This is a genomic window from Allosaccharopolyspora coralli (genome assembly GCF_009664835.1).
In the GTDB taxonomy this organism is placed as follows: domain Bacteria; phylum Actinomycetota; class Actinomycetes; order Mycobacteriales; family Pseudonocardiaceae; genus Allosaccharopolyspora; species Allosaccharopolyspora coralli.
Genome location: NZ_CP045929.1, coordinates 4,475,340 through 4,587,648 on the forward strand (window position 1 = coordinate 4,475,340; position 112,309 = coordinate 4,587,648).

117 protein-coding genes, 3 tRNA genes and 2 pseudogenes are annotated in these 112,309 nt (G+C 69.2%); 40 read left to right on the forward strand and 82 right to left on the reverse strand.

All coding sequences use genetic code 11. The features are described 5' to 3' along the window. Positions 1 to 262: 262 nt before the first annotated feature. Positions 263 to 1,393 carry a glycosyltransferase family 4 protein gene (locus GIY23_RS20810; protein WP_222850192.1) on the reverse strand — a complete coding sequence of 377 codons (1,131 nt, stop codon included), beginning with the start codon at positions 1,391 to 1,393 and terminating at the stop codon, positions 263 to 265. 177 nt (positions 1,394 to 1,570) lie between these two features. Between GIY23_RS20810 and GIY23_RS20815 the strand changes: the two genes are divergently transcribed. Further along, positions 1,571 to 2,452 carry an inositol monophosphatase family protein gene (locus GIY23_RS20815; protein WP_154078208.1) on the forward strand — a complete coding sequence of 294 codons (882 nt, stop codon included), beginning with the start codon at positions 1,571 to 1,573 and terminating at the stop codon, positions 2,450 to 2,452. Between the two features lie 149 nt (positions 2,453 to 2,601). Here GIY23_RS20815 and GIY23_RS20820 read toward each other — a convergent pair whose 3' ends face one another. Continuing rightward, complete coding sequence (locus GIY23_RS20820) at positions 2,602 to 3,180, reverse strand: hypothetical protein (protein WP_154078209.1); 579 nt, start codon at positions 3,178 to 3,180, stop codon at positions 2,602 to 2,604. A 116-nt stretch (positions 3,181 to 3,296) separates the two neighbouring features. Next, positions 3,297 to 3,809: a DUF3592 domain-containing protein gene (locus tag GIY23_RS20825; protein WP_222850193.1), complete on the reverse strand. Its 513-nt coding sequence runs from the start codon at positions 3,807 to 3,809 to the stop codon at positions 3,297 to 3,299. Between the two features lie 86 nt (positions 3,810 to 3,895). On the opposite strand from GIY23_RS20825, the gene GIY23_RS20830 reads away from it, so the two are divergent. Further along, positions 3,896 to 5,155, forward strand: coding sequence for an isochorismate synthase (locus tag GIY23_RS20830; protein ID WP_228717418.1), 1,260 nt, complete (start codon positions 3,896 to 3,898; stop codon positions 5,153 to 5,155). Between the two features lie 66 nt (positions 5,156 to 5,221). Here GIY23_RS20830 and menD read toward each other — a convergent pair whose 3' ends face one another. Continuing rightward, positions 5,222 to 6,877, reverse strand: coding sequence for a 2-succinyl-5-enolpyruvyl-6-hydroxy-3-cyclohexene-1-carboxylic-acid synthase (gene menD / locus GIY23_RS20835; protein WP_154078210.1), 1,656 nt, complete (start codon positions 6,875 to 6,877; stop codon positions 5,222 to 5,224). Positions 6,878 to 6,945: 68 nt separating this feature from the next. Here menD and GIY23_RS20840 point away from each other — a divergent pair, with 68 nt between their 5' ends. The 3 genes from GIY23_RS20840 (at position 6,946) to GIY23_RS20850 (ending at position 10,129) form a co-directional block, all read left to right on the forward strand. Next, positions 6,946 to 7,869: a 1,4-dihydroxy-2-naphthoyl-CoA synthase gene (locus tag GIY23_RS20840; protein ID WP_154078211.1), complete on the forward strand. Its 924-nt coding sequence runs from the start codon at positions 6,946 to 6,948 to the stop codon at positions 7,867 to 7,869. Positions 7,870 to 8,016: 147 nt separating this feature from the next. Continuing rightward, on the forward strand, positions 8,017 to 9,204 hold the full coding sequence (menE, locus tag GIY23_RS20845) for an o-succinylbenzoate--CoA ligase (RefSeq protein WP_228717419.1): 1,188 nt from the start codon (positions 8,017 to 8,019) through the stop codon (positions 9,202 to 9,204). Positions 9,205 to 9,250: 46 nt separating this feature from the next. Continuing rightward, positions 9,251 to 10,129 (forward strand): 1,4-dihydroxy-2-naphthoate polyprenyltransferase, encoded by an 879-nt coding sequence (locus GIY23_RS20850; RefSeq protein WP_154078213.1) that lies wholly within the window; start codon positions 9,251 to 9,253, stop codon positions 10,127 to 10,129. A gap of 70 nt (positions 10,130 to 10,199) precedes the next feature. Here GIY23_RS20850 and GIY23_RS20855 read toward each other — a convergent pair whose 3' ends face one another. From GIY23_RS20855 to GIY23_RS20865, 3 genes are read right to left on the reverse strand one after another with little or no spacing between them, the layout of a single operon-like run. After that, a complete protein-coding gene (locus GIY23_RS20855) occupies positions 10,200 to 10,763 on the reverse strand; it encodes a DUF3558 family protein (RefSeq protein WP_154078214.1) in 564 nt (187 codons plus the stop codon). After that, complete coding sequence (gene cds1 / locus GIY23_RS20860; RefSeq protein ID WP_323845628.1) at positions 10,756 to 11,880, reverse strand: L-cysteine desulfhydrase Cds1; 1,125 nt, start codon at positions 11,878 to 11,880, stop codon at positions 10,756 to 10,758. Before cds1 ends, GIY23_RS20855 begins: the two co-directional genes overlap by 8 nt. Next, on the reverse strand, positions 11,877 to 12,248 hold the full coding sequence (locus tag GIY23_RS20865; RefSeq protein ID WP_228717420.1) for a DUF4229 domain-containing protein: 372 nt from the start codon (positions 12,246 to 12,248) through the stop codon (positions 11,877 to 11,879). The genes cds1 and GIY23_RS20865 overlap by 4 nt, the downstream gene beginning before the upstream one ends. A 253-nt stretch (positions 12,249 to 12,501) precedes the next feature. Between GIY23_RS20865 and GIY23_RS20870 the strand changes: the two genes are divergently transcribed. Then, a complete protein-coding gene (locus GIY23_RS20870) occupies positions 12,502 to 12,723 on the forward strand; it encodes a BldC family transcriptional regulator (protein WP_154078215.1) in 222 nt (73 codons plus the stop codon). Positions 12,724 to 12,786: 63 nt separating this feature from the next. Beyond that, on the forward strand, positions 12,787 to 12,984 hold the full coding sequence (locus GIY23_RS20875; protein WP_154078216.1) for a hypothetical protein: 198 nt from the start codon (positions 12,787 to 12,789) through the stop codon (positions 12,982 to 12,984). Positions 12,985 to 13,072: 88 nt separating this feature from the next. Here GIY23_RS20875 and GIY23_RS20880 read toward each other — a convergent pair whose 3' ends face one another. The 21 genes from GIY23_RS20880 to GIY23_RS20980 all read right to left on the reverse strand — a co-directional run bounded on the left by GIY23_RS20880 (position 13,073) and on the right by GIY23_RS20980 (position 32,663). Beyond that, a complete protein-coding gene (locus tag GIY23_RS20880; RefSeq protein ID WP_154078217.1) occupies positions 13,073 to 14,647 on the reverse strand; it encodes a MinD/ParA family protein in 1,575 nt (524 codons plus the stop codon). A 205-nt stretch (positions 14,648 to 14,852) separates the two neighbouring features. Next, entirely contained in the window at positions 14,853 to 15,857 is a 1,005-nt protein-coding gene (gene ccsB, locus GIY23_RS20885) for a c-type cytochrome biogenesis protein CcsB (protein WP_154078218.1), read from the reverse strand. Next, positions 15,857 to 17,479: a cytochrome c biogenesis protein ResB gene (resB, locus tag GIY23_RS20890; RefSeq protein ID WP_154078219.1), complete on the reverse strand. Its 1,623-nt coding sequence runs from the start codon at positions 17,477 to 17,479 to the stop codon at positions 15,857 to 15,859. The genes ccsB and resB overlap by 1 nt, the downstream gene beginning before the upstream one ends. After that, positions 17,479 to 18,261 (reverse strand): cytochrome c biogenesis CcdA family protein, encoded by a 783-nt coding sequence (locus GIY23_RS20895; RefSeq protein ID WP_154078220.1) that lies wholly within the window; start codon positions 18,259 to 18,261, stop codon positions 17,479 to 17,481. The genes resB and GIY23_RS20895 overlap by 1 nt, the downstream gene beginning before the upstream one ends. 100 nt (positions 18,262 to 18,361) lie before the next feature. After that, positions 18,362 to 18,550 carry a helix-turn-helix domain-containing protein gene (locus tag GIY23_RS20900; protein ID WP_154078221.1) on the reverse strand — a complete coding sequence of 63 codons (189 nt, stop codon included), beginning with the start codon at positions 18,548 to 18,550 and terminating at the stop codon, positions 18,362 to 18,364. Positions 18,551 to 18,588: 38 nt separating this feature from the next. Next, positions 18,589 to 19,179: a TlpA disulfide reductase family protein gene (locus tag GIY23_RS20905; protein WP_154078222.1), complete on the reverse strand. Its 591-nt coding sequence runs from the start codon at positions 19,177 to 19,179 to the stop codon at positions 18,589 to 18,591. Beyond that, positions 19,176 to 19,802, reverse strand: a complete 627-nt coding sequence (locus GIY23_RS20910; protein WP_154079020.1) for a histidine phosphatase family protein — start codon at positions 19,800 to 19,802, stop codon at positions 19,176 to 19,178. The genes GIY23_RS20905 and GIY23_RS20910 overlap by 4 nt, the downstream gene beginning before the upstream one ends. Positions 19,803 to 19,804: 2 nt before the next feature. Continuing rightward, positions 19,805 to 21,148: a glutamate-1-semialdehyde 2,1-aminomutase gene (hemL, locus tag GIY23_RS20915; protein WP_154078223.1), complete on the reverse strand. Its 1,344-nt coding sequence runs from the start codon at positions 21,146 to 21,148 to the stop codon at positions 19,805 to 19,807. An 89-nt stretch (positions 21,149 to 21,237) separates the two neighbouring features. Further along, entirely contained in the window at positions 21,238 to 21,624 is a 387-nt protein-coding gene (locus GIY23_RS20920; RefSeq protein WP_222850194.1) for a hypothetical protein, read from the reverse strand. A gap of 13 nt (positions 21,625 to 21,637) precedes the next feature. Further along, positions 21,638 to 22,105, reverse strand: coding sequence for a hypothetical protein (locus tag GIY23_RS20925; protein ID WP_323845636.1), 468 nt, complete (start codon positions 22,103 to 22,105; stop codon positions 21,638 to 21,640). Next, a complete protein-coding gene (locus GIY23_RS20930) occupies positions 22,095 to 22,508 on the reverse strand; it encodes a hypothetical protein (protein WP_154078224.1) in 414 nt (137 codons plus the stop codon). Before GIY23_RS20930 ends, GIY23_RS20925 begins: the two co-directional genes overlap by 11 nt. Then, positions 22,505 to 23,236, reverse strand: a complete 732-nt coding sequence (locus GIY23_RS20935; protein WP_154078225.1) for a hypothetical protein — start codon at positions 23,234 to 23,236, stop codon at positions 22,505 to 22,507. Before GIY23_RS20935 ends, GIY23_RS20930 begins: the two co-directional genes overlap by 4 nt. A gap of 90 nt (positions 23,237 to 23,326) precedes the next feature. Beyond that, a complete protein-coding gene (locus GIY23_RS20940; protein ID WP_154078226.1) occupies positions 23,327 to 23,968 on the reverse strand; it encodes a proline-rich domain-containing protein in 642 nt (213 codons plus the stop codon). A 118-nt stretch (positions 23,969 to 24,086) separates the two neighbouring features. Continuing rightward, positions 24,087 to 24,617, reverse strand: coding sequence for a hypothetical protein (locus GIY23_RS20945; protein ID WP_154078227.1), 531 nt, complete (start codon positions 24,615 to 24,617; stop codon positions 24,087 to 24,089). Then, positions 24,614 to 25,597 (reverse strand): porphobilinogen synthase, encoded by a 984-nt coding sequence (hemB, locus tag GIY23_RS20950; RefSeq protein ID WP_154078228.1) that lies wholly within the window; start codon positions 25,595 to 25,597, stop codon positions 24,614 to 24,616. The genes GIY23_RS20945 and hemB overlap by 4 nt, the downstream gene beginning before the upstream one ends. Before the next feature lie 192 nt (positions 25,598 to 25,789). After that, complete coding sequence (locus tag GIY23_RS20955) at positions 25,790 to 27,322, reverse strand: bifunctional uroporphyrinogen-III C-methyltransferase/uroporphyrinogen-III synthase (RefSeq protein WP_154078229.1); 1,533 nt, start codon at positions 27,320 to 27,322, stop codon at positions 25,790 to 25,792. A gap of 19 nt (positions 27,323 to 27,341) precedes the next feature. Next, complete coding sequence (gene hemC / locus GIY23_RS20960) at positions 27,342 to 28,277, reverse strand: hydroxymethylbilane synthase (RefSeq protein WP_154078230.1); 936 nt, start codon at positions 28,275 to 28,277, stop codon at positions 27,342 to 27,344. Next, positions 28,274 to 29,659 (reverse strand): glutamyl-tRNA reductase, encoded by a 1,386-nt coding sequence (locus GIY23_RS20965; protein WP_154078231.1) that lies wholly within the window; start codon positions 29,657 to 29,659, stop codon positions 28,274 to 28,276. The genes hemC and GIY23_RS20965 overlap by 4 nt, the downstream gene beginning before the upstream one ends. Continuing rightward, positions 29,656 to 30,495, reverse strand: coding sequence for a redox-sensing transcriptional repressor Rex (locus GIY23_RS20970; protein ID WP_154078232.1), 840 nt, complete (start codon positions 30,493 to 30,495; stop codon positions 29,656 to 29,658). The genes GIY23_RS20965 and GIY23_RS20970 overlap by 4 nt, the downstream gene beginning before the upstream one ends. A 364-nt stretch (positions 30,496 to 30,859) precedes the next feature. Beyond that, entirely contained in the window at positions 30,860 to 31,099 is a 240-nt protein-coding gene (locus GIY23_RS20975) for a glutaredoxin family protein (RefSeq protein ID WP_154078233.1), read from the reverse strand. Positions 31,100 to 31,127: 28 nt separating this feature from the next. Next, positions 31,128 to 32,663, reverse strand: coding sequence for an AMP-binding protein (locus GIY23_RS20980; protein ID WP_154078234.1), 1,536 nt, complete (start codon positions 32,661 to 32,663; stop codon positions 31,128 to 31,130). A 333-nt stretch (positions 32,664 to 32,996) separates the two neighbouring features. On the opposite strand from GIY23_RS20980, the gene GIY23_RS20985 reads away from it, so the two are divergent. Together GIY23_RS20985 and GIY23_RS20990 are read left to right on the forward strand one after the other, a co-directional pair. After that, positions 32,997 to 33,617, forward strand: a complete 621-nt coding sequence (locus GIY23_RS20985) for a sigma-70 family RNA polymerase sigma factor (RefSeq protein ID WP_154078235.1) — start codon at positions 32,997 to 32,999, stop codon at positions 33,615 to 33,617. A gap of 184 nt (positions 33,618 to 33,801) precedes the next feature. After that, positions 33,802 to 34,668, forward strand: a complete 867-nt coding sequence (locus GIY23_RS20990) for an HAD family hydrolase (RefSeq protein ID WP_154079023.1) — start codon at positions 33,802 to 33,804, stop codon at positions 34,666 to 34,668. A gap of 157 nt (positions 34,669 to 34,825) precedes the next feature. Here the strand turns inward: GIY23_RS20990 and GIY23_RS20995 are convergent, their stop codons facing one another. The 5 genes from GIY23_RS20995 to proC form a co-directional block, all read right to left on the reverse strand. Continuing rightward, positions 34,826 to 35,803 (reverse strand): lysophospholipid acyltransferase family protein, encoded by a 978-nt coding sequence (locus GIY23_RS20995; RefSeq protein ID WP_154078236.1) that lies wholly within the window; start codon positions 35,801 to 35,803, stop codon positions 34,826 to 34,828. Between the two features lie 10 nt (positions 35,804 to 35,813). Next, the gene (locus tag GIY23_RS21000; protein ID WP_154078237.1) at positions 35,814 to 36,848 is read right to left on the reverse strand and encodes an NAD-dependent epimerase/dehydratase family protein; all 1,035 of its coding nucleotides are present in this window, start codon (positions 36,846 to 36,848) and stop codon (positions 35,814 to 35,816) included. Between the two features lie 243 nt (positions 36,849 to 37,091). Further along, positions 37,092 to 37,193 carry a 30S ribosomal protein bS22 gene (locus tag GIY23_RS21005; protein WP_003402602.1) on the reverse strand — a complete coding sequence of 34 codons (102 nt, stop codon included), beginning with the start codon at positions 37,191 to 37,193 and terminating at the stop codon, positions 37,092 to 37,094. A gap of 600 nt (positions 37,194 to 37,793) precedes the next feature. Beyond that, positions 37,794 to 38,018 carry a helix-turn-helix domain-containing protein gene (locus GIY23_RS21010; protein WP_154078238.1) on the reverse strand — a complete coding sequence of 75 codons (225 nt, stop codon included), beginning with the start codon at positions 38,016 to 38,018 and terminating at the stop codon, positions 37,794 to 37,796. A 150-nt stretch (positions 38,019 to 38,168) separates the two neighbouring features. Next, positions 38,169 to 38,987, reverse strand: a complete 819-nt coding sequence (proC, locus tag GIY23_RS21015) for a pyrroline-5-carboxylate reductase (protein WP_154078239.1) — start codon at positions 38,985 to 38,987, stop codon at positions 38,169 to 38,171. Positions 38,988 to 39,116: 129 nt separating this feature from the next. On the opposite strand from proC, the gene GIY23_RS21020 reads away from it, so the two are divergent. Then, positions 39,117 to 40,769, forward strand: a complete 1,653-nt coding sequence (locus GIY23_RS21020; RefSeq protein WP_154078240.1) for a long-chain fatty acid--CoA ligase — start codon at positions 39,117 to 39,119, stop codon at positions 40,767 to 40,769. A gap of 136 nt (positions 40,770 to 40,905) precedes the next feature. On the opposite strand, the gene GIY23_RS21025 is transcribed toward GIY23_RS21020, so the two are convergent. The 9 genes from GIY23_RS21025 to mshA form a co-directional block, all read right to left on the reverse strand. Then, positions 40,906 to 41,709 (reverse strand): thioesterase family protein, encoded by an 804-nt coding sequence (locus tag GIY23_RS21025; protein ID WP_154078241.1) that lies wholly within the window; start codon positions 41,707 to 41,709, stop codon positions 40,906 to 40,908. A 264-nt stretch (positions 41,710 to 41,973) separates the two neighbouring features. Further along, on the reverse strand, positions 41,974 to 42,867 hold the full coding sequence (locus tag GIY23_RS21030; protein ID WP_154078242.1) for a sugar phosphate isomerase/epimerase family protein: 894 nt from the start codon (positions 42,865 to 42,867) through the stop codon (positions 41,974 to 41,976). Between the two features lie 69 nt (positions 42,868 to 42,936). Beyond that, complete coding sequence (locus tag GIY23_RS21035) at positions 42,937 to 44,376, reverse strand: hypothetical protein (protein WP_154078243.1); 1,440 nt, start codon at positions 44,374 to 44,376, stop codon at positions 42,937 to 42,939. Then, positions 44,373 to 45,410, reverse strand: coding sequence for a Ppx/GppA phosphatase family protein (locus GIY23_RS21040; RefSeq protein ID WP_154078244.1), 1,038 nt, complete (start codon positions 45,408 to 45,410; stop codon positions 44,373 to 44,375). Before GIY23_RS21040 ends, GIY23_RS21035 begins: the two co-directional genes overlap by 4 nt. Before the next feature lie 274 nt (positions 45,411 to 45,684). After that, positions 45,685 to 46,365: a response regulator transcription factor gene (locus GIY23_RS21045; protein WP_154078245.1), complete on the reverse strand. Its 681-nt coding sequence runs from the start codon at positions 46,363 to 46,365 to the stop codon at positions 45,685 to 45,687. Next, positions 46,362 to 47,582 (reverse strand): sensor histidine kinase, encoded by a 1,221-nt coding sequence (locus GIY23_RS21050; RefSeq protein ID WP_407646792.1) that lies wholly within the window; start codon positions 47,580 to 47,582, stop codon positions 46,362 to 46,364. The genes GIY23_RS21045 and GIY23_RS21050 overlap by 4 nt, the downstream gene beginning before the upstream one ends. 489 nt (positions 47,583 to 48,071) lie before the next feature. After that, the gene (locus GIY23_RS21055; protein WP_154078246.1) at positions 48,072 to 48,818 is read right to left on the reverse strand and encodes a phosphoglyceromutase; all 747 of its coding nucleotides are present in this window, start codon (positions 48,816 to 48,818) and stop codon (positions 48,072 to 48,074) included. 557 nt (positions 48,819 to 49,375) lie between these two features. Beyond that, complete coding sequence (locus GIY23_RS21060; protein ID WP_154078247.1) at positions 49,376 to 49,888, reverse strand: type III secretion system chaperone family protein; 513 nt, start codon at positions 49,886 to 49,888, stop codon at positions 49,376 to 49,378. Then, positions 49,885 to 51,186: a D-inositol-3-phosphate glycosyltransferase gene (gene mshA, locus GIY23_RS21065; protein ID WP_407646882.1), complete on the reverse strand. Its 1,302-nt coding sequence runs from the start codon at positions 51,184 to 51,186 to the stop codon at positions 49,885 to 49,887. Before mshA ends, GIY23_RS21060 begins: the two co-directional genes overlap by 4 nt. A 340-nt stretch (positions 51,187 to 51,526) precedes the next feature. On the opposite strand from mshA, the gene GIY23_RS21070 reads away from it, so the two are divergent. After that, positions 51,527 to 52,285: an SDR family NAD(P)-dependent oxidoreductase gene (locus GIY23_RS21070; protein WP_154078249.1), complete on the forward strand. Its 759-nt coding sequence runs from the start codon at positions 51,527 to 51,529 to the stop codon at positions 52,283 to 52,285. A 76-nt stretch (positions 52,286 to 52,361) separates the two neighbouring features. Here GIY23_RS21070 and GIY23_RS21075 read toward each other — a convergent pair whose 3' ends face one another. Both GIY23_RS21075 and GIY23_RS21080 read right to left on the reverse strand, forming a co-directional pair. Next, positions 52,362 to 53,342: a chymotrypsin family serine protease gene (locus GIY23_RS21075; RefSeq protein WP_154078250.1), complete on the reverse strand. Its 981-nt coding sequence runs from the start codon at positions 53,340 to 53,342 to the stop codon at positions 52,362 to 52,364. Between the two features lie 300 nt (positions 53,343 to 53,642). Further along, positions 53,643 to 54,761: a UDP-N-acetylmuramate dehydrogenase gene (locus GIY23_RS21080; RefSeq protein ID WP_228717421.1), complete on the reverse strand. Its 1,119-nt coding sequence runs from the start codon at positions 54,759 to 54,761 to the stop codon at positions 53,643 to 53,645. A gap of 16 nt (positions 54,762 to 54,777) precedes the next feature. On the opposite strand from GIY23_RS21080, the gene GIY23_RS21085 reads away from it, so the two are divergent. The 4 genes and pseudogenes from GIY23_RS21085 to GIY23_RS21100 all read left to right on the forward strand — a co-directional run. Beyond that, the gene (locus GIY23_RS21085; RefSeq protein ID WP_154078252.1) at positions 54,778 to 55,290 is read left to right on the forward strand and encodes a DUF2505 domain-containing protein; all 513 of its coding nucleotides are present in this window, start codon (positions 54,778 to 54,780) and stop codon (positions 55,288 to 55,290) included. Further along, positions 55,269 to 56,150 (forward strand): methyltransferase domain-containing protein, encoded by an 882-nt coding sequence (locus tag GIY23_RS21090; RefSeq protein WP_154078253.1) that lies wholly within the window; start codon positions 55,269 to 55,271, stop codon positions 56,148 to 56,150. Before GIY23_RS21085 ends, GIY23_RS21090 begins: the two co-directional genes overlap by 22 nt. Positions 56,151 to 56,197: 47 nt before the next feature. Next, entirely contained in the window at positions 56,198 to 56,959 is a 762-nt protein-coding gene (locus GIY23_RS21095; RefSeq protein ID WP_154078254.1) for a maleylpyruvate isomerase N-terminal domain-containing protein, read from the forward strand. A 17-nt stretch (positions 56,960 to 56,976) separates the two neighbouring features. Further along, positions 56,977 to 57,243 (forward strand): annotated as a pseudogene (locus GIY23_RS21100) (formyltransferase family protein); the annotation flags it as partial. Positions 57,244 to 57,305: 62 nt separating this feature from the next. Here the strand turns inward: GIY23_RS21100 and GIY23_RS21105 are convergent. The 7 genes from GIY23_RS21105 to GIY23_RS21135 all read right to left on the reverse strand — a co-directional run bounded on the left by GIY23_RS21105 (position 57,306) and on the right by GIY23_RS21135 (position 61,215). Next, positions 57,306 to 57,863 carry a YbaK/EbsC family protein gene (locus GIY23_RS21105; protein ID WP_154078255.1) on the reverse strand — a complete coding sequence of 186 codons (558 nt, stop codon included), beginning with the start codon at positions 57,861 to 57,863 and terminating at the stop codon, positions 57,306 to 57,308. Positions 57,864 to 58,070: 207 nt separating this feature from the next. Next, a complete protein-coding gene (locus GIY23_RS21110; protein ID WP_228717422.1) occupies positions 58,071 to 58,832 on the reverse strand; it encodes an alpha/beta fold hydrolase in 762 nt (253 codons plus the stop codon). Further along, positions 58,832 to 59,119: a DUF2516 family protein gene (locus GIY23_RS21115; RefSeq protein WP_187351954.1), complete on the reverse strand. Its 288-nt coding sequence runs from the start codon at positions 59,117 to 59,119 to the stop codon at positions 58,832 to 58,834. The genes GIY23_RS21110 and GIY23_RS21115 overlap by 1 nt, the downstream gene beginning before the upstream one ends. Before the next feature lie 94 nt (positions 59,120 to 59,213). Next, entirely contained in the window at positions 59,214 to 59,897 is a 684-nt protein-coding gene (locus GIY23_RS21120) for a hypothetical protein (RefSeq protein ID WP_154078256.1), read from the reverse strand. A 5-nt stretch (positions 59,898 to 59,902) separates the two neighbouring features. Further along, complete coding sequence (locus GIY23_RS21125) at positions 59,903 to 60,355, reverse strand: helix-turn-helix domain-containing protein (RefSeq protein WP_154078257.1); 453 nt, start codon at positions 60,353 to 60,355, stop codon at positions 59,903 to 59,905. 190 nt (positions 60,356 to 60,545) lie between these two features. Beyond that, positions 60,546 to 60,926, reverse strand: a complete 381-nt coding sequence (locus GIY23_RS21130) for a VOC family protein (protein ID WP_154078258.1) — start codon at positions 60,924 to 60,926, stop codon at positions 60,546 to 60,548. A 64-nt stretch (positions 60,927 to 60,990) separates the two neighbouring features. Further along, positions 60,991 to 61,215, reverse strand: a complete 225-nt coding sequence (locus GIY23_RS21135) for a hypothetical protein (RefSeq protein ID WP_154078259.1) — start codon at positions 61,213 to 61,215, stop codon at positions 60,991 to 60,993. A 107-nt stretch (positions 61,216 to 61,322) separates the two neighbouring features. On the opposite strand from GIY23_RS21135, the gene GIY23_RS21140 reads away from it, so the two are divergent. After that, positions 61,323 to 61,862: a CGNR zinc finger domain-containing protein gene (locus GIY23_RS21140; protein ID WP_228717423.1), complete on the forward strand. Its 540-nt coding sequence runs from the start codon at positions 61,323 to 61,325 to the stop codon at positions 61,860 to 61,862. A gap of 324 nt (positions 61,863 to 62,186) precedes the next feature. Here the strand turns inward: GIY23_RS21140 and GIY23_RS21145 are convergent, their stop codons facing one another. After that, a complete protein-coding gene (locus tag GIY23_RS21145; RefSeq protein ID WP_154078261.1) occupies positions 62,187 to 62,963 on the reverse strand; it encodes an IS5 family transposase in 777 nt (258 codons plus the stop codon). Positions 62,964 to 63,086: 123 nt separating this feature from the next. Between GIY23_RS21145 and GIY23_RS21150 the strand changes: the two genes are divergently transcribed. Continuing rightward, entirely contained in the window at positions 63,087 to 64,376 is a 1,290-nt protein-coding gene (locus GIY23_RS21150) for an IS256 family transposase (RefSeq protein WP_154075433.1), read from the forward strand. Positions 64,377 to 64,584: 208 nt separating this feature from the next. On the opposite strand, the gene GIY23_RS21155 is transcribed toward GIY23_RS21150, so the two are convergent. After that, entirely contained in the window at positions 64,585 to 65,793 is a 1,209-nt protein-coding gene (locus tag GIY23_RS21155; protein WP_154079027.1) for a DUF445 domain-containing protein, read from the reverse strand. Positions 65,794 to 65,977: 184 nt separating this feature from the next. Here GIY23_RS21155 and GIY23_RS21160 point away from each other — a divergent pair, with 184 nt between their 5' ends. Next, on the forward strand, positions 65,978 to 67,147 hold the full coding sequence (locus GIY23_RS21160) for a pyridoxal phosphate-dependent aminotransferase (protein WP_154078262.1): 1,170 nt from the start codon (positions 65,978 to 65,980) through the stop codon (positions 67,145 to 67,147). 104 nt (positions 67,148 to 67,251) lie between these two features. Here the strand turns inward: GIY23_RS21160 and GIY23_RS21165 are convergent, their stop codons facing one another. From GIY23_RS21165 to GIY23_RS21180, 4 genes are all read right to left on the reverse strand, one after another. Beyond that, positions 67,252 to 69,870 carry a CHAT domain-containing protein gene (locus GIY23_RS21165; RefSeq protein ID WP_154078263.1) on the reverse strand — a complete coding sequence of 873 codons (2,619 nt, stop codon included), beginning with the start codon at positions 69,868 to 69,870 and terminating at the stop codon, positions 67,252 to 67,254. Continuing rightward, positions 69,867 to 70,346 carry a hypothetical protein gene (locus tag GIY23_RS21170; RefSeq protein WP_154078264.1) on the reverse strand — a complete coding sequence of 160 codons (480 nt, stop codon included), beginning with the start codon at positions 70,344 to 70,346 and terminating at the stop codon, positions 69,867 to 69,869. The genes GIY23_RS21165 and GIY23_RS21170 overlap by 4 nt, the downstream gene beginning before the upstream one ends. Next, entirely contained in the window at positions 70,343 to 70,927 is a 585-nt protein-coding gene (locus GIY23_RS21175) for an RNA polymerase sigma factor (RefSeq protein ID WP_154078265.1), read from the reverse strand. The genes GIY23_RS21170 and GIY23_RS21175 overlap by 4 nt, the downstream gene beginning before the upstream one ends. Before the next feature lie 97 nt (positions 70,928 to 71,024). Continuing rightward, complete coding sequence (locus tag GIY23_RS21180) at positions 71,025 to 72,104, reverse strand: S8 family peptidase (RefSeq protein ID WP_228717424.1); 1,080 nt, start codon at positions 72,102 to 72,104, stop codon at positions 71,025 to 71,027. A gap of 373 nt (positions 72,105 to 72,477) precedes the next feature. On the opposite strand from GIY23_RS21180, the gene GIY23_RS21185 reads away from it, so the two are divergent. Next, a complete protein-coding gene (locus GIY23_RS21185; RefSeq protein WP_154078267.1) occupies positions 72,478 to 72,915 on the forward strand; it encodes a hypothetical protein in 438 nt (145 codons plus the stop codon). Between the two features lie 273 nt (positions 72,916 to 73,188). Here GIY23_RS21185 and yczR read toward each other — a convergent pair whose 3' ends face one another. After that, entirely contained in the window at positions 73,189 to 74,631 is a 1,443-nt protein-coding gene (gene yczR, locus GIY23_RS21190) for a MocR-like transcription factor YczR (RefSeq protein ID WP_154078268.1), read from the reverse strand. Between the two features lie 86 nt (positions 74,632 to 74,717). Here yczR and yczE point away from each other — a divergent pair, with 86 nt between their 5' ends. Next, on the forward strand, positions 74,718 to 75,335 hold the full coding sequence (gene yczE, locus GIY23_RS21195; RefSeq protein WP_154078269.1) for a membrane protein YczE: 618 nt from the start codon (positions 74,718 to 74,720) through the stop codon (positions 75,333 to 75,335). 418 nt (positions 75,336 to 75,753) lie between these two features. On the opposite strand, the gene GIY23_RS21200 is transcribed toward yczE, so the two are convergent. Then, on the reverse strand, positions 75,754 to 76,815 hold the full coding sequence (locus GIY23_RS21200) for an alpha/beta fold hydrolase (RefSeq protein WP_154078270.1): 1,062 nt from the start codon (positions 76,813 to 76,815) through the stop codon (positions 75,754 to 75,756). A 278-nt stretch (positions 76,816 to 77,093) separates the two neighbouring features. Here GIY23_RS21200 and rox point away from each other — a divergent pair, with 278 nt between their 5' ends. The 5 genes from rox (at position 77,094) to GIY23_RS21225 (ending at position 82,145) form a co-directional block, all read left to right on the forward strand. Continuing rightward, positions 77,094 to 78,530, forward strand: a complete 1,437-nt coding sequence (rox, locus tag GIY23_RS21205; RefSeq protein WP_154078271.1) for a rifampin monooxygenase — start codon at positions 77,094 to 77,096, stop codon at positions 78,528 to 78,530. A gap of 94 nt (positions 78,531 to 78,624) precedes the next feature. Further along, complete coding sequence (locus GIY23_RS21210) at positions 78,625 to 79,011, forward strand: VOC family protein (RefSeq protein ID WP_187351955.1); 387 nt, start codon at positions 78,625 to 78,627, stop codon at positions 79,009 to 79,011. 183 nt (positions 79,012 to 79,194) lie between these two features. Next, the gene (locus GIY23_RS21215) at positions 79,195 to 80,196 is read left to right on the forward strand and encodes an IS30 family transposase (protein ID WP_222850196.1); all 1,002 of its coding nucleotides are present in this window, start codon (positions 79,195 to 79,197) and stop codon (positions 80,194 to 80,196) included. A 125-nt stretch (positions 80,197 to 80,321) separates the two neighbouring features. Next, positions 80,322 to 81,457, forward strand: a protein-coding gene (locus tag GIY23_RS21220) for an IS3 family transposase (protein ID WP_154075325.1) whose coding sequence is annotated in 2 segments (ribosomal slippage) — positions 80,322 to 80,520 and positions 80,520 to 81,457 — 1,137 coding nt in all. Because the reading frame shifts where the segments join, the coding sequence is not laid out codon by codon here. 55 nt (positions 81,458 to 81,512) lie between these two features. Next, positions 81,513 to 82,145 carry a GyrI-like domain-containing protein gene (locus tag GIY23_RS21225; protein ID WP_154078272.1) on the forward strand — a complete coding sequence of 211 codons (633 nt, stop codon included), beginning with the start codon at positions 81,513 to 81,515 and terminating at the stop codon, positions 82,143 to 82,145. Positions 82,146 to 82,238: 93 nt separating this feature from the next. On the opposite strand, the gene GIY23_RS21230 is transcribed toward GIY23_RS21225, so the two are convergent. Further along, the gene (locus GIY23_RS21230) at positions 82,239 to 82,442 is read right to left on the reverse strand and encodes a zinc-ribbon domain-containing protein (RefSeq protein WP_222850197.1); all 204 of its coding nucleotides are present in this window, start codon (positions 82,440 to 82,442) and stop codon (positions 82,239 to 82,241) included. A gap of 185 nt (positions 82,443 to 82,627) precedes the next feature. Between GIY23_RS21230 and GIY23_RS21235 the strand changes: the two genes are divergently transcribed. Continuing rightward, a complete protein-coding gene (locus tag GIY23_RS21235; protein ID WP_154078273.1) occupies positions 82,628 to 83,380 on the forward strand; it encodes a 2-keto-4-pentenoate hydratase in 753 nt (250 codons plus the stop codon). Positions 83,381 to 83,644: 264 nt separating this feature from the next. Here GIY23_RS21235 and GIY23_RS21240 read toward each other — a convergent pair. The 4 genes from GIY23_RS21240 to GIY23_RS21255 all read right to left on the reverse strand — a co-directional run bounded on the left by GIY23_RS21240 (position 83,645) and on the right by GIY23_RS21255 (position 84,454). Then, a tRNA-Phe gene (locus tag GIY23_RS21240) sits at positions 83,645 to 83,718 on the reverse strand. A 30-nt stretch (positions 83,719 to 83,748) separates the two neighbouring features. Further along, a tRNA-Asp gene (locus GIY23_RS21245) sits at positions 83,749 to 83,825 on the reverse strand. A 16-nt stretch (positions 83,826 to 83,841) separates the two neighbouring features. Further along, positions 83,842 to 83,914: transfer RNA gene (locus GIY23_RS21250), tRNA-Glu, on the reverse strand. A 300-nt stretch (positions 83,915 to 84,214) separates the two neighbouring features. Continuing rightward, positions 84,215 to 84,454 (reverse strand): hypothetical protein, encoded by a 240-nt coding sequence (locus GIY23_RS21255; protein ID WP_154078274.1) that lies wholly within the window; start codon positions 84,452 to 84,454, stop codon positions 84,215 to 84,217. Positions 84,455 to 84,971: 517 nt separating this feature from the next. Here GIY23_RS21255 and GIY23_RS21260 point away from each other — a divergent pair. Continuing rightward, positions 84,972 to 85,562 (forward strand): hypothetical protein, encoded by a 591-nt coding sequence (locus GIY23_RS21260; protein ID WP_154078275.1) that lies wholly within the window; start codon positions 84,972 to 84,974, stop codon positions 85,560 to 85,562. Between the two features lie 172 nt (positions 85,563 to 85,734). Here GIY23_RS21260 and GIY23_RS21265 read toward each other — a convergent pair whose 3' ends face one another. From GIY23_RS21265 to GIY23_RS21275, 3 genes are all read right to left on the reverse strand, one after another. After that, positions 85,735 to 86,895, reverse strand: coding sequence for an acyl-CoA dehydrogenase family protein (locus tag GIY23_RS21265; RefSeq protein ID WP_154078276.1), 1,161 nt, complete (start codon positions 86,893 to 86,895; stop codon positions 85,735 to 85,737). A 1-nt stretch (position 86,896) separates the two neighbouring features. Then, positions 86,897 to 88,864 (reverse strand): acetyl/propionyl/methylcrotonyl-CoA carboxylase subunit alpha, encoded by a 1,968-nt coding sequence (locus GIY23_RS21270; RefSeq protein WP_407646883.1) that lies wholly within the window; start codon positions 88,862 to 88,864, stop codon positions 86,897 to 86,899. 106 nt (positions 88,865 to 88,970) lie between these two features. After that, entirely contained in the window at positions 88,971 to 90,584 is a 1,614-nt protein-coding gene (locus tag GIY23_RS21275) for a carboxyl transferase domain-containing protein (RefSeq protein ID WP_154078277.1), read from the reverse strand. Between the two features lie 109 nt (positions 90,585 to 90,693). Here GIY23_RS21275 and GIY23_RS21280 point away from each other — a divergent pair, with 109 nt between their 5' ends. Further along, positions 90,694 to 91,281 (forward strand): SACE_7040 family transcriptional regulator, encoded by a 588-nt coding sequence (locus GIY23_RS21280; protein WP_154078278.1) that lies wholly within the window; start codon positions 90,694 to 90,696, stop codon positions 91,279 to 91,281. 43 nt (positions 91,282 to 91,324) lie between these two features. On the opposite strand, the gene GIY23_RS21285 is transcribed toward GIY23_RS21280, so the two are convergent. Continuing rightward, positions 91,325 to 92,950 (reverse strand): alpha/beta hydrolase, encoded by a 1,626-nt coding sequence (locus tag GIY23_RS21285; RefSeq protein ID WP_228717425.1) that lies wholly within the window; start codon positions 92,948 to 92,950, stop codon positions 91,325 to 91,327. A gap of 204 nt (positions 92,951 to 93,154) precedes the next feature. Beyond that, positions 93,155 to 93,937 (reverse strand): DUF427 domain-containing protein, encoded by a 783-nt coding sequence (locus GIY23_RS21290; RefSeq protein WP_154078279.1) that lies wholly within the window; start codon positions 93,935 to 93,937, stop codon positions 93,155 to 93,157. Between the two features lie 118 nt (positions 93,938 to 94,055). Here GIY23_RS21290 and ctaD point away from each other — a divergent pair, with 118 nt between their 5' ends. Next, the gene (gene ctaD / locus GIY23_RS21295) at positions 94,056 to 95,762 is read left to right on the forward strand and encodes an aa3-type cytochrome oxidase subunit I (protein WP_154078280.1); all 1,707 of its coding nucleotides are present in this window, start codon (positions 94,056 to 94,058) and stop codon (positions 95,760 to 95,762) included. 1 nt (position 95,763) lies between these two features. Here ctaD and GIY23_RS21300 read toward each other — a convergent pair whose 3' ends face one another. After that, positions 95,764 to 96,318, reverse strand: a complete 555-nt coding sequence (locus GIY23_RS21300) for a hypothetical protein (RefSeq protein WP_154078281.1) — start codon at positions 96,316 to 96,318, stop codon at positions 95,764 to 95,766. Between the two features lie 263 nt (positions 96,319 to 96,581). Between GIY23_RS21300 and GIY23_RS21305 the strand changes: the two genes are divergently transcribed. The 3 genes from GIY23_RS21305 to GIY23_RS21315 all read left to right on the forward strand — a co-directional run bounded on the left by GIY23_RS21305 (position 96,582) and on the right by GIY23_RS21315 (position 99,170). Next, positions 96,582 to 97,814, forward strand: a complete 1,233-nt coding sequence (locus GIY23_RS21305) for an MFS transporter (protein WP_154078282.1) — start codon at positions 96,582 to 96,584, stop codon at positions 97,812 to 97,814. 129 nt (positions 97,815 to 97,943) lie between these two features. After that, complete coding sequence (locus GIY23_RS21310; RefSeq protein ID WP_154078283.1) at positions 97,944 to 98,774, forward strand: aldo/keto reductase; 831 nt, start codon at positions 97,944 to 97,946, stop codon at positions 98,772 to 98,774. A gap of 96 nt (positions 98,775 to 98,870) precedes the next feature. Beyond that, entirely contained in the window at positions 98,871 to 99,170 is a 300-nt protein-coding gene (locus GIY23_RS21315) for a hypothetical protein (RefSeq protein ID WP_222850198.1), read from the forward strand. Between the two features lie 64 nt (positions 99,171 to 99,234). Here GIY23_RS21315 and GIY23_RS21320 read toward each other — a convergent pair whose 3' ends face one another. The 5 genes from GIY23_RS21320 to GIY23_RS21340 form a co-directional block, all read right to left on the reverse strand. Further along, positions 99,235 to 99,768, reverse strand: coding sequence for a DUF3558 domain-containing protein (locus tag GIY23_RS21320; RefSeq protein ID WP_154078284.1), 534 nt, complete (start codon positions 99,766 to 99,768; stop codon positions 99,235 to 99,237). Then, positions 99,765 to 100,253, reverse strand: coding sequence for a hypothetical protein (locus GIY23_RS21325; protein ID WP_154078285.1), 489 nt, complete (start codon positions 100,251 to 100,253; stop codon positions 99,765 to 99,767). Before GIY23_RS21325 ends, GIY23_RS21320 begins: the two co-directional genes overlap by 4 nt. A 14-nt stretch (positions 100,254 to 100,267) precedes the next feature. Beyond that, positions 100,268 to 101,185, reverse strand: a complete 918-nt coding sequence (locus GIY23_RS21330; protein ID WP_154078286.1) for a hypothetical protein — start codon at positions 101,183 to 101,185, stop codon at positions 100,268 to 100,270. A gap of 4 nt (positions 101,186 to 101,189) precedes the next feature. Beyond that, positions 101,190 to 101,555 carry a hypothetical protein gene (locus tag GIY23_RS21335; RefSeq protein WP_154078287.1) on the reverse strand — a complete coding sequence of 122 codons (366 nt, stop codon included), beginning with the start codon at positions 101,553 to 101,555 and terminating at the stop codon, positions 101,190 to 101,192. A 139-nt stretch (positions 101,556 to 101,694) separates the two neighbouring features. Next, a complete protein-coding gene (locus GIY23_RS21340; RefSeq protein ID WP_222850199.1) occupies positions 101,695 to 101,826 on the reverse strand; it encodes a nitric oxide synthase oxygenase in 132 nt (43 codons plus the stop codon). Between the two features lie 394 nt (positions 101,827 to 102,220). On the opposite strand from GIY23_RS21340, the pseudogene GIY23_RS21345 reads away from it, so the two are divergent. Beyond that, a pseudogene (locus GIY23_RS21345) lies at positions 102,221 to 102,409 on the forward strand (aldo/keto reductase); the annotation flags it as partial. 68 nt (positions 102,410 to 102,477) lie between these two features. On the opposite strand, the gene GIY23_RS21350 reads toward GIY23_RS21345, so the two are convergent. After that, positions 102,478 to 103,641 (reverse strand): FAD-dependent monooxygenase, encoded by a 1,164-nt coding sequence (locus tag GIY23_RS21350; RefSeq protein ID WP_222850200.1) that lies wholly within the window; start codon positions 103,639 to 103,641, stop codon positions 102,478 to 102,480. Between the two features lie 277 nt (positions 103,642 to 103,918). Continuing rightward, positions 103,919 to 104,119 carry a hypothetical protein gene (locus GIY23_RS21355; RefSeq protein ID WP_154078289.1) on the reverse strand — a complete coding sequence of 67 codons (201 nt, stop codon included), beginning with the start codon at positions 104,117 to 104,119 and terminating at the stop codon, positions 103,919 to 103,921. 188 nt (positions 104,120 to 104,307) lie between these two features. Here GIY23_RS21355 and GIY23_RS21360 point away from each other — a divergent pair, with 188 nt between their 5' ends. Further along, positions 104,308 to 104,928 (forward strand): YigZ family protein, encoded by a 621-nt coding sequence (locus GIY23_RS21360; protein ID WP_154078290.1) that lies wholly within the window; start codon positions 104,308 to 104,310, stop codon positions 104,926 to 104,928. A gap of 74 nt (positions 104,929 to 105,002) precedes the next feature. Here GIY23_RS21360 and GIY23_RS21365 read toward each other — a convergent pair whose 3' ends face one another. The 3 genes from GIY23_RS21365 to GIY23_RS21375 form a co-directional block, all read right to left on the reverse strand. Further along, positions 105,003 to 105,266, reverse strand: a complete 264-nt coding sequence (locus tag GIY23_RS21365) for a hypothetical protein (protein WP_154078291.1) — start codon at positions 105,264 to 105,266, stop codon at positions 105,003 to 105,005. Positions 105,267 to 105,713: 447 nt separating this feature from the next. After that, positions 105,714 to 107,264, reverse strand: coding sequence for a glycosyltransferase family 39 protein (locus tag GIY23_RS21370; protein ID WP_154078292.1), 1,551 nt, complete (start codon positions 107,262 to 107,264; stop codon positions 105,714 to 105,716). 2 nt (positions 107,265 to 107,266) lie between these two features. Beyond that, on the reverse strand, positions 107,267 to 107,890 hold the full coding sequence (locus GIY23_RS21375) for a TetR/AcrR family transcriptional regulator (RefSeq protein WP_154078293.1): 624 nt from the start codon (positions 107,888 to 107,890) through the stop codon (positions 107,267 to 107,269). 168 nt (positions 107,891 to 108,058) lie between these two features. Between GIY23_RS21375 and GIY23_RS21380 the strand changes: the two genes are divergently transcribed. After that, positions 108,059 to 108,379, forward strand: coding sequence for a GNAT family N-acetyltransferase (locus GIY23_RS21380; protein WP_154078294.1), 321 nt, complete (start codon positions 108,059 to 108,061; stop codon positions 108,377 to 108,379). Between the two features lies 1 nt (position 108,380). On the opposite strand, the gene GIY23_RS21385 is transcribed toward GIY23_RS21380, so the two are convergent. Next, complete coding sequence (locus GIY23_RS21385) at positions 108,381 to 108,911, reverse strand: GNAT family N-acetyltransferase (protein WP_154078295.1); 531 nt, start codon at positions 108,909 to 108,911, stop codon at positions 108,381 to 108,383. A 133-nt stretch (positions 108,912 to 109,044) separates the two neighbouring features. Between GIY23_RS21385 and GIY23_RS21390 the strand changes: the two genes are divergently transcribed. The 4 genes from GIY23_RS21390 to GIY23_RS21405 all read left to right on the forward strand — a co-directional run bounded on the left by GIY23_RS21390 (position 109,045) and on the right by GIY23_RS21405 (position 110,859). Continuing rightward, a complete protein-coding gene (locus tag GIY23_RS21390; protein ID WP_154078296.1) occupies positions 109,045 to 109,272 on the forward strand; it encodes a hypothetical protein in 228 nt (75 codons plus the stop codon). A gap of 118 nt (positions 109,273 to 109,390) precedes the next feature. Continuing rightward, positions 109,391 to 109,738: a hypothetical protein gene (locus GIY23_RS21395; RefSeq protein ID WP_154078297.1), complete on the forward strand. Its 348-nt coding sequence runs from the start codon at positions 109,391 to 109,393 to the stop codon at positions 109,736 to 109,738. A gap of 84 nt (positions 109,739 to 109,822) precedes the next feature. Further along, a complete protein-coding gene (locus tag GIY23_RS21400; RefSeq protein WP_187351956.1) occupies positions 109,823 to 110,377 on the forward strand; it encodes a TetR/AcrR family transcriptional regulator in 555 nt (184 codons plus the stop codon). Further along, the gene (locus tag GIY23_RS21405) at positions 110,374 to 110,859 is read left to right on the forward strand and encodes a small multi-drug export protein (RefSeq protein ID WP_154078299.1); all 486 of its coding nucleotides are present in this window, start codon (positions 110,374 to 110,376) and stop codon (positions 110,857 to 110,859) included. Before GIY23_RS21400 ends, GIY23_RS21405 begins: the two co-directional genes overlap by 4 nt. Positions 110,860 to 110,951: 92 nt before the next feature. Here the strand turns inward: GIY23_RS21405 and GIY23_RS23150 are convergent, their stop codons facing one another. After that, the gene (locus tag GIY23_RS23150) at positions 110,952 to 111,251 is read right to left on the reverse strand and encodes a DUF488 family protein, N3 subclade (protein WP_228717426.1); all 300 of its coding nucleotides are present in this window, start codon (positions 111,249 to 111,251) and stop codon (positions 110,952 to 110,954) included. Positions 111,252 to 111,639: 388 nt separating this feature from the next. Between GIY23_RS23150 and GIY23_RS21415 the strand changes: the two genes are divergently transcribed. Next, on the forward strand, positions 111,640 to 111,870 hold the full coding sequence (locus GIY23_RS21415) for a hypothetical protein (RefSeq protein WP_154078300.1): 231 nt from the start codon (positions 111,640 to 111,642) through the stop codon (positions 111,868 to 111,870). The last annotated feature ends 439 nt before the right edge of the window (positions 111,871 to 112,309 follow it).

Here is a 112,309-nt window from a genome sequence, read left to right on the forward strand (position 1 = left end):
CCCCCATCACACGAGGCCAACGGCACTTTCGCCCCGTCACACGAGGCGAACGGCACTTTCGCACCACCCAGCTCCCCCGGACCGCGCACCCCCATCACACGAAGCGAACGGCACCTTCGCACCACCCAGCTCCCCCGGACCGCGCACCCCCATCACACGAAGCGAACGGCACGTTCGCACCGTCACGTGAAGCGAACGGCACTTTCGCACCGTCACGTGGGGCGAACGGGCCGTTCGCCTCAATGGATGCTCCGGGGTGAGTTCAGGCGGCGCGGGGGCGAGCTGGAGAGCCGCCGGGGAGGACGGCGGTGTAGTGGGCGCGGAGTTCCTCGCACAGGCTCGGCCAGGTCCGACCTTCGACGGCCATGCGGGCGTCGCCGCCGAACCGGGCACGCAGGTTCCGGTCCCGGAGTCCGTCGACGGCGGCGCGCAGAGCCGGACCGAACCTCGCCTCCTCCGGAGGCAGCAGATACCCGGTTCGCCCGTGCCGGACGAGGTCCCGCGGTCCGCCTGCGTCAGGCGCGACAGCCGGCACCCCGGAGGCCATCGCCTCCTGCACCGCTTGGCAGAACGTCTCGTACGGGCCGGTGTGGACGAACACGTCGAGGCTCGCGTACAGCGCGGCGAGGTCCGTGCCGGTGTGCAGCCCGAGGAACACCGCGTTCGGCAGTTGCCGCTCCAGCGCCGCACGCTGCGGCCCGTCGCCGACGACCACGATCCGGACTCCCCGCATCCCGTCCAGGGCAGCGAGCCGCTCGATGTGCTTCTCCGGCGCCAGCCGACCCACGTAGCCCACGAGCAGCTCGCCGTGAGGCGCCAATCCGGCGCGCAGCGACTCGTCGCGCCTGCCCGGGCTGAACCGCGCCGTGTCCACGCCCCGGCCCCAGCGGTGCACCCGGGGCACGCCGTGCTCGCGCAACGCTTCCACCGCCCATGACGAGGGCGCGAGCGTCCGGTCCGCGGCGCAGTGCAGGCGCCTCGTCCATCGCCACGCGGCCCGCGCGGTCAGCCCCAGCCCGTACGACGCGGCGAACCCGGCCACGTCGGTCTGGTACACCGCCACCGTCGGTACGCCGAGTTTCCGCGCGGCGGCGAGCCCGCCTGCCCCGACCACGAACGGCGAGGCGAGATGCACGACATCCGGGGTGAAGGTCCGCAGGCTGGTGAGCACGCGCCGCGTGGGGAGCCCGATCGGCAGTGCCGAGACGGCGGGAACGTCCACGGCGTTCACCCGCACGACGGGGAACCCCGCGTACTCGTCGTCACCGGCGCCGGGCGCGACGACCAGCGCCTCGTCGCCGCGCCTGCGCACGTGCTCCAGCACCCGCAGCACCGAGTTCGCGACGCCGTTGACCTGGGGAAGAAAGCTTTCCGTGACCACAGCGATCCGCACGTGCGACACCGTTGCGGGCGCGTACGGCGATCAGGCGACCCGGGATTGGACGCCGCGAGAACGACAACCGAAAGGCACGCCAACACCGCTCCGGGTGCGCAATCGTGACCTCGTCATGGCACACCGTCCACCTGCGTGTCGATCCGGCGACACCGGGCCGGACCACCGTGTGTCGCCATGACGGTCTCGCCTTCTCCACCGGCGCAGCGCGTCGAGCCGGGCCTGCTCGCCCGTGCCCTCGAGGTCGCGGGACGCCTCGCCAACGACGCCGCCGACGTCATCACCGCGACGGCGGGGCGAGGGGCGCTTCCTGCCGCGACCGAGTCGCCGTTCGACTGGGTGACCGACACCGGACGGATCCTCGAGCGGCACACCCGGCGGGTCCTCTCCGACGAGTTCCCTGGCGTGCCGGTCTTCGGCGAGGAGTACGACCGGCTCGAACGCGGTGCCGCGCCCGCTCACCCCATGGCGCACGACTCCACCGGCTACCGGTGGGTGGTGGATCCGGTCGACGGCACCGCCAACTACGTCGCGGGAATCCCGCTGTGCGCTTACAGCCTCGCGATGCTCGACGCGCACGGGCCGGTGGTCGGAGTGGTCGCCGACCCGTACCGGGGGCAGATCTACGCGGCGGCGCGCGGCCGGGGCATGCGGGCGAACGGAGACCCCGTCGCGCTCGGTGACCAGTACGAGACCCGCGCGGGCATCGCCTGCACCGAACTCACCAAGCGCGGTCCCTGGAGCGGCATGGACCGGTTCATCGCCAACGCCGCCGACGCGCAGGTAGGGGTGCGGTTGCTGGGCTCTCCTGCGTTGGCGATCACTCAGGTCGCTCTGGGCCACGCGATGGCGGCGGTGCTCGACTCCTACGAGGAATGGGACGTCGCGGGCGCGCTCGCGCTGGCCGTGGAGTCCGGCGCCGCCGTGCTCGACCGGGACGGGGACGCTTCGTCGCTGCCCCAAGACGGACTGCTCGTCGCGGCTCCCGGCGTGGCGCACGACGTGCTCGCGTGGTGGCGGGACTCGGCAACGCCCCGCCCCCGCGACAGCCCGGAATGAGCCTGTCCTTGCTGGGTGAGCTGTCGTCGTTGCGTGTCGGCGGCGGATTTCGTGGCGTAGGTGGTTACTCGAGAAACCGATCCCGCAGCGAGGAGGGCGCTGAGGTTCCGCCACCCGAGCCACAGAGCAAGAACCTTCTGCAAGGAGTCTCAGCGAGGCAGCAGTGGGCGGGACGGCCGTGCCAGCACGTCCGACAGCGGCGGAGACAGCGGGAACCGCTCGCGGAGCTCACCGACCTGCCGACCGGCGCGTTCCCCGTCTCCGTCGTCGACGAGTTCGACCACGATCCGCAACATCCGATCGGTGACCGCGCCGAACCGCTCCCCGGCCTCGGTCAGCTGACGATGCACGCGGTTCACCGCCTCCCGGTCACGCGACGGGTCGGTGTCGAGGCTCCGTCCCAGCTCGGCGAGCGCGCGCACGCTGGGCAGCTCGGCGTCCATGCGGCGTACGACCGAGTGCAGCCGCTGCCGTGCCCGGTTCGACGAGACGGTGTCGGCGGCCAGCCCGGCACGCCGCGCGGCTTGCTCGCAGCGGTGCAACGGCGCCGACCATCGTCCGGCGGGCACCGAACAGAGGACGGGTCGTGTTGTCGGCAGGGTGCTCGCGACGGCAGCGGCGACCTCCACGTGGTGATCTCGTCGCCACGACGCGGCGACCAGTGCCAGCGCGGCGCCGCAGACGCCCGCAGCCACTACCACCAGCACGAACACCCACGTTTCGACCATCTCGAGTGGTACCTCCGGTCCCCACCGCCGCGACGTCGCGGCACCGGATCTTCCCCGACGCCGCGCATCGATCCAGTCTGCGCGCCGCACGAGGGGCGGCGCGTCGGGGAAAGTACTCAGTTACCGTGTGTAGCTTCCTGAGTCGTATGGGTGTTCTGTGCGGAGCGTCGCAGCAGCCACCAGGCCGGAAGCACCACCGCCCACACCACGGCGACTCCCGTCCCCACCGGCAGCAGCGCGATCCTGAAGTCACGCCCGGCGACGCGGACGATCTCGGGGTTGCGGCTGTCGTACTCGACCCGGACGGACTGGCCCTCCTGCAACTGCGTGGGGTAGAGCACACCGTTGCGCGGGATGTACACGCGGCCCTCGTCGTCGGTGAATCGCACCACGGTCCGAGTGAGTGAGGTGTCCACCACGTCCGCGACCGCGTAGCCCGGCGAGTCGGTGATCGTGCGGTCGTTCATGAAGCAGGCGATGATGATCGCCACGCCGAGTCCGGTCAGCAGCACCCCCACGCCGAGCAGGACTTTCGCCACGATTCCCCGGACGCGAGCGGGGTCGCGGAGCCGGCCCCCGACGACCGTGGGCTCACCGTCGTCGTGCCGTCGCACCGCGTCGCTGCTCACGGTGGGCGATTGTAGGTACCGGCCGGGCCCACCCGAGCATCGCGTCCGCGAGCGATCGGATTCCGGGCGACGCATATCCTCGGGGGGTGGTGACATCCCCGGTTCCGCTCTCGGTGCGCACGCGCCGGATCGCCCCCGGCGATCCCGGCCACGACCGCGCACTGCTCGACCTGCTGCCGGAGAAGGCCACCACCTGCTGGCTCAAGCACGGCGACGGCCTCGTCGGGTGGGGTGAGGCGGCGCGGCACGACACGAAGGGCGGCGACCGGTTCGCCGATCTCGAAGCATGGTGGCGGGACTTCACCGCCGGGCTCGTCGTGGACGACGAGGTGCGCGTTCCCGGCACCGGCCCGGTCGCGTTCAGCTCGCTCGCGTTCGCCGACGAACCGGGCAACTCCAGTGCCGTCGTCCCGCGCGTGATCGTCGGCTCCCGCAACGGCGTCCGGTGGATCACCACCATCGGCGACACCGGCGAGGAGCCGGTGACACCGGTGCGCGAACCAGGCACGGTCCGCTACAGCGACGGCCTGCTCTCCGCGGCCGGATATCGGACGGCGGTCGAGGAAGCGGTCCGCCGGATGCGCGCGGGCAGCGACGTCCGCAAGGTCGTGCTGGCACACGACCTGCTCGCGACCACCTCCGAACCGCTGGACCCGCGGTTCGTGCTCGGCAATCTCGCCGCCCGCTACCCGAGTTGCTGGACGTTCGCCGTCGACGGCGTGCTCGGAGCCACCCCGGAACTGCTGTTGCGGCGCACCGGGAACGAGGTGCGCTCCCGGGTGCTGGCGGGGACGAGCTGGCCACACGACGAGGTCTCCGCCGACGACCTCGCCGGCGAACTGCTGTCCTCGGGGAAGAACCGGGCCGAGCACGGCTACGCGGTCGACTCGCTGGCCGAGTCGCTGTCCGGGTTCTGCGACGAGATGTCGGTGCCGGACGAACCGACCGTGCTGCGGCTGCGCAACGTGCTGCATCTGGCGTCCGACGTGCACGGACGACTCGCCGGGTCGGAACCGGCGTCGCTGCTGGAGATGCTCGACGCGGTGCATCCGACTGCGGCGGTCGGCGGCACGCCCACGCCCGAGGCTGTGCGGATGATCAGCGAGCTCGAAGGCATGGACCGCGGCCGGTACGCGGGCCCGGTCGGCTGGCTCGACGGCGAGGGCAACGGGGAGTTCGGCCTGGCGCTGCGGTGCGCGCAGGTCCGCGACAGCGAGGACGGGCCGAGTCAGGTCCGCTTGTTCGCGGGCTGCGGCATCGTCTCCGACTCCGATCCGGAGCAGGAGGTCGCCGAGGCTGAGGCGAAGCTCCTGCCGGTCCGGGAGGCGCTCGAAGGCGTCCAATGACACGCGGGCGTGGCACATGGCGCGCGAAGCGTGAGTCTTTTTGGTTGCTATAGCCACCAAAAAGACTCACGTGCCGAAGGTGGCGGTCACGGTGGCGCGGAGTCGCTCGTGGACGGACCGGAGGTCCGCGCGGTCCGCGATGACCTCGACGACACGCAGCCCGCCGGAGCTCCGCAACGCTGTGGGCAGCGCCGCACGGTCCGTCACGCGCACGTGCTCGATGCCGTGGGCCGCGCAGAGATGGCTGAGGTCGACGCCGTGCGCGGTGCCGAAGACCCGCTCGAACGAGGCCGCGTGCTGCGGTTCGCCTTGTTCCAGCAGGGAGAAGATGCCGCCGCCGTCGTCGTTGAACACCACGAGCGTCAGGTCGGGACGCTGCTCCTGCGGGCCGAGCAGGAGTCCGTTGGAATCGTGCAGAAACGTGAGGTCGCCGACCAGCGCCACCGTTCGTCCTTCGTGGACCAACGCCGCGCCCGCCGCTGTCGAGACCATGCCGTCGATCCCGGCCGCCCCTCGGTTGCGGTGCACGGTGACGTCGCTGCGGCGGACAGGGGCGAGCGCGACATCGCGGGCCGGGTTCGACGAGCCGAGGACGAGCTGCGCGCCCGGAGGCAACGCCGCGGCGACGTCCCGGGCGAGGAGGACTCCGGTCGGCCACGGCAACATTTCCAGCTCCGCCCGCACGACGTCGGTGACTTTGCGGTCGGCCTGCTGCCAGGCGGCGAGCCACTCCGAGTCCGTCGCGCCACTCGGCGGTCCGGGGTGGGCAGCGACCTCGACGACGTCGTGCCGCGGCGCGGGCCAGTGCTCACCGTCGTGCACCAGCAGCACCTCGGTGTCGGGGTGCCCGAACAGGTTCTGCACCGCGCGGAACACCGTGGGGCGGCCGAAACACACGACCTGATCGGGACGGTGGTCGGCGAGGAAGTCGTCCACGCCGAGCAGCCACATGCCGGAGGTGATCGCCGCGCCGCCCGCCTGGCCGACACCACCGGTCTCGGACAACACCGGCCACCCGAGCCGTTCGCCCCACGCTCCCGCTTCCTCCGCGCGCCGATCGTCGGCGACGAGCACCAGGCCGCGCGGGGATCGAACCCGGGTCAGCGCCGATCCGGCACGGGCAGCGGCGACCGTCCACGGGCCGCCGTCGGCCCTGCCGACCAGCGGTTCGCACCAGTCCGGCTCGCCGTCGGGCACCAGCGGTTCCCGGAACGGGACGTCGAGATGGACCGGCCCCCGACTCGCGGCCGCGCACGCACGGGAGACCTCGGTCCGCCAGTAGGCGTTGAGCCCGGGGCGACGCTCGGCCACCGCGAACTCGTGGAACGCGCACACCGCGGTGCCGAACAGGCCGTGCTGGTCGATCGTCTGGTTGGCGTTCGCTGCCCGCATCTCCGGCGGTCGGTCCGCGGTGAGCACCACCATCGGCACTCCGGCCTGCCATGCCTCCGCGACCGCCGGGTGCAGGTTCGCCACGGCGGTGCCGGAGGTGCACATCACCGCGACCGGTCTGCGACTGCAGGCGGCCATGCCCAGGGCGAGAAATCCGGCACTGCGTTCGTCGATCCGGACGTGCAGCCGCAGTCGCCCCTCCTCGGCAGCGGCGTGCACCGCGAACGACAGCGGCGCGTTACGGGAGCCGGGCGCCAGGACGACGTCGCAGACCCCGTTGCGCACCAGTTCGTCGACCATCACCTCGGCCTGCGCCGTCGACGGATTCACGCCACCACCCCGTACCGGTTCGCACGGGCAGGGACAGTCCCGTTCGCGCCGTGCCTATCCTCCCCAGTGTGCAGAACACACGTGTTTCCGAACTCTTCGACCCCGCGGTCTGGCAACCCGTCGACGGCTTCGACTTCACCGACATCACGTATCACCGGTGTGTCGAGGACGGACCAGGGCGCGGCACCGTGCGCATCGCCTTCGACCGGCCGGAGGTGCGCAACGCCTTCCGGCCGCACACCGTCGACGAGCTCTACCGCGCGTTCGACCACGCACGGACGACTTCCGACGTGGGCTGCGTGCTGCTCACCGGGAACGGGCCCTCGCCGAAGGACGGCGGCTGGGCGTTCTGCTCGGGCGGCGACCAGCGCATCCGCGGCCGGTCCGGCTACCAGTACGCCGACGGTGAGACGCAGGAGACGGTGGATCCGGCGCGCGCGGGTCGGCTGCACATCCTCGAGGTGCAGCGGTTGATCCGGTTCATGCCGAAGATCGTCGTCGCGGTGGTTCCGGGGTGGGCCGCGGGTGGCGGACACAGCCTGCACGTCGTGAGCGACCTCACTCTCGCCAGCGCCGAGCACGCGCGGTTCAAGCAGACCGACGCGGACGTCGGCAGCTTCGACGGCGGATTCGGCTCGGCGTACCTCGCACGCCAGGTCGGACAGAAGTTCGCCCGCGAGATCTTCTTCCTCGGCCGCCCGTACACCGCCCAGCAGGGACACGAGATGGGCATGGTCAACGAGGCCGTGCCGCACGAAGAGCTCGAAGCGACCGCATTGCAGTGGTCGCGGGAGATCAACGGCAAGTCGCCGACGGCGCAGCGGATGCTCAAGTACTCGTTCAACGCCATCGACGACGGCCTCGTCGGCCAGCAGCTGTTCGCGGGCGAGACCACCCGCCTCGCCTACATGACCGACGAAGCCGTCGAGGGCCGCGACGCGTTCCTGCAGCGGCGGGAGCCCGACTGGTCGGAGTTCCCCTGGCACTACTAGGAGAGTGCGCGGATTGGTCTGCGTAGGTGGTTGCAGTAGCGGAACCTCACCTCGCCGCCGCGTACGCAGACCCACCCCGAGCACCTCTTCTCCCTGACGGGCGACCGGTTCGGCGTCGGGTCACGCCGGTCGTCGACAATGGTGGGCGTGAGTCCTGGTCGTGTCGTGGAAGCCCTGCCCATCCGCCCCGGTAACGAAGCGCTCGAGGCGCTCCCGGCGCTGAGCCGGGCGCTCGAGGGCGACGGCCCGGCGTTGCTGCCGGTCGCCCCCGACGGGGAGAACGCGCGAGAACTGCGCACCGCACTCGGCGTCGGCGAACCGCTGCTGGCGCACGAGGACGACACGATGGACCCGACGTCCGTCGTCATCGGCACCTCGGGGTCCACGGGCGTACCGAAGGGCGTTCTGCTGCCGAACTCGGCGCTGCGCGCCTCGGCGGAGGCGACCGAGGAACGGCTCGACGGGCCGGGAACGTGGCTGCTCGCGCTGCCGCCGCACCACGTCGCGGGGTTGCAGGTGCTGATGCGTGCCCTGATCTCGGGCACCGAGCCGTGTGCCGTGGACGTCCGCGACGGCTTCCGCCCCGACGCGTTCGTCGAGGCCGCCACCGAGGTCTTCGCCACGTGGGGCCCGTACTACACCTCGCTGGTTCCCACCCAGCTCGCCCGCCTCATCGACGACCCGGACAGCCTTCGTGCGCTGCGCCAATTCGACGCGATCCTGCTCGGAGGCGCCGCCGCGCCGCAACGGCTACTGCAGCGCGCGCAGGACGAGGGCGTGCCGATCGTGCGCACCTACGGCATGAGCGAGACCGCGGGCGGCTGCGTCTACGACGGCATGCCGCTCGACGGCGTGCGGGTCGCGGTCGAACCGCCCGAACCGGGCCGGATTCACCTCTACGGCCCGATGGTGGCGCGCGGATACCGCTACGCCGACAGCGAGGCTTTCAGCGACTTCGGCTTCCGCACCGACGACGTCGGCCAGGTCAGGGACCGCAGGCTCGAGGTCCTCGGCCGCGTGGACGACATGATCGTCACCGGCGGGGTCAACGTCGCACCCGTTCAGGCCGAACGACCCCTGACCGACCACCCCGGAGTCCGGGAGGCGTGTGTCGTCGGCCTCGACGATCCGGAGTGGGGCCAGATCGTGGCCGCCGCCGTCGTCGTCAGCGACCCTTCCGCACCGCCGGACACCGCCGAACTCCGGGAAGCGGTTCGGTCCCGTGCCGGTGCCGAAGCCGCTCCGAAACGCATCGTCGCCGTGGAGGAACTGCCGCTGCGCGGGCCCGGAAAGGTCGACCGGGCCGCCGTGCGCGACCTGCTCGGCAGGCAGTGACCGACCACGAGTCGATCACCCGCACCCGATGGGCGAAGATGGCGCCATGGCGACAGTCGCACAGTGGATCGAAGGCGCACGCGTGCGCACCCTGCCGAACGCGTTCGCACCCGTGATCGTGGGGACCGGGGCGGCAGCGGGCGTGGACCGGTTCGACCCGGTGATCGCGCTGCTCGCGCTGCTGGTGGCGGTCACGCTGATCGTCGGCGTCAACTACGCCAACGACTACTCCGACGGCGTTCGCGGCACCGACGAGCAGCGCGTCGGCCCGCTGCGGCTCGTCGGCTCCGGCCTCGCCGAACCCGGCGCGGTCCGCACCGCCGCGTTCGTGTGCTTCGGGCTCGCGGCCGTGTGCGGGCTCGGCGTCGTAGCGCTGAGCGGACAGTGGTGGCTGCTGCTCGTCGGAGCCGCCTGCATCGCGGCGGCATGGTTCTACACCGGCGGCTCTCGCCCGTACGGCTACTCCGGGTTCGGCGAGATCGCGGTGTTCGTGTTCTTCGGACTCGTCGGCGTGCTGGGCACCCTGTTCGTGCAGTCCGGATCGTTCAACGGTGTCGGCGTCGGCGGAGCGGTCGCGATCGGCTCGTTCTCGGCGGCGGTGCTCGTGGCGAACAACCTGCGTGACATTCCCACCGACCGCGAGACCGGCAAGCGCACACTCGCCGTCCTGCTCGGCGACCGTGACACCCGCACGCTCTACGTCGTGCTCGCGTTGGTGCCGTTCGTCATCACGCTGCTCACCGGCCTGCGCAGCCCGTGGGTGCTCACCGCGTTCCTCGCGCTGCCGTTGATGTTCCCCTCGCTGCGAGCGGTGCTGAGCGGACGCACCGGCAGTGCCCTGGTGCCCGCGCTGCGCGACACCGGCCTGGCGATGCTCGTGTGGGCGGTCGCGACGGCTCTCGCCCTCGCCCTCGGCCAGGGCTGATCTCGTGAGGCGAACGGCACTTTCGCCTCACGAGACGAGGCGAAAGTGCCGTTCGCTTCACGAATCGGGGTCATCGGACGAGAGCGGCCAAGGTGTACTGGGCGATGCCCTGCGCGGCCTCGCACTGGTCCGACCCCGCTTCCGGGGCCGTCACGACGACCTGCAGAGTCGCGTCCTCAACGTCGGCGAACACAGTGCAATCGTTGACGTGCAAGGTCTGCGTGCCGCGCGTCCCACCGAGGTCGACCTCGGTGTCGCCGAGGCTGCCGTAGCCGGCCGGCTGCGCCCCCAGCAACACCGCACGCGCGCCGCCCTGCGCCTCGAACGAGCAGCCACGCAACGTCGGATCGAAACCCACCTCGCGGGGTTGCCCGCGCTGCACGGGGAACGCGAGCTGACCGAGTTCGTCCGGTGTCACCAGCTCACACAGGCGCTCGCTCGGCAGTCGCGCGAGCCGCTGCCGCTGCTCCTGCGGGATCTCACGGGTGATCGAGGGCTCGACCGACTCCAGCGTCGGCTGCTCACTCGTCTCCGTCGAGGGGGTGGGGGGCTGCTCCGGGGCGGGCTCCTGTCCCGAACACCCGGCCAGGACTCCCAGCGCGAGCGCACCGGCGGCTACGGCAGGCTTACGCACTCGTCTCGACCCCGGCGCGCTCGTCGGCAGGCCACTGCCCGGTGGCGTGGAACCGCTCCAGCACGCGCCACGGTCGATCCAGATCCATGCCTTGCTCGGACACCCAGCCGTCGTCGTAGTAGGTGTGCGCGTACCGCTCACCGCCGTCGCAGAGCAGTGTCACGATGCTGCCGCGTTCCCCACGCGCGACCATCTCGGCGACGAGGGTGAACACCCCCCACAGGTTGGTCCCTGTGGAGCCGCCGACTCGGCGGCCGAGCACTTCCTCGGTCCACCGGATCGTCGCGATCGAGGCCGCGTCCGGAACCTTGACCATGCGGTCGATGGCCTGACCGACGAACGAGGGTTCGACCCGGGGACGTCCGATGCCCTCGATCAGCGAGCCGCGGTCGCCGACGCGACCGGGGTCGTTCTCGCACCACGCGTCGAAGAACACCGAGTGCTCCGGGTCCACCACGGCCAGGCGGGTTCCGTGCCTGCGGTAGCGGACGTAGCGGCCCAACGTCGCGCTCGTGCCGCCGGTGCCCGCGCCGGTGACGATCCACGCCGGCTCCGGATGGCGCTCCCGCCGCATCTGTTCGAAGATCGACTCGGCGATGTTGTTGTTGCCGCGCCAGTCCGTCGCCCCCTCGGCGTGGGTGAACTGGTCCATGAAGTGCCCGCCGAGTTCGGCGGCGAGCCTGCGGGACTCGTCGTAGATCGCGTTCGGCTCGTCGACGAAGTGACATTTGCCACCCTGTCGCTCGATGAGTGCGACCTTCTCGGCGCTCGTCGACCGCGGCATCACCGCGATGAACGGCAGCCCGAGCAGGTGGGCGAAGTACGCCTCGGAGACGGCTGTGGACCCCGACGACGCCTCGATGACCGGCGTTCCCTCGGCGATCCAGCCGTTGCAGATCGCGTGCAGGAACAGCGAGCGCGCCAGCCGGTGCTTCAGCGAGCCGGTCGGATGCGTCGACTCGTCCTTCAAGTAAAGGTCAATACCCCAGGCGTGCGGGAGCGGATACGTGAGCAGGTGCGTGTCGGCGCTGCGGTTCGCGTCGGCCTCGATGACCCGTACCGCCTCCGACGTCCAGTCCCGGGTGCGTTCGCACCAGCGATCCACGATCTCGGTCACGAACGCTCCTCCGACGTCGCATGCTGCTCGGCCGCACGATTCGCGGGTTCCTCGTCCCGTTCGCCCCTGAGCTGCGCACGGAGTTCGTCGCGGCGTGCCCGGCGGTGCCGGGTGCGCTCCTCGACACCGACCGCGACGCGGTGACGCAAGCCCTTGAACAACACGAGGGACAACGGCATGACGACGACCACGGCAACCGCGAGCGCGACGAGCAACGGAACCCGGAAGAGCAGGAGCACAGCGGCCAAGGCGACGACCATGCCGAACCGGGCGAGCGTGTAGAGCGTGAGGTCGACGGCCAGTGAGTGCGGTCGACCAGCGGCGCGAGTGCTCCCGACCGAGTCGCTTGCGTTCTGCTGTTCCTGCACGTCAACCAGGGTAGAGCACGGGAGGTCACCGACGGCCGACGGTCCGGGACGTGCGGAAACGGCACCCCGGCCGGAGGTCCGATCAACGCCTCGGCGCGCGCTGCGTCCGAATACGCCCGTTCGTCCCTTACCTTCCCTTTACCTGGACCTGAGTGTTCGAGTACCCGCATGTCCGGCTGCCAGGATGCGAGACAGCGGAGCCGATACCACCGACTCCCCGAACACCTGTTGCGAAGACCCGTGGAGGCAAGCCGTGACCGTGACGCCGCAGACCCGCCCGAACAGCCAGGAGCAACTCCTGACACCCGGCGAGGTCGCCACGCTGTTCCGCGTCGACCCGAAGACCGTCACCCGCTGGGCCACCGCCGGGCGCATCGGTTCGATCCGTACCCCGGGCGGGCACCGCCGGTTCCGGGAGTCCGAGGTGAAGACCCTGCTGGCGGAGCTGACCAACGACGTGAGCCACACAGCCTGACTCGGCGACCCCACCACCACGCCACACCAGCTAGTCTCGAAAGGGACGAAACGGAGGTGGGCGATGCTCTACGCGCTGGCAGCGATCGGTGCGATCACCGTCATCGTATTGCTGTGGAAGGCCTTCGGTCCGGAGAACGGCGTCGGCGAGCTCTTCGGCCGGCCCGGCACCCAGGTCCCGCCGGACGACGACCCCGATTTCCTGCGCAAACTCGACGAAGAGCGCAAGAACCGCAACAACGGCGACCCCGGCGAGAGCTGAGCGTCCGCCCGCTCCCAGACGGCATCCGGGAACGTGAGTAGGTGGTCCTGCATCCCCGCGCCTCGCGGTGTCGTTCCCAGAGGGCTGATCAGACCATGCGCTGACGGCCTGCTGCCTGCGGGAAGTCGTCCGCGACGAGTGCGGCGAGCTCCAGCAACGCGAGCCGCGTCGGTGCGGCGAGCTGGTCCAGCTCGACCTCGGCGCCTTCTTCCAGATGCGGGTCGAAGGGGATCTTCGCCACCGCACGGCACCGGGAACCGAAGTGGGCGGCGAGCTTGTCGATGTCGACCTTGCCCGACCCCGGACGCACCGAGTTGATCACGGTCACGGACCGCTTCACCAACTCCCCGTATCCGTGCGCGTCGAGCCAGTCCAGGGTTCCCGACGCGCTGCGCGCGCCGTCGATCGAGCTCGACGAGACCAGCACCAGCGAGTCCGCGACGTCGAGGACGCCCTTCATCGCCGAGTGCATCAGGCCGGTGCCACAGTCGGTGAGCACCACGTTGTAGAAGTGCTCCAGCAAGGTCACCGTGCGCCGGTAGTCGTCCTCGCTGAACGCCTCCGAGACCGCCGGGTCCTGCTCGCTGGCCAGCACCTCCAACCGGCTGGGTCCCTGCGAGGTGTACGAACGGACGTCGCTGTACTTGCTGATGCGCTGGGCGTCCCGCAGCAGGTGACGGACGGTGGCAGTGGTCTCCAGCGGGATCTTCTGGCTCAACGTCCCGCGGTCGGGGTTCGCGTCGACGGCCACGACGCGGTCGCCGCGCAGCGACGAGAACGTCGAGCCGAGTGTTGCCGTGGCGGTCGTCTTGCCCACACCGCCCTTCAGGCTGAGCATCGCGATCTTGTAGCAGCCCGCGAGCGGCTGATTGATCCGAGAGATCAGCTCGCGGCGGTACATGTCGGACTGGCTCTCGCCAAGGTTGATCGACTTGCCGCTGAGCAGGTACAACGCCTTGCGCCACCCGGACTGCGGCGGACGCTTCGTCTGTCGCAGCAGCTGCGCCGAGGACAGGTCCTGGCCGAACGGCTGCTCCGGCGGCTGTTGCGCGGGCTGCCCCACACCCGGATACGGCGCGGGCACACCGGGAATCTCGTGCGGCCCCGACTGGCCAGGCTGTGCGGCCTGCGGCTGTTGAGGGGCGGACGGAGCCGCGCCGACCGCATACGGGCCGGACTGACCTGGCGCGGGCTGGCCCGGTGCGGAGTGACCTGATGCAGGCTGACCTGGTGCGGGCTGGGCGCCCGACTGGCCGACCTGGTGCGGCCCGGACTGCGCGCCGGGCTGGTACGGGCCGGGCTGGAACTGGGTGCTCGGATCGGCGTAGGCCGATGCGGTCGAGAAGCCCTGTTGCGGCCCGGACGGACTCGGTTCCACGTACGGAACCTGGCCCTGCTGCTGGACACCACCCGGGTAGTGCGGTTGCGGCGTCTCCGCCGCCGGCCCCGACGGGTCCACGTAGGACGGCATCGGGTGCTCGTCGGAGACCACGTGTCGCCTGCCCGGCGTGGTCTTCGGGTCGATGTAACCCGGGTCCGCCGGGTTCGGCAGGTCACCGGAGTGCCCGTTGCCGTGTGCCGTGGATTCGGCCCCGTCGAAGGACCGCGGGTCGGCCGGGCCCAGGTTACGGCGGGTCTCGGGCTCCTCGTAGCGTCCGGTCACCGTTGGCTGTCCTTCCGAGAAACGAATCAGAGCGGGTACGCCCTCGAAGCGGGACGGTAGTCGCCGAACACCCGCGGAATCCAGCCGGGGTGAGGTGTTCGGCACCGTGCCACGGCCCGGTACCGGTCGAAGATCCGCAGGTCAGAGAAGCCGATCAAGCGCGTCGACCTCGTCGGGCAAGCCTCTCGGCGACGCGGTGACCCGATCAGAGTCCAGCGTACGAGTGAAGCCCCGCGACCACGATGTTGATGAAGAACAGGTTGAAGATCATCACGGCGAGACCGGCGACGTTGATCCACGCCGAGCGCACGCCGCGCCACCCGGCGGTGGCCCGCGCGTGCAGGTACGCGGCATAGCAGATCCAGGCGATAAGGGAGGTCGTCTCCTTCGGGTCCCAACCCCAGAACCGGCCCCAGGAGGCCTCGGCCCAGATCGCGCCCGCGACGATCGCGAACGTCCACACCGGCATGATGATCACGGTGGCGCGGTAGGCCAGCCGGTCCAGCGCTTGGCTCGTCGGCAACCGCGAGCCGAACCGCACCATCTTCGTGGGGTTGTTCTCGTGCCGCGTACGCGCGATGAACAGCAGGCTGGCCACACCGGCGAACAACAGCACACCGGTCGAGACGATCGCGGCCGAGACGTGGATCACGATCCAATAGGACTGCAGCGCAGGCTGCAGGGGCGCGGCTTCCGCGTACAACACCGTGCCCGACAGGAACAGCAGCACCGTGGTCGGCAGCATCACGAACCCGCCGAGACCACGCAACGTCGCGGTGCTGGTCTCCTGCCGCAGCGCGCGGGACTGCCGGAACAGCACGACCAGCCACGCCAGCACCGCCGCGAGCGTGATCGCGGAACCGAACTCGTACATGTTGCCCCACGGAGCCCGGCCGGTCGCGACACCGCGCAGCACCAACGACGCCCCGTGCACCAGGGCACCGAGGGCGGTCAACGCCACCGCCATCCCGCCGACCCGCTCGGCCCACGGCCGACGGGCGGGCTCGGGCACGTGTCCCACGACGGGTCCGTCGCCCGCGGCCTTGTCGACCGGCGCACCCGAGCCGACGAGCTCGCGCTCCGGGACGGCCTTGCGCGCGCTGCCGGAGGAGAACTCCGCGAAGTACAACAGCATCGCGAAGATGTAGATCGCGACCGAGGTCGCGAACGCCATGTCGCTGTACTCCGACAGCACCAGGTTGACCGGCATCAGCTGTTCCTTCCGCGCCCGGACATCGCGGCTGGCGTGTCCGTCGAGTCGTCGGGGCCGGGTTCGAGCAGGTCACGGGCGACGCGGGTGAATTCCTCGCCGTAACCGGCCTGGTCGGTGCGAGCCAGTCCGCCGACCTCGACCACGGTACGGGCGAGATCCCCGTCACCGGCGCCCGGGGTGACCGGGACCGCGCGCACCCACACGCGCCGCCGCTTGATCGTCAACGACGCCCCGATGCCGAAGATGACCGCCACCGCGAAACCGAGCACCCACGGCTGGAACGGGTCGTGCGAGACCTGCAGGTTCACCCACCGTTCCAGGCCGTCGAAGCGCACCGTCGTGCCGTCGTCGAGGCGGATCTCCTCGCCGATGCGCAGGTTCTCGCGCGCCACCCGGTTCAGCCGGTCCTGCTCGATCATGCGCTGATCCACGCTGAAGATCGACTGTCCCCGGCCGGAGTCGAGGCCGAGGTCGCCGCGCAGCACGTCGACGGCCACCCGCGGATCGTTCGGTGCGGGGAACCGCGACGACAGCAGCGACCCGTCCATGTTCGCCGTCGGCGCGAACAGGCCGGTGACCGCGAGCTGGTTCTGCCTGCGCTGCTCGGCGTCGGTGACTCCCGGCGGGTCGAACTTCGTGGCGCCCTGGGACAGCATCGTCATCTGATCCATCGGCTGCCACTGCACGAGACCGGAGCGCTGCTGCCCGTCCGGCCAGGTCACGGAGAACCGCGGCGCGTAGCCGTTGCCGAGCAGGTAGACACGGTCGCCCGCGGTCCGCAGCGGGCTGTTGACCTCCAGCTCGTACGGGCGCCACACGTCGTTCTCCAGGTCCTCACCGGACTGGTACTGCACGGACGCGCGATAGTTCTCGGCCTGGCCGGTGGGCAGATAGTCGGCCTCGAAGTCGTCGACCTTCACGCAGAACGGGCTCAGATCGGTGCCGTCGACGCTCAGGCCCGCACGGAACGAGTCGAAGTTGTAGGTGCCCGAGTTGCAGAAGCTCGACCCGTCGGCCATCACGATGACGTTGCCCTCGTAACCGAGGATCTTGCCGCCGGCAACGCTGATCAGCAGACCGACCAGTGCGAAGTGGAACACCAGGTTCCCGGCCTCGCGGAGGTAGCCGCGCTCGGCGCTCAGCGACCGCCCCCCGTCGGCTTCCTCCTGCTCGTGAATCCGCCACCCGCGCAACCGGCGGCGCGCGGAGGTCATCACCTCGTCGACCGACGAGTGGAGCTCGGCGGTCTCGTGATGCGGCATCCTGGCGAGGTTGCGCGGCGTGCGCACCGGCTTCGCCCGCAGCTGCTTGAAGTACTCCGCGCACCGCGGCACCAGGCAGCCGATGAGCGAAATGAACAGCAGGACGTAGATCGAGGCGAACCACACCGAGCTGAACACCTCGAACATGCCGGCCTTGTCGAGGATCGGCGCCAGGCTCGGGTACTCCTCGAAGTAGCGATCGACCTCGCGCTGGTTCAGCGACCGCTGCGGGATCAGCGCTCCGGGCAATGCGGCCAGCGCCAGCAGGAACAGCAGCACCAGCGCGGTGCGCATCGACGTCAGTCCGCGCCACGTGTTGCGCAGTTGGGCGAGAACGGTCTTCACGACAGCAGGCATCAGAGTGGCAACTCGAATCCGGCGATCGGCCCGCGCATCCACGCGACCCACTCGCCCCACAGCCCGGTCACCAGCAGCAACCCGACGACGACCAGCAACGCGCCACCGGTCAGCTGGATCGTCCGCGCCCGGGTGCGCAACCACGCCGCGCTGCGCACCGCCCAGCGGGCACCGAGCGCGAGGACGATGAACGGGATCCCCAGCCCGACACAGTAGGCGAGCACCAGCAGCACGCCGCGCATCGCGATCCCGGTGTCGACCTGAGTTCCGGCGGCAACGGAGATCACGCCGATCAGGGTCGGCCCGAGGCACGGGGTCCACCCGAGACCGAACACGGCCCCGAGCAGCGGCGCACCCCACATCCCCGTACGCGGAACGCGGTGCACGCGCACGTCACGCTGCAACGCCGGAATGAGACCGAGGAAAGCCAGACCCATCGCGACGGTCACGACACCGCCCACACGCTGGAGGACGAGTTCGTTGGCGAGCAGGGCATCGGACAAGCCGAGCAGCAGCAGGGCTCCGGCGGCGAAAACGACACTGAATCCGGCGACGAACAACCCGGCGGCCCCGGCGACACGCCAGCGGCCGCGACGGACCTCCCGCGCCTCGGCCTCGTCCACCGCGGGTGCGTCGGCGCCGACCACGCCCGCAAGGTAGGCGAGATAGCCGGGAACCAGCGGCACGACGCACGGTGACGCGAAGCTGATCGCCCCCGCCAGCACGGCGACGCAGGCTGCGAAAACCAGCGGTCCCGATGCGGCGAGTTCGGTCGGATTCACGACATCGAGGGTAAGGACGGAGAGCGGCCGCGGACGCAGCACCCCCGGTGACTGTTCCCACATCGGCTCCGGCGAAGCCACCGTCCGACCGGCCCGACGCTCAGGCTGCCGGGGAACGCGGCGCGAGACGTACGACGAGATCGGCATCGAGCGCTCGGGCCAACCGCTCGAGCACAGGGATGGTGGGAACGGTTCCGCCGGCCTCGAAACGAGCGATGCCGGGCTGCGTCATGCCCGCAGTCCTCGCGAGCTGCCATGCGTCGCCTCGGGTGGGCCCGCCGGTTGGCATGCGTGAGTCTTTTTGGTTGCTATAGCCACCAAAAAGGCTCACGCCTGTCGGGACTCCTGGGCGACCTTGCGGACCTCGGGGATGAGTTCGGAGTCGAGGACCTCGGTGAGGAAGATCGCAGCGACGCGGTGGTCGCGGTCGAGGATCACCGTCGACGGGACCGTGCTCCGTGGGTACCCCTTCAGCGGCAGCAGCGACCGGCCGGACGGGTCGAAGATCGACGGATACGTCAGCCCCCGGTTGTTCACGAAGTCCGCCGCCGCCGTGCGCTGGTCACGCACGTTGATGCCGAGCACCTGTACACCTTGCGGGCCCAGCTCGTTCTGCACTCGTTGCAGGTCGTCGGCCTCCGAACGGCACGGCCCGCACCACGAGCCCCAGAGGTTCATCACCACGACCTGGTCCTGGAAGTCGGACAGCCGGATCTTCTGCCCCTCCTGCATGAGACTGTCCCCGGTGACGCCCGAGACGACGCCGCGCTCCTGCGGCGGGTAGAACAGTCGCGTCTGCCCGCCGGGCGAGACGAACGTGAACTCACCGTCCGAACCGACCGCGTCGTCCCCGGCCGTGGCGCAGCCCGTCAGCGCCAGCACGGCCGTCACCGCCACCAGACATTTCTTCGCGATCATGCGCCTGCCACCGTCGGATCGGATTCGCCTGCGGGTTCGGTGTAAGCGACCCGCACGAGTTCTTCGTCACGGAACACGAGCGTGGTCAGCGACGCCAGGGAGCACTGCCTGCGCCGCGGGTCGTGCCACAACGGTCTGCCTTCGACGAAGCGGCGCAGCGTCCAGATCGGCAGCTGGTGTGACACACAGATCGCTTCGCCGCCGGACGCCTCCACCCGCGCTCGCTGGGCAGCGGCGAACATCCGGTGCGCGATCTGCAGGTACGGCTCGCCCCACGACGGGAGGAACGGGTTCCGCAGTTTCGGCCAGTGCTGCGGCGAGCGCAGCGCACCGTCCCCGACCGAGACCTTGAGTCCCTCGAACTGGTTCTCCGACTCGATGAGGCGTTCGTCGGTGGCGACGTCGAGACCGAACGCGGCGCCGACCGGGGTGGCCGTCTGCTGGGCGCGTCGCAACGGGGACGCCAGCACGAACCGGATGTCGCGTGCCGCCACGAAATCCGCGACGGTCTGCGCCTGCTTCTCCCCACGCTCGGACAGGTGGTATCCCGGCAACCGACCGTAGAGGACGCCTTCGGGGTTGTGGACCTCGCCGTGCCGCAGGAAGTGCACGACGGTCTTCACACTCACGACGTGCCTTCCGGCGCAGTGGCCGCCGCGGCGGCCTTCGCGGCGTACGGCACGGCATCGGCGATGACGTCGAACGCCGCGTCGTCCATGGCCGAGTTGACGAACCACGACTCGAACGCACTCGGCGGCGGGTACACGCCGCGCCGCAACAGCTCGTGGAAGAACGGCGGGAACCGCCACGTCTGCTGCGCCTGCGCCGAGGGGAAGTCGTGCACCGGGTCCTCGGTGAAGAACACGCTGACCAGGTTGCCCGCACGCGCCACCTGGTGTGCGACGCCCTCCGCCGACAACGCCGACCCGAGCAGCTCACCGAGCCGCGTGGCATTGCGGTCCAGGGCGGCGTAGGTCTCGGCGTCGGCGGCGCGCAGGTTCGCCAGGCCGGCCGCGATCGCCACGGGGTTCCCGGCGAGCGTGCCCGCCTGGTACACGGGCCCGGACGGTGCGAGCAGCGCCATCACGTCCGCGCGTCCGCCGAACGCGGCCGCGGGCAGACCCCCGGACATGACCTTGCCGAAGGTGTAGAGATCGCCTGCGACGCCGTCCAGACCGAACCAGCCCGCGGAGGACACCCGGAAGCCGGTCATGACCTCGTCCATCACCAGCAGCGACCCGGACGAGCGTGTGACCTCGCGGAGTGTCTCGTTGAACCCGGCCACCGGCGCGACCGCGCCCATGTTGCCCGCAGCGGCCTCGGTGATGACGCAGGCGATGTCGTCTCCGACCTCGTCGAAGGTCTTCCGGATCGCCTGCGCGTCGTTGTAGGGCAACACGATCGTGTCTTCGGCCTGCGCGCCGGTGACCCCGGGCGAACTGGGCAGGCCCAGCGTGGCCACGCCGGAGCCGGCGGCGGCGAGCAGCGCGTCGACGTGCCCGTGGTAGCAGCCCGCGAACTTCACGACCTTGCGCCTGCCGGTGAACGCGCGGGCCAGTCGCACCGCGGTCATCGTCGCCTCGGTGCCGGAGTTCACCAGCCGCACCTGCTCGACCGGCTCGACGCGGTCGATGATCTCCCGCGCGAGGTCGATCTCCCCGGCCGCCGGGGTGCCGAACGACAAGCCCTCGCTCGCCGCGGCACGCACGGCCTCCACCACGCTCGGATGAGCATGGCCGTTGATCATCGGACCCCACGAGGAGACCAGGTCGACGTAGCGCGACCCGTCGGCGTCCCACAGGTAGGGCCCCTCCCCGCGCACCATGAACCGCGGGGTGCCGCCGACCGAATGGAACGCGCGGACCGGCGAGTTGACGCCGCCCGGCGTCACTGACACGGCCCGGTCGAACAGCTCCCTTGAACGGGGGGCGGGGTCGACGGACGGGGTCGCAGACGTCTCGGCACTCACACCCCCAGTCTGACAGGCGTTCGAGTGTGTCCGGTGCCACCCTGACGGTGCTCGGTGGCGGCTGCCCAGCTCAACGGCGACCGCGGGGTTCAGTGGCGGCGGCCGACCTGCACGGCGAGCACGAGCTGCCGGATCGCGTCGAGCACCAACAGCCCCGCCGCCACGCAGGCCGCGACGGACAGGGCCAGCCAACTCCCGAGCAGGCGGGTGACGACCTCGGTCCCCTCCGGGCCCGGTAGGACGATCGGCACCTTGCCCGCCGACCAGGACCAGACTGCGAACAGCACGAGCGCCACCGCGAGAACGCACTCGACAGCGGCGAGGCCCGCACGCCACGGCTGATTCAGCCGTCCGCCGTGCACCACCCGGCCTTCCTCGCCGGACCCCACCTCGCCGAGAACGGCCTCCTGCGACACGGCCTCGCCGTGTTCGGGGCTCGGATCGGTTCCGGTCCGTCCGGCGTCCGGGGTGCTCACGGACAGCAGGGTCTCACGAGCGCGTCGATCCCGAGCCGTCGACAGGGGTGATCAACGCGGTGAGTTCCTCGACGAGGGCTTCCGGGTCCCTCGCCCACGCCAGCACCACCTCGTCGTCCTCGAGCCGCAGCGGCACTTCATGGGTGCCCTTCGGCACCGTCCAGCCGCCGCCGAGCACCCGCGCCCCGACCGGCGCCCCGACGTCCGTGGCGTGCTCGACCCGCGACACCGCCAGGTACTCCTGGCCGAGCACGAGCCACTCCGGGGTCAGTTGCACGGTGCACACCTTGCGGCGCCCCCGTACCCACGCGAACGCACCCAGCGCCAGCGCGACACCGACGACCGTCCACATCCAGACGTGCTGGGGCCCGGGCGTGAGCTGTTCGACGAGCGCCCCCACTGCGGCGAAGGCCGGCCCCCACAGCACCGGCCACCAGGTCGAGCCGTGCTCCCGGTAGATCAACGGGCCGTCAATGCTCACCGTGCAACCACTCCGAGCTGTCGCGTTTCCAGGTACACGCCACCGCCGCGACCAGCAGAACCAGCGTGATCAGGTTCTGCACCGAGGTGGCGAGCGTGGCGAGCACCATGATGACGTGCCCGAACGCCACGATCGTGAGCACGATCCGCACCCACGCGCGACGACTGCCGAGCATGAATCCGAGTCCCGCGTACACCGCGGCGAGAACGATCGCGAGCACCAGGTTCGTCGTCAGCAGTGCACGCGCCCGATCCGCCGCGTCGCCGGCGGCGACACCGCTGTCGGCCAGCTCCTGCTCCAGGCCGCTGACCCCGGTGAACGAGAAGAGCGCCTGCACGAGCAGGAAAGCGGCGGCCGCGCACCACAGGCCGATGCCGACGCGCAGCGGGGCGGGGGCGGTCACCGGGATCGCGCCGCCTGGAAGTAACGGTTGGATGGAGCGAGGAACACCAGCACCACGAACGCGGTCATGGCGAGAAGCCCGAACGCGGCGGTGCCGTAGCTGAGCACCGGGACAGTGGCCGGCAGCGGAACCTGCTCGACGGAGTCACCGACGAAGGCCGCCCCGCCGCCGACGAGTGAGAACAAGGCGTTGACGATCCAGAGGGCGGCGAACACGGTGAGTACGACACGGGCCCAGTTCGCGCCGCTGCGCATCTTGAAGCCGAACAGGATCCACAGACCGGAGAGCGCGAGGTAGAAGATCCCGGTCCCGACCGCCATGAACAGCAACAACCCGTTGGCGAGACCGCGGACGAACTGCTCCTCCTCCGGCGACACCGCGCCGTCGCTGGCCACACCCTGATTGACCGCATCCTGCATGTAGCCCTGCAGGGCCAGGTACGTCACCACCGTGAGCACCGTCGCGATCAGCGGCACCACCACCGCGATCCAGAACGCTGCTTGCACCGTCCCGGGAGCCCGCAACGGCTCGTCCTGTACCGGTGGGGCATAGCCGAACGATTGTCCCGGATAACCCTGGCCGGGATACCCCTGCTGGCCTGCGTAGGGCTGCTGGCCCGGGTAGGGCTGCTGACCGGGGTCGGGGTGCGGGGAGAACCCACCCGCCGGATTGCCGTACGGGTTCTGCTGGTATCCGCCCTGCTGCCAGGGATCCTGCGGCGACGTCACATCCGAACCGTAGAAACCGGACGGAATCCCGTCCACCCGGCCACCACGATTGTTACCGCAGCCACGCCGCCGAGACCACGACGCGCGGCGTCACACCGCCCGCTGAGTCGCCGGGGCGTTGAAGAACCGGTTCGACGACGCGCGCAGCACCAGCACAGCGAACGTGATCAGCCCGGCGAGCGTGACCACGCTGGTCACCAGTGACACGACGCCCATCCCGACGGACACGCCCGTCTCGGCGGAGACGCCTACCACCAGCAGGATCACGCCTCCGACGAGGCTCGACAACGTGCTCACCGACCAGATCGCACCCAAGACCAACAGGACGACGCGGGCCCAGTTCGCGCCGCGCCACATCAGGAATCCGAGCACGATCCAGATCGTGGCGCCGATCAAGCCGAGCACGGCCATGGCGATGCCTCCGTAGAGCATCACGTTCGGGCCGTCGACGCGCGGCATGAACAGGTACCCCACCGTCTGCATGATCGTCCAGAACAGCGGGATCCCGACCGCGAGGTAGAAGGCGATCTCGACCGCCTGCGGCTTCGGCACCGGAGTCGGCATCGGCGCGGGCGCGCCGTAGGGATGGCCGGGCGCCGGGTAACCCCGCTGGGCGTACGCCGCGAACCCGGGGTGCCCGGGCTGAGCTTGCTGGGGGAAGCCACCGGAGGGCGTTCCGTACGGGTTCTGCTGATATCCGCCCTGTTGCCAGGGACTCTGCGGCGACGTCACGGCACGAACCGTAGAAAGCGGGTGAAAGCCTGTCCACCGACTTCGCCGACTGTTACGTTCTCGCGATCTCGAACGGAGATGGCAGGCACGGTCATACGTGAGAAGCCAGGCGCGCAGCTCAGGTCTTGCGGTACCAGCGGTTCGCCTCGGGGCGCAGCAGGAGCACGAGCACCGCCGTGTCGAGTGCCGCGACGACGAAGCTGATCAGCAGGTCGAGGCCGTCGAACTCGACGCCCGCGGCCTCCGAGACCGGCCCCAGCCCCATCGAACCGACACCGAGCAGGACGATCAAGGCGCCCGCGAGGCTGAACGCGCAGAACACCGCCATGACGACGCGGGCCCAGTTCCGCCCGCGCAGCATCTTGTTCGCCAGCAGCAGGTAGATCGCGAAGACCGCCGCCGCCATGAGTAGCGACATGAGCACCCCGGCGTTGGCGGCCTGGTCGAGCTCGTCCTGGTTCATCTCCGGCGCGCTCTCACGCAGAGAGCTGATCAGGCTCTCGCGGTCGGTGAGCTGAATGATCGCGCGCACCACCCCGACGGCAGCACTGGCGATCCACAGCCACCAGGCGAGCCGCAGTACCTGCGGGGCGTCCGGCTCCGGGGCGTCGTTCTGCCGCTGCCCCGACGTGTCGAGCTGATCGTTCACCGCTGCTCCGCTCCCAACCAGCGCGCCGCGTCCGCGGCCCAGTACGTCAGGATCAGGTCCGCGCCCGCCCGTCGGATCGAGGTCAACGACTCCAGCACGGTGCGCTCCCGTTCCAGCCAGCCGCGTTCGACGGCGGCCTCGATCATCGCGTACTCGCCGGAGACCTGGTAGGCGGCGACCGGAACGTCGGACTGCTCCGCGACTCCGCGCAATACATCCAAATAGGACAGTGCGGGTTTCACCATGACCATGTCGGCACCCTCGGCGAGGTCCAGGTCCGCCTCCCGGACGGCTTCCCGCCCGTTGGCCGGGTCCTGCTGATAGGTCTTGCGGTCACCCTGCAACTGCGAGTCCACGGCCTCACGGAACGGGCCGTAGAACGCCGAGGAGTACTTCGCGGAGTAGGCCAGGATCGCGGTGTCGGCGAAACCGGTCGCGTCGAGCGACTCGCGGATCACGCCGACCTGGCCGTCCATCATGCCGCTGGGCGAGATCACGTGAGCACCGGCCGTGGCCTGTGCGACCGCCATCTCCCCGTACACCTGCACCGTCCGGTCGTTGTCGATCGCACCGTCGGCGTCGAGCAGTCCACAGTGGCCGTGGTCGGTGAACTCGTCCAGACAGGTGTCGGCCATGAGCACCGTCGAGTCGCCCACCTCCGCGGCGAGGTCGGAGAGTGCGAGGTTGAGCACACCCTCCGGGTCCACCGCGCCCGAACCGGTCGCGTCGTGTTCGGCAGGCACGCCGAAGAGCATCAGCCCGCCGACCCCGGCCGAGACGGCCTCGACGGCGGCTTTCCGCAGCGAGTCCCGGCTGTGCTGCACGACCCCGGGCATCGACGAGATCGGCGTCGGCTCGGAGGCGCCCTCACGCACGAACAGGGGCAGCACGAGATGGCGCGGCTCGACGGAAGTCTCCGCCACGAGCCTGCGCAGCGCGGGAGTACGCCGCAACCGACGCGGCCGGTCCGAAGGAAACATGAGGACTCCTAGAACACTTTGTCGTCGCACGGGTCCGCCGCACCCCTGGCAGCCGGCGCCACGGTTCCCGAAGATGCGTGCCGCACCGGCCGGTCACCACAAGGGCACCGGCCGGGAGCGGCCGTAGCACCGACGACCGCTCCCGCCGAAGCGGTGCCCGCTTCCGCTCAGCGCGACCGAAGTGGCCGAACGTCAGCTGCGACGGGCGCGTTTGGCCTTCTTGGGCGGCGGCAACGAACCTTCCGCACGCAGCCGCGCTGCGTGCTCGGCGAGCGCGTCGACGAGCGCCGGGACCTGCGCGAGCTCCGGCTGCACGTCCACGCGCAAACCGAATTCCTTCGCCGTCTCCGCCGTGTTCGGGCCGATACAGGCGACCAGCGTGCGCGCGTGCGGCTTGCCCGCGATCCCGACCAGGTTCCGCACCGTCGAGGACGAGGTGAAGCACACCGCGTCGAAACCACCGGTCTTGATCATCTCGCGGGTCTCGGCGGGCGGCGGCGCGGCACGCACCGTGCGGTACGCGGTGACGTCGTCGACCTCCCAGCCCTGCTCGCGCAGACCCGCCGAGAGCGTCTCGGTGGCGATGTCCGCTCGCGGCAACAGAACCCGGTCCACCGGGTCGAGCACCTCGTCCTGCGGCGGGAAGTCCTGCAGCAGCCCTTCGCTGGTCTGATCACCGGAGGGCAGCAGCTCCGGAGTCACCCCGAACGAGCGGACCATGTCCGCGGTGGCCTCGCCGACGCAGGCGAGCTTGACGCCGGAGAACGCGCGCGCGTCCAGGCCGAACTCGCGGAACTTCTCCCACACGGCCTTCACCGCGTTCACCGAGGTGAACACGACCCACTGGTAGCGACCGTCGACGAGCCCCTTCACGGCGCGTTCCATCTGGGCGGGACTGCGCGGCGGCTCCACCGAGATCGTCGGCACCTCGTGCGAGACCGCACCGTGCGACCAGAGGCGTTCGCTCATCGCGCCCGCCTGCTCCTTGGTGCGCGGCACCAGGACCTTCCAGCCGTACAGGGCGCGGGTTTCCCACCAGGAGAGGTTGCCGCGCTCTCCGGCAGGGTCGCCGATGGTGACGATCAGGTTGCCCTGCAACTCACCCGCGTCCGCGGCCAGCGACGCCAGGGTCGTGTCGATCGTGCGCTGCTGCACCGTCGTACCGGACGCGGTCACCGCCACCGGGGTCGTCGGGGCGAGACCGTGCTCGGTCAACGCCGACGCCGCCTCAGCAAGGTGCGTTCCGGTCGCGTGCAACACCACCGTGCCGCCGACCGCGGCCAGCGCCGCCCAGTCGACGTCGCCACGGACGTCGGCCTCGGTGCGCGTCGCGCCCAGCGCGATACCGGCGTACGTCGGCACCGCCGTACCGGAGGACACGCCCGGCACGACGTCGAAGGCGACCTCGCTCTTGGACACGGCCTGTGCCTCCCGCACCACCGCGTCCGCGGTCAGCGGATCACCGGCCACCAGCCGGACCACCGCGCGGCCTGCCTTCGCCTCGGCGACGAGGTCCTTGGCCACGTCCGCCGGCTCTCCGACGGCAGGCCGGACCTCGGCCTCGTCGGAGACGGAGCCGACCACGTCGGCGGGAACGTCCGGATCGGTCACCACGAGCGAGGCGTGGCGGAGCAAATGCTGGGCCCGGACGGTGAGCAGCCCACTGTCACCGGGACCGGAACCCACAAAAGCGATACGTCCGGGGGTATTACGTGCTCGGGTCATTCAGGGCACTCCCCATCAACTACTGCCCGGGACCGCTGAGCAAAGCGGCCCTGGCGTCGAGCAACTCGGCGGCGAGATCGCGGCCAAGCTGTTCAGCGGCGGTCGTCTCACCGGTGACGGAGGCACGCAACAACTGAGCGTCGTCGGTTGCCACGACCCCGCGCACGAACAGCCGCTGCGCCACGCGACCGTCCTCGTCGAGGTCTTCCACCACCTCGGCCAGCGCGCCGACGGGTGCACTGCAGCCGGCCTCGAGCGCTGCCAGGAACGCGCGCTCGGCGGCCACCGCGACACGGCAAGCCTGGTTGTCCAGTGTGGACTGGAGCAGATGCTCGGTATCCACGTCGTCGACGCGGCACTCCACTGCGAGCGCCCCCTGAGCGGGAGCGGGCAGCATCTGCAGTGGATCGAGCGTTTCCGTGATCACCTCGAGCAGGCCCACCCGGGCCAGCCCGGCACGGGCGAGCACGACGGCGTCCAGCTCGCCGTCGGTCACCTTGCGCATGCGGGTGTTCACGTTGCCGCGGATCCCGCGCACCTGAAAGCCGAGGCCGAGAGCCTCCAGCTGGGTGGTGCGCCGCGGCGAACCGGTGCCCACGACGGAGCCCGGGGGTAGTTCACCGAGTGTCAGACCGTCCCGTGCCACCAGCGCGTCCCTCGGGTCCTCCCGGCCCGGGACCGCCGCCAGCGACAACCGGGGGTCCGGCGTCGTCGGAAGATCTTTGTACGAGTGCACCGCCACGTCGACCTCACCGGCCGCCAGTGCCTCGCGCAGCGCGGAGGTGAACACGCCGACGCCGATCTCGGAGATCGGCGCCATCGACTGGTCGCCCGGCGTGGACACGGTCACCAGCTCGGTGGCGTACCCGGCGTTCTCCAACGCCTGTGCCACGGTGGTGCTCTGTGCCATCGCCAGCGCACTGGACCTCGTCCCGACGCGCAGCGTCCTGTTCACCGATCCTCACCGTCCTGCTCGGGTCGATCCGGCAGCAGCGCGGAGCCGGAGAAGCGGCCGGACGAACGCTCGTCCTCCGCCTGCGCGGCGCCGATCACGGCCGCGGTCTGCGGATCGAGTTCGAAGAGTTCACGAAGGGCGTCGGCGTAGCTGGTGCCGCCCGGCGTCGAGGCGAGCTGCTTGACGCGCACCGTCGGCGAGTGCAGCAGCTTGTCGACCACGCGACGCACCGTGCGGGCGAACTCGTCCCGCACCTCGCCGTCCAGCTCGGGCAACCGCGACTCCAGACGCAGCAGCTCCCCGTCGACGACCTCGGCGGCGCGCTTGCGCAGCGCCGTCACGGTGGGCGTCACCTCGGCCGAACGCTGGGAGGCGAGGTAGTCGCGCACCTCGTCGGCCACGAGCACCGTGGCGCGCTCCGCCTCGCTGCCGCCACCGGCCTCGGTGAGCCTGCGCTGCAGCGTCTCCAGGTCGACCACCGAGACGTCGGGCAGCTCGGCCACGTCGGGCGCGGTGTCCCGCGGGAGCCCGAGGTCGCAGAACAGCAGCGGTCCGCGGTCGCGGCCCCGCATCGCCGGCTCGACCGTGTCGGCGGTGATCACGGCACCGACCGCACCTGTACAGGTCACGACCAAGTCCGCGCTGGTCAGGGCGGACCCGAGCTCGTCGAGGCCGGTGGCCCGCGCGGCCACACCCTCGTCCCGCAGCGACGCGGCGAGACGCGCACCGTTGTCGGCGCTGCGATTGGCGATCACGACCTCGCCGATCCCGCCACGGCGCAGCTGGGCCGCGGCCAGACCGCCCATCGAGCCCGCGCCGACCAGCAGCGCGCTCCGGCCCGCGAGGTCACCGAGCAGCGACTCGGCGTCGGCCAGCGCTTCGGACACCACCGAGGCGCCCGCGGCGTCGATCTCGGTCTCCGAGTGCACCCGCTTGCCGACCCGCAGCGCCTGCTGGACGAGTTCGTGCAGCGCGCGACCGACGGAACCCGCCTCGTCGGCGGCGGTGTAGGCCTGCCGAAGCTGCCCGAGGATCTGCGCCTCGCCGACGACCATCGAGTCCAACCCGGCCGCCACCGAGAACACGTGCTCCACCGCGGCGGCGGCGTAATGCACGTACAGGTTCTCGGCAAGCTCGGACACTTCCGAGCCGGCGTGCCGTGCGAGCACCGACGTCACGTCGTCGACACCACCGTGGAAGGTCTCCGCCACCGCGTAGACCTCGATCCGGTTGCACGTCGAGACCAGCACCGCTTCCGCCACGTTCTCGCAGCGCAGCAGTTCGTGGAGAATCTTGCCGACCTCGTCGGCGGGCACCGCGACCCGCTCCAACACCGGCACCGGGGCGGTGTTGTGCGACAGGCCGATCGCGAGCAGGTTCACGGCCGGACCACCATCCCCTCGCCGTCGAGCCGGGCGCCGTTCAGCGGCACCGCGTCCACCTGATCGGGGTCCACACGGCCGGACGCACCGACCGCTTCCGCGTCGTGGGTGCGGCGGGCGACGTGGAACGACAGGATCTGCATCTCCACGGCCAGGTCGACCTTGCGGACCTCGACCTCCTCCGGAACCTGCAGGACCACCGGCGCGAAGTTCAGGATGCAGGCGACCCCGCCTTCGACGAGGCGGTCGCACACCTCCTGGGCGCCGTCGGCGGGCGTGGCGATCGCACCGATCGTGACCTCGCGCTCGGTGCACACCCGCACGATGTCGTCGAGGTGGCTGACCGGGATGCCGCCGACGGGAATGTCGATGAGGTCCGGGTCCTTGTCGAACAGCGCCGAGACCGGGAATCCGCGACTCGGGAAGCCTCCGTAGTTCGCGAGCGCGTGGCCGAGGTTGCCGATGCCGACGACGGCGACGCTGTGCCTGCGGGTGAGGCCGAGGCTCTGCTCGATCTGCCCGACGAGAACGTCGACGTCGTAACCGACGCCGCGCGTGCCGTACGAGCCGAGGTAGGAGAGGTCCTTGCGCAGCTTGGCCGAGTTCACCCCGGCGGCGGTCGCCAACTCCTCACTGGAGACCGTGTTCACGCCCTGCTCGCCGAGGCCGGACAACGTCCGGAGGTAGACCGCCAGCCGCGCCACGGCGGCCTCGGGAATCGCCCGGAGGCGCTGCCTGGCAGCGGGCACGCCGATCTCCTGGGGCGAGGCTTGCGAGCCGGGTGGCACTCCGGCCGCGCCGTCGTCGTCCCGTACGCCCTCTCCGTGGGCCGTCACGCTGGCTCTCCCTCGCCCTGCTGCTGCTCACCTGTCGCGGGTTCGAGACCCGACCTGCGCGCTTGCGCACCACCGGCCGCGGCCGCACCGCCAACTGCCGGGAACGCCACGGGTCACCACCCGAACGGGGTGGTGGACCGAGCACGACTCCACCCACCGTAGCTACTTGTGAACACATGCACAAAGTCGGTGGGCCGCGTCACGGGTCCGGTTCGACCGGACTCGCGGCCCGTGTCCGCCATCTTCCCTGATGGAGCCCCGACGTTCCAAAACGCGTGGTCGTCGCCACTCCGACCCCTCGAGGGACGCGCGGCTCGGGCACGAAGGCGTGAGTCTTTTCGGTGGCTATAACCACCAAAAAGACTCACGCCGCGAGGGCGGCTCGGAAGCGCGTTTCCTCGACTTTCCAGTATCCGTGCTCGGCACCGTCGACGAGGATGACCGGCACCCGGTCGCCGTACTCGGCACGCAACTCCGGGTCCGAGTCGACGTCCACGCTCGCCCACCGCACCCCGAGCTCACCGCAGATCCGCTCCACGTCGTCCGCCGCCGCGTGACACGGGTGGCAGTCCTGCCGGACCATCAGCGTCACTTCATGTGCCATGCGCCCATCCTCCCGTGCTCCCGGACCGTCAGCCGCGCAGCACCCGCCTCGCGAGCTTGCCGGTCGGCGAGTGCGGCAACTGCTCGGCGAATTCCACGCTGACGGGGACCTTGAACCGGGCGAGGTTGCGCGCACAGTGCGCGATCACGTCGTCGGCTTCCAGCGAAGCACCGTCCTCGAGCACCACGACCGCCTTGACGGCTTCGCCGGTCACGTCGTCGCGCACCCCGACGATGGCGACCTCGTGCACCTCCTCGAGTTGCAGGACGACGTGTTCGAGCTCGTGCGGGTAGACGTTGAACCCGTTCACGATGATCAGGTCGCTGGCCCGGTCGACCAGATGCAGGTCGCCGTCGGCGTCGAAGTAGCCGACGTCGCCGGTGCGGAACCACCCGTCGGCGTCGGGGCCGTGCGCTCCGTCCGGCCAGTACCCGCTGAACAGGTTCGGGCCGCGCGCGCTGACCCGGCCGGTGTCGCCGTCGTCGTCCTCGTCGAGCGGGGTGCCGTCGGCGTCGACGAGCCGGATCTCCACACCCGGCAGCGGCGCCCCGACGGAGCCGGGCTTGCCGTGTCCCCCTGCGAGCGTCGTGGTGAGTACCGGACCGGTCTCGGTGAGGCCGTAACCCTCGAAGATCTCCAGCCCCGTCGCGGCAGACACGGCGTGGGCGGTGGCAGGCTCCAGCGGGGCGGCGCCGGAGGTGAGCAGTCGCACGGTGGCCATGCCCTCGCGCAGACGCTGGACGGGGAGCCTGCGCCACGCCTCGTACATCGGAGGCACCCCGGCGACGGTGGTGACCCGCTGGTCCCGGATGACGTCCAAGGCCCCGGTCGCGTCGAATCGGGGCAGCACGATCGCCGTCGCACCGGCTCCTGCCACCTGCAGCAGACCGGGACCGAGGCCGTACGCGTGGTGCAGCGGCAGGGCCACGAGCACGCGGTCGGCAGCGTTGACGGGACGCGGCCGGAGCCGGGCGCACTGATCGAGGTTGGCCAACAGCGCGCGGTGCGAGAGCATCGCGCCCCGCGCCGGCCCCGAAGTTCCGGAGGTGTAGGCGAGGATCGCGAGCGCCTCACCACCTTCCGGGGCGGGGACGTCCGCGGAGCTCGCCGGGTGCGTCTGCGGAGGCGGCAGGGTCACCACCGCCTCACCGGCGTCGGCGTCCGGCCCGCCGACTCGCCCGTCGGAGACGAGGATCCGGGCGCCGCTGTCCTCGATGACCGGCCGCCATTCCGGTTCGGGCGTTCCGGACTGCAGCGGTACGACCGCGGCTCCGGCTCGCAACGCCCCGAAGAGGGCGACGCAGTACTCCGCACCGGCGGGCAGCCGCAGGGCGACCCGATCGCCGGGTGCGACGCCCGCCGCGAGGAGGCGCTGGGCCTCCACCGTGACGGCGATGTCGAGTTCACCCCAGGTCAGCAGCTTCGGTTCCCCTTCGGCGAGTACCTCGACGAGGGCGGGATGCCGGGGGTCGCGCCGCGCCGCGTCGGCGACCAGGCCGGCGAGGTCGGTCGGCGCCGCGTGCTCGCCGGGTACGTCGGGGCAGTCCTCGCGGGCTGTCGTCATGGGTGCCTCCTGCGCACAGGTCCCTGCGGACACTCTTCGCCGCCCGCGGCCACGGGCCGGGCGGAGATCTCGCAGTTTGGCACGCGTGGCCCACATCACCGAACCGCCCGGTGCGAAATATGCCCCAGCCGGAAAGAACTCGAGAAATTTCGCCCCCGAACGCACTACCTACCGGGCAGTAACAGGCCGTATGCTGCTGAACCTACGACTCAGTAGGTACTGCGGTCGACACGGACCGGAACCCGGTACGTGACCGGCCCCGAACAGCACCGAAACGCGACGGCTGCCTCCCCGCAGCCGTTCGCCACCCCCGGCAGGAGGTCGGTCGACGCGATGAGCAGCACACTGGCGCCACCACCCCCCACGACAGACAACGCTTCCGCCGCGACCACGACGGTCCCACCCGACAACTGGACCCAGGTCCGCGCGGCCCAGCGCGGCGACACGGAAGCATTCGGCCAGCTCTACTCCGAGTACTTCCGCATCGTGTACCGGTACGTGCTGTTCCGCGTCACCGACCACTGCCTCGCCGAGGACATCACCAGCGAGACCTTCGTGCGCGGGCTGCGGCGCATCGGCTCGGTGAGCTACCAGGGCCGCGACCTCGGGGCCTGGTTCGTCACCATCGCCAAGAACCTCGTGCTCGACCACATCAAGTCCAGCCGCCACCGGCTGGAAGTGCCCACCGCGGAGATGGTCGAAGGCCCCACCGCGACGTCCGGCCACACCGGACCGGAACATCAGGTCGTCACCTCGGCGGTGCATTCCGAGCTGCTCCGGTGCATCCGGCAGCTCAACGACGACCAGCAGGAATGCATCCGGTTGCGCTTCCTGCACGGCCTGTCGGTCACCGAGACCGCAGCACTCATGCAGCGCAACGAAGGAGCCGTCAAGGCCCTCCAGCACCGGGCCGTGCGCAGGCTCGGCCAGCTCGTGCCGCACGACCTGCGCTGAGGAACCGGACGAGGGCGCCACACCACCCGAAGCACCCTCTAAGCTGTGAACAGAGCTGCTCGGGGTGCCCGCGCACCGATCACCCAGCAGACGCACCGACCACACAGGGACGACGGGGAGGCCCGCGGTGCCGACACGGCAAGGTTCGACCGGTGCGGACCAGGGGCGCGAACCCCACCCGGACATGCCCGTCGACAGTGCGAAACTCGCCGGTCGCGCCTCGGCAGAGGCCGCCGTCGCCGCACCGGAACCGGAGACCACGCTCACCGCCCCCGTGGACCTCACCGCGGGCGCCTTCTTCGACGTCGACAACACGATGATGATGGGCGCGTCGCTGTTCCACTTCGCACGGGGACTCGCGGCGCGCAAGTTCTTCACCGCCACCGACCTCGCAGGCTTCGCCTGGCAGCAGATGAAGTTCCGCGTCGGCGGCATGGAGAACGCCTCCGACGTGCAGGCCAGCCGCGAACAAGCGTTGTCGTTCGTCGCCGGGCGGGAGGTGAGCGAGCTCGTCGAGCTCAGCGAGCAGATCTACGACGAGCTGATGGCAGACCGGATCTGGGAGGGCACCCGCACTCTCGCGCAGCGGCACCTCGACGCCGGCCAGCGAGTGTGGCTGGTGACGGCGACCCCCGTCGAACTCGCCCAGATCATCGCGCGCAGGCTCGGACTCACCGGCGCACTCGGCACCGTCGCCGAGAATTCCGACGGGGTGTACACGGGGCGGATCGCCGGAGAGATGCTCCACGGGCGGGCGAAGGCGCACGCGGTGCGGGCGCTCGCCGCGAGCGAAGGGCTCGATCTGCGGCGGTGCACCGCCTACTCGGACTCGGCGAACGACGTGCCGATGCTCTCGGCGGTGGGAACCGCGGTCGCGGTGAACCCGGATCAGCGGCTTCGCGACGTGGCCCGCTCACGCGGGTGGGACGTACGAGACTTCCGCACCGGACGCAAGGCGGCTCGCATCGGCATCAACTTCTCGCTCGGCGCGGGAGCCGTCGCCGGAGCCGTCGCCGCCGGGCTCGCCTACCGCCGCCGCGACCCCTCCTGACGCACGCTGGTGAGGCGAACGGCACTCTCGCCCCACCACACGAGGCGAAAGTGCCGCTCGCACCACCAACACCGCCATCGCGGCGTGAGGCGAACGGCACTCTCGCCCCACCACACGAGGCGAAAGTGCCGTTCGCACCACCAGACGGGGCGCTGAGTTAGCCGAGGAAGACGCTTCGGCGTTGGGAGAGCAGGCTGTAGAGGGTCTGCTGAATCGTCTCGCGCACCTGGTCGCTGACGTTGAACACCAGCATCGGATCGTCGGCGGCGCCGTCCTCGTACTGGGCGGTGTCGATGGGCTCGCCGAACTCGATGTACCACTTCGACGGCAGCGGCACGGTGCCGAGCAGGCCGAGCTGCGGGAAGGTCGGCGTCACGGGGAAGTACGGCAGCCCGAACAGCCGCGCGAGGGGTTTCAGGTCCCCGATCTTCGGGTAGATCTCCTCGGCTCCGACGATGGAGCAGGGCACGATCGGCATCCCGGTCCGCAGCGCGGCCGAGACGAAGCCGCCGCGGCCGAACCGTTGCAGCTTGTAGCGGTCGCGGAAAGGTTTGCCGATGCCTTTGAATCCTTCCGGCCAGACACCGACGAGTTCACCGGAACGCAGCAGCCGTTCGGCGTCGGGGCTGCATGCCAGCGTGTGTCCCGCCTTGCGGGCGACGGCCCCGAACATCGGCAACCGGAAGACGAGGTCGGCGCCGAGCATCCGGAGGTGGCGGCCATCCGGGTGGTGGTCGCGCAGCGCGACGGTGGTCATCAACGCGTCCCACGGCAGCGTGCCGGAGTGGTTGGCGACCACGAGGGCCCCGCCGGAGGGCACGTTGTGCAGGCCGATCGTTTCGACCCGGAACCACTTCTCGTAGACGGGTCGCAGCGGCGGCACGAACATGTGGTCGGTGAGTTCCGCGTCGAAGCCGAACTCGTCGACGCGGTAGTCGCCGGTGACACGTCGGCGCGCGAAGGCGAGCGCGTCGGCGATGGTGTGCTCCCAGCCGCCCAGCGGTTCACCGTCCCCGTCGACGCCCTCGGTGGAGGTCTGTTCGTCGGGAACGGCGGCCACGTTGCGCGCCCGGCCCTGCCGGTCCCGGCGCGGGCGGTCGTCTCCGTGCAGCGGGATCACCCGCGCATCCGCCATGTCGCCTCCTTCAGCGCAGCTTGGCCACCGCGTCGGTGAGTCCGCGTTCGGCCGCTTTGATCTGGTCCGGGTCGATCCACGGTCGCAGGTCGCGGCCGTGCACGAAGTCGTCGAAAGCCTGTTGTGTCGTCCACCGGGGATGGAAACCGAACCTCTCCCGCAGACGCGTGGTGTCCACGACGCGTCCGAAGTTGAGGAACTTCAGCTGTTCGGTCGAGAAGTCGACGAGCCGGGCACTGCGGAAGAACTGGGAGACGGGGCCGAGCGCCATGTTCGGCACCGACATCGACAGCCGACCGGCCCGCCGGATCGCCTGCGAGAGCATGAGCACGCCGGAGCCGCCCACGTTGAACACGCCGGGAACGTCCTCGAGGGTGGCCTGCTCGAGGACGGCGAGCGCGTCCTCCGAGTGCAGCAGTTGCAGCCGAGCATCGTATCCGAGCACGGTCGGCACGATCGGCAGCGTGAAGTACCGGGTGAGGACCTCGTCGATGCGCGGGCCGATGAGGTTGGTGAACCGCAGGGTGGTGACGTCGACGTCGGGGCGGCGCCTGCCGAATCCGCGTACGTAGCCCTCGATGTCGACGGCGTCCTTGGCGTAACCGGAGGACGGGAGGTCCTTGGGTCCCATGTTCTCGGTGAACACGGCCGGGTCGCGCGGGCTGGAGCCGTAGACGACGCTGCTGGACTTCACGACCATCTTGGTCAGTGTCGGCGCCTTCTGGCACGCGGCGAGCAGCTGCATGGTGCCGATGACGTTCATTTCTTTGGACGTCGCCCGTCCACCGGGCCCGGCCTGGTTGTTCAGCGCGGTGTGCACGACCGTGTCGACCTTGGCGCCGGCGATGACCTTCGCGATCAGCGGGTTGCGGATGTCGGCGCGGACGAACTCGGTGCGCCCCATGCGACGGCGCAGATCACGTCCTGGCGGCACGGTGTCGACACCGAGGACGCGGTCGATGTCGGGTTTCGCGGCGAGCCGCGCGGCGAGGTGACCGCCGAGGAACTGGCTGACCCCGGTCACCAGCACGACGTTCGGCCCCATGCGTCTCTCCCTGCCTAACGCGCCCTCGGATCCTGTTTCCCGGCGCCCGGAGTCACGGTGTTCGTGACCGTTGCGGCGATCGGCCGAAGATGATGCTACCGGTGGCGACTCCACCGTGACGTGACCGTCGCGTAACGGGCTCACGACGGACTGTCGCGAGCAGGAAACCGGCGCGAGGAGGCTCCGGGAACGGGTGGCCCCCGAACGACGAATGCCGCCGGCCGAGTGGCCGACGGCATTCGATCACTTGCCCAACTTGCGACGCTGGACGCGGGTCCTGCGGAGAAGCTTGCGGTGCTTCTTCTTGGACATGCGCTTACGGCGCTTCTTGATGACCGAGCCCATGCGGTTTCCTTCGCTGTCGTCGGTGATTCGAACGTCGACACGTGCCACCGGGCGCCTCGGGACGGCGGGCGGCGGCACGACTGGCGCGGTAGTTTACCCGCCCACCTGCGACGCCGTGACGACACGGTCCCCGGACAGCGGTCGCGACGGTCACGAAGCGTCCGGTCCCGACCGGCTCACCTCGCCGGGAGCCGGATGCCGTTCGTCGCCGGGCCTGCTTCGAGACCGCGCGGATCGGGGCTGTCAGGCACGGTACGCAGACGTGCCGTTCTCGCCTCGTGGCTGACGAGGACGCGTCGACGTGGGGGAGAGGCGCTACCTGATGTCGGCGATCCCGCAGCCGGCCGTGAGGTGAGGTTCCGCTAACGGCAACCGCCAACGCAGATCAATCCGCGCACCCTCGTGCCAGTGCCTTTGTGCGCCCGTAGGGCACGGTCATACGTGACCAGCCTCGACAGGGTGAGGAGCTCCGGCGTTCGTGCCTCGCAAGGCAGGGGTTCTCGCCGCGTACGCGTGGTACTCAAGAGGACCCCAACGCCGCGAAGCACGAACTGGGGCGGTGATACCGGACCGCCCACCCAATCCACAATGCCCTCGTACCTAGCCGGCGTCGTAGTAAGCGCTCTCCAAGTAGGTGTGCACGTCGCTCTCGGCGACACGGAAGGATCGCCCGACCCTGGCGGCAGGAAGCTCTCCCGCGTGCACGAGCCGGTAGACGGTCATCTTCGACACCCGCATCAGGGATGCGACCTCGGCAACGGTCAGGAACGTGACCTGCCCGATGGCCGGGGGCGCTTGCTGACTCGCTTCGTGATTCGCAGACATGCGTCCTCCAGCGCACGCCACGCGCCGCCGGCTTCCCCTCCGGCGGACTTCCGCACGCACGTGCCCGTCGAGAGTAACGGGACGCGAGGGGTGTCTGCGACGTTCGGGGCAAGCGGCCACGCGAGAGGCAGCCCGAATCGGCCCCGAAAGTCATTCCTTCGGGTCGTGTCCTCGCCCGAGTTCGACCGAACGGTCCCGTGCGGCCTCGATCGCGTCGATGAGCGCGGCCCGGACTCCGTGCCGCTCGAGTTCGCGAATGCCGGAGATCGTCGTCCCGGCCGGAGACGTCACCGCCTCCCGCAGCGTCACCGGGTGCCCCTCTTCCCCGTCCCGCAGCATCGCCGCGGCACCCACGGCGGACTGCACGATGAGTTCGGCGGCGACCGCGCGCGGGATGCCGAGCAGGATCCCCGCGTCGATCATGGACTCGACGAGGTAGAAGAAGTACGCCGGACCGGAGCCGGACAGCGCGGTCACCGCATCCTGCTGGGTTTCGGGAACGGTGACGACCTTGCCGACGCTGCCGAGCAGCTCTTCGACCTGCGCGAGGTGCTCCGCGGTCGCGTGCGCACCGCCGGAGATCGCGCTCATGGCCTCCCCGACGAGCATCGGGGTGTTCGGCATGACACGAACGACCGGCACCCCTTCCGGCAGCCGGTGCTCGTAGGTGGTGGTCGGCAGACCTGCGCACAGCGACACCACCAGCGTCGCCGGCGTGAGCACGGTCGCCATCCGGTCCAGCACCGGGTCGATGTCCTGAGGCTTGACGGCGACCACCACGACGTCGGCGCTCTCGAGCGCGGTCGCGACGTCGACGCTCTCCACGCCGTAGCGTTCGGTGAGTTCGGCGGCCCGCTCCGGGTAACGCTCGGTGAACAGCAGGTCCTTCGCGGAGCGGCCCGAGTGCAGCAGGCCGGAGAGCAGCGACTCCCCGATCTTGCCTGCCCCGAGTACGGCGATCGTGGTCATGCGACTCAGGGTGCCAGAGCGTTCCCGGACCGATCGGCCCACGTCCGACCTTCCCGACCAGCGAGATTCACAGATAGCGTGACGGAAACCACAGTGATTCCACCTTGAGCCGAGGGAGTGCCGGTCACCATGTTGAGCACGATGCAGGACAGCCCACTGCTGATCTCCCGGATCCTGCACCACGGCACCACCGTGCACGGCGACGGCGAGGTCATCACCTGGACCGGGGACGAGCCACGGCACACTCCGTACGCCGCTCTCGCCGGTCGGGTCGCGCAACTCGCTGCGGGTCTGCGGGAACTGGGAATCACCGGAGATCAGCGCGTCGGCACCTTCCAGTGGAACAACGTCGAGCACATGGAGGCCTATCTCGCCGTTCCGTCGATGGGGGCCGTGCTGCACACCATCAACATTCGATTGTTCCCCGAACAAGTCACCTACGTCGTCAACCACGCGGAGGACCACGTCGTCCTCGTCGACGCGACGCTGCTCCCGCTGTTCGCGCACGTGCTGCCGTCGTGCGAGACCGTCCGCCACGTCGTCGTGGTCGGGGCCGACCCGCACGCCGAACTCGACTTCGAGCCGCCGTCCGGCGTGCGGGTACACCACTACGAACAGCTGCTGGAGGGACGCCCGACCAGCTTCGACTGGCCCGAGCTCGACGAACGCTGCGCCGCCGCGATGTGCTACACCTCCGGCACCACGGGCAACCCGAAGGGTGTCGTCTACTCGCACCGTTCGATCACGCTGCACTCCATGCAGGTCGGAATGACCGACGCCATGGGGCTCGAGCCCGGCGACCTGTCGCTGGCGATCGTGCCGATGTTCCACGCCATGTCGTGGGGCCTGCCGTACGCGGCACTGACGATGGGCGCGTCGCTGATCATGCCGGACCGGTTCCTGCAGCCGGAACCGCTGGTGGAGATGATCTCGCGGCTGCGGCCCACGAAGGCGGCCGCGGTACCGACGATCTGGCAAGGCGTCCTGCAACACCTCGACGCCGCACCGGCGGACGTCTCCTCGCTGCGGGAAGTGCTCGTCGGTGGAGCGGCATGCCCGCCGTCGCTCATGCGGACCTTCGAGGAGCGGTTCGGCATCAGCATCATCCACGGCTGGGGCATGACCGAGACCTCGCCACTGGGCAGCATCGCGCGGCCTCCGGCGACCGTGTCGGGCGAGCAACGGTGGGCCTACCGGGAGAGCCAGGGTCGTACCACGGCGGGTGTGCAGGCCAGGATCATCGGTGACGACGACGAGGAACTGCCCAGGGACGGCAAGAGCGTCGGCGAGATCCAGGTGCGCGGGCCGTGGGTCACCGGCGACTACTACGACCCGCACGGCCTCGAGCGCGCCGAGAACGCGGCAAAGTTCCACGACGGGTGGCTGCGCACCGGCGACGTCGGCACGATCAGTCCCGACGGCTACCTGCGGCTCACCGACCGCGCCAAGGACGTGATCAAGTCCGGTGGCGAGTGGATCTCGTCGGTCGAGTTGGAGAACCTGGTGATGGCCAACGCCGCCGTCTCCGAGGCGATGGTCGTGGGTGTCCCGGACGAGAAGTGGAGCGAACGTCCCCTCGTGGCCGTGGTGCTCCGCGAAGGCGCGCAGGCCTCACCGGAAGAGCTGCGGGAGTCACTCCGCGGCAGCATCCCCGACTGGCAGCTTCCGGAACACTGGACGTTCATCGAGGAAGCGCCGAAGACCAGCGTCGGCAAGTTCGACAAGAAGCGGCTCCGCCAGAGCCACACCGAGGGAACTCTCACAGTCCACCACCTACGGTGAACCGCCTTGTGAGAGGGAGCGGGTTGATCTGCGTTGGTGGTTCCGTGGCGGAACCTCACCTCGCGGCTGGCTGCGGGATCGTCGACATCAGGTAGCGCCCTACATCACGTCGACGCAGACCAACCCCGCACGACCGTCAAGCCTGGGCCGGGGTGAGGGCGAGCTGGCGGGACTGGCAGACGAGCCGACCGGCCGAGTCGAGGACCATCGTGTCCTCGTCGAACCAACCGCCGTGCACCGCCTTGCAGTCGACCACGAGCCGCAGCCAGCCGTTCGCGGGCCGCGCACGCAGCAGCGAGGTCATCTGGACCGTCGGCGTCCACCCGGTACGACCGAGGTTGAACGTGACCGGGACGGTGAGATCGCCGGCGATGAGCGCGAACAACAGGTCAGCACGACGGTCGCGAGGCCGCGCCCACAGCCGCAGACGCGGCGGCTGCGTGGTGTCTCCGATCAGGAATCCGGCACCGTCGACGTCGATCCGGACGTCGCACGCGCGGTAGACGCCCATCGGTTGGTCGAGCTGAGCGAGGTCGACGCTGTCCGGCGTCGGGTGCGCGGGCATGTCGTCGGGAACGTCCGCCCAGGTGGGGGCACTGTCAGGCAGGACTCCGAAGGTGACCGTCGCTTCGACACAGCTGCGGCCACTCTGTTCGAGCACGGCGCGGACGACGGTCACGGTGCGTCCGGTCTTGAGGGTCTCGGAACGCAGCAGCACCGGCCCGATCTTGGGCGCGCTGAGGTACTGGGCGCTGACCGCGAGTGGAGCGAGATCGTGACCGGGCAGCCCGGCCTCGGCCGCGCGCGTCAGTACCGCTTGCAGGTAGCCGCCGTGCGGGCGGTCGGCGACCGCCCAGTCCGGGTGGAGGTCGGCGATGAAGCTGCCGTCGCCGAGCGGACGCAGCGGTGTGTCGAGGACGTCGTCCGGCACGTCGCTCACAGGACGACCGAATCACGGAACGGATTCATGGCGCGAATTCTACGGGCCGACGACGAAATGATGATCTTGGGATGGCGGTTGGCGACACATGCCACAGTCACGCAACCCACCGGACAACACACCGCCACGAGCCTTACCCGGAGGGTGCGCGGATTGATGTGGGGCGAGGTTCGTCCGCGCTACGCAGACCAGCCACCCGCGGCGAGGAGGGTGCTGAGGTTCCGCCACCCGACCACACACGCACACCCTCCCCCCTGACGAGCACTATCCCGGCACGGGTTGCAGGTGGAGCTGGGCGAACACCAACGCCTCGGCCAGCTGTGCCTTGCGCTCCTGCTGCGTCCGAGCCTTGCGGGTGTTCACCTCGAGTACCACAGCCCCGGTGAACCCGCCGTCCGCGAGTGCCTCACACACCTCAGCGCACGGCATCGAGCCCCGTCCCGGGACGAGATGTTCGTCGCGAGGCGCTCCCGTGCCGTCCGCGAGATGCACGTGCGAGACACCGTCGCCCATCCGGTCCATCAGCTGGCGGACATCGGTGTGCGCGGCCGCGGCGTGGGAGACGTCCAGCGTGTAGTTCCGGTATCCGACGTCGGTCGGGTCGGGTGAGGGCGTGAACGCCGACAATCCGGCCGAGCGGCCGTTGCGCAGACGGCTCCACGAGTTCGGCGGACGAACCGGGAACATGTTCTCCACCGCGACGTCGACCCCGCTGGTCTCCTCGAGCTCGGCGACCAGCTCGTCGAACGACTCCGCGTACCGCCGCTGCCACCGGAACGGTGGGTGCACGACCACCGTGGACGCGCCGAGGTCACTGGCAGCCACGATCGCCCGGCACAGCCGGTCCTGCGGATCGGGCGACCACACCCGTTGCGTGATCAGCAGGCAGGGCGCGTGGATCGCCAGGATCGGCATCCGGTAGCGATCGGAGAGTCTGCCGAGCGCGGCGATGTCCTGGCTCACGGGGTCCGCCCACACCATGACCTCGACGCCGTCGTAACCGAGTTCGGCGGCGATTTCGAACGCCGCCGACGCGGGCTGCGGCCACACCGAGGCAGTCGACAACCCGATCGGAATCGGCGCGCCGCCCGACGCATCGAACGGCCCTGGCCGGGTGAGCCGGACGGCGGCGTCGGTCGCATCGCTGTCAGCGGTCATGTCCTGCCCTGCGCGGGGATGTCGTCGGTCGTGGCGGACCCTCGTCGAGCGACGCGGGAGTTCCTGGCGTCATTGCCCGATGAGCAGCAGCGCAGCCGGTGAGACCGTGCACACCAGCCCGACCAACACGGCGAGCAGCACGGTCTGCACGTCGTCGCCACGGAGGAACTTCCGCGCGACGAGCACGAGCGCACCGGTGACGACCAACGCCGCCACGAGCGCCGCGACCGGAATGGTGATCCACAGCCACCGGAAGCAGACCCACAGGATCCCGCCGCCGACCAGGCCAACGCCCATCTGGGCGGCGAACGTCGCCCACTCACGGCCCGGCGACGCCGACTCCTCCGAGTCGTCGTAGTCGTCGTCGCCCATGCCCGCAGGCCTGTCGTCGGGGTACTCGTCGAACTCGTCGTAGTCGGCGGCGAACTCATCGCCGTCGGCGTACGCGTCGGCATACCCGTCGAACTCGGAGTTCCCGTCCGCGTACGAGTCGTCGTAGCCGGTTGCGGTCCCGAACGGCTGCTCGTGCGCCTGGCCGCCGTACGGATCGTAGGGATCTTGCTCGGCCGCACGAGGCAGGTCACCACCCGAGGCGTACGGGTCGTTCTGCGGCACCGGGACGACGGCCGTGCCCTGCTCGTCGGCCGCGTCGACGGGCGGAAACTGTTCGGTGTGCCCACCGTCCTGAGCCGGATTCTGTGGATACAGGGCGGGCTGGCGGGTGGTTTGTTCCTGGTCGGGGGCCGCGGGAGCGGACGCCTGCGCGGAGGCTGCGGACGTCGGCCCCCCGGCAGCGGCCGCGAACCGTTGAGCCCACACGTTGGCCGAGGGGCCACCGGGCGCTTCGTCCTCGGAAGGCTCCTGCTGCGCCGGATCCGCCGGTTGCCTACCGGGTGCCGCGGCGGGCGGGGCAGACGGCGGCGGTCCGGACGGCGCAGGCGGTTGCGAAGCCGGTACCGGCGGTCCTTGGACGCGCTGCGACTGGGAGGGCTGCTGCGGCTCGGGGGGCTGTGCACTGCCGGGCGGCTGAGCACCCTGTTGGGCGCCCCCCGGCTGCTGGGCGGGTGGGGGCGATGCGAGCGGCGGCTGTTGTTGAGTCGCGGGATGCTGCGGTTGCTGTCCCGCAGGCGCTTGCGGTGGTGCCGACGGCTGCGGCGGTGCAGTTGGCTGCTGCCCTGCGGGTGGTTGCTGTCCGCCAGGCGCCTGCTGCGCTGCTGGTGGCTGCTGGGCCCCGGGCGGCGGTGCCGGCGCGGACTGCTGCGCGGCCGGGCCGGAGGAGGACTGCGCGTTCGGCGACACCGGGTGGCCGTCCGCGTCGACCGGCCGCATCTTTCCGCTGTCGGACAGGACCCGGTCGATGATCGCGTGCGGCGCGGTTTCCGTGGGATCCTCGGCGCGACGGCGGCGACGTCGGGTGCCGGTCTTGCCCGAGCTGTCCTTGCCGTACTCGGCGAGCAGCTCGGCGACCGTGCGTTGCCCGGGCTGCTCGGACCCGCTGTCGCGATTCATCGATTCCACCGTGCCCCGTACTGCGCCTTCCGTCCAGTGCCCTGATCAGGTTGTGGGGGTTCACCCACCACTGTGTGCTCCCCGCCACCGTTCGGAGCCTTCTGGTCCTCGCCGTTGGCGTGGTCCAGCCTCCGAAGGATGATTCCCTCGCGCAACGCCCAGGGGCAGATGTCGAGTTCCCGGAGTGACAGTGCCCGCATGGTGGCATCCGCCACCAGCGCACCCGCCACGAGCTGGTGGGACCGGGCGGAACTCACCCCGTCGACGGTGGCGAGGTCCTCGGCGGACATGCGGGTGATGAAGGCGAGCAGCTGACGCAGCCCGGTGTCGGTCAACGAACGGCTCACGCGCTGACCGGCGGAGTTCGGGGCCGCGCCGGTGAGGCGGGCGAGGGTGCGCAACGTCTTCGACGTCGCGACCACCTTGTCGGGTTTGCCCTGCTTGCGGAAGCGTTTGGCGACGTCGGAGAGCCCGTCGTCGAGACGTTTGCGGAGGTCCTTGAGCTCGTCCGGACTCGGCGGGTCCTCCCGAACCGTCCGGGACAGGCGCCCCGCGCCCAACGGCAACGACACCGCCATGTCGGGGTCCTCGTCCACACCGATCGCCATCTCCAGCGAGCCGCCGCCGATGTCGACCAGCAACAGGCGGCCCGCCGACCAGCCGTACCACCGGCGTGCGGCGAGGAACGTCAATCGCGCCTCGTCCCTGCCGGAGAGCACCCGCAGCTCGACGCCCGTCTCCGCGTGCACCCGATCGAGCACCTCGTGGGAGTTGTCGGCGTCCCGGATCGCCGAGGTGGCGAAGGCCATCAGTTCCTGGCACCCGGCATCGAGCGCGTGCCTGCGTGCCGAGTCGACGGAGCGAACGAGTTCGTCGGCCCCGTCCGCGTCGAGCGTGCCGGTCTGGCCGATGCGCTCCGAGAGCCGCAGCGCGTTCTTCTCCGACGACATCGGCGTCGGGTGGGCACCACGGTGTGCGTCCACCACGAGCAGGTGGACGGTGTTGGATCCGACGTCGAGCACCCCTAGGCGCATGGCGGACAACCTACCGCCAGCGGCGCCACCGTACGCACACCACCAGCACAGCGTGGCTCACGTCACGTCGCGAGCGTGGCCGGCCCGGCGCGACAGATTTCCTCGCCGCTACGCAGATCAGCCACCCGCGGGTTCTCAGCACCCTCCTCGCGAGGACAGCGATTCTCGCCGCGTAGGGCGCTACTCAAGAAATCGATCCCGCAGCGAGCAGGGCGGGAGAGGTTCCGCCCCCGACCCACCACGCAGACCGACCCGCGCACCCGCTGAGCTCAGCTCAGACCTCGAACTTGTAGCCGAGCCCGCGGACGGTGACGAGGTACTTCGGCTCCGCCGGGTCCGGCTCGAGCTTCGCCCGCAGGCGTTTGACGTGGACGTCGAGGGTCTTCGTGTCGCCGACGTAGTCGGCACCCCACACCCGGTCGATGAGCTGCCCTCTGGTGAGCACCCTGCCGACGTTGCGCAGCAGGTACTCCAGCAGGTCGAACTCCTTGAGCGGCAGGCTGATCTCCTCGCCGGAGACGGTGACCACGTGGCGCTCCACGTCCATCCGTACCGGGCCCGCTTCCAACGCGTCCTGCTCCGGTTCCTCGGCCTCACCGCCGCGGCGGAGCACGGCCCGGACGCGGGCGATGAGCTCCCGCGCCGAGTACGGCTTGGTGATGTAGTCGTCGGCGCCGAGTTCGAGTCCCACGACCTTGTCGATCTCGCTGTCCCGCGCGGTGACCATGATCACTGGCACGCCGGAGCGCTGCCGGAGCTGCTTGCACACGTCGGTGCCGCTCATCCCGGGCAACATCAGGTCGAGCAGCACGATGTCGGCACCGTTGCGGTCGAACTCGTCGAGCGCGTCCTGGCCGTTCGTCGCGACGGCGGGCGTGAACCCCTCCTTGCGCAACATGAAGGTCATTGGATCGGCGAAGGACTCCTCGTCCTCCACGATGAGCACCCTGGTCACCGGACTCCTCCCGTTTCGACGGCCTGCTGACCGTGCGCAGTGTCGGCGGCGCGCCGCACTGGTGTCGTGTCGTGGTCCGCCTCGTGGACGTCGGCGTGCACCACGGCGTGCTTCGGCACTCGGAGCGTGAAGGTCGAGCCGGTTCCGGAGCGGCTCCACAGTCTGACCTCGCCACCGTGGTTGGCGGCGACGTGTTTGACGATCGCCAGCCCGAGCCCGGTGCCTCCGGTCGCCCGGGACCGCGCGGGGTCGACGCGGAAGAACCGCTCGAAGACCCGCTGCTGATCCTGCTCCGGGATGCCGATGCCCCGGTCGGTGACCGCGATCTCGATGTGGTCGTCGGCGAGCTTGCGGCTGACCGACACGGACGAGCCTGTCGGCGAGTACGAGATCGCGTTCGTGACGAGGTTGCTCAACGCGGTGGACAGCAGCGTGCGATCGCCGTCGACCTGCAGCCCGCTGGGCTCGTCGAGGTTGACCGTGATGTCGTTCTGCTCGGCGGCGACCTTGCAGCGGCCGAGCGCTTCCTCCACGACGTCGTCGACCTCGACGGTGGTCATCTCCGGGAGCCGTTCGGCGCCCTCGAGCCGCGACAGCGCGATGAGTTCGGAGACCAGGGTTCCGAGCCGGGTGGACTCGTGCAGGATCTTGTCGGAGAAGCGGCGGACCTCGTCGGGGTCGCCCGCGGCGTCGATGACGGCTTCGGCGAGCAGCGCGAGCGCGCCGACGGGCGTCTTGAGTTCGTGGCTGACGTTGGCGACGAAGTCGCGCCGGGTCGCTTCGAGTCGCACCGCGTCGGACTCGTCCCCCGCGTCGACGACCGCGTAGCCGTCGCCGAGTGGTCGGACCTCACCCAGCACGGCGGCCGGTCCGCGGCCCCGGAGGGTGCGGTTCAGCGGCGAGAGGTCGACGGCGACGCGATCTCCCGACTCGACCGCCTGTTCGGCCGCCTTGCTTGCTCGCGGGTCCGCGTGGCTGTCCTTGATGAACCCGAGTTCGACGGCCTTCGGGTTGTGCAGGACGACGTCGCCGAACTTGTTGAGCACGACGATGCCGTTGCCGTTGGAGTGCACGAGCCGTTGCAGTAGCTCTGCGACGGTGGGCCCGTGCTGTTGGTTTCGCTCCCGCCGAGCGAGCAGGCGGGTGAGCAGATGGCCGCCCGCGATGCCGAGCGCGAGAACGACGATCAGCAGGGCGGCGTAGCCCAATGTGGTCACGTCTGCATCGTAAGCAGGTCCGCCCGGTCCGGGGCCAGAGTGCACGCCGGTTCCGTGACACCGGTGACACGACGAGGGCGGGTTCTTCATCTGCACGTCACTCGGGGTGCAGGGACCGTTCACCCTCGCTCGGAAGACGTCCACGAATCAGGGACGCTTGCGACGCTGTGCAGCGACTCACCCTGAGTATCACCGTGTCGAATGACACCCATTCACGTGATACGCGAGCTCGCGGGAGTTGATCTGCCGTGGCGGTTCCGTTGCTGGCTGCGGGGAAACTGTCGGCACCTGCGCCGAGAATCTTCCCGCTGCGTACGCACACCGACCACCGGCGGATTCTCAGCGCCCTCTTCGCGGGAACAGCGATTTCGCCGCGTAGGCCACTACTCACGAAATCGATCGCCGCATCCTTCGGAGGGCACTGAGGTTCCACTACCCGACCCACCGAGCAAGACCCTCGGTCAGAAATTCTCAGTGGGCCGGGCGGACTCAGCGGCCTTGGCCGGCGACGGCGGCGGCCGCGTCCGCGGCCGCGTCGGGGTCGAGGTAGGTGCCGCCCGGATTCTTCGGGCTCAGACTCTCGTCGAGGTCGTAGCGCAGCGGGATGCCGGTCGGGATGTTCAGCCCTGCGATGTCCGCGTCGGAGATCCCGTCGAGGTGCTTGACGAGCGCGCGCAGCGAATTACCGTGCGCGGCCACAAGGACGGTCCTGCCCGACCGCAGGTCCGGGACGATCGCCGACTCCCAGTACGGCAGCAGCCGCCCCACCACGTCCTTCAGACACTCGGTGCGCGGCACCCCGTCGCCGAGGTCGGCGTAGCGGGGATCGGCGTCCTGACTGAACTCACTGCCCGGTTCGATCTCCGGCGGCGGCGTGTCGTACGAGCGGCGCCACAGCATGAACTGCTCCTCGCCGTACTCGTCGAGCGTCTGCTTCTTGTTCTTGCCCTGCAGTGCACCGTAGTGGCGCTCGTTGAGGCGCCAGTCGCGCCGGACCGGGATCCAGTGCCGGTCGGCGGCGTCGAGGGAGAGGTTCGCGGTGGCGATCGCGCGGCGCAGCAAAGAGGTGTGCAGCACGTCCGGCAGCACCCCTGTCTCCCGAAGCAGCTCGCCGCCACGCTGGGCTTCCGTCTCGCCCTTCTCCGAGAGGGGAACATCCACCCAGCCGGTGAAGAGGTTCTTCGCGTTCCATGTGCTTTCGCCGTGCCGTAGCAGCACCAGGGTCCCGACTGTCATGCGTTCAGGCTAACGTCGGCGCCGCGCCTCGCGAGCGCGACCGAGTCGCCCGGCACGGGAAGCACGACCGCGCCTCGGCCGCGGCAGTGCGTTTTGGTTGTGCTCGTCATCGGAAAGTGACCGAATCTCTGAGGCTCGTTCACCCAATCAGTGACACTGATCACGATTCCTGGACGACGCGGGACAGAGTGAGGTCACGGCGTTACGTTTCTTGCCTAACGTCACTCGAACGGAGCAACGTGTCGGGCTTGTGGCCCGGTGCGTGACTCTGCGAAGTTGACAACGCTCTCCTTGATCGGCTCCCACGCACTCCCCGATCTTGAGAGGGCGTGAGTGCGACCCGTCATCCCCCGTCGGGTCGCACCCCGCCAGGCCCTTGGGTGCCCCCCGCCCAATCGGGCCTGCACGGCGGGAAGTCCCATCGTGGGGCGGCTCGAGCTCGTGACTCCCCCTCTCTCCCGAGCCGCCCCGCGTGGGACCCCGAGCATCCGCAGAGCGCGCGGGCTAGTCTGCATGGGTTGTTCCGTGGCGTACCGGAAATCGACCCGCACACCCTCTTATCGCTCGTCGAGCGGCAGGACGGGTCCATCGCGCTCCACCAGACCGCGGAACGCCTGCAGGTTCGCGAGCGACTCACCGCGAGACTCGCGCCAGCCCCACTCACGGCGGATCGCCGTCGCGAAGCCCAGCTCCAGCAGTACGTTGAAGTCCCCGTCAGCGGCCTCCAGGACCTGCCCGAGGATGCGGTCCAGCTCCGCGTCCGTCACCGACTCCGGAGCGAACCGCCCCACCAGGTAGATGTCCCCCGCGTCGTCGATCGTGTAGTGCACCCCGTAGAGCCGCGCGTTGCGGCGCAGTAGATACCGGTAGACGTCCTCGTGCGCCTCGTCCGGTTGCCTGCACACGAACGCCTCCACCACGACCGCGTGCTCGGCGACGACGATCCAGCAGTTCGTCTGGAGCTTCTTCGTCCCCGGCAACGTGACGAAGAACCGCCCGTCACCCTTCAGCTCGTAGCTCAACTCCTGCGAGTCGAGCGTGCTCCGAATGATCTCCGCCGGTGCGCTCACGCCGTGGCCTCCTCGGTCGCGAAGCGGGCATGGAAAGCGGCAGTGGCCTGCGCGTACGTGTCCAGCAGCGCTTCCGTGGTCCGTTGCCAGGAGAACGGCTCCGCGTGCGTCGTCGTACCGCGCGCCAACCGGGACCGCAGATCGGGATCGAGCACGATGCGCTGCAGCGCGTCCGCCCACCGGCCCGGGTCGTGGCCGTCGACGAGCAGGCCGGACGTGTCGTGGTCGACCGCCACCGCCAGGCCGCCGACCCGGGCTGCAACGACCGGGGTGCCGCACGCCTGCGCCTCCAAGGCGACCAGGCCGAAGGATTCGTTGTGGCTCGGCACCACGACCGCGTCGGCGGCCCGGTACACGGCGGTGAGGTCGGCGCCGGAACGCGGCGGCAGGAACCGGACCACGTCGTCGATGCCGAGCGACCGGGCCAGCTCGTGCAACGACTCGGGGTGTTCCAGTCCGGTGCCGGACGGTCCGCCGACCACCGGCACGACCAACCGGTCACGCAGCTCGGGCCGCCGGCGCAGCAGCTCGCCGGTCGCTCGCAGCAGGACGTCCGGTGCCTTGAGCGGCTGGATCCGGCCGACGAACGCGAGGACGTGCGCATCCTGGGGAAGTCCCAGCTTCGCCCGAGCTTCCCGCGCGTCGCCGGGGGTGAACACGTCGAGGTCGACACCGGGCGGCACTGTCGCGATCGTGTCCGGGTCCGCCCCGTACAGCTCGACGAGGTGGCGGGCTTCGAGGTCGGTGTTGGCCACGATCCGGTCGGCGTCGTCGACGACCTGCTCCTCGCCGACGACTCGCACACGCGGCTCCGGGGTGTCTCCAGAGGCGAGAGCGGCGTTCTTCACCTTCGCGAGCGTGTGCACGGTGTGGACCAGCGGAACGCCCCAACGTTCCCGTGCCAGCCAGCCGACCTGCCCGGACAGCCAGTAGTGCGAGTGCACGACGTCGAAGTGGCCGGGCGCGTTGCGGGCCTCGGCCCGGAGCACGCCGGCGGCGAAGGTGCACAACTGGGCGGGGAGGTCGTTCTTGTCGAGCCCCTCGAACGGTCCCGCGACGACGTGCCGCACGGTTACTCCCGGCACCAGCTGCGCCGTCGGAGGCACGTCCGAGGACGTGGCGCGGGTGAAGATCTCGACCTCGGTGCCCAGTTCCGCCATCCGGCGTGCGGTCTGGGCCACGTAGACGTTCATGCCGCCCGCGTCTCCCGTGCCCGGCTGTTCCAGCGGCGAGGTGTGCAGGGACAACACGGCGGCGCGGCGCGGCCGGAGGCGTCGCGGTCTGGTGGTCATCGGCAAACCCATCGGTCGGAACGAGGCACGGTGCTGCTCACTTCCGACGCTGTACGGAGGCTGATCATTCCCGGTGACGGCACGGGTGAGCAGGTCCACTCGCGGGGCGTTGGCCGATCGATCGGCGCGGTGCCACACCCTCGACGTCACCGAGACGCTACTCCCCCGTCACCACCGCCCTCCCTCGCGGACCCGCACCGGCCCCTCCCACCCCTGTGGACAACTCCCTCCCCCTGTGGACAGCGAGGTGGCAAATTCGCGCGAATTTGCCACCTATGTGGGCGGGAGGGGTGTGGCACATCACACACGGCCGGTGGCGTGGCGTGGTCTGCGGGAGGATCACGTCGTGAGCACTTCAACGGAGACGACAGGAAACGGAACCCGTTCGGCCGTGATCACGGGAGCGAGTTCGGGAATCGGCGCCGCGACGGCGCGGCAGCTCGCCGCCGCCGGATACCGCGTGGTGCTGGGCGCGCGCCGGGTGGACCGGTTGACCGCGCTCGCGGAGGAGACCGGCGGGGTCGCCGTTCCGCTGGACGTGACCGACCCCGAGTCCGTCGAGTCGTTCGTGCGAGAGGTTCCCGAGTGCAACGTGTTGATCAACAACGCGGGTGGCGCGAAGGGGCTGGCGACCGTCGCCAACGCCGACGAGGACGACTGGCGCTGGATGTGGGAGACGAACGTGCTCGGCACGTTGCGGCTCACCAAGGCACTGCTGCCGAAGCTCGTGGAGTCCGGTGACGGCCACGTCGTGACGATCACCTCGGTCGCCGCGCTGGAGGCCTACGACAACGGCTCGGGCTACACCTCGGCGAAGCACGCGCAGGCCGCTCTGCACCGCACCCTGCGCGGCGAGCATCTCGGCGAGCCGGTGCGGTTCACCGAACTCGCGCCCGGCATGGTGGAAACGGAGTTCTCCGAGGTCCGGTTCAAGGGCGACACCGAGAAGGCGTCGAAGGTTTACCAGGGCCTGACGCCGTTGAGCGCCGACGACGTCGCCGACGTCATCACGTTCGCGGTGACCCGGCCGTCGCACGTGAACCTCGACCAGATCGTGCTCAAACCGCGCGATCAGCACTCGGCGACCCGCGCACACCGCAGCTGAGAAGCAAGCGGGGGTCAGGGCGCATTGGGGAACTTTAGGCAATCCGGTACCGCCGCCCCAGTTCGCCAATGCCCTCTCAGTTCTGTGGGGGAGCGACGCAGAGCTCCACGTCGAGCTCGTCGAGAACTTCCCCGATCGGGCAGGCGAATCCGACCGTGCCGTCCCGGTTTCCCGCACAGTGCAGGCCGACGACGCGACCGGCGGCGTCCACCAGCGCCGCCCCCGCGTCGCCGGGCGCCGCGAAGACCGGGTCCCCGTCGACCCGGACCTGTTCACGCAGTACACGACGTCCGATGGCCGGCCCGTGATCGAGCCGTAGTGTCGTGTCGGTGGACACGACGGTGCCGGAGGTCGTTCCGGTCGCGTATCCGGTCTTGCGCACCATGGCACCGTTCTCGGCTGGGGATTTCCCCGCCACGGGACCGATTCCACGGATGACGCAGGTCCGCGCGACGCCGTCCTTCAGGTCCACGGCAGCGGCGTCGACCCGGCCGGACAGGGCCGCGCGGGCGAGTTCCGCGTAAACCTCGCCCGACTCGGGGTCGAGCATGTGATCACCGACGCTCCAGGCGTCGTCCATGCACGCGACGTCGAAGGTCGTGAGTCCCATGGCGTGGCTCGCGCGCTCGTGGTCGTGGACCATCACGCCGACCGTGCCGACCCTGCGGTACCGGCCCGGTGGCGCTTCCGGGGGCACGAGCCGCACCGATCGGCATGGTGCGATCCCGCGGCCGAGCATGCCGCGTATGCACGTCCGCGCCTCGTCGGTCCGCACAGGTGTGCGGGGGGCGCAACGCCCGTGGTGCGGCACGGGCGCCTCCTCGATCACGTCGGTCGGGATGCCGAGCACGTCGTCGGGGACTGCTTTTCCGCCGACCGGTGCGCCTTTCCGGCCGACGGAGACGACGATCGCCTGATGCCCGGTACGGCGTCCGGCCACCCGTTTCTCGCCGATGTCGACGGCGAGCACGCCGGGCAGGTCGAGGAGGTCATCCTCGACCGCTCGCTTCACTGGGCGGATGATCGCCTTGTCCCGGAGTTCGCTCGTGGTGGTCATACCGGACCTCCCACCACCATTAATACATGCTGTGACGGATCAGTCACGAACAGTCACACCGATGGCCGCCACGCCGAGCCGGAGACGGCACGTGTCAGCTCTCGACTGAGCCTCCGGGGTGACCGTGCTGCGGTGCCTGCTCGATACGGCGAATCCCTCGCAGGAACCGCTTCCCGTCCGGATCCTGGGGGCTACACCTGATTTCGTCCTGGCAGCCGCCTTCTGGGAACTGGTGCACGTGCTGACTCGCCTCGCAAGGCAGGGGCCTCGCCGCGTACACGGTGGTGTACCGGACGGACGTCAGTCGAGGGCACAGTCGACGAGCACGGGCTCCGGCCGCAACGTGAGGCCGAAGGTGCTGTGCACGCCGTCGCGGACCTCGCGCGCGAGCGACAACAGGTCCGCCGTGGTGCCCGAGCCGCGATTGGTCAGCGCGAGCGTGTGCTTGGTGGACAACGCCACCCGACCACCGGGCCCCGCGTGGCCCTTCCCGTATCCGGCGCGTTCGATCAACCATGCGGCCGAGAACTTCGTCGCGTCGTCGGCGGCGGGATACTGCGGTACCCGGGCGTCCTCCCCGACGACGGCCCGCAGGCGTTCCAGCGCGGCAGGCGCCTCCCAGGCAGGCACGATCGGGTTGGTGAAGAACGACCCGGCGCTCCAGGTGTCGTGGTCGACGGGATCGAGCACCATGCCCTTGCCGCGCCGAAGTGCCAGCACGGCGTCCCGTGCCTTTCCGGCGTCGACCTGTTCACCGGGGTCCACACCGAGCGTCCGGGCCAGCTCCGCGTAGCGAATCGGCGCAGAGAGACCGCCGTCGCGCAGCTGGAACCGCACCCGCAGCACCACGGCGCGATCGTTGTGCTTGAGCACACTGCTGCGGTACGTCAGTCCCAGCTCCGAGGCAGGAACCGTGCGCACCGTCCCCGACGTGCGATCGAGCAGGTCCACGGAGACGAGTGTTTCCGAGATCTCGACGCCGTAGGCTCCGACGTTCTGGACCGGCGTCGCACCCGTGAGCCCCGGGATGCCGGACAGGCACTCCAGCCCCCCGAGTCCCTGTTCGACGGTGCGGGCCACCACGTCGTCCCAGTTCTCCCCTGCTTCGGCCGTGAGCTGCACGAGGCCGTCGCCGAGGCTGTCGAACCGGCAGCCTCGGGTGGCGATACGCACGACGTGACCGTCGAAACCCTCGTCGGCGACCACGAGGTTGGAGCCGCCGCCGAGTACCAACAGCCGACGCCCGGCCGCGTCTGCCTCACGAATCGCCGCAGCGAGCGTTTCGGCGTCGTGGGCGACCACGTGGCCGGTGGCGGGACCACCCAGCCGCAGGGTGGTGTGCGATGCGAGGGGCTGGTCGTCGCGGGTCGGGCCGCGCGACTCACCGGCACCGGACGTGGAGGTGTTCACGAGGGCCAACGGTAACCTTCGCGGCATGGCACGCCGCATCGAGCACCGCAGCACCCTCACCTGGCCCGCGCAGCAGGTCCACGGAGCGTTGATCGACAAGGACTATCTCCGGGACCGGCTGGAAGCACTCGGCGGGCAGGAGGCGGAGCTCGTCGAGTACACCGACACCGAGGACGGCGTGCACGTCCGGATGCGCCAGGCGGTGCACGCGGAGGACCTGCCCTCGGTCGCCCGCACCGTGGTCGGCGAGGACGTCAAGATCGACCGCAGTGAGACCTGGCGCCGCGAGGACGACGGGCACTTCACCGGCGAGGTCGCGGCCGCCATCCCCGGCGTACCGTGCACGATCACCGGTTCGATGTGGCTGCACGACGTCGACGGCCAGGACGGCTCGTGCGAGTTCGTCGTCGAGGGCAGTGTGAAGGTCTCGGTTCCGTTCGTGGGCGGCAAGCTGGAGGACTTCGTCGCCGAGCAGGTGCAGAAGCTGCTGGGTGCCGAGGAGGGCTACACCGCCGAATGGCTCGCGCAGCGGTCGTGACCCACGAGGCTCCGCGGAAAAAGAAGCCGCGTTTGGCCGCGGGACGCGCCCGCGCGCTCGGGATGCCGACCCGCGGGACCACGAACCCGAACCGGTTGCGCCGTGTCGACCGCTGGCTGACCGGAACACCGCAGGTCACGCGTGCCCTCAGCGGCCGAAGTGAGCCGCTGGTCGTCGACCTCGGCTACGGCTCCTCGCCGGTGACCACCGTGGAGCTGGCGAGGAGGCTGCGCACGGTCCGGTCGGACGTGCGGGTCGTCGGGCTGGAGATCGACGACGAGCGGGTCGCCGCCGGTAAGGCGGTCGCCGACCCGCCGCACCTGGACTTTCGCGTCGGCGGCTTCGAGTTCGCCGGTCTCGCCGCCGGCGTCGCCGGTTCGACCGGCCCGAGGCTGGTGCGGGCACTCAACGTGCTGCGGCAGTACACCGAACCGGAAGCGTGGGACGCGTGGCGCGGGATGTGCGCACGGCTGGCTCCGGACGGACTGCTCGTCGAAGGAACCTGCGACGAGATCGGACGGCGGTGTTGCTGGGTCACGCTCGACCGGAACGGACCGCGCACGTTGACGCTCGCGTGCCGTCCGGACTCTCTCGACCGGCCTTCGGACCTCGCAGAACGGTTGCCGAAGACGCTGATACACCGCAACGTGCCCGGCGAGCCGGTGCACGCGCTGCTGACCGAGCTCGACACCTGCTGGGATCTCGCGGCACCGAAGACGCCGTTCGGCCCGCGCGCCCGGTGGGCCGACGCGATCTTACGGCTCGCCGAGCGGGGTAGCGGGCGGGTCCTCGACCGGTGGCGGCGCTGGCGCCTCGGCGAGGTCACCGTCGCCTGGTCCGCCGTCGCCCCCGCGAGCTGACCGCGTGGCGCGACGAGCGGCCTCCCGAACTCCTAGACTTGCGCGCCATGGCGAGCGATTTCACTCTGCAACACCTGCGAGACCAGGCTGCCGCGTTCCGTGAGGCCGTCGCCCGGACCGATGGACGTGCGGCAGTCCCGACCTGTCCCGGCTGGGACAGCCTCACATTGCTCCGCCACCTCGCCAGGGTGTATTCGATGGCCAGCATCGCCCTGCGCACGTCTCCCGACGAGCAGCCATCCCAGTTCCCGGTCGCTCCGCGCGAGTTGACCGACGCGCTGTCCTGGTTCGACGACCGGCTCACCGAGCTCCACGAAGCTCTGTCCACCGAGGACAACGACGGTCGGGTGTGGTCGTGGGTGGGCCCGGTCGATCCCGGCTGGTGGGCCCGCCGCGCCGCGCACGAGACCGCGATCCACCGGCTCGACATGGAGCACGCGCTCGCCGACCTCGGCGCCGACCGGTCGGACGAGCTGTTGTTCGACCCGACGTTCGCCGCCGACGGTATCGACGAGATGCTCACCGTGCTGTTCGAGGGAACCCGCGACTGGGAACGGGAACACTACGCCGGAAAGGTGCTGTATCACGCCGCCGACGCGGGACGGACCTGGTTGGTGACCTACCACGACACGCGACCTCCCGAGGTCGGCGTCCCACACGATCCCGCGCTGGCCCGCGACGAGGTCGACAGCACGGTCGCCGGTACCGCCGACGCGCTCTTCCGCAAGGTCTGGGGGCGTCCGAGCCACGCGCTGGTCCAGGGCGACGAGGAACTCGCCACGCTCGTCAACGGCGTCGGTCCCCGGTGACGAACGCCGAGCGCCCCAGCTTTCTGCCGTCGTTCGCCGGTGCCCGTCCGTATCACCAGGCGCACGAGGGCGGCGTGAAACTCGTCGGCGCGACGTGCCACTACGGCACTCCGAACCTCGACGCCGGCCCGATCATCGAGCAGGGCCTCACGCGCGTCGATCACACCGATGCGGTCGACGACATGGTCCGAAAAGGACGGACCATCGAAAAGGTCGTTCTGACACGAGGTTTACGCGCCCACCTCGAGGACCGGGTGCTCGTGCACGGCGGCCGCACGGTCGTGTCCGGACAGGGCGTTGGGGAACTGACAGTTGTGCCCGTAGGGCGCACGGTCGGCTTCTCAGTTCAGGACACGGGCTTGCCGAGCCCGTCCACGACCTCGGCACCGGTCAACCTCGTGAGCAGCTCGCCGGGGACGATGAGCTTGCTGCGACGCACGCCGCTTCCCACGACGACCGCGGGTGCCTCGGCCACCGCAGGATCCAGCCACACCGGCCACGCTGGAAGCCCGAACGGTGTGATGCCGCCGTAGGCCATGCCGGTCAGCTCCACCGCTTCGTCCGTTCCCGCGAACGAAGCCTTGCGCACGTCGAGCCGGCGACGCACCACGTTGTTCACGTCCGCGCGGGTCGTGGCGAGCACGAGGCACGCGGCGTAGCGGACCTCACCGGCGCGTTTTCCCGCGACGACGACACAGTTCGCCGACAGCTCCAATGGGGACCCGTACGTCGCGCAGAATTCGGCCGTGTCGGCGAGGTCCGGATCGATCTCCACGACTCCGACCGACCTCGCGTCATCGAGGCCGCGCAGCGACTCCCGCACGGGATCCGCCAGCAAGTCCGGTCGTTGCAGCGCCTCCAGGACCTCGAGCGTTCCCGCTGCCGTGTGCCACTGCTCAGTCATGGGGCGCACCTTAGCGCGCGGCACCACTCACAGGGCATTGTGGAACTGTCGCGGCCACCACGTACGCCGCCCGACCATCCACGGGTTCTCTGCGTCCGCCTCACGACGTAGGCCGACTACTCACAAAATCGATCCCGCAGCGAGCAGGGCGCTGAAGTTCGGCCACGGAACCACCAACGCAGAACAATCCGCGCACCCTGTCAGTCCTCAGCCGAGAAATCCGGTGAGCAGGGTGCGTATCTCTCTGCGATGCGTGAGCAGCGGAGCCGACGACGGCAGCACTTCCAGGCGTGCGCGACCGAATGCGGCGGTCGTCGCCTTCGCGATCTCGGTGGGGTGCAACGGATCGTCGGTTCCTGCGACGACGAGGACGTCGGTTGCGACGGACGCCAGCGGCGTGGTGTTGGCGACGACCGACTGCTCGGGAAGCTCACGCAGGGCCTCGCCGAGCCGCAACAGGGCTTCGGCGCGGCGCTGCACGTAATCCCCGACTTCCGCGCCGTCCGGCACCTCCGCCGCGATGAGGTGCCGCAGCCGCTCGCCCCCGTCCGAGCCCGCAGCGTCGACGGCGTCGGCGAGCCGCTGCAGCGTCCCGGCGGCGTCCGCGTCGCGAGGCCGGTCGACGGTGGCGGGCAGCAACAACGCCAGCCGTTCGAACCGAGTCGGATGCTCCGCAGCCACGCGGGTGAGCGCCCCGGAACCGAGCGAGACCCCGACACCTCGGGTCGCACCGACCTCGTCGGCGACGGCGAGCACGTCGGCGGCGATACAGCCGTAGTTCCAGTACCCGGTCGGCGCGTCCGGAGCGTCACCGTGACCGGGCAACGTGACGACGACACGCGTTCCGCGCAGACCGGAGGCGGGGATACGGGCCTCGCCCGGAGTCGCACCGAGCCCGTGCACGACGAGCGTGACGGGATCACCCGAGCCGCGCGCGATCCAGCGGGCCCCGGACGGCAGGGACTCCACTACCAGGAGCTGCCCTTCTGCACCTCGGTCACCTTGGGACGCACGTCGACGATGTAGATCAGCGTGGCGACCAGTCCGGCGATCCAAAAGATCGTGCCAGGGCCCTGGAACAGGGCGAGCACGAGCGCCCCGCCGCCGGTGATGCCGAGCCAGGCGGGTTTGCTGAGCTTGTCGGCCGCGGTGAACGCGTCGGCGCGCTGGACGAGCGCATGCACGAACGCGTAGATCCCGACGGGGATCCCGGCCAACCAGATGATCGTCAGGATCCAGACTGCAAGCGGTGGCACGCCTTCAGCGTACGTGCTCGGCGATCCGCCACGGCACCCCACCACAGGTCGGGCCCGTGGCATGCGCGACGCCACGGGCCCGGGTGCAGCGAATTCAGCTGCTGGTCGACTTGCGCGCCGCCGACTTCGGCTCCGGCTTGCTCTTGGCCGACGAGGTCTTGGTCGTCGTGCTCTTGGCCGCCTCCGTCTTGTTCGCGGTCTTGCGAGCCTTGCTGCGGGTGGTCGCCGCGGCGTCGGCTCCCGCGTCCTTCACGGTCTGCGCGGTGTCCTCTGCGGTCTGCTCGACCGTCTCCGCCACGTCGTCGACGGCCTTCTCGGTAGCCTCAGCGGCCTTCTCCCCGCCCGAGCGGGTCGCGCGGGTGACCCGCCCGAGCACGTCGTCGGCCACCTCGCGGGCGTCTCCGACGGCGTTTTCGACACGGTCCTGCGCCTGCTCGACCTGACTCCAGGCCTGCTGGACGCCCGGCTGGGTCCGCAGCCTGCCGAGGGCGTCCTCGCCGCGCTCGGCGAGGTAGCCGTAGACCTGCTTGGCCGACGCGGCGTACCCGTCGACGCGGTTGCGGAGCTGGTCGGTGTCGACCTTGCCGAGGTCGTTGAGGTCGGAACGCGCCGCTTCCGCGCGCTCGTTCAGCTGCGTGCGCACCTTCGTGACGGTGTCGACGACCGCGTGCGCGGCGATGTCACCGGCGCCGAGCACGGCGAGCAGCGGGGTGCGCGCCTCCTCGATCACCTGGTTGGCCTGCTTGGTCACGTCGTCGCGCTGGGGCAGCGTCGGCATGGCGATCACTCCTGAACTTCGGTTGCTGCGTGAGTGGGTAGGTCGTTCGCCCACGTTCCGGGGCCGGGGTCGTCCGGACGCGACGACGCGTCCGTGCCGTTGCCCCGGAACGAGGCGTAGATGTCGAGAAGGACTTGCTTCTGCCGTTCGTCGAGGTCGTCGTCGGCGAGGATGGCGTCCACCACCGCGCCACCCTCGCGCTGCTCCAGGATTCCGGCCTGCACGTACAGCGCCTCGGCCGAGATCCGGAGGGCGGTGGCGATCTGCTGGAGGATCTCCGCGCTGGGCTTGCGCAGACCGCGTTCGACCTGGCTGAGATACGGGTTGGAGACACCGGCGCGCTTGGCCAGCTGGCGCAACGAGATCTGCGCGGTGGAGCGTTGCGCGCGGATGTACCCGCCGAGGTCGCTGACCGCCTGGTTCACGGCCTTGTTGACCTGCTTGTCGACCCGTTCCACCGGTGATTCACCCCTTCCCGATTTCCACGGTAACCACAAGTGCTAGCTATTGCAAGCAGTCTGCTTGCACTGTTCGAGTGTCACGCGTGTCACCGTTGAACTGCGTCGACCTGCCTGGAATACACGTCCGCGCCGGCTGCGCAGAGCAACCGGCGCGGACGCACTGGGAACACCAGCAAGCACCCGGGACTCAGCAGGCACACAGGCAGAACGGATGCCCTGCCGGATCGGAGTAGACGCGGAAGTTCGCGTCGAGACGGTCGGAGGGCTGAGGCAATTCCGTCGCCCCCGCCGCGAGCGCCCGCTCATGCCCGCCGGAAAGGCTCTCGACCCGGACGTCCAGGTGCGCCATCTGGGGCCGCTCCCTTCCCGGCCAGGTAGGCGGCTCGAAGTCGGGGTCGGCCTGGAAAGCGATCGGGACGCCGCCTTCCGGACTCGCCAACTCGACCCACGACTCGTCGGACTGGTCCTCGTCGATGCCCCAACCCAGCAGGCGGCCGTAGAACTCGGCCAGGCCGCGCGGGTCAGGACAGTCGATCGCGTACGCGGCCAGGCGCAGTGGCGCTGTCATGTGCACACCTCGTTTCGTGTTGTCCCGCGGCGAAGTCCGCCGAGGGCTCGAGAACGGACGGTCGTCAGTGGCAGCCGCGCGGCGCGGTCGGCGGCCGGGAGTCGTTGATGTCGCCGATCCGCAACGGAGCCGTCGCCTCCGCCCACCACTCCGCGAAGCGGTTTAGCCACTTCGGGCGAAGCCCTCCTCCGTCACGCAGCGCCTGGTCGATCCGGGCAGCCTGTACGGCTCGCTCGTCCAGCCGTGCGCGGCGAGTCCGCATCTCCTCTTCGATCTCGAACGAGCTCACGATCCCCACCTCAACCTCTGTAGGAGAAACAGTGGTTAGTAACTAGTGAATAAAGTATGAGGGTTATCGACGACGTCGGCAACCCCCGAATCGCCTACAGTGGTGTTGTGAGCAAAGCCGTCACACCGACCGCGGAAGCACCCGGAGGTGGACCGACACCGCGACGAGACGCCGAGGCCGACCTCGCGCTGGTGCTCTCCTTCCTCAACACCACGGATGCCGAAGAACACACCGACGTCCTCGACCACACCGAGCAGTGGCGACGGTGGTGCGAAGAACGAGGACTCGCCCAGGCACGGGATCTCGACGCCGTGCGCGACGTCCGCGACTCGCTCCGCGCGTCGGTCACGCACTCAGCCGAAGACGAGCCGCGGCTGCCGGCCAGCACACTCTGGCCGCTGCACGTCACACTCGAGACCGGTGTCCCGACGCTGAGCGCGACGGACGCACTCGGCGCCGTTCTCGCCGCCGCCGTACACCTGGTCGCCACCGATCACTGGGACCGGCTCAAGATCTGCCCCGCCGACGACTGCCTGTGGGCGTTCTACGACCGATCCCGCAACCGTTCCCGCACGTGGTGCTCGATGCAGGTGTGCGGCAACCGCAAGAAAGCACGTTCCTGGCGCGAACGCCACACCACGTCCTGACCCCGCACCGGACGAGGCCGCTCGGACGCACCGGCCGTGAGTCGTTCACGGCAGCGCACGGTCTCGACCGAGACTCGACGGAGCGGTCAGAGCCTGTCTGTGACCTTGTTCTGATGCCCGTCAGGGCATGGTCTCGCGTGCTCATCCCGAGCACGGTGAGAAGCTCCGGCGTTCCAGTTCGTGCCTCGCAAGGCAGGGGTTCTCGCCGCGTACGTTGTGGTACTCAAGAGGACCCCAACGCCGCGAGGCGCGAACTGGGGCGGCGGTACCGGACCACCCAGCCAAGATCCAAAATGCCCTCTCAGAGCCTGTCTTTGATCTTGGTTAGGGGGTGGGGGCCCGCGTTTGTGGGCGGGTCAGTCGTCGGCTCATCATAGTGATCATGGCCCAGTTGATGAAGGCCTCGGAGTGTTCGGGGAGGCGTTCGTAGTCGCGGGTGTTGCGGCGGGCTTGGCTGATCCAGGCGAAGGTTCGTTCGACGACCCATCGGCGGTGCAGGGGCACGAACCCGGTTTGTTCGGCGAGTTTTTTCACGATCTCGACGGTGATGCCCAGGGTTGTTTTCGCCCAGGTCAGCAGGGTTCCGGTGTAGCCGCCGTCGGCCCAGATGTGGCGCACCCTGTGGTGGGCGCGGTGCAGCAGCGACAGCAGAGGGCGCCCGGCGGGCCGGTCCTGCAAGTTGGCGGCGGTGACCATGACGACCAGCAGCAGTCCCATGGTGTCCACGGCGATGTGGCGTTTGCGGCCGTTGACCTTCTTGCCGGCGTCGTAGCCGCGGGTGGAGTCACCGACTGTTTCGGCGGCGCGCACCGATTGCGCGTCGATGGCGGCTGCGGTGGGCCGCGGGCGCCGGCCGGCCTGCTGGCGGACCTGTTCACGCAGCGCATCACGCATTATTTCCACCGTGCCGTTCTCGCGCCAGCGAGCGAAAAAGCCGTACACGGTCTTGCAGGGCGGAAAGTCCACGGGAAGCGCGCGCCATTTCACTCCGTTGTCGGTGACGTAGCGGATCGCGTCGACGATGTCGCGGCGGTGGTGCTTCTCCGGACGCCCCCCGGCCGGGCTGGCACACGCCGCCGTGGGCAGCAGTGGTTCGATCACTGCCCACTCGGAGCAATGCTTGGGACCTGTGGATCGGCTGGGAGGGGGCGTACCTTCCCAGTGATCGAGTGAAGGTTCTCAAGCATGACCGGCGTTGCAGCGCTGGTCGGGAAGGTACGACCCATGCTTAGCGTAGTCCCTGATCCCACTTCTGGTAATGATGGCTCGACACAGGGCTCGTCGCCCTCGTCGTTGCTGGATGAGATTGCTCGTGAGGGTGCTCGGCGGATGTTGGCTGAGGCTCTGCAGGCCGAGGTGGATGCCTATATCTCCCAGCACTCCGGAGAGCGTGACGAGCACGGTCACCGGCTGGTGGTGCGCAACGGCTCGCACCAACCGCGTGAGGTGCTGACCAGCTCCGGTGCTGTCGAGGTCACCGCCCCGCGGGTCAATGACAAGCGCATCGACCCCGACACTGGCGAGCGCAAGCGGTTCTCCTCGGCGATCCTGCCGCCGTGGGCCCGCAAGTCACCCAAGATCACCGAGGTGTTGCCGCTGCTGTACCTGCACGGCCTCTCGTCCGGGGATTTCGTGCCCGCGCTGGGACAGTTCCTCGGCTCGACCAAGGGCCTGTCGTCGACGGTGATCACGAAGCTCACCGAGCAGTGGAAGGCCGAACAACGAGCCTTCGCCGCACGCGATCTGTCCGCAGTGGACTACGTGTATGTGTGGGCCGACGGCATTCACGTCAACATCCGCCTCGACGAGCACAAACTCTGCCTGCTGGTGCTCATCGGTGTCCGCGCCGACGGCCGCAAGGAACTCATCACGCTGGCCGATGGCTACCGCGAGTCCACCGAGTCCTGGGCCGATGTGCTGCGCGATTGCGCCCGCCGCGGCATGCGCGCCCCGACCCTGGCCATCGGCGACGGGGCCCTCGGGTTCTGGGGCGCACTGCGCGAGGTCTTCCCGACCACGGCCGAGCAGCGGTGCTGGTTCCACAAGACCGGCAACGTGCTGGCCGCCCTGCCGAAATCCGCCCAACCCGGCGCGAAAAAGGCCCTGGCCGAGATCTGGAACGCCGAGGACAAACACCACGCGCGTGAGGCCGTGACCGCCTTCGAGACCACCTACGGCGCGAAGTTTCCCAAGGCCGTCGCCAAGCTCACCGACGACCTCGACGAGCTACTCGCGTTCTTCGACTACCCGGCCGAACACTGGCAACACCTGCGCACCACCAACCCGATCGAGTCGACCTTCGCGACCGTGCGGCATCGAACGAAGGTCACCAAGGGACCCGGCTCGCGGGCTGCCGGGCTGGCCATGGCATTCAAGCTCATCGAATCCGCCCAAACCCGCTGGCGCGCGATCAACGCACCCCACCTCGTGGCCCTCGTCCGCGCCGGCGCCCGCTTCACAGCCGGCCAACTCATCGAACGCCCCGACGACCACGCCCCACCCTCAGCAGCCTAAACAAACTTCATCCACAGGTATTGACAATTGCTCCCCACTCGGCGTCCGTCATGTCCGACGGGTAGCGGCGAATGCGGGCCGATGCGCTGGACGAAGGCGTCGTGGGGTACAAACTGAGTCGGGCCTCTGCTGTTAGTGATCATGACTGGCATCACGATCACTAGCAGAGGCCCTTCACATGCCCACCACCGGGATCCAAGACAGCCTCTCAGAGGAACAGGTGGGAGACGGTGTGAATGGTCAGGCCCGCCAGTGCCCCGATGACGGTGCCGTTGATGCGGATGAACTGCAGATCCCGGCCCACCTGGATCTCGATCTTGCGTGAGGTCTCCTCGGCGTCCCAGCGCCGCACGGTGTCGGTGATGAGCGTGGTGATCTCCGGCCGGTAGTTCGACACCACGTAGGCGGCCGCGTTCTCCAGCCAAGTGTCCACCTTGGATCGCAGCGCTTCCTCCTCGGCGAGCCGCCTACCCAGCGTGCGCAGGCCGTCACGCACCCGTAGCCGCAGCGCGCTGGACGGGTCCTCGGCGGCGTCGAGCAACATTTTCTTCGCGGTGCCCCACGCGGAGGACACGAGGTTCTGCACCTCCGGGTGCTGCACGATCTGCCACTTGATCTGCTCCGCCTTGGCGATGGTCCGTTCGTCGTTCTGCAAGTCGTCGGCGAACTCGACGAGGAACCGGTCCACGGCCTTGCGCATCGGGTGGTCCTGGTCCGTCTTGACCGCCCACGCGAACGCGAGCACCTCGGCGTAGATCTTGTCGGCGACCAGCGAGTCGAAGAACCTCGGCGACCAGGACGGCGCGCGCTGGCTGACCACGCGCATCACGGTCTCGTGGTTGTCCCGCACCCAGTCGTAGGCGCGGTCGCACACCAGGTCCACGAGCTTGTGGTGCGACCCGTCCGCGAAGACCTGGCCGAGTATCCGCCCGAGCGGCGGACCCCACTGCTGCTCGAGCACCTTGCGCACGACGAGCTGCTCCACCACCTCCTGAACGTCCTCGTCCCGCAACACCTGTACGGCGCCTCGAGCCGCTGTCGCGAGCTCGGAGGTGACTCGCTCGGCGTGGTCCTCGTCTTCCAGCCACACACCGACCCTGCGCGGGATCTCGGCGTTGCGGAGTTTGTCCCGGACGACGTCCTCGGCGAGGAAGTTGGTGCCGACGAAGTCCCCGAGACTCTCGCCGAGCGAATCCTTCCGGGTCTTGATGATCGCGGTGTGCGGGATCGGCAGGCCCATCGGCCGCTTGAACAGGGCCGTCACAGCGAACCAGTCCGCCAGCGCGCCGACCATCCCGGCTTCGGCCATCGCCCGGACGAAGCCCACCCAGACCGGTCCACCCTGGTTCTCCGCCCAGCGGGTGATCACGTAGATGATCGCCGCCGCGATGAGGAGGCCCAGCGCGACGGCCTTCATCCGGCGAAGGCCCCGTCGTTTCTGCTCGTCCGCGAGCGTCAGTTCCTGCACCCTTCGATTGTGGCAGCGTTCGCGGGGGACCTCTGCCGATACCGGCAGCCGGTCGAGGTGCGCCGAACGTGCCCACGGCGGTCCGCCGCTCGGCGCACCACCCCCACGCGGTGAGTCGACTAGGGTTCGGGCTGTGCGTACACCCGCTCTGACCTCCAGGCTGCGCCCGTTCACCTCGACGATCTTCGCCGAGATCACCGAGCTCGCCCGCCGCACCGGCGCGGTGAACCTCGGCCAGGGCTTCCCCGACTCCGACGGGCCGGCGGCGATGCTCGACGTCGCACGCCGGGCCATCAGCGACGGGGTCAACCAGTACCCGCCCGGCGCGGGCGAGCCCGCGTTGCGGGAGGCCATCGCCGAACACCGCAGGGACCGTTACGGCCTCGACCACGACCCGGCCGACGAAGTCCTCGTCACCGTCGGCGCGACCGAGGCGCTGTCGGCCTCGATGCTCGCGCTGCTGGAGCCGGGGGACGAGGTGGTACTCGTCGAGCCGTACTACGACTCCTACGCGGTCGCCGTCGCCCTCGCGGGCGGCGTCCGGCGCACGGTCGGCCTCACCCAAGGCGAGAACCACCGATTCGTTCTCGACATCGAGGGATTGCGTGCCGCCGTGGGGCCGAAGACCCGGGCGATCGTGGTGAACTCGCCGCACAACCCGAGCGGGACGGTGTTCACCGCAGCGGAACTCGACGCGATCGCGGACGTGTGCCGGACCCACGACCTCGTCGCGATCACCGACGAGGTCTACGAGCATCTCCTCTTCGACGGCCGTGCGCACACCCCACTGGCGACCCTGCCCGGCATGGCCGAACGCACGGTCTCGATTTCCAGCTCCGGCAAGACGTTCAGTGCGACCGGCTGGAAGATCGGATGGGCCTGCGGCCCGGCGGAGCTCATCGGGGCCGTGCGTGCGGCGAAACAGTTCCTCACCTTCGTCGGCGGTGCCCCGTTCCAGCCCGCCGTGGCCCACGCGCTGCGCCACGAGCGCGGGTGGGCCGACGGGCTGCGTGACCAGCTCCAAGGCAAGCGCGACCGCTTGTCGGCGGGTTTGGCCGACGCCGGGTTCGACGTGCTCGCCAGCGAAGGCACCTATTTCGTCTGCGCCGACGTGCGCCCCCTCGGCTTCGACGACGGCGCCGAGTTCTGCCGGGCGCTTCCGGAGCGCGCCGGGGTCGCCGCGATCCCGGTGCAGGTGTTCTGCGACAACCCGGAGGCCGTCCGGCATCTCGTGCGATTCGCGTTCTGCAAACAGGACGAGGTACTCGACGAGGCGGTTCGACGGCTGCACAAGCTGCGCTGACGTCCTCGGACGGCGTCTTGGAACGTGGGTGGGTCGTCCAGTACCGCAGCCCCGGTTCGCGCCTCGCCGCATTGGCCGACGAACGCCCGTTGCCCAATGCATTCTCAGCGCCCCCCGTGTCCGAGGCAGAGGAACCCGGACTCGTCGTGTTCGGTCTGCGCCCGCGCCAGCGCCGTCGCGGGCGTCGCGCCCGCGCGGAGCTCACGGTGCAGTGACACCATCACCGCGGCGGTCCGCTCGTCGGGAACGGGGACGACGCTGGCGATGACCGTCACGGTGCCCCGGGACAGCAGGATCGCCGCGAGTCCGCTCAGCTCGTCGCCGCGGCTGACCGTGGAACATCCGGCCTCACACGCCGACAGCACCACGGTGGTGGGCGAGCGGTGCAGGCGGTTCAGGTCGTGGCCGTAGAGCGGACCGTCGGCGACACCGATCGAGGACAACAACGGCTGGTCGTCGCGAAAGGTGCCGTGTGCTGCGATGTGCGCGACGGACGCGCCGTCCATCGCCGCACGTACTCGTTCCGCGGTGGCGTCCGCGCCGATCATCAACCTGCCGCCGTGGGCGGACTGCAGCGCCGTGACCTCTCGCGTCGCGTGATCGAGCCCCGGTCCGGCCACCCATACCGCCGACCCGCGGGACGCCTGCCTGGCGTCCTCGGCCGCGCGTCGCCAGCACCGCAGCGACGGTGCCACGACGACGCTGCGCCCTCGACAGGCGGGCAGTCGGTTCCACGCGAGCAGGTGCAGCGGCCCGGTCGGTACCACCACGAGGGCTCGGTCCCGGAGTTCGTCGAGCACCGGACCGAGCACTTGCTGCTGGATCGTCTCCGCGCAACGCCGGGCGCCGTCCGCGAACTCGGCGACGACCCGAGGAGAGATCGACCTGGCCTGCCGACTCAGCAGCTGCCGCAGCCGCGGCACTTCTGCTGCGACCTCGTCCACCGAACCCACACCATGGCAACGGATTCGACCGTCCACTACGGATACGAGCATCAGCTGTCCATCGTGGATCGTGTAGCTGACCAGTACCGAGCCCCCCAGTTCCGCGACGATCTCACGGAAGTCGAGGTCGACACGGGCCGGCCCGGCCGTTCCCTCCACCACGAGCGCCCGGTCTCGAACTCGACGTTCCAACGACGCCACTCTCGAGTGGGCGGCACGCACCTGCTCCGCGTCGCCGAATCCCGAGGCAGCCACCGCGGCACGCAACTCGACGAGCGCGCTCCGCAGCGCCGGACCCGACGGTGGCGACAACGGGCGGGGGCTCAGCGCACAGGCACGGTGCTGTTCAGCCCACCGCAAGACGAGCTCGGCGTCCCCGCTGCGCACGGCGGCGCGAATCGCGCAATCGGCCAGCTCCGCCAGCAGTCCGAAGGTCCGCACCCGGAGTTCGAACGACGCGATCGCCGTCGCGTACCCGTCGACGATGTCGAACGCGCGCAGGCACGCCCCGAACACCGGTCCGAGATCACCCCGGTCACCGGCGTCGATCTCCGCCACCAAAGCCTGCGCCCACCACGCGACCATGCGGTGCGCGACCGGCGCTGCCCTGTCCTCTCGCGCCGACGCCGCCGACGTCAACAACGCACGAGCCGTGCCGTGCCTGCCGGCCCGCCATGCTGCCCGTCCCGCCGCCAACGACAGTTCGGCCGCCTCGGCAGTCCACCCGTGCGCCTCGGCTGCCAGCGCCGCGCGCCGCGCCGCGACCAGCGTCCAGCGAGAGTGGACACCGGTCGCGATCTTGGCCTGCCACCACCGGACGCTCGCCAACGCGGCCCATCCCGGCCGCCGATGTGCCCGGAACGAGCGCCGTGCCCGCCCTGCGGCAGCGAGTGTCGTCTCACGATCCCCGTCGCGCAGTGCACAGGCGGCGAGCGCCAGCTCGGTCTCGGCGAGACGGAGCGTGCGCCCGTTCCGGGACAGTATCCGAGCAGCTCGCTGCATCTCCTTCGTCGCTCGGCAGGTCAGCCCCGCCGCGGCGAGCGCCTCCGCACGGTCGACGAGCACCTCCGGACGTGCCGAGGTGTCCAGTCCCGACGTGATCGCCTCGTCGAACAAGCGCAGAGCACCGACGAGATCACCCGCGCGCAGCGCGACACACCCACGGTTGTGCCTGCACGCCGCCGCACGTTTGTGCCGCCCGGCGTCGCGCAGCAGCTGTTCGGCAGCCGCCAGATCCGCTTCCGCTTCCGCGGGCCGGTTCCGGTACAGCCACGACAAGCCGCGCCCGACGAGCGCGTTCGCCTCCCAGCGTCGATCGCCGTGCCGTCGCAGGTCGGGCAGCACCCGCCCGAGTGCGGTCACGGCTTCCTCGAACTCGTCGGCCTGCACATGCGCGAGTCCCCGTAGGCACGTCAGACGCACCCGGTCGTGGCCGTCGAGTTCGGGGGCGGCGGCGTCGAGCTGAGCCTGGCACGCCGCGACGTCCCCGCCTTCGAGTTCGATCCACGCCAACGTCACCCGCTGCTGCGCGCCTCGTCTCGGCATCCCGAGCCGGGTAGCCGTCGCGATCCCCGCCACCACGTGCCTGCGGGCCTCGGCGAGCTCGCCGCGCTCGACCAGTGCCAGGGCCGCGACGTGTCGCGCGAGTACGTGCCGTTCCCCGGACACGGCGCGGGCGTCGAGCCACGGCCGGACACCGGTGAGCGCGGCGTCCGGTTGGCGCACCGCACGGTCCAACCAGTCGACCTCCGCAGCCGCTTCCACGAAGCCGGTGCTCAACAGACCAACCATTCCGCGACGGCGGGCTCGGCGCCAGCAGGACGCAAGACCACGCTGATCGGCCCCCTCGGCACGTCCTCCACCGCGAACGCGCCGTACGGGTCGAGCACCGCAGCCCGCTCCCCTCCCGGATGACGCAACGCGACGTCGCCCGAGGTCACCCCCTGTCCTGCCCGGCTGACCACCACGCCACTCGCCCGGTAGGAGCCCGGCAGCGTGGGCACGAGATCCAGTTCGACCAGCCGACCCGGCATCAGGAACGTCAGCACCCGCGACTCGGCGGCACGCGCCGCGGTACGGGTGGGCACCCGTTCCTCCGCCGAGTCTCCGACCAGTTCCAGCGCACCGGCACCGGCGGGCCGAGCCGCGACGTCGAGAGCCGCGTAGGCCGCCTGAGCGCGATGGGGCGGAGCCGGATCGGTCTGCTCGAACCACGCCCGCAATGCACGGAGTTCCGCGAACTTGGCGTCGCTCATCCCGCAGCCTCCCCGGTCACACCGTGCGCGAGCAGGTGAGTCCGCAGTTGGGCCAGGCACCGGGCCCGTTTCGGCCCGACCGTGCCGCGCGCCATCCCCAGCGCCTCGCCGACCTGCGCGTAGCTCATCTCCGGTGCGCAGGCGACGATGCGCAGGAGCTGCTGGCAGCGGCCGGACAGTTCGGCGAACGCGTGCCCCACCCTGGACGCCGTCCACGACCGGAGTACCTGCTGTTCGGGGCCGTTGACGGCGTCGGGCACGTCCGTGGCGGCGCCGTCGATTCCCGTCGGGGACTCGCGACGTCGTGCCTTGCCCAGTCGGATCGCCTCCCGGCGCGCGGTCGTCACCAACCACCCTGTGAGCGCTGCCGGTTCTCGGAGGCGACGGACGTTCTCCGCCAGCAGCAACCAGGTGACCTGCTCCACGTCCTCGGCGTCGGACCTGCTCAACCCGTAGGCGCGCGCCACTGACCACACCAAGGGTCGATGCACGTCGACGACCTCCCGCCACGCGCGGGCGTCACCCCGCGCGGCGCGCTGCAGCAGCTCGCCGGCGGATCCGGCGTTTGCAACCTCGTGCACGGCTCCTGCCTCCTCTCCCGATCCCGAAAGCTCGCCGTGCTCGGCGAATCCGGAAGTAAGAGGGACGGGAAGCGGGAAAGGATTCACCGCGTCCGCATTACCGCCCGAACGGGTAACGTCGCCGCGCGACCGCCAGTGCGTGTGCGGGCGTACCGCCTTCGTGCAGACCTCTGGCGACCTCGGCGGCGACAGCGGGAGCGGCGAACGACGTCCCGCTCCACCGAGCGAAGCCGTAGTCGCGCTCCGCCGAACCGGCGATCATCCGAACGTGACTGCTGGCCACTGCCTCACCCGGCGCCGCGGCGTCGACCCACGGCCCGGTGTTCGAGAACCCGGCCGTGGCACCGTCGCGACCGGTGGCGGCGACCGCCAGGACCTCGGGCAGTGCGGCGGGCCAGAACGGTCGCTCGCTGCTCAGGTTGCCGGCAGCCGCGACCGTCGCGGAGAAGTCGCTCAGTTCGGTAGCCAGGACGGGCGGGCACGTGTCGTCGGCGGTGTGACATCCGGCCGTGAGGACGACGACGTCGATCCGCTCGCCACGGGCCGCGGCTCCGGTACGCAGCGCCCGAAGGCCGCGCGCGACGGTGAGATCGTCGGTGAAGCCGAGCGAGGACAACGCCCGCTCCGCCCGGACGACGACGCCGGGAGCATGCTGGAGCAGGATTCCGGCGACGAACGTCCCGTGCCCGGCCTGACGGTCCTGACCTGCGTCGTCGTCGGCGTCGAGCCGCTCTCTGACCGGTTCGAACCAGACGCGGTCGGCGAACCACGGATGCGGGTCCAGACCTGTGTCGAGCAGGCCGACCCGCACGGGTGGATCCCACACGGTGTCCTCCGGTTCGGGCACCGACGGTGCAGGCCGTGCTTCGGCGCCGGTCCCGAACAGCACCGGCGTCCCGAACAACACGGGCGAGCCGAGGTGCACATGGTTCGGTGCCGCACCCACCTCCCGCGCGATGTCGATGCAGTTGCGGTGCTCGGAACTGCGCAGCCGCAGCGTGGCCGTCGACGTGGCGTCGTCCGACTCCACGGTGTCCACCCACCGACGGAGCCGCTCGACCACGGGTTCGACACCGTCCGGGCCGACGAGCAGCTGTCCACGGCGGACAAGACACTCGCCGGGCCCACCGGCATCGTGCAGGTACAGGTCGTCGGCGTAAGGGCTCCATCGCTCCACGAGTTCGCCGAGCGTGACTCGGCCGTCATATCCATCCACAAGGGACAGCTAGCTCACGACCGGACGATCCACAACGGACACGCCGCGGCACGAACCGGCGATCACCTGTCCGGTCAGCGCGACGCGCCGGAGGCTCCACTGCGGACACGCCGAAGCGAGTTCGGAACTCACCTGTCCGGCGCTCGCGAACACGTAGGGTGGTGTAGCACGATGTCCCCATCACGCACCGAGCACGCTCGGGCCTTCACGGCTCGGCAGGGGCGTGAGCGGGCTCTGAGTGGTTGCAGCACGGACACGGGTGCGCCGCGACGCGGCCACCGGCAGAATGAGCGTCCAGGGGTGGACGCCACGAGGTCGAACAGGACGGGCGGTGATGACGGTGTTCGGGTTCTGCGCGTGGCGCGGGTTCCGGACACTGCGCGCCCTGCTGCTGCGGGCAGCGTTCGTGGCGGGCCTGACCGCCGTCACTCTGTTCGGCGTCCAGGTCGCTGCTCCTGCGGCACCGGATGTGTCCGATCGGACGCAACAGACTCAGGAGCAACTCGCCGTCCCTGCTGACTCGAGCCCGTCCGACCACGGACAGAGTGAACCGCCCCTGCTCGAGGCCAACGCCCCGGCCCACTACGCTCCCTGGGCTTCGCACAGCACACCGGCCACATCCGTCACGTACACCGAGACCGCGCAGCGAGTGCTCGGCGCCTTGCCCGTGCACCTCACCGCGCCCACCGCGGGTCCCGCGCACACCGGCTTCACCGACGCGCAGGTGTTGGCCGGAACCGTCGCGACCGAGCCATCGGTCTCTCCCGACTGATCTCGCCCGGGACCGCCGTTCTCGGGGCACACCGTCCGAGCCTGCGACGACTCGTCGTCGCAGCGACGCCGATCCGCTCGACTGCGCCTGGGCGGATCGGACGGGGCCTCCACCGTCGACGTCGTGGCGCGCGGTCGCTACGCACCGGCCGAGCGGTGGCGGGAGCCCCGCCCGCCTCGGCTTCCGCATTGCCCCTGCGGGCCGAGGCACCACGGAGCCGTCTTCCGGCACGACGAGGGGCCGTGCCGGGAGCGGCTCCGTCTCGTGCCCCACTCACATCACGGGGAACTCGACGGACGACACCCCGGACCGGAGTGCGTCGCGCGCTCGCGCGAGCCGCGCGACACCGTCTTCGAGCTGTTCCGGCGGCAGCGTGTACGGCAGCCGCAAGAATCGCTCCAGGTTTCCGTGCGCGGCGAAGTGCATACCCGATCCAATGTGGACACCATGTTGTTCCGCTATGACAGCGAGTTTTCCGCCGACGGGGACACCCAGGTCGCACCACAGGGACAAGCCACCGCGAGGGACCTGAAATCTCCACTCTGGACAGTGGGTTCCGAGTAGTTCGACCAGTCGATCACGTCGCGCACGCATCTTCTCCCTGCGGCGTCCGAGCACGGTGTCGGCGTCGGCGAGCAGCTCCGCGAACACGACCTGTTCGAGCACCGGCGTACCGAGATCACCGGCGACCCGCGTCGCAGCGATTCGCTGCAGGATGTCCTCGGACGCACGCACCCAGCCGATCCGCAGCCCACCCCAGAACGACTTGCTCGCGGAACCGACCGTGATCACACGTTCCTCGGCGAACGCCGCCATCGGTAGCGGCTGCGCCACACCGTCGAGGTCCATGTCGACCAACGTCTCGTCGACGACGGCCGATGTGCCGTTCCGTCGCAACGCGGTACCGAGCCGCTGCCTGCCTGCTTCGTCCAGGCGTGCGCCTGTGGGGTTCTGGAAGTCGGGGATGAGGTAGGCCAGCCGGGGAGCCGCCTGCCGCAAGGTCGCCTCCACCGCGTCGAGATCCCACGAGCCGTCGACCATCGGCACCCCGACCGTGCTCGCTCGCAGGCCCCGGACCGCCTCCAGCGCGTTCGGGTACGTCGGATGTTCCACGAGCACGCGCTCGCCAGGGGCCACCAGCGCCCGCAACGTCAGGCTGAACGCGTGCTGGGCGCCGCTGGTGACGAGGATCTGGTGCGGACCGGTCGGCAGACCCCGTCGTGTGAAACGTTCCGCGAGTCGCTCCCGGAGTCGGAGCAGGCCACGCGGATCGTAGCCCGATCCCGGATACAGCTCGGCGAAACGGGGACGCGCCCGATCCAGTGCGTCATCGAGCTCCGGAGGTGCGCACGGCGTCGCTTGCGCCATGTTCAGTGCGCCCTCCCCGGACGGACCGAAGAGACCGGTCACGGCACCTTCGCCGTCGCCGCCGGAGGGGACCGTGATCCACGAGCCGGCTCCTCGGCGACTCGCGACGAGATCATCCTCGCGCAAGAGCTCGAGTGCTCGCACCACGAGGGTGCGGCTCACGCCGAGCGAGGACGCGAGATCCCGCTCGGCAGGCAATCGAGTCGCAGGCGCGAGGACGCCGTCGAGGACGAGCCTCCGTAGCGCCCGGTGCAGCTGCTGCGACGACGCGGCCGCTCCGGCGGTCCACTCACCCAGCAACTCGGCGACCTTACGGCCCTGAACGTGGCGCACCGCTGACGTCATCATGAGTCCAATAATGCCAAATTGGCTCTCGCTATCAAGTCCAATGAGGGACTAGAACAGACAGTGTGACTGCTGTGGATCTGTCTCCGATGTCAATCAGAGTGCGCCCCGCTGCCCGCCTCGTGCAGCTCATCACCGGGCAGGCCCTCTTCGGCGCCAGCATGGCGCTCATGGTGCGCGGGCAACTGGGCCTCAATCCGTGGGACGTCCTGCACCAGGGGCTCGCCGGACACCTCGGCTGGACGTTCGGAAACATCACCGCCCTCACCGGCGTGGTGGTCCTGATGCTGTGGCTTCCGTTGCGGCAGCGCCCTGGACTGGGCACGCTCACGAACGTGATCGTCATCGCGCTGACGGTGGACGCGGTGCTCGCGACGGTTCCCCCGATGACGACGCTCCCGAGCCAGATCGTGCTGCTCGCGAGCGGCGTGGTCCTCAATGGATTCGCGACCGCTGTGTATGTCGGCGCCCGACTCGGACCCGGCCCGCGCGACGGGCTCTTCACCGGTCTGCACGCACGCACCGGATGGCCGGTACGGATCGTACGCACCGGGATCGAGATCGTGGTGCTCGCGGCCGGTTGGCTCCTCGGCGGCACGATCGGCGTCGGCACGGTGCTGTTCGCGTTGGCGATCGGGCCACTCACGCAGCTGTTCCTTCCGTTCACGACCGTGCGGGGGCCCGCACCGACCTCGGTAGACGCATGAACGAATGCCTCCACGCGGTCACCAGTGCCACCGCACCCCCACTTGTGGGTGAATCTTGCGGAAAAAGATCGCCTCCCCTAGAGACAATCCAGGTACCAACTAGTAACGTTCTCAACGTCCACCTGACCCCCAGGGGTGGATGTGGCGCCCCCGCACTCCCGGTGACCCCCAGGCCGGTCGAGCGCGGGGGCGCTCCCATTCGACACCCTCTCACCTGCAAAAACCGCCACGAGCTGGACTACATGCAGCCTATTCGGCTAGCCCGTTCGAGGTGACACTCAGCGAGAAACGGGTTCACTCGGACGCGCCCCGAGACCGCTCCGGGAAGACCCTTACGCCCGCTTCCCGCCCCTCACAGGGGCTGTAACACTGTGACGGGAACGGACGATGGGCTAGGCCGAGTCGAAAACCCGTACGGTCACGCCGGGGTCGCCAGCAGTTCCGCCACGTTCCGGTCGATCTGCGGCATGTAGGTCGGCGCCGTGCCGAACAGGCCGAGATGCCCGCCGATGTCTTCGACCACACGCAACTCACTGCCCGGCACCAGTCGCTGTTCGGCCGCGCAGTCCCGCACGGGGAAGAACATGTCCTCGTCGATCGGCATGACGAAGGTCTTCGCAGTGATCCGGCCGAGCGCAGCGCCCAGATCCCCGCCGGTGAGCCGTGTGACGTCGCCACGCTGCCACTTCCACGCCATAGTCAGCAGCGCGTTCGGGTCCATCGCCCGGAAGTACGGCTGCAGGAAGCCGTCGAGGAACGCCCGCTGCGACTCGAAGTCCAGCCCGCGCCACGCCTCCTGCTTCCAGAACTCCGTCGAGAACCCCATCACGCCCCACAAGCGCGCGTGCCTGCCGAGCCCGTCGGCGACGTCCTCGTGCGAGGCGTACTCGCCGTCCTTCCACCCGGCGTCGGAGGTGATCGCCTCCATGAGCGTCTCCGTGTACAGGAAGTCGTGCGGGGTGTTCAACGCCGTCCCGGCGATCGGCGCCGCACGCCGAACCTTGTCCGGGAACCGAACCGCCCACTCGTAGGTCTGCTGCGCCCCCATCGACCCGCCGACGACGAGAGCCAGCCGCTCGATGCCGAAGTGCTCGCGCAGCAACCGTTCCTGAGCCACGACGTCGTCTTCGATGCGCACCCGCGGGAAGGCCGACATCGCGATTCCGGAGTTCGCGCCGTCGGCGTTGTGCGGCGAGGTCGACAAGCCGTTACCGATCTGGTTCACCACGACGATGAAGTACCGCTCCGGGTCCAACGCGTGCCCGGCACCGATGTAGACGTCCCGCCAGATCTGGTGCGTGCCGGAGTACCAGGTCGTCACCAGAATCGCGTTGTCCTTGGCGGCGTTGAGCTCACCGAAAGTGGCGAGAGCCAACCGACAGTCCGGTATGGAGCCGCCGTCGGCAAGATCGAGCGCGCCGACGCTGACGAGCTCGTACTCACCGTGGAACTCGGGTGTGTAGAAGGGATTGTCAATCATCTCGGCCGACCGCCTCTCCGTGATCGTCCCGGACCTCGCCCTTCAGGCTCGGCGACGTGGCGAACCGGCGCCACCCGGAGAGCGGCTGACGGTGGTGAGAGGGCATCTAGGAAGCTGTCCCGCCACTGCGTACGACGAGTGACGCACGTTCCCGCCACTCTCACCGTATAGCGCACCGGGGGGCTTGCGGCAAGACCCGTGTCGTGCCGCATCCTCTCTGTCGCGGCCACGACCTGCGGGAGCTCGACGCAGGGACGGGCCGCCGGAACGGGGGATTCATGATTGACGTGATCATCGTCGGTGCCGGCGCGACCGGGTTGATGCTGGCAAGCGAGTTGCGCTTGCACGGTGTGCAGACGCTCGTGGTGGAGAAGGATCCTGAGCCGACCAGGGTCGTCCGCGCGCTCGGACTGCACGCCCGCAGTATCGAGGTGATGGATCAACGCGGCCTGTTGGAGCGGTTCCTCGCCGAAGGCCGCCGGTACCCGCTCGGTGGCTTCTTCGCCGGCATCGCCAAGCCGGCGCCCGAAGGCATGGACACCGCACACGGCTACGTGCTGGGCATCCCGCAGCCCGTCACCGACCGTCTGCTCGCCGAGCGTGCCGTCGAACTCGGTACCGAGATCCGGCGCGAGAGTGAGCTCGTCGGGCTCAGCCAGGACGAGCACGGCGTGCGGGCCGAGTTGAGCGACGGCGCACCGCTGCGCGCGCGGTATCTCGTCGGCTGCGACGGCGGTCGCAGCACGGTACGCAAGCTGCTCGGCGTCGGCTTTCCCGGCGAGCCCAGCACGGTCGACACGTTGCTCGGCGAAATGGAGGTAGCCGTGCCCGCGGAGACGCTGACCGCCGTCGTGGCCGAGGTCCGCAAGACGCAGCTGCGGTTCGGCCTCGCACCGATCAAGGACGAGGTGCACCGCGTTGTCGTACCCGCTGAGGGGGTGATCGAGGATCGCTCCGTTCCTCCCTCCTTGGACGAGGTCAAACAGCAGCTGCGGGCGATCGCCGGCACCGACTTCGGCGTGCACTCACCGCGCTGGCTGTCCCGTTTCGGCAACGCCACGCGGCAGGCAGAGCACTACCGGACGGGCCGCGTGCTGCTCGCCGGCGACGCGGCCCACATCCACCCGCCGACCGGGGGACAGGGTCTCAACCTCGGAATCCAGGACGCGTTCAACCTCGGCTGGAAACTGGCCGCCGAGGTGGGCGGCCGGGCACCGGCCGGGTTGCTGGACAGTTATCACGCCGAACGGCATCCGGTGGCCGCAGCCGTACTCGACAACACCGCCGCACAGATGCAGTTGATGTCCGTCGATCCTGGCCCGCAGGCCGTGCGTCGGCTCGTGTCGGAACTGATGGACTTCGAGGAAGTGAACCGGTATCTCACCGAGAAGATCACCGCGCTCGACGTGCGCTACGACTTCGGCGACGACCATGACTTGCTCGGTCGGCGGATGCCGGACGTGGGGTTGAAACGGGGGCGCCTCTACGAGCAGATGCACCGCGGTCGCGGACTACTGCTCGACCAATCCGGCCGCCTGTCGGTGGCGGGCTGGGCGGATCGGGTCGACCGTGTCGTCGACGCCAGTGACGAGCTGGACGTGCCCGCGATGCTGCTGCGGCCGGACGGCCATGTGGCGTGGATCGGTGACGATCAACAGGACCTGCACGGTCACCTGTCCAGGTGGTTCGGCGCCGGCTCGCTCACTCGGGGGTAATCACGAGTCTTGTGCCGTGCCGATGACAAGTCGAGCGCTCCGAAGTCGACACAGGTACCGGCGCCGACACGACGCCACGATCGAAGGAGTCATCATGGCCATGTTGTTCCTCAACCTCCCGGTCAAAGACCTGCCCGCGTCCCGGGAGTTCTTCGGCAAGCTCGGCTTCGCGTTCAACGACGACTTCAGCGACGATCGCGCCGCTTCCCTGGTGCTGGGCAGCGACGCTCACGTCATGCTCCTGACCGAGGAGTTCTTCGCCACGTTCACCGGCAAGTCACTGGCGGACGCCGCGAAGACCACCGAGATGATCGCCGCGATCGGGGTCGACACCAGGCAACGCGTCGACGAGATCGTGGACACCGCTCTCGCCGCAGGCGGTCAGGCATCGCAGGAGACCTCCGAGCAGGAAGGCATGTACGGGCGCAGTTTCCAGGACCTCGACGGACACCTGTGGGAAGTCGTGTACATGGGGAACTGAGTCAGCCACCGGGCGGACAGCCGTGAGCGCTGCCCGCCCGGAGCGGCACCCGGCCCGAGAAGCACTCAGCAGTCTGAACGCCGCGACTTCCGAAGGTACCCTTGATCTCAACCGGTGTAAGCACGTGATCTTGGTGTAGGTATGTCGTCGGTGGAGTGTGGAAGGCCGACGAGGAGTGTCCGGGTGGGACAGCGCACGATGTTGACGGGCGGCGATCGGGAAGAGATCTCGCGCGGTATCGCCGAGGGCGTGGACCAGGCGGTGATCGCGGAGCGGATCGAGCGGAATCCCAGCGTGGTCAGCCGCGAGATCCGTCGCCATGGCGGCCGGGCGCATTACCGGGCCCAGGTAGCCGTACGACGGGCCACGTCGGCACGAGCGCGGCCGAAGATCCGCAAGCTGGATACAGATCCGGTGCTGCGTGAGGTGGTCACGACCAAGCTGCGGGAGGGCTGCTCGCCGGACCAGGTCGCGGGCCGGTTGCGGCACGAACGGCCGGGCCAGCAGGCTTGGCAGGTGTCTCACGAGGCGATCTACACCTGGATCTATGCGCTGCCCACCGGCGAACTGGCTCGTCAAGGCATCTGGCTGCGCTCGGGGCGTAGCCAGCGGCGCTCCCGTGGCCGGGCCCGCAGCTCGGGTGCGCGGATCGTGGGTATGCGCTCGATCGAACAGCGCCCGGCCGAGGTCGCCGACCGCAGGGTGCCCGGACACTGGGAAGGGGATCTCGTGGTGGGCAAGGGCGGCAAAACCGCCATGGCCACCCTGGTCGAGCGTACGTCGCGCTACACCTGCTGTGTGGCGCTGCCCGACGGCAGGCATGACGCCACCACGACCCACGACGCACTCCTGTCGAAGATCAACGACATGCCGTCGCATCTGCTCACCAGCCTGACCTGGGATCAGGGTTCGGAGATGGCACGCCACGCGGCGTTGTCGCTGGCCGCCGACGTCGACATCTACTTCGCCCACCCGCACTCGCCGTGGGAACGCGGCACGAACGAGAACACCAACCGGCTGCTGCGCGAATACTTCCCCAAAGCAACCGACATCACCGACCACCAGTCCTACCTGGACACCATGGCCGAAGAACTCAACAACCGCCCCCGCCGTATACTCGACTACCGAACCCCAGCAGAAGTCTTCACCGAGCTCCTCACCAGCTCACTTGCTTCCACCGACTGACACTAGAGGGCCGTGGCGTTTTCGGACAGGCAGCCAACTAAAATCGCTCCTTCGAGGGAAGGTTGTCTGTGTCTGGAACGAAGCGTCGGTCGTATTCTCCCGAGTTTCGGGATGAAGCGGCGAAGATGGTGACCGAGACCGGTCGTACGGTGGCCGAGGTTGCTCGCGAGCTCGGGTTGAATCAGCAGACCCTGCGGAACTGGGTGAACGCGTACGAGGCCGCGCACGATGCTCCGGAGCCGTCGTTGAGCGTGTCCGAGCGTGCGCGACTGCGTGAGCTGGAAGAAGAGAATCGTCAGCTGCGCATGAAGACGGAATTTCTGGGAAAAGCAGCCGCCTTCTTTGCCAGCGAGTATCGGTGAGCCAGCGGTACGCGTTCATCGCTGCAGAGAAGGACACCACGGACGAACACGGCGTGAAGAGCTACACCGTGGAGAACATGTGTGCCTGGCTCAACGTGTCGAAATCTGGATTCTACGACTGGCTGTCGCGACCCGAGTCGGACACCGACCGGCGCCGTCGCTACCTGGGCACGTTGATCAAGAAGTGTTTCGACGACTCCGATGGCACCTACGGCCACCGGCGCATCCACGCGTGGCTGGCCCGCTGCGGAGAGCCGGCCACGCCGGAGCTCGTGCGCAGCATCATGCGGGATCAGCAGCTCGTCCCCTGCCAGCCTCGGCCCTGGCGCCCGAGCCTGACCCAGGCGAGCACGCACGTGCTGCCGGACCTGCTCAAACGTGACTTCACCGCCCGTGAGCCGGGCGAGAAATTGGTTGGCGACATCACCTATATCCCGACCGGACAGGGATGGGTGTATCTGGCCACGGTCATCGACTGTTATTCGAAAGCCGTCGTCGGATGGGCCATCGACGACCACTACCGCACACCACTTATCGAGAAGGCGATCCACATGGCTGCCCGCAACCACACCCTTCCCGCCCGCGCGATTTTCCATTCAGACAGGGGCAGCAACTACACGTCCGCCGACTTCGCGATGACGCTACGCTCGCTCGGCATCCGACAATCCGTCGGACGCACCGGGATATGCTTCGATAACGCCATGGCCGAATCCTTCTTCGCCACCCTGAAAAATGAACGCGTTCATCGAGTTACCTACCTCACCAAAGACCACGCCAAGGCTGACATTGCTTCCTATATCGAGCTTCGATACAATCACCGCAGGCTCCATTCCGCTATCGGATACAAGGCCCCGAACGAAGCCCATGCCGAGTACTACAACCATGCGAACGCGGCATAAAATAACCCACTAACAAGCCGTCCGAAAACAGGCCGGCCCCTCACACCGCCACCCGTTGACGAACAAGGCTGATTTCAAAAAGGACCTCGACGCCTACCGTGCGGTGCGAAACGAGTTCCGAGTCGTGGAGATTCCGGATCTGCAGTACCTCATGATCGACGGCCACGGAGACCCCAACACGTCGCCGACGTTCACACACGCGGTCGAAGCGCTCTATCCGGTGGCATACAAGCTGAAGTTCGCCAGCAAACGCGAACTCGGCCGCGACTACGTGGTGATGCCACTCGAAGGACTGTGGTGGGCCGAGGACATGGACGCCTTCACCACGTCCCGGGACAAGTCACGCTGGGACTGGACGCTCATGATCATGGTGCCGGACTGGATCGAGGACGACCTCGTCGACACCGCTGTTCGGCAAGCCGGGGCGAGAAACCCCCCGGAGAGACTGGGCGACATCCTCCTCGCACCTCTGTCCGAGGGGCTCTGCGTGCAGACGTTGCACATCGGCTCCTACGACGACGAGGCCGAGCTGCTCGCGCGGATGCACCAGGAATTCCTCCCGCGACACGGGCTGACGATGACCGGCAAGCACCACGAGATCTATCTCAGCAACAGCCGCAGAGTCGCCGCCGACAAGCTCCGCACGATCCTGCGTCAGCCCGTTCGGACAGCCCGCGCGGAAACGTGATCGACGGTCGTGAACCGGCAAGCCGTTGGTTGTAGTCAGCTCGCCGACCGGCCTGTAGCCAGGGGGTTGTCCGAGGTGGAGGTGGTCTCGGACTCAGGCGTCGACGGCGGTGCCGCAGATGCCGCAGACCTCGAGTCGGCGGCGCTTCCAGCGTGCGACCGGGACGAAGAACACCGTGAACTGCTTGAACTTCCGCACGCGGGTCCACTGCGTCGTGTTGTGGCATCGCGGGCAGTTCCGCATCCCTCCGGGGCCGAGGGGCTGCTGCTTGGTGCCGAGGCCGAAAATGAAGATCACGACGCCAGCGTAGGCAGCGATTCACCGCGGCCGCCATCGGTGCGCGACACTCGTGCGCGCCGGCGACCGGGTTCCCCGACCGACGGCTCGGGCCGGTGACCCACCGGTTCTCCGCGGGTGTCCAGTAGCGTCCGACGACCAGGCTCTCCCATTGCCGACCCAGCTCCACCTCCCGGAGGAGGGAGATGACCGAGTTTGCGCACTCCCTCGCCGTTCGTCAGCTCGCCGACTACCGGGCCGGGACACCGGGCACGTTCTTCTCCGATCCGAAGCGGCCACCTCTCGACCTCGACGCCGCCTACCGGGTTCAGGACGAGGTGGCGGCGCTGCGCGCGCCAGCGGAGAACGTCGTCGGCTATAAGGTCGGCTGCACCGGACCAGGGACGCGGGCGCAGTTCGGGTTGGACGAGCCGATCCGGGGGCTGCTCTACGACAGCGAGCTGCACGACTCCGGGTGCGAGCTCTCCCATCAGAACTACGCCGACCTGGCGATCGAGGGAGAGGCGGCGGTGCGCCTGGGCGACGACGGCCGGATCAAGCAGGTGTTTCCGATTCTCGAGCTGCACAACTACGTCTTCCGCGGCCACCCTCCGTCGTTGCCCGAGCTGGCAGCGAACAACGGCCTGAACGCCGGCGTCGTGCTGCCTCCTCCGCCAGTCGCGCTGTCCTGGCGCGGGGACGAGCCGCTACCGTGGCGATTGACGGTGGGAATCGACGGCGTGCGCGTCGACGACGGGCCCATGGACGGCGTCCCGGGAGGGCCGGGCGGGTCGCTGTGCTGGCTGCGACAGCACCTGGCCGACCGCGAACAGACTCTCCGCCCCGGGCAGCTGATCCTCACTGGCACACCGCTGGGACTGATACCGGTACGACCCGGCCAGCACGTACGCGTCACGGCCGAGCACCTCGGTGCCGTGGAGGCAACGATCGTCCCCTGAACCCGCTCGGCGCCCAGTGGACAGCGATCCGCTCCGGCCAGTGCCGGTGACCGCGCGGGCCGAGGAGCTGCGCGGCGCACGTTCCATGCGGCGTGGCGAGCGGAACGGCGGTACATGCACGTGGCCGAGACCGTTCGGAGAGATCCAGCGCGGACCCAACTCACCCGCCACTTTTGAGCGCTACTGAGACCCCAACTGAGACTCCCCGACATGAAAATGGCCCCTGTCGGACGCGACAGGGGCCATTTTCGCAGTTCGGGGACGTGGCCAGGGGCGGGGTCGAACCGCCGACCTTCCGCTTTTCAGGCGGACGCTCGTACCAACTGAGCTACCTGGCCATAAACGCCCGGCTCGAAAGCCAGGCGTCGTGGCGACCCAGACGGGACTCGAACCCGCGACCTCCGCCGTGACAGGGCGGCGCGCTAACCTACTGCGCCACTGGGCCATCTTGTGTTGTTGCGTACCCCCAACGGGATTCGAACCCGCGCTACCGCCTTGAAAGGGCGGCGTCCTAGGCCGCTAGACGATGGGGGCTCGGCCGATCATTCAACCGCACCCGGCCTTGCCTCCAACCGGTGTCGTTGCGCCCCGTTCGGAGTGATTAGAGCTTACGACACGAACTCAAGCGCGTTGCACCCGGGGGGTCCTATCGCAACCGGGAGCCACACGTCTCTGAAGGTAACGACTTGACCTGCACTTTCATTCCGCCACAGGGAGGACAGCGAACTGTCGGCGACTCGACGGCCGCGATCGCAGGCGCGAACAGGCGGCGGCGACGCACTGCCGCGCCGTCAGACGCGGCGCCACTGTGCTCCGCGGGCCGAGAAAGCGCGATCACCGGGAAACCGGGGCTTCTCCGTCCTCGTCGCCGGACAGGCCGAGCATGTCCAGCAACATCTTGCAGTCGTCCACGTCCCGCGCTCCACGCGCGACCGCGATCCGCGCCCGGTGGACCTGCTCCGGTGTGATGCGGGCAGGCTCGCCGTTGCGCGGCGCCGGAACTTCCCCGGACGAACGCGTCGCCGCGCCGTCCTGCTGCCACAGGAACTGTCGTACGTCGAGCGACCCGTCCATGGTGCCTCCCCGACTCGGGTTGTCGGCCGCGAGGCTATCCACGCGCGTCGACACCGTGCAGCCCCCCAGAGAGTGATTCAAGAACAACTCACGGTAATCATTCCAGGCCGCGAGATCGCCCTGACGTCCGTCCAGTCACGGCGCGCCCGCTCCGACCACCGAGCCGAACGTCCGCAGTGGAACGAGACGCGACGCGACCCCGACGAGCGGTGGCCCACAGTGGCCGGGTGACCTCGCGCACCCACAGCCGGGTGGCCCGACCTCGAGGCTGGATTACTGGATGGACACCAACTGTTCACATTTTCCCGGTGTTCCCTCCCCAAAACCCGTTCGCCATGCCACAATCGTGGTGCTGACACCCCCCAGGTCAGCACCTGTGGAGATCCCCTCCGGCCCCCGTGTCACTCCCCCTGACGCGGGGGCCTTCCACGTTCGTCGCCGACTTTCCCCGCGACACGCGAACGTGACAGCAGCCACAGGGCCGTGCACGCCGCAATCGAACCGTTATCGTGTGCCGGTGGCTCTAGGACGAAAGATCGGACGACGGCAGCGCCCCGAATCTGCCGCTACCGAACAGGCTCCCGCGCAGCCGGACCACGAGCTCGACTCGTATCTCGCGGCCCTCACCCCCGAAGGGGACGTCGAGACCACGGGCACCGGTCGCCAGTTCGGCAGCTCGCAGGTCCACCAAGTTCGGTTGCCGCTGATGGCGAACGAGAAGCTCAACGCGCTCGCCGCCCGCAAGGGCACTTCGCCCGCGGCGCTCGTGCGGGACTGGGTGATGCACCACCTCGAGGCGCACCCCGATCCCGAGCCGCAGGGCGGCCCACAGTGGCCGCAAGAGCAGCCGGAACCGGCGCAGCACTTCGGTGCGGCCAGGGACGCCGACCATGACTCGGCGCAGCACTTCGGTGGCCAGTTCCCGGGCGCCGACGGGCGCGCCGGAGACCCGCACGCTCAGGCGTTCCCCGGACCTCAGGCGGGTAAGCACTCCCCGCAGCCGTTCGGGCAGCAGGACCCACAGTTTCCGGCCGACCCGTACGCGGGCGCAGGCGAGGAGACCGACAACGAAATCACGATGCCGCGGGGTCAGGGCTACTACGCCTGACCCGGGCTCCCCACCGTCTGCCGGCGAAGACGTACCCCCGACCGTCTTCGCCGGCAGATTTGTCTCTCACGAGCGCGCAGTGCACTGCTCGGCAGTTGCGTAACCGAACCTCCCCGCACGCCTGACTGCGGGCCGACATCGGCCACAACTCGCGCAGCCACCACGGAGCGGTTCAGCCGGCTTCGAGACCGAGCTCGCGCGCGATGAGCATCCGCTGGACCTCGCTCGTGCCCTCGCCGATCTCGAGGATCTTGGCGTCGCGGTAGAACCTGCCCACCGGGGTCTCGTTCATGAACCCGTACCCGCCGAAGATCTGCGTGGCGTCGCGAGCGTTGTCCATCGCGGCGTTCGACGCGACGAGCTTCGCGATCGCCGCCTGCCGCTTGAACCGCTCGCCGCGCTGCATACTCGCGGCGGCGTCGTAGTAGGCGAGCCGTGCGGTGTGCGCACGCGTCTCCATGTCGGCGATCTTGAACTGGATCGCCTGGTACTCGCCGATCTTGCGTCCGAACGACTCCCGCTCCTGTGCGTAGCGAAGGCACTCGTCGACGCAGCCCTGGGCGAGGCCGACGCTCAGCGCCGCGATGGCGATCCGGCCCTCGTCCAGGATCGACAGGAACTGCGCGTACCCACGCCCTCGCTCGCCGAGGAGGTTCTCGGCGGGCACCCGGCAGTCGTCGAACGACAGTTCGTGTGTGTCCGAGGCGTTCCAGCCGACCTTCGAGTACTTCGGCGCGACGGTGAAACCGGGCGTACCCGACGGCACCACGATCGTGGAGATCTCCTTGCCACCGTCGGGTTTCGTGCCGGTCACGGCGGTGACCGTGACGAAGCCGGTGATGTCGGTGCCGGAGTTGGTGATGAACGCCTTCGACCCGTTGAGGACCCACTCGTCGCCGTCGAGCACCGCAGTGGTGCGGGTGCCACCGGCGTCGGAACCGCAGCCCGGTTCGGTGAGCCCGAAGGCTCCGAGTACCTCGCCGGACGCGAGGCCGGGCAGCCACTTCTTCTTCTGCTCCGCGGTGCCGAACCGGTAGATCGGCATCAGCCCGAGGGACACCCCCGCCTCGAGCGTGATCGACACCGAGGAGTCGACGCGGGCGAGTTCCTCCAATGCGAGACAGAGGGTGAAGTAGTCCCCGCCCATGCCACCGTCTTCCTCGGCCACGGGCAGACCGAACAGTCCCATTCGTCCCATCGTCTGCACGAGCGGATAGGGAAACTCTTCCCGCTCGTAGTAGTCCCCGATGACGGGCGCGACGTCTTTGCGCGCGAAGGTTTCGACGCTGGAGCGCAGTGCTTCGTGCTCCTCGCTGAGCCGGTTGTCGAGCATCTCAGGACTCCTGGTGGGTGTCGCTGGTGAGGACGGCGAGGGGCTGGTCGAGCCCGACGGACTGCCCCTTGCGGACGTGGACTTCGCTGACGCTGCCGTCGACCGGGGCGGTGATGGTGTGCTCCATCTTCATCGCCTCGACGACGAACAGGGTCTGGCCTGCGGCGACGGTGTCCCCGACGGCGGCATCGGCGACGAGGACGGTGCCGGGCATCGGGCTGGTCACGATGCCGTCGCCGGGGCCGTGAGCGGCGCCCGCTTCCGCCAGCAGCTGATGTTCTTCGAGCGCCCAGGTGCGGCCTCCGGCCGCGAGCCAGGTGGTGCCGTCCGCGTGCAGCGTGCGGTAGCGCCGGGTGACGCCGTCGAAAGTGACGACGAGGAACCTGCCGTCGAATCCGGCGGACACGCGCCCGGTCGCGTTTCCGTCCGCGTGCACGACCTCGACCTCCGCGTCGGCTGCTCGGCCGCGCAACCGCACCGCGACTTCTCCGCCATCGGCGGCGAACTTCCACGTGCTCCACGCCGGACGACCGATACGCCACCCGGTCGTAGCGCTCCACGGACTCGCCTCGGCACCGCTTTCGGCGTCCAGCAGCCGTTCCAGCGCCGCCGCGACGTACACCTCGTCAGGTGTGTGGCCCGCGTCGCCGACCAGCGTGGGCAGCGCCCGCTCGACGAGCCCTGTGTCGAGTGCACCGGCACGCACGTCCTCGTGGCCGACCAATGCCCGCAGGAAGCTGATGTTCGTGCCGAGACCGAGCACCACGGTGTCCGCCAGCGCGGCATCGAGCCGCCGCAGCGCGTGGGCTCGTGTCGGGCCCCAGCTGATGACCTTCGAGAGCATCGGATCGTAGTCGGATCCGACGTTCAGTCCTGTGTGGACTCCGGAGTCGACACGAACCCCGTCGCCCGACGGCTCGTGCAGCGCGAGGACCTCTCCGCCCGTGGGCAGGAAGCCACGCGCCGGGTCCTCGGCGTAGACGCGGGCCTCGACCGCATGTCCGTCGATCCGGAGGTCGTCCTGCGTGAAGGGCACACGTTCACCGGCGGCGACCCGGACCTGCCACTCGACGAGGTCGAGACCACGGGTCCCGTCCACGGCGGTGACGAGCTCGGTCACCGGGTGCTCCACCTGCAGTCGGGTGTTCATCTCCATGAAGAAGAACTCGTCGGGCCGGTCGGCGGAGACGATGAACTCGACCGTCCCGGCACCGACGTAACCGCAGGACCGTGCCGCGTCGACTGCCGACGCCCCGATGCGATGACGCGTGTCCTCGTCGAGCAGGGGGGACGGCGCCTCCTCGATGATCTTCTGGTGACGTCGCTGCAAACTGCATTCGCGCTCGCCGAGGTGGACGACGTTGCCGTGCGCGTCCGCGAGAACCTGGACCTCGATGTGTCGTGGTGTGGCGACGTAGCGCTCGACCAGCAGTGTGTCGTCACCGAAGGCGGATTTCGCCTCCCGGCGCGCGGCCGCGATCTGGTCGTCCAACGTGGACTCGTCGTACACGGCGCGCATCCCCTTGCCGCCGCCTCCGGCGGAAGGCTTGAGCAACACCGGGAATCCGGCGTCGACGGCTCCCTGTCGGACGTCGGCGTCGGACATGCCCGTGTCGCTACGTCCCGGGACGACCGGGACACCTGCCGCACCGACGGTGTTCTTGGCCCGGATCTTGTCGCCCATGGAGTCGATCGCCGAGGCGGGCGGCCCGATGAACGTCACGCCCGCGTCCGCGCACGCGGAAGCGAACGCCGCGTTCTCCGCGAGGAATCCGTACCCCGGGTGGATCGCCTGCGCGCCCGTGGCCCGCGCGGCGCCCAGAATCTTTTCGATCGACAGGTAGCTCTCGGCCGCACTGCGGGGTCCGATGTGGACTGCGATGTCGGCCTCGGCGACGTGCCGGGCGCCTGCGTCCGCATCGCTGTAGACCGCGACCGATCGGATTCCCATCCGGCGCAGGGTCCGCATCACGCGCACGGCGATCTCGCCGCGGTTGGCGACGAGCACGGTGTCGACGTTCTCGGGAATCTGCTGTGACAGCACGCCGTTTCCTTCGCTCATGGGCATCGCCGCATCACATCCGGAAGACGCCGTTGTTGACGGGCTCGAGCGGGGCATTGGCCGACGCGGTGATCGCGAGCCCGAGGACATCGCGGGTCTGCCGCGGGTCGATCACGCCGTCGTCCCACAGCCGCGCCGTCGAATAGTAAGGATGCCCCTGTTCCTCGTACTGGTCCCGGATCGGCTTCTTGAACGCTTCCTCGTCCGCTGTGGACCACTCCGTGCCGCTGGCCTCGAACTGGTCGCGGCGGACGGTGGCGAGCACCGATGCCGCCTGTTCGCCGCCCATCACGGAGATCCGGGCATTGGGCCACATCCACAGGAAGCGGGGCGAGTACGCACGCCCGCACATCGAGTAGTTGCCCGCGCCGAAGGAGCCGCCGATGACGACCGTGAACTTCGGCACCCGTGCGCATGCCACCGCAGTGACCATTTTCGCGCCGTTCTTGGCGATCCCGCCCGCCTCGTACTCCTTGCCGACCATGAAGCCTGAGATGTTCTGCAGGAACACCAACGGAATGCTGCGGCGATCGCAGAGCTCGACGAAGTGCGCACCCTTGAGCGCCGACTCGCCGAACAGGATGCCGTTGTTGGCGACGATCCCGACCGGTTGCCCGTGGATGCGGGCGAACCCGGTCACCAACGTCTGCCCGTACTCGGACTTGAACTCCGCGAAGCGGCTCCCGTCGACGACGCGGGCGATGACTTCGCGGACGTCGTAAGGAGTGCGGCTGTCGGTCGGCACGACACCGTAGAGCTCGTCCGGGTCCACCGCGGGCTCCTCGACCGGCGCGACCTCCCACGGGCTCGGCTCAGCCGGACCGAACGTACTGACGATGGTGCGCACGATCCGGAGCGCGTCGGCGTCGTCGTGGGCCAGGTGATCGGTGACGCCGGAGGTCCGCGCGTGCAGGTCACCACCGCCGAGTTCCTCCGCCGTGACATCGGCCCCGGTGGCGGCCTTCACCAACGGCGGACCACCGAGGAAGATCGTGCCCTGATCGCGGACGATGACGGCCTCGTCGCTCATCGCGGGCACGTACGCGCCGCCCGCGGTACAGGAACCCATGACCGCGGCGATCTGCGGGATTCCCCGCGCGGACATGGTGGCCTGGTTGTAGAAGATCCGCCCGAAGTGTTCCCGGTCGGGGAACACGTCGTCCTGTTTCGGCAGGAACGCTCCGCCGGAGTCGACGAGGTAGAGACACGGAAGGTTGTTGTGCAGCGCGACTTCCTGCGCGCGCAGGTGCTTCTTGACCGTCATCGGGTAGTACGTGCCGCCCTTGACGGTCGCGTCGTTGGCGACGATCACGCATTCACGGCCCTGGACGCGACCGATACCGGTGATGATGCCCGCGGCGGGCGCCTCGTCGCCGTAGAGCCCGTGGGCGGCCAGTGTCGAGAGTTCGAGGAACGGCGACCCGCGGTCGATCAGCGCCTCGACCCGTTCGCGCGGCAGCAGCTTGCCGCGGTCGACGTGCCGCTGACGGGACTTCTCCGGGCCGCCGAGGCGCGCTTCGTCGAGGTCGGCGTTGAGGGTCTTCACGAGCGCCGAGTGGTGCTCGGCGTAGCGCGCGTAGGTGTCCGAGGCCGGGTCCACGGCGGAGGACAGGACAGGCGCATCCATGCGTCGTGCGCACCTTCCACGTCGTCGGGGTGGTTCGCAGAGGTGGTTAGTCACCGTTAACTACCGTGATGTTAACGCTTACTAACCACGTCGTCTAGTATCGGGTCCGATGCCTGTGGACACCAGCTCGACCAGCCAGAAGCCGACCCGTCGCGACCAGCTCCTCGACGCGGCGGCGGAACTGTTCGCCCGCTTCGGCTTCCACGGAGTGGGCATCGACGACATCGGAGCCGCCGTCGGCATCTCCGGACCCGCGCTCTACCGGCACTTCCGCGGCAAGGACGCCATGCTCGCGGAGTTGCTCACCGGCATCAGCGACAAGCTGCTCGAGGGTGGGCGCACCCGGGTCGCCGCCGCGCCGAGCGGTCCGGAGGCACTGCGGGCGCTGGTGCGCTGGCAGGTCGAGTTCGCCCTCACCAACCCGGCGCTCATCACCGTGCACATGCGCGACCTCGACAGCCTCGCCGACACCGACCGGCACCGCGTTCGGGAAGCACAGCGCGGCTACGTCGAAGTGTGGGTCACCACGCTGCGCACGACCCGGGACGATCTCGACGCACCCACGGCGCGAGCGACCGCTCACGCCGTCATCGGGCTGATCAACTCCACTCCGTACAGCGCGCACCTCGCGCCCGACGCGATGGCGGCCCTGCTGGAACGGATGGCCCTGGCCGCCGCCGCGCCTGGAGGCCCGTGAGAGAAGGTGCGTGAGTTGACCGCAGCCCGCACCGCGCACCCTCTTATTCGAACGGCTGGACGTTCGGTTCGCACACGGTTCCCTGCTGGGGAGCTGTCAGCGTGAGCAGGTAGTCCGTGACGATCGCGTCGGCACAGTCGCTGCCGCCGAGGATCACGTGCCCGAAGGAAGCCACCTCGACCAGCGCGGCGTTGCCGAGCTGCTCTGCCATGCGACGCGCGAAGTCCATCCGGGTCGCCGGGTCGTAGCGATTGCCGATCACCAGCACTGGAGTGTCCGCCTGGTGCTGCCACGGCCCCCGGTACGCCGACTCGCCCGCCGCAGGCCACGCGGAACACCCTGCCGCGTCGTTGAACGCCTGATACCGGCCGAAGTTCGGCGACTCCCGCTCCCACTGCTGCGCCGTGACGGGTACCGCGGCGGAAGCCCGCGGGAACGGCTTGTCCGAACAGTTCACGCCGAAGTACGCACTGTCGACGTACGGCGCCGCGCCGTCGGACGACGGGTTGTCCAGACGGCTGTTCACCAGCGGTGTCTCGAGGACCGTGGCGCGCTTCGGGGCCTGACCCTTCTCGGGATGCAGTACCCGGTGGATCGACTCCAGGTCGCCGGCCAACGGCGCGAGCGTGTGCACCGACCACAAGGCGCCGGAGACCGTCTCGGTGAAGCGGTTGAGGTCCATGACCGTGCCGTCGGGCATCGCGATCGGTTCGGCACGCACCCGCTCCCGGATCTCGTCGAACTTCGCCTGCGGGTCTCCGGAGCTGAACGCGCAGTCCGGCCCCACCTGGGCGCACCGGTCTAGGAACGCGTCAAGGGCGATCTCGAATCCCTGGGCGCGCTGCCGGTCGTACTGCGACCCGTCATTGGTCCGCAGGTTCGGGTCGACCGCACCGTCGAGGACGAGCGCGCGAGTCCGCTCGGGGTACATGTTCACGTACGTCGCGCCGATGAGCGTCCCGTACGAGTAGCCGACGTAGGTGAGCTGCTCGTCGCCGACGGCCTGCCGCATCGAGTCCAGGTCCCGCGCGGTGTCGGCGGTCGACATGTGCCGCACGAGTTCGCCGGCGTTGCGGCTGCAGTGCTCGCCCTGCTCACGGTAGGCGTCGAGGGTGGTCGACATCTCTTCGGCGGTCACCGGAACCGGGACGAGCCCACCGAGGACCGCGTCCGCGTCCTCTTGGGACTCGAAACACCGCAGTGGGGAGCTGCGGGCGACACCGCGCGGATCGAAGCCGACGAGGTCGAACCGGTCGAGGACCTGTGGGGCGAACCGGCCGAAATCGGTGGCGGGCCTGGTGAAACCCGGGGTTCCCGGGCCGCCCGGATTCAGGAACATCGAGCCGATGCGCTGGGCGGGGTCGGTGGCGGCCCGCCGCATCATCGCGATCTCCACCGTGCCCTTGGCGGGATCGGCGTGGTCGATCGGGACTTCGTGTGTCCCGCAGCTGTAGAGGTAGCGCTGGCCCTCCGGGACGCCGTCGAGAGAGGCCGAGTCGCACGGTCCCCACCGGACTCCCGTCGCGGCAGACTCCGCGGACGCTTGGGCGCCGGTGAGGGTCATGGCGCAGAGCGCCCCCACGAGCAAGACTGCGGTGCGCGCCAGAATTCGCCGTCCGACCATGCTTCGGCCCCCGCCGTTGTTTCCGAACCGAACGAAGACGATCACGTCCTCCTCGGGTGTCGATCACACCGCAGAATGCGCAAACGTTACTCGCGCCGAGGGATCACACAGCGGGCGTTTCCCACAGATTCACACGAACTAGCGGCAGAATCCCCCGAACAGCCCACTTTTCAGCGGCAAATTCGCGCGAATTTGCCACCCGGACATTCCGGGGGAACAGGAGGAATCGGACTTTGGGTCGAGAGGGTGTCAGTCGATGTGGGTGTGGAGGTCGTCGGCCAGGAAGCAGAGGTGGTCGGCCAGCGCGCCCACCGACGGGTCCGGGTACGGGTACTCCCACGCGGCGTCGGTGAGCTCCACGCCGTCGGTGGTCACCGAGTAGTACACCGCTTCGCCCTTGTACGGGCAGAATGTCCGAGTTTCCGACGGAGTCAGCAGCTCGGTCCGCACGTCCGAGCGAGGAACGTAGTAGCGGTTCGGCAACCCCGTCTCGGAGACCACGACCGCCTGGCGGGTATCCGCGACCTCGACGGGACCCGCCTCGACACGGACACGGCGACTCGTGCGCACGGCGTCGACCCGGTGGTAAGGGTCGCGCAACGCACGGACCTTCTCGTCCTCGTCGAACCACGCGTCCATCGCGGACCAGTAGACGGCGACGTAGCCGTCCAGCCACTCCGCATCAGCTACCGGCGTGGGGTATCGCCACACGGCGTCCTCCGCGAGTCGCTCGCCGGCACGGACCGACTCGTAGGTGGCGTCGCCCTTGAACGGACAGTGCGTGCGGGTCTCGGTCGGCTCGAGCAACTCCGTGCGGACGTCCTGCCTGGGCACGTAGAGCTGCGGCGGCAGGTTGCTCTCGTGCAGCACCTTCGCGTCGGTGCTGTCGAGCACCGTCTCACCGTCGAGTACGGCCCGGATCCGACGCGGATGGTCCTCCCAGAGCAGCAGGTGCGGCGGACCGTCGATCCGGTAGTTGACGGTGTCAGGTCCTCGAGTGGCCAACGGGCGGCCCGGCGACGTCAGACTCACGCCCCCAACCTACGCCGCGGACCTCGACCGACGCCGCCGCCCGATCCTGTCTTGCACCGCTTCCGGGCCGGGTTGATCCTGGAGCAGCAGCCCCGTGCCGCGCGGAGGGAGGGGGCCGATGGCGAGGGTTGACGTCACGCCGACTCCGGTGCCGACGAGAGCTTTCACTCACTCCCGTCCCCCCAAAGGCGGGCGGTTGATCCCCTGGGCACACACCACCGATCCGAAACAGATCGGGGTCCTCTACCTGCTCACCGCGTTCGCCTTCTTCCTGATCGGTGGCCTGATGGCCCTGCTGATCCGGGGCGAACTCGCGAGTCCCGGGCTGCAGTTCCTGTCCCAGGAGCAGTACAACCAGCTGTTCACCATGCACGGCACGATCATGCTGCTGTTGTTCGCGACCCCGATCGTGTTCGGATTCGCCAACATCATCCTGCCGCTTCAGATCGGCGCACCGGACGTCGCCTTCCCTCGGCTGAACGCGTTCTCGTACTGGTTGTTCCTGTTCGGCGGGCTTATCGTGATCAGCGGATTCGTGATGCCCGGCGGCGCCGCCGACTTCGGCTGGACGGCCTACACGCCACTGGCCAGAGCCACCTACAGCGCCGGTGTCGGCGGAGACCTGTGGATCACCGGCCTGATCGTCAGCGGCCTCGGCACCATCCTCGGCGCGGTCAACATGATCACCACGACCGTGTGCTTGCGCGCACCGGGCATGACGATGTGGCGGCTGCCGATCTTCGTCTGGAACATCCTCGTCACGAGCCTGCTGATTCTGATCGCGTTCCCGATCCTGACCGCCGCGCTGATGGGGCTACTCGCCGACCGCCACCTCGGGGCGCACGTGTTCGATCCTGCCAACGGCGGGGCGATCCTCTACCAGCACCTGTTCTGGTTCTTCGGCCATCCCGAGGTCTACATCGTGGCGCTGCCGTTCTTCGGCATCGTCACCGAGATCATCCCTGTGTTCAGCCGCAAGCCACTGTTCGGCTATGTCGGCATGGTGTTCGCGACACTGGCGATCGGCTTTCTCTCGGTCGTGGTGTGGGCGCACCACATGTTCGCCACCGGCGCGGTGCTACTGCCGTTCTTCTCGTTCGCCACGTTCCTCATCGCGATCCCGACAGGGCTGAAGTTCTTCAACTGGACCGGAACGATGTGGAAGGGACAGATCACGCTCGAGACGCCGATGCTGTTCTCCGTCGGCTTCCTCGTGACGTTCCTGTTCGGCGGGCTCACCGGCGTGCTGCTGGCGATGCCGCCGGTGGACTTCCACGTCCACGACACGTACTTCGTGGTCGCCCACTTCCACTACGTGCTGTTCGGGACGATCGTGTTCGCGGTCTTCGCCGGGATGTACTTCTGGTTCCCGAAGATCACCGGCCGGATGATGGACGAGACACTCGGCAAGCTCCACTTCTGGCTGACGTTCGTCGGGTTCCACACGACGTTCCTGGTGCAGCACTGGCTGGGCAACGAGGGTTTCCCCCGCCGCTACGCCGACTACCTCCCCACCGACGGCTTCACCACGTTGAACGTGATCTCCACGATCGGGGCGTTCGTCCTCGGAGCGTCGATGCTGCCGTTCCTGTGGAACGTGATGAAGAGCTACCGGTTCGGGGAGCTGGCCAGGGTCGACGACCCGTGGGGACACGGCAACTCGCTGGAGTGGGCGACATCGAGCCCGCCACCCCGGCACAACTTCCTCGAACTGCCCCGGATCCGCTCGCTGCGCCCCGCCTTCGACCTGCACTATCCGCACATGAAGGAACGCACCGAACGCGAAGCACACGTGGACATGTTCAAGCGCGACGAGTCGCACTGAGTCACGTGCGGATCCGTCCCCACGGCTTGGCGACATTGACCCAGGTCACGAAGCTCAGCGCTACGGACGCGACGATCGGTGCGGCGATCGCCGAACCGGCAGCGGAGCCGACCGCGTCGAGCACCGGCGTCCCCAGCTCGGCCCGCGCAGCGGCGTCGCCCGCCGCGACGAGAGTCGGGGCGAGCGCGTAGTTGACGGCCAGGGTCATGACGACCGTGGCCACCAGGCTCACCATCGTCCACCAGTAGCGGAACAATCCCCACTTCGTGCCCAGCGAGACGAGGATTCCGCTGAACAACGTCGCCCACGTCACCGGCACGAGGACCTGGGAGCCGAGGATGCCCAACGCGATGTAGGCCGCGCGCTGCAGCTGCGGCTCGCCGGAGAGGACGCCGGTCAGGCCGAGTGCGAGCAAGCACACGCTCCCGCCGATCCAGCTCACGGAGGCGACGACGTGCAGCGACACCAGGATCTTGCGTAGCCTCGGCGGCAGGAACGTCCGCGGCCGCGATCCGGATGCGAGCGGTGCTTCCGGCGCGGGAACGGTAGTGGCCATGCGTCGGTGATACGCCGCCGCGCGCAGCCGCGGATCGGGGAAGCCCCTGAGTCAGCCCGGAGCCCACGAGACCGACCGCGGACGTGGCGCTGTTCATAACCGATACAGGAACATCCCGCCGGAGCCTCGCGTTGACAGTCGCGGGAGCGGCCCGAGGCAGTCCTCGAGCCCAGGGCCATCCTCCTTCACGGAGTCACGCCGGGCCACGCGGGCGAGCTCCCGAAGCCCGCGCCCGACCGCCACGACCGGATCAGGAGAGATTCGTGCCCATCGCACTGCTGGCACTCGCCATCGCGGCGTTCGGCATCGGCACCACCGAGTTCGTCATCATGGGCCTGCTCCCCGAGGTCGCCCAGGACATGGGCGTGTCGATCTCGGCAGCGGGCAACTACATCTCGCTCTACGCACTCGGCGTCGTCATCGGCGCGCCGCTGCTGACCGCGGCCGGATCGCGGGCGCGGCGCAAGACGATGCTGCTCAGCACGATGGGGCTGTTCACGGTCGGCAACCTCGCCGCAGCGCTGGCACCGACCCATGAACTGCTGCTCGCGTCCCGCTTCCTCTCCGGCCTGCCGCACGGCGCCTTCTTCGGTGTCGGCGCGGTCGTCGCCGCTCGCCTCGCCGACCCGGACAAACGCGCCACAGCGGTGTCGCGCATGTTCATCGGCCTGACCGTCGCCAACATCATCGGGGTTCCGATCGGCACCCTGCTCGGCCAGCAGTTCGGCTGGCGCTGGACCTTCGCGATGGTCGCCGTGATCGGCGTCGCGGCGTGGACGGCCGTCACCGTCCTCGTGCCGCAGGCCGAGCAGGAGCAGCAGACGGGTCTGCGCACTGAGCTGCGCGCCTTCCGCGAACCGCAGGTGTGGCTGGCGCTGGGCGTCGTCGTGTTCGGCTTCGGCGCGCTGTTCTCCTTCTACAGCTACATCACGCCGGTACTCACCCAGGTCACCGGCTTCGCCGCAGCGTCGGTCCCGATCCTGCTCGCCCTCATGGGCGTAGGCATGACCGTCGGCACCTGGCTCGGCGGGATACTCGCCGACGTCGCACCGATGCGGACGCTGTTCGCGTTCCTGTCGGCGCTGGTCGTGGCGCTGCTGGCATTCAGCGCCCTCGCACACAACGCCGTCGCGGCGGCGGCGGGCCTGTTCCTCGTCGGCGCGACCGCGTTCGCCGCGATCCCGAGCATCCAGATGCGGATCATGGACAAGGCGGCCTCCGCGCCGTCGCTGGCCTCGGCGAGCATCCAGTCGGCGTTCAACATCGCCAACTCGATCGGTGCCTGGCTCGGCGGACTCGTCATCGCGGGCGGCCTCGGGCTGCTCGCCCCGAGTTGGGTGGGCGCGACGCTGGCCCTCATCGGGATCGGGATCGCGGCGGTGGCCGTCATCTTGGACGGTGGCGTTCGGCCGCGCGCGCCGAAGCTCGTCGCGTCGTACCGTACGCAGCGTGAGCGGTCCCGGACCGAGTCCGCATCGGAGTCCACGACCGGCTGACGACGGGGCGGGGAATTCCAGCGCCCGCCGATCACGTTGTCCCCACGAGGCGGCGCGCACGGCTCAGCCGGTGAGCCTCACGAGCGCGAACCGCCGCACCCACCAATCAGCTCTGGAGGAGCGATTACATTGACCCAGGTCCCGGACATCACGCTGAACACCGGCAACACCATTCCGCAGCTCGGCTTCGGGGTCTTCCAGATCCCCGCCGACGAGGTGGTCGAACCGGTGAAGACAGCGCTGGAGGCCGGCTACCGCAGCATCGACACCGCGGCGGTCTACGGCAACGAAGAAGGCGTCGGCAAAGCCATCGCCGAGTCCGGCCTCGCTCGTGACGACCTGTTCGTCACCACCAAGCTCTGGAACGACCGGCACAACTACGACGAGGCGCTGCGCGCGTTCGACGAGAGCCTCGACAAACTCGGTCTCGACTACGTCGACCTGTACCTGATCCACTGGCCCTACCCGGGTCAGGACCTCTACGTCGACGCATGGAAGGCGCTGCAGAAGCTGCACAGCGACGGGCGCGCGAAGAACATCGGCGTCTCGAACTTCCAGATTCACCACCTGCGTCGGCTGTTCGAGGAGACCGACGTGGTTCCGGCCGTGAACCAGGTCGAGCTGCATCCGAACCTGCCGCAGGGAGATCTGCGCGCCTTCCACGCCGAGCACGACATCACCACCGAGGCGTGGAGCCCGCTCGGCCAGGGCAAGGGTCTGCTGGACGACGAGACACTGCGGGCGCTGGCCGACAAGTACGGCAAGTCCCCTGCGCAGATCGTGCTCCGCTGGCACCTGCAGCTCGGCAACGTGGTGATCCCGAAATCCGCCACCCCGGCGCGGGTGCGGGAGAACTTCGAGGTCTTCGACTTCGAGCTCGCCGACGACGACATGGCCGCCGTCACGGCTCTGGACACCGGCACCCGCGTCGGCCCCAACCCGGACGAACTCGGCGCCTGACAACCGAGGCAGCGTGAGCCTTTTTAGTGGTCATAGCCACCAAAAAGGCTCACGCCGCTGCGTAGGCGAGAACTTCTTCGGGGGGAACCTGCCGCTGTGGCCGACGGCCTGCGGCTGCTGCGGCTCGGGGTGGAGACGCACCTGGTCACCAGCCACGCGGCGCTGCCGCTGCTCATCCGGCACCCCGGCGGGCTCGTCGTGGAGGTCACCGACGGCACGCGCGAGTTCAACGAGGCGCACTACCGTGGTGAGTGCGACGTGTTCTACGACCTGACGAAGGTCTCGGTGACCCGGCTCGGCAGGGCGCAGGCAACTGGCGGACCGGTCGTGACCGGTGGGCCCGTCGCGAGCCACTTCTCGGGGCGGCTCCCCGGTCTGCGGGCGATGCACCGCTGATCACATGGCTCCAGCAGGGACCGAACGTACGGCGGTGATCCATGCGGACGGCAAGCGTCCTTCGTCACCCTGCCTGCTGCGCCAGAGACCTCACCGCGACCTCAGCGAACTGGCGAGCCTTTTCGCACGCGGAGGGCTCATTCTCGGTGCCCGGCCCACCGATCGCCCTCAACGACTGCCCACCCGCCACATCTACGTACAACCTGCACAGGTCGCGCGGACCCAAGGGAATCTCGGCAGGACTGACAAGGATCGTGCGATAGCCCTGAATGCGCGGCAGATCCTTGGCCTTGGAGGACATAGACCCACCAGTCCAACGATCAATCCCATGGTTCGTCACGACACTGACACGAACAGTGCCCCCGTACCGCGGGCTGTACATGCAGGTGGAACCCTTCTCGTCCGCCCCTGACACCGCGGGAACCGGACTTGGCTGCGCCGTCACCTGCAGGGCATTCAACTCGCTCTGAGAAATCAAGTCGCAAGGCTGCACCTCGTCGAGCGACAGATCACGCGGCCGATCCGAGGAACCGCATCCCGCTGCCAATCCCGCCACAGCGACCACCGCGAGAACCAGTGAAGAAAGTCGCCTGTTCATCCGTAGTACCGCACCTTCACCTCGGACACCTCAACCTGGTAACGATCGATCAACTGCGGAGCCACCTCAACGACCCGCGCCACGAACTGATCCTCACTCAACTCACGCACGGTCCCGCGCCGCAGGCGCGCGCTGAACTCCCGCATTCCGACCGTGGAGAGACTGATCCGACCGTCACCGGACTCCACACCCACCTCCACAGCGTGGATCTCCTCCTGAAAATCGAAGTCGTGCTGATCGTTCGACTCCACGTTCAGGCTCGTCGCACTGATCGCCTCCCGGTACTGCCGCATCCACCCCGTGAACAGACGCTCGGCCAGGCTCCCCAACGCACGCTCAAGAACACGCTCGTCGATGAACTCGTACACACTCTCACCGAACGAGAGCGACACCTCGCTGCGGTTGCGCAGCTCGGCGTGGATCTCCACGCCGGGAGCCGACGCCCGCACCCGGATGTCGTCCAACTGTTCTGCCAGTCCGGCCATCGCCGCACCTCTCCCTAGTTGACCCCGCCGAGACCGCGCTCGCTGGTCGTGACGTCGCCTTCCATCCCGGCCAGGGCCGGCCGCGGCGACACGAAGGAATCCTTGGCCCCCTGCACCTGTCCCGTGATGCCGTTCAACGCCTCCGCGATCTTGCCCCCGGAATCCTGAATCTCCTTGGTAAGTTCTCGGATCGCGTCCTCCATCGACTTCAAGACTTGATCCACTGAACCGCCCGGTTTCTTGACCACTTTGCTCGCCGCGACACCGGCATTGCCGACGGAGCCAGCAGCGCCGACAGCGGCGATCACGGCAGACGCGCCGCCGGTGAACGGGATGGCACCAACCGCCGCCACCGCCGACACGACAGAGAAGGTGAATGCCAACTCGTTTTTGCCGCAGCCGAGAACATTGTCCAGACCGTCATTGACTGCTTGGGCAAGGAATCGAATATCCTCGTCCGCCTTTCCCCAGCGGTTCTGGTCTGCCTCCAGCGCGCCTTTCAGAACTCCGAGCAGCAGGAACTGATTCTGAGCGATGTAGGGAAACTTGTCCAAGAAGTTGCGCTTGAAATTGTCGGCTGCCGCACCAGTCCAGTCATGCAGTGTGTCGCCCGCCGACTCGGCGCGCGCGAGGTCCGGATTGGCCAGGATGTTTCCACCGCTGATCGGGTCCTTCGCCTCCCCTGAGGATAACTGCTTCATCGCGTCGTTCGCGGCCTCGATCGCCCCGGTGTAAGAGCTAGCTTCCGGCATGCGGGTGAACGGCTCGAACAGCGGAGCGATCCTGCCCCGGTAGTCCTGTTCGACGTGCTCGCGGGGGATCTCGATCGGAGGGCCATCGCCCCGGTTGGCTTTCCGCCGGAGTTCCTGGACCGCGACGGTGATCGCCTTCTCCTCGAGGGCCTGTGCCTGGGACATCAGGTCTTCGCTCATGTTCTCACTCCGGTTTCGGCTCGCCCTGTTGCTCGATGATCCGCTGCAGTTCCTCCGCCGCGACGCGGTCGCGTTCCGCGTAGTCCGCAGCCGCCTCCCGGAGCGCTTCGGCGGTGTCATCGAGGTTGGTCCGGGTCTGCTTCAACAGGTCGACCACGACGGCGTGCGCCTCGTTGTACGTGTCGAACACCGAACCCTGGCCGCTGACGAACTGCCCAGGTTCCCTCGGCAGACCGTTCACCATGGCGTGCGCCGACTCGGACTTGCCCGCCGCGCTCTCGTAGGCACCGGCCACCGTCGGCAGGTCCGACTTGGCGACCTGTTCGAGGCCGTAGAGGTCGACTCCGAACTCCTTGCCGGTGTGTGTCATCTCGCTCCCCCACCCTTGATCACGGCGGGAAGGCTACCGCCCGCCCTCCTGTCGTGTAGGCGTTTCACAAAGAGAGGGTGACCACAGGCGGCAGACCTACGGACGACGCGGGTGGGGTGCCAGCAAGGGACTCTTCCTGTCACCAGTGGCCGGAAGGGTCCCTCGCTGTCACATTGCGCCACCGCAGCTTCGCCGCGCCGAACCACGGCAGTTCCGAGTGCGTCAACGGCACACCGAGCACCGCGTCCTCCGGCAGCGGGAACAATCGCACGCCTTCGTGCGGGGGTCTCCACGGTCAGTGGCAACATGTCGAACGCGCCCGCGCGCGGTCGGCGGCGGCCAGCCGCGCCGCAGTATCGCGGCGGTGAAGTCGCGGTAGCGCAGGTCGCCGCCGGGTGCGTCGAGCACCTGCGCTCCGCCACCAACGGCGGCCGGACCCGGCCCGGTGATCACCGTGTTCGCCCCCGGACACCCCGCAGCGACGCGGACCGCGCATCCTCAACGAGCAGCTCATTCGCTACGCCGGGCCGGGGACAGGGCGCCGAGGAGTCCCCGGCGACGCTCTTCCGGGGCGTCGGTGAGGCGACTCGCCCGCTGCGCCCGGTCTCCGCCGGTGACCGTCAAGGAGGCGGAGGACTTCCTGTGGCTCTTCCACGCCGAGGTCGTCGCAGATCGTGCTTCGCTGGCACCTGCAGCTCGGCAACGTGGTGATCCCGAAGTCCGCCACCCCGGCGCGGGTGCGGGAGAACTTCGAGGTCTTCGACTTCGAGCTCGCCGACGACGACATGGCCGCCGTCACGGCTCTGGACACCGGCACCCGCGTCGGCCCCAACCCGGACGAACTCGGCGCCTGACAACCGAGGCAGCGTGAGCCTTTTTAGTGGTCATAGCCACCAAAAAGGCTCGCGCCCCGGCTGGCGGGTCAGGCGAGCTGGACACGGGCCGGGGCCGGACCGTTGAGGACGTTGCTGCCGGACCGCAGCGACATCATCTGTGAACGAGTCGCCACCCAGCGCGGGAACTTCCCGAGTCGCTGCAGCGGTGTGCTGCGCTGCAAGGACGTCAGTGCCGCCGTGCGCGACACCTTCGCCACCCGCGGCCGACGTTCCTGCTCGTAAGCCCGCAGGCGCGCAGTGAGCGTCCCGCTGTCGGTCACGTCCGCGAGGGACTGCGTCAGCACCCACGCGTCCTCGAGCGTCTGGTTCGCTGCCTGCGCCACGGCCGGCGGCATCGCGTGCGCGGCGTCCCCGAGCAGCGTGCTGCGCCTGCCGCCCCAGACCCGCGGCACCTGGTGGCGAATGTGCGGGAAGAACCCGAGATCGTCATCGCCGATGGAGGCCAGCAGCGGTTCGACGGGGTCCGGCCAGCCCGCGAACACCTCACGCAGGTCGGCGACCGTCAGTTCGCGGACGCCCTCCTTCCACGGAGTGTCGAACCACCAGTGCAGCAGGCCGTCACCCGCCGGAATGAGCCCGCAGTGCCCGTTGCGGCCCGCGATGTTCAAGGTCCGGGTACCGTGCGCCACGGGAAGGTCACTGAACGTCAGACCCTGCCAGCTCGCCCAGCCGGTGAGGTGGGCCGGCTCCCCGCCGAGCACTCGGCGACGCACCACCGAACGCTGCCCGTCGGCTCCGATCACGAGATCACCGGTCTCGCGGCTGCCGTCGGCGAAGACGACCTCCGCATGGTCCGGGTACTCGCGCACGTCGACGCAACGACGCCCGAAGCGGAAGACGTCCGCGGGCAGCAGGTCGGCGAGCAGGGCCAGCAGCGTGCGTCGGGGGATCTCGACGGTGGGAGACCCGAGCTGTTCGGTCACTTCGTCGAGGTCGGCCTCCCAGAGCAGGCGACCGGAATCGGTCAGGGAACGCAGACTGTGCAGTTCACGGCCGACGCCGTCCAGCGTCACCCCGAGTTCGGTGAGCGCGGCGGTGCCGTTGCTCCAGATCGTGACTCCCGCACCGCCGTTGCGCAGGCCGTCGGCGTGCTCGAAGACGTGGACCTCGTGTCCTTGGTCGAGCAGTCCCCGGGCAACGGCAAGTCCTCCGACCCCTGCGCCGATGACAAGAACCCGCATCGTCTCCATCCGTCCACCGACAGTCCGCCCCGGTCCCAGCGTAGCTATTCGCGCGGCGTGTCCGACTTGTGCTTGCTCACACGCCGCGGACCCGCGCACGATCCGCAGACAGACGCTACCTTGCACGACCGAGTCGGCCATACCACTTCACGCGCGGTCCGGATCACACTCGGACACGGGGAGCGGACGGACGGCGCGGGGGCGCACCGTCCGCTCGGGGGACGATCGCGGAACCGGCTGCACGGCCGACCGCGGGACTCAGACTGTGGGGGTCAGGCTGAGCTGTTCAGGCCGCGGGCTCGAGGAACCGCCCGGCGACGAGGCCCGGTTCTTCGTCCCCGTCGAAACGGACCCAGAGAACGGGCCCGTCGAAGACGTCGGGGAGGCCGGTGGCGGCTTCCACCACGGTCCCCGTCTGATCCCGGAACCGGCCGAACGACGCGCGCACGCGCGCACCGGGCTCCAGCGGACTCGGCGACTGCTCCATGGAAGTGGACGGTACGTGTCCGCGTGGCACAACGGAAAACCGCGTCGGGTTGACACGCCGGTGAACGCCCGAGGTGAGCGGAGAAGCCCGAGCGCACGCACCCGGGACCCCGCCGCACCGTGAGGGTTGTCACGGAGGGAGGCTGTCCTGGCGGGTGACGAGTCGCGCAGCGGCGGAGGTGGCAACGGGTGCGGACGGTTCGACGCTTCGGCGAGCACGAACTCGAGGTGAAGAAGTCACGGTTCTTGTGCGCGGTGGCTCGCGTGACCTCGGAAGACGAGGCGCGGGAGTTCATCCGGGGCCGGCGCAAGGCGCACCACGACGCCCGGCACCATTGCTCGGCGTTCGTTCTCGGTGACGAGGCGAGCACCCAACGTTCCAGCGACGACGGCGAACCCGCGGGGACGGCCGGGGGGCCCATGTTGGAGGTCCTGCGCCGCAACGACCTCACCAACACGGTCGCGGTCGTCACCCGCTGGTTCGGCGGAGTCAAACTCGGCGCGGGCGGGCTCGTGCGCGCGTACGGCTCGGCGGTCTCGGAGACACTCGAGAACGTGGGGCTGGCCGAGCGCCGCCCGGTGCGGATCATGCACATCGCGACGCGGCACGAGACGGCGGGAAAACTGGAAAACGATCTCCGCGTGGCCGGACATCACGTCGCCGACGTCGAGTACGGCGACAAGGCGCGGATCGCCGTCCACGTGCCCGACGAGACGGTGCCGGACTTCGAGACCTGGCTGGCGGAAGCCACCGGCGGCGACGCGCATGCCGCTCGAGGCGACCTCATCCACGTGCTGCACGAGCTGTGACCGCGACGAGTCCTGCCTTTCGCGACGGCCACGACGCCGAACGACGTCTCGCCTGAAGCCGCGTCCGCGACGGTCTAGGCGCCGTCGGCTTCACGGCGCACAGCGAATGGCCCGTGAGCACGGACGAGCAAGCCAAGATCCCGTTCGGCGCGGGCCAGTTCCACGCAGCGGTCGCTGTTCACGTCGATCTCGACGACCGAGCGCGCGCCGCACGGCGCGGGCAACGTCCAGGTCGACAGGGCCGTCCCCGACCGGCCGTCGAGCAGCGCGGCTCGATCACCTCCCGGCTCGCCGACGAGGAAACCCCCACGCACAGCGGCGGGAAGCACCGTGGCCATCGCCGTCCCGTTCCAGCGTGGACGGCCTGTGAAAAGGGGACATCGCCTTCGTCGTCCTGTGATAGTGACGCCATCCGCCGTGACCGGTCAGTGGTGGCAGTTCCACGCTCCACTTCCGAGCACCTGTCACCGCACTCAGACACGGCAGGACACTCGGGGATCGTTCGAGCGTGCAGCACCCACGTCGCTCGGCGCCAGACCACCCGGCCACGAGGTGATCGACGTGTCCCACTGAACCGAACCGTCAGCCAGATCGAGACACACCAACCTGCTCCGGCGCTCGTGCAGACGATCCGATCGTCGGCCAGCGCGACTCGGCTGACGTGCCCGGCCTGGTGGAGGTCACGTTCCCATACGATGTCGATCATCGATGGACAGAGCACCATGATTCGGCAATCCGGGCAACGCCATTCCGAACCAGACCGTCCACACGAGACATGCTCTTGCTCAGCCGACCGCGTTGATGCGCTGGAAGTCCGGCCATGCCCGGTTCCAGTCGACGCCCTCGGCCACCTTCGCGAGAAAGATCGGACTGCCTTGCGAGAGGTTTTGGATGTCCCGGCCGTTGTCGATCTCACCGACCTGCCGCACATCGGTGAAATACCGGTCGACCTCCGGACGGATCTTGCCTACGTGGATCACCGTCTCGGCATCCGCCGGTGGCTGCCCGAAGAACCAGTAGCCTCGCGAACCGCTGTACACGTCGGGAAGATCATGCCGATCGTCGTAGAAGTCGAGCGCCGCGGCCGTCCAGTAAGAGCTCGTGATGACGACGGTGTCCTTCTGCTGCTGTGGCGGCACACCACGATGGATCTCCGCGACGTCGCTCGCGAGCTTCGGCCAGCCGATCTCGTCCAGCCGGAAATCGAGCATGCGCTGGCTCGGTCCGCTGAGCGTCGTCACGTCCTGCAACGGCATGGCGCCGAGCGGCAAAATCGCCGAAACGGCGATCGCAGGCACGGCCACCCAACTCCACGCACGACGTGACTCCGCAGCCTCGCGGCGCCGCTGGAAACCGATCGCGCCCGCCGCCCAGAGAACGGGCAGAACCCCGGCCATGTAATACGGCCTGCCGTTGACCAGCGCGAACACCACAATGACCCCGAGCGCGGTCCACCCGAGGAACCGGAACGGGCGCAGGTCTTGCGAGCGCACCAACCGCCACATCCCGTAAATCCCCAGCACCATCCCGAACACCGGCCCGAACGTGAGCAGGATGAGGGCGGCGGTCATCAACGGCCCGCCCAGGGAGCCCGAGCTCATCTCCGCGGAGACGGCGCTGCCCATCTCGATCTGCGGCCACCCGTTCGCCGCTTGCCACACCAACGTCGGAATCACCGCCACCGTCGCGATCGCCGCACCAGCCCACAGTTTCGGGCGCCGCAGCATCTCGCGCGGGCCGACGATCGCGAGCGTCACCGCGAGCAGCACCGCGAACACCACGACCTGGAACTTCACCTGCGTACTGATCGCTACGGCCACACCCGCCCACAGCAGCAGCCGGTCGTCCGCGACGCCCTCCGCATGCGTGCGAACCCAGCGGATCAGCAACCAGGTCAGGGCCGTCCACATGAGAATGTCGAACGCGATGGTGTTCAAGTTCCGGTGCAATGCCAGGAACCCGATCGCGTACGCGGTCGCGGTGTAGAGCTGCGCGCGCCGATCCGCTCCGAGTTCGCGGGCCACCAACGCCGCGACGACGACTCCGACTCCGTAGGCCAGTGCGGCAGGCGCCCGGAGCGCGGTCAACGAGCCAGGGAACAGCGTGTCCATCGCCACGGCGATCAACGGGACGAGGGGTGGCTGGTCGGCATACCCCCAATCCAGATGCCGACCAGCCGAGACGAAGTACAGCTCGTCCCCGAAATAGCCGTAACGGCCCGAGAGGACGAGCAGTAGTGCGGTTCCCGCCGCGGCGAGACACAACGTCGGCAACAACGCCAAGGCGTGTCTCGCACGCAGCACCTTCTCGGTGGATCCCCCAGTGATCGTGGTCATGGCTATTCCCTTCTCGTCGCCTGATGAAAGTGACTGATGAGTTCACGCTTGTAGTGCTCGAGGTCGGCATTCGGGTCGTCGGTGAACGCGCGCGCGACCAGGTCGATCGACGACCGCAGCAGGAGGGCCTTGACCACGGGGTCGAAGTCCCGGAACTCGCCGGACGCCTGGCCCTCCCGGAAGATGTCGGCGACGGAGTCGATCATCTTCCGGTGCCCCTCGTCGTCGGCGAGGAACTTGAGGTTGCCGTCGTCATCGCGGAGGTTGAGCAGCACGTCCGAGACGGCGGCGACGCCGGTGCGGTTCTCGGCGATGTAGTCGATGTTCGATTCGAGGTAGGCACGGAGCTTGCCGCGCGCGGTGGTCTCGGACTCGACCTTCGGAATCATGTACCTCGCCCCCGCGACGTAGAACTCCATGACGAGCTTGTCCATCAGCTCGTTCTTGCCCGCGAAGTGGTACGAGATCACGCCCTTGCTGATCCCGGCGCGCCTGGCGATGCGAGCCAGGGACGCGTGGCCGAATCCGACCTCGGCGATCGTCTCCATCGCGGCGCGTTTGATCTGCTCGCGCCGGGCATCCGCGATGAACGAGTGTTGACCATTCGATTCATTTTCTGACCACACGGCCAAACTTTAGCACGATCGGCCAGGTCCGTGTCCAGAGCTGGCGCGGGCGGGGTGGGGCGGCGGCACGCACGGGTGTATCCGTCGGGCACGCCGTCGCGGTGCTGGCCGAGCGCCCCCTCGCCGGTCACCATGGTGGGGATCGCCGGCTCAGGGAGGACCGCGCCGATGGACATCGAGATCACGCACGCGCCCGACCACTCGCGCTACGAGGTGTGGGACGGCGACGCGCTCGTCGGATTCACCGAGTACAGACTCCGCGGCTCCCAGCTGTCCATGACCCACACCGAGATCAACGACGAATACGAGGGGCAGGGCGTCGCGTCGCGGCTCATCAGATTCGCACTGGACGACGCGCGGCAGCGGGAACTGGCCGTGATCCCGTACTGCCCGTTCGTCCGCGACCACATCGCCCGGCACGCTGCCGACCAGCTCGACCTCGTTCCCGCGGCACGGCGCACCGAGTTCGCCCTGCCGGAAGCCGCGTAAGTCAGTCCAGGTCGCCGGGCCTGATGCGGAACACCTGCAACCGCTGCCCGTAGTACTTGTCGGTCTCGCCGACCCATTCCATCCCGAGTCGGCGAGCGGTCGCGACGGCCCGGGTGTTGTCCGGCCGCGCCACGGCGAACAGCTCGTCGATGTCCTGGGTGAACGCCCAGCGCATGAGCATCGTGGCGGATTCCTTGGCGTACCCCTGCCCCCAGGCGTCCGGCCGCAGCTGCCAGGAGATTTCGATGTCCTCGTCGTAGGGCGGCAGCAGGCGTAGCGCCACACCGCCGACGATCTCGTCGTCCTCGCGGCGAACCACCGCCCACCGCCCGGTCGGGGGTTGCAGGTTCGGCTGCGCCTCGACCCACGCCTCCAGCACCGAGCGCATCGCCGTGTCGTCCGGGACCTGCTGCATCTCGGGCGTGAGCCACTGCGCGACGTCCTCGGAGCCGTAGACGGCGAAGGCCGCGGGCGCGTCGGTGACCGCCCAGTCCCGCACGAGAAGCCGGTCGCTGCGCAGCCACACGTCCATCCGCTCAACCTAGCGCGTGTGGCGGGCCCGCGCCGACACTCGGACGGAGGCCATGCGGTGAACGGGCTGCGCGCTTCCGTACGGATCGTGTTCTCGGCTACCTTTGCTCGGCGAGCCAAAGGGGGATGGTGTCGTGATACGAATCGGGCTGGGAATCATGGCGCTGGCTGTCGTCGTCTACGTCATCGGCGCTCACATGACGACCCCGCCGCCGGACGCGGTCGGTGCCAATATCGGGGCAGGGCTGGTGAGCCTCCTCGTCATGGCCCTCATGCTGCTCGGAGTCCTTGTCGCCTTGTCCGGCATCGTCCGGCATCTCGTCGTGCGCAAGAGGCGACGGCAGAGCCCGAGCCTCGGCTGACAGCCCCACGGCGTGACGGCTCCTCTCGGGGTGACCGAACCGTTCCCGGGGCCGACGCTGCCGTACGAAGCGGGCTGATCGTCTCTGGTCCCGAGCCGGTCAACGAGGATCGGAGTGCGTGTTCGACAGCGTGCGCTCGCTGCTGGAACGTGCCGACGGTGACGGCCTCGTCGGTGGGAGGCTCGACCGAGACATGGTGTCGGTGGCCGCTCCAGCGCAGCGCGACGCGCGGCGGCAGCGTCGTGGGAGTCGTCTCGACGACGACGGCTTCGGCCCGCCGCACGAGTTCGGGGTCGACCCGTCGAGCAGCCGTGTGCCGACTTCGCGCACGATGCCTGCGAGCAGCACGACGATGGCGCAAGTGATGAGCAGTCCGACGATCGGATCGGCAGGCGGGAACCAGCAGCACTCCGAGCGCACCGCGCACCACAGCCAACGAGGTGAACCCGCCGGTGCGGGCGTGTAGCCCGTCGGCGACCAGGGCCGCCGAGCCGATCCGCCGACCGAAAGCCTCCGTCGACTGTACCGTCCAGACGGTATAGTGCAGGTTGTGAGCGAGACGAGAGAGCGGCTGCTACGGGCGGCGGGAAACGTGATCCATCGCGATGGCGTCCGCGCACTGACCTTGGAGTCGGTGGCGCGCGCGGCGGGCGTGAGCAAAGGGGGATTGCTGTACCACTTCTCCAACAAGCGCGCGCTCATCGAGGCGATGGCGCAGGCACGAGTCGCCGAGGTCCGGGTGGCGATGGAGCACCACCACGAGCGGAACCCGGGAACCGGGCCGATGACGAGCTACGTCACGTCGCTCGACACGGCGCCGGACACACATCTGGACACGGCCCTGTGGGCAGCCGCGATCGAGGATCCGGAAGCGGTGACGGCCTTTCGGCAGGCGTTCGCCGAGTTTCAGCGGACGGTGCGGACATCGACCGCGGACCCGACGATGGCGACGCTCGTGCGGCTCGCCTGCGACGGGCTGTGGCTGACCGAGCTGGTCGGCCTGGACGTGCTGGAACCGGACGAGCGGACCTCGGTGATGCAGCGAATGTTGGCACTGGCCGCGGAATCCGCCGACCACCCGGTCGACGAGGAGGTGCGGCGATGACCTACGGAACCCTCGCGCTCCTGCTCGGAGTCTTCCTCGGCGGTGCGGCGCCGTGGCTGGAGGCCATCGTCGTGATCCCGGGCGGCATCCTCGCGGGCGGGCCTGCGGTTCCCGTCATCGCCGCCGGGATCGTTGGCAACCTGGCGACCGTCGCCGCCGCAGCATGGTTCGGTGAGCGAATTCAGGCCTGGTGGATCAACCGGAGGTCGACGCGCGGCGGAGACGACCCGGCGAGAACCGACGACCGGAAGGCCCGGCGACGGGAGCGGGTCGAACGCATCATGCGTCGATGGGGTTTGCCCGCACTCGCCGCGCTCGGGCCGGTCGGACTCGGAACGCAGCTGTCCGCGGTCATCGCGGTCAGCCTCGGCACCACCGCACGAGCCGCGTTCGCCTGGATCGGCGCCAGCACAGTCATCTGGAGCGTGCTCGCAGGCGTTCTCGCCGCCACGGGCATGTCGATCGCCGGTGTCGGCACGTAAGAGAGCAGGCCGGCACGCTGTGTAGCGAACAGGAATCCGCGGCCGGTGTCCTGGTCTGCGGTGGTGGAAACAGGAACTGCTGAGTCCACGCGTCACAACGGGCGCAGATGGTCGATGGCGACGCGATGCCGCTCGCTCACCCGCTGGGCGATCAACGAACGGTGGCAGGCCTCGGGATCGCGCTCGACACACAACAGCGCTGTCGGCCCGCTGCGGGGCAGCGCCGACACGATCGGCGTGAGGTCCGCGCGGTCGAGGATCTCGGCGGTGTAGCGGCGGACGTACTCGGCAGCAAGCTCACGACGCGAGCGCTTGCCCACGCCGTGACGGTCATCGGCGGCGTACTGGAGCTGGCGCAACTCGGTGGTCGGGGCAAGTTCGGTGGTGCTCATAGGCGATCCCGGCCCGGGAGAGGGCCGCCTGCAGCCGACGCGAGTTCGCCCAGGCGTACGCGGGGCCGCGGACACCGCGGCGCTGACGCACGTCCAGCAGCAGGCGGACCTCCGCGTGGCGCAGCCGCCGCAGGAAGGACTCGCCATCGAAGCCATAGACGCCGATCGTCACCATCCTCGACACCGGAAATCACCCACCTGCCTGCCGCTCGTGCCGGAGGCGACGAGGTGCCATCACGCTCGCATGTTCGGCTCATCTGCATCCAGGGAGTCCTCCCGTGAAAGTGGTTGGCCGACAAGTTGAGGAAGCCGATCGCGACCGCCGTGCTGTGGATCATCATCAAGTGGAACACGTAACCCCGAAGGGTTCGGCAGAGTTGAGGGGATCATGGTCGACGCGAAGAGGCAGCGGCGAAGGCATGTATCGGCGCTCGGCTGGGCAGCCGGCGTGACGTTGCTGCTTGGCCTGCTGGATACGGCGGACCTCTCGCAGAAACCACCACACATCCACGCCCTGTGGCTGTTGCTGATATTCGTCCTTGCAGCAGGTTTCTGGGAATTGGTGCACCTACTCACCCGCGATAAACTGCTCGCACGCAAGAACAATCCCGAGGGCTGACACGCCTCGCGTGCCTCGGACCCGTTTACAGGGCGCCGTAGATGACCTTCGTACCTCGATGTCGTGCACCCGCAGCCAATCCTCGAACGCCGTCCGCCCGCGCGTCAGGGCACGCCGTTGTTCAGCGACCTGCGAGTTGAGCTTCGTCAGGATCCGCTCCGCGTCCTTCGGGTCCGTCGTGGACTCGCGCAGATAGAGACGCTTGCCGGTCAGGGGATCCGTACCGGCATACACCTTGACGCGGTGGGAGTTGCCGCGGCGCTCGACGGTGCCGCGGCTGCGGGAGTCCCTTCTGGGCCTCCGAGCCATGCTCTGATCGATCGTGCTCGCACCCACCATGGGTCGCATCGCCGAAGATCGGAACGCCACACGCGGGACAAAATCCCTGGTGGGAAGTGGTGGGGCGCCGGGGGATCGAACCCCGAACCCGCGGATCATG

What these genes read in the sequence shown, in the direction of transcription:
- GIY23_RS20815 (WP_154078208.1), top strand. Translation starts at nt 1,571, where the DNA reads ATGACGGTCTCGCCTTCTCCACCGGCGCAGCGCGTCGAGCCGGGCCTG.
- GIY23_RS20820 (WP_154078209.1), bottom strand. Translation starts at nt 3,180, where the DNA reads ATGGTCGAAACGTGGGTGTTCGTGCTGGTGGTAGTGGCTGCGGGCGTC.
- GIY23_RS20850 (WP_154078213.1), top strand. Translation starts at nt 9,251, where the DNA reads ATGGCGACAGTCGCACAGTGGATCGAAGGCGCACGCGTGCGCACCCTG.
- GIY23_RS20875 (WP_154078216.1), top strand. Translation starts at nt 12,787, where the DNA reads ATGCTCTACGCGCTGGCAGCGATCGGTGCGATCACCGTCATCGTATTG.
- ccsB (WP_154078218.1), bottom strand. Translation starts at nt 15,857, where the DNA reads ATGCCGGTCAACCTGGTGCTGTCGGAGTACAGCGACATGGCGTTCGCG.
- resB (WP_154078219.1), bottom strand. Translation starts at nt 17,479, where the DNA reads ATGCCTGCTGTCGTGAAGACCGTTCTCGCCCAACTGCGCAACACGTGG.
- GIY23_RS20900 (WP_154078221.1), bottom strand. Translation starts at nt 18,550, where the DNA reads ATGCCAACCGGCGGGCCCACCCGAGGCGACGCATGGCAGCTCGCGAGG.
- GIY23_RS20905 (WP_154078222.1), bottom strand. Translation starts at nt 19,179, where the DNA reads ATGATCGCGAAGAAATGTCTGGTGGCGGTGACGGCCGTGCTGGCGCTG.
- hemB (WP_154078228.1), bottom strand. Translation starts at nt 25,597, where the DNA reads ATGTTTCCTTCGGACCGGCCGCGTCGGTTGCGGCGTACTCCCGCGCTG.
- GIY23_RS20955 (WP_154078229.1), bottom strand. Translation starts at nt 27,322, where the DNA reads ATGACCCGAGCACGTAATACCCCCGGACGTATCGCTTTTGTGGGTTCC.
- GIY23_RS20975 (WP_154078233.1), bottom strand. Translation starts at nt 31,099, where the DNA reads ATGGCACATGAAGTGACGCTGATGGTCCGGCAGGACTGCCACCCGTGT.
- GIY23_RS20980 (WP_154078234.1), bottom strand. Translation starts at nt 32,663, where the DNA reads ATGACGACAGCCCGCGAGGACTGCCCCGACGTACCCGGCGAGCACGCG.
- GIY23_RS20985 (WP_154078235.1), top strand. Translation starts at nt 32,997, where the DNA reads ATGAGCAGCACACTGGCGCCACCACCCCCCACGACAGACAACGCTTCC.
- GIY23_RS20990 (WP_154079023.1), top strand. Translation starts at nt 33,802, where the DNA reads ATGCCCGTCGACAGTGCGAAACTCGCCGGTCGCGCCTCGGCAGAGGCC.
- GIY23_RS20995 (WP_154078236.1), bottom strand. Translation starts at nt 35,803, where the DNA reads ATGGCGGATGCGCGGGTGATCCCGCTGCACGGAGACGACCGCCCGCGC.
- GIY23_RS21000 (WP_154078237.1), bottom strand. Translation starts at nt 36,848, where the DNA reads ATGGGGCCGAACGTCGTGCTGGTGACCGGGGTCAGCCAGTTCCTCGGC.
- GIY23_RS21005 (WP_003402602.1), bottom strand. Translation starts at nt 37,193, where the DNA reads ATGGGCTCGGTCATCAAGAAGCGCCGTAAGCGCATGTCCAAGAAGAAG.
- GIY23_RS21010 (WP_154078238.1), bottom strand. Translation starts at nt 38,018, where the DNA reads ATGTCTGCGAATCACGAAGCGAGTCAGCAAGCGCCCCCGGCCATCGGG.
- proC (WP_154078239.1), bottom strand. Translation starts at nt 38,987, where the DNA reads ATGACCACGATCGCCGTACTCGGGGCAGGCAAGATCGGGGAGTCGCTG.
- GIY23_RS21020 (WP_154078240.1), top strand. Translation starts at nt 39,117, where the DNA reads ATGTTGAGCACGATGCAGGACAGCCCACTGCTGATCTCCCGGATCCTG.
- GIY23_RS21030 (WP_154078242.1), bottom strand. Translation starts at nt 42,867, where the DNA reads ATGACCGCTGACAGCGATGCGACCGACGCCGCCGTCCGGCTCACCCGG.
- GIY23_RS21035 (WP_154078243.1), bottom strand. Translation starts at nt 44,376, where the DNA reads ATGAATCGCGACAGCGGGTCCGAGCAGCCCGGGCAACGCACGGTCGCC.
- GIY23_RS21040 (WP_154078244.1), bottom strand. Translation starts at nt 45,410, where the DNA reads ATGCGCCTAGGGGTGCTCGACGTCGGATCCAACACCGTCCACCTGCTC.
- GIY23_RS21055 (WP_154078246.1), bottom strand. Translation starts at nt 48,818, where the DNA reads ATGACAGTCGGGACCCTGGTGCTGCTACGGCACGGCGAAAGCACATGG.
- GIY23_RS21075 (WP_154078250.1), bottom strand. Translation starts at nt 53,342, where the DNA reads ATGACCACCACGAGCGAACTCCGGGACAAGGCGATCATCCGCCCAGTG.
- GIY23_RS21085 (WP_154078252.1), top strand. Translation starts at nt 54,778, where the DNA reads ATGGCACGCCGCATCGAGCACCGCAGCACCCTCACCTGGCCCGCGCAG.
- GIY23_RS21090 (WP_154078253.1), top strand. Translation starts at nt 55,269, where the DNA reads ATGGCTCGCGCAGCGGTCGTGACCCACGAGGCTCCGCGGAAAAAGAAG.
- GIY23_RS21095 (WP_154078254.1), top strand. Translation starts at nt 56,198, where the DNA reads ATGGCGAGCGATTTCACTCTGCAACACCTGCGAGACCAGGCTGCCGCG.
- GIY23_RS21105 (WP_154078255.1), bottom strand. Translation starts at nt 57,863, where the DNA reads ATGACTGAGCAGTGGCACACGGCAGCGGGAACGCTCGAGGTCCTGGAG.
- GIY23_RS21120 (WP_154078256.1), bottom strand. Translation starts at nt 59,897, where the DNA reads ATGCCGACGCTGCCCCAGCGCGACGACGTGACCAAGCAGGCCAACCAG.
- GIY23_RS21130 (WP_154078258.1), bottom strand. Translation starts at nt 60,926, where the DNA reads ATGACAGCGCCACTGCGCCTGGCCGCGTACGCGATCGACTGTCCTGAC.
- GIY23_RS21150 (WP_154075433.1), top strand. Translation starts at nt 63,087, where the DNA reads ATGCTTAGCGTAGTCCCTGATCCCACTTCTGGTAATGATGGCTCGACA.
- GIY23_RS21155 (WP_154079027.1), bottom strand. Translation starts at nt 65,793, where the DNA reads ATGAAGGCCGTCGCGCTGGGCCTCCTCATCGCGGCGGCGATCATCTAC.
- GIY23_RS21170 (WP_154078264.1), bottom strand. Translation starts at nt 70,346, where the DNA reads ATGAGCGACGCCAAGTTCGCGGAACTCCGTGCATTGCGGGCGTGGTTC.
- GIY23_RS21185 (WP_154078267.1), top strand. Translation starts at nt 72,478, where the DNA reads ATGACGGTGTTCGGGTTCTGCGCGTGGCGCGGGTTCCGGACACTGCGC.
- yczR (WP_154078268.1), bottom strand. Translation starts at nt 74,631, where the DNA reads ATGATGACGTCAGCGGTGCGCCACGTTCAGGGCCGTAAGGTCGCCGAG.
- yczE (WP_154078269.1), top strand. Translation starts at nt 74,718, where the DNA reads ATGTCAATCAGAGTGCGCCCCGCTGCCCGCCTCGTGCAGCTCATCACC.
- GIY23_RS21200 (WP_154078270.1), bottom strand. Translation starts at nt 76,815, where the DNA reads ATGATTGACAATCCCTTCTACACACCCGAGTTCCACGGTGAGTACGAG.
- rox (WP_154078271.1), top strand. Translation starts at nt 77,094, where the DNA reads ATGATTGACGTGATCATCGTCGGTGCCGGCGCGACCGGGTTGATGCTG.
- GIY23_RS21210 (WP_187351955.1), top strand. Translation starts at nt 78,625, where the DNA reads ATGGCCATGTTGTTCCTCAACCTCCCGGTCAAAGACCTGCCCGCGTCC.
- GIY23_RS21235 (WP_154078273.1), top strand. Translation starts at nt 82,628, where the DNA reads ATGACCGAGTTTGCGCACTCCCTCGCCGTTCGTCAGCTCGCCGACTAC.
- GIY23_RS21255 (WP_154078274.1), bottom strand. Translation starts at nt 84,454, where the DNA reads ATGGACGGGTCGCTCGACGTACGACAGTTCCTGTGGCAGCAGGACGGC.
- GIY23_RS21265 (WP_154078276.1), bottom strand. Translation starts at nt 86,895, where the DNA reads ATGCTCGACAACCGGCTCAGCGAGGAGCACGAAGCACTGCGCTCCAGC.
- GIY23_RS21270 (WP_407646883.1), bottom strand. Translation starts at nt 88,864, where the DNA reads ATGCGGACCCTGCGCCGGATGGGAATCCGATCGGTCGCGGTCTACAGC.
- GIY23_RS21275 (WP_154078277.1), bottom strand. Translation starts at nt 90,584, where the DNA reads ATGGATGCGCCTGTCCTGTCCTCCGCCGTGGACCCGGCCTCGGACACC.
- GIY23_RS21280 (WP_154078278.1), top strand. Translation starts at nt 90,694, where the DNA reads ATGCCTGTGGACACCAGCTCGACCAGCCAGAAGCCGACCCGTCGCGAC.
- ctaD (WP_154078280.1), top strand. Translation starts at nt 94,056, where the DNA reads ATGGCGAGGGTTGACGTCACGCCGACTCCGGTGCCGACGAGAGCTTTC.
- GIY23_RS21300 (WP_154078281.1), bottom strand. Translation starts at nt 96,318, where the DNA reads ATGGCCACTACCGTTCCCGCGCCGGAAGCACCGCTCGCATCCGGATCG.
- GIY23_RS21320 (WP_154078284.1), bottom strand. Translation starts at nt 99,768, where the DNA reads ATGAACAGGCGACTTTCTTCACTGGTTCTCGCGGTGGTCGCTGTGGCG.
- GIY23_RS21325 (WP_154078285.1), bottom strand. Translation starts at nt 100,253, where the DNA reads ATGGCCGGACTGGCAGAACAGTTGGACGACATCCGGGTGCGGGCGTCG.
- GIY23_RS21330 (WP_154078286.1), bottom strand. Translation starts at nt 101,185, where the DNA reads ATGAGCGAAGACCTGATGTCCCAGGCACAGGCCCTCGAGGAGAAGGCG.
- GIY23_RS21335 (WP_154078287.1), bottom strand. Translation starts at nt 101,555, where the DNA reads ATGACACACACCGGCAAGGAGTTCGGAGTCGACCTCTACGGCCTCGAA.
- GIY23_RS21350 (WP_222850200.1), bottom strand. Translation starts at nt 103,641, where the DNA reads ATGGAGACGATGCGGGTTCTTGTCATCGGCGCAGGGGTCGGAGGACTT.
- GIY23_RS21355 (WP_154078289.1), bottom strand. Translation starts at nt 104,119, where the DNA reads ATGGAGCAGTCGCCGAGTCCGCTGGAGCCCGGTGCGCGCGTGCGCGCG.
- GIY23_RS21365 (WP_154078291.1), bottom strand. Translation starts at nt 105,266, where the DNA reads ATGGCCACGGTGCTTCCCGCCGCTGTGCGTGGGGGTTTCCTCGTCGGC.
- GIY23_RS21370 (WP_154078292.1), bottom strand. Translation starts at nt 107,264, where the DNA reads ATGACCACGATCACTGGGGGATCCACCGAGAAGGTGCTGCGTGCGAGA.
- GIY23_RS21380 (WP_154078294.1), top strand. Translation starts at nt 108,059, where the DNA reads ATGGACATCGAGATCACGCACGCGCCCGACCACTCGCGCTACGAGGTG.
- GIY23_RS21385 (WP_154078295.1), bottom strand. Translation starts at nt 108,911, where the DNA reads ATGGACGTGTGGCTGCGCAGCGACCGGCTTCTCGTGCGGGACTGGGCG.
- GIY23_RS21405 (WP_154078299.1), top strand. Translation starts at nt 110,374, where the DNA reads ATGACCTACGGAACCCTCGCGCTCCTGCTCGGAGTCTTCCTCGGCGGT.
- GIY23_RS23150 (WP_228717426.1), bottom strand. Translation starts at nt 111,251, where the DNA reads ATGAGCACCACCGAACTTGCCCCGACCACCGAGTTGCGCCAGCTCCAG.
- GIY23_RS21415 (WP_154078300.1), top strand. Translation starts at nt 111,640, where the DNA reads ATGGTCGACGCGAAGAGGCAGCGGCGAAGGCATGTATCGGCGCTCGGC.